Source organism: Pyxidicoccus sp. M6, assembly GCF_055568925.1.
The window spans coordinates 8419302-8534644 of sequence record NZ_CM145714.1; the positions used below are offsets into that span (position 1 = coordinate 8419302).

Genomic DNA, 115343 nt, shown 5'->3' on the forward strand with positions numbered 1-115343 from the left:
TGGCGCTGGAGGTGCTGACGCGGGTGAACACCACCGTGTCGCCGCTCACGTCCGACACGAAGTCGAACGCGCCGTTGTTGGGGATGGCCGCGTCCTCGTCCGTGACCAGGTCGTGGTAGCGAATCTCGCTCGTGCCGCGGACCTCGCTCGTGTACGCGACGAGCGCGCCGCTGACATGTGGGTCCGTCTGGTCTCCGGGCCCGCTGTTGACGACCTTCGAGGTGCCGGAGACGGGGCGCGCCTCCATCTGCGCCAGGGCGAGACAGGGTGCGAGCGCGGCGGGGAGCAGCGAGGAAACCAGGGCCAGTGTCCGCAGCATCGGAAACGACCTCCCGGAGAGACCGAGACAACGACCCACGCCTGCACAAGGCACAGTGGACCCGGCATATCCGGTACTGGCTTCCCACGGCGGTCACGGCCGGCCGGACTTCAGGCCCCGCGGCTTTGCGCACCAGGACTTTCGCCCTGGATTGCCCTTGAACAGGAACGACTGCCGGTGAGTCTAGAGAGCGCTCTTGCCGAGGGTCAAGGCGCCCGCCCGCCTGCCCGCACGGCCCTCTACCGGGAATCGTTGTTTGCTTGATTCCAGATGTCCTGGGTGTCCGTTTTCAGGGGTGGCGGCGTCGTGTCGACAACAACGTCCTGCTTGTCCCTCTGTTCAATACGCCCCACTCCAACGGCGCGGACATCCACCGTGTTGCGGCCCTCGCGCAGGGCCACCTTGCGCTCGAAGTGACCCTGGGCGTCGGGCGTCACGGTGACGCCGTCCACCTCCACGCGGCTGCCGGGGTCCGTCTGGCCGCGCACGACGAGCTCGCGCTCGCGCCGGGTGCGGTCCACCGGCCAGTCCACCTTGAGCAGGAGGCTGCTGGGCACCTGCGCGGGCTCGGAAGGCGCCTGGCCGGGGCGGATGACGGACTGCTGGCCGGCGCGGACGATGACGACCTTGCCCTGGCCGAGCAGCGTCACCTCGCCCTCGCGCGTGCCCACCGCCACGGTGCCCTTGCCGTTGTTGCTCATGGTGAAGGCACCCGCCTGCTCCAGCTTCGCCACCGCGTCCGCGTTGGCCGCCTTCACCTCGAAGGTGTGGCGCTGGCCGCGGCGCACGACGGCCGTCGCCATACCGTTGCCGAGGAGGATGCGGGACACCGACTCCGTGAGCTGCTCGGCGGAGATTTCGGTGCCCGGGTCCATGCGCACTTCGATGGCCTCGCCGCCGACGAGCATCGCGTACGAGCCGTCCTGGGTGCGCACCTTCTCGTTCTGCCGCAGCGCCGTGCCCACCGTCGCCGGGTGCCACGTGCCGTCCGCGCCCAGCACCTCCACGGTGCCCGTCACCTCGGTAATCTCCAGCTTCAGCGGCTTCTTCTCGGCTGGCGCCGTCACGACGACGGGCGGCGGCGGAGGCGCGGGCGGCGGTGGCGGCTCACGCAGGAAGATGAACCACCCCACCGGCAGCGCCGCGAGGATCAGCACGAGGCCGACGAAGAAGGACGTCTGGCGTCGGGGTGGGTGGGGCTGGGTCATGGGCCGCCTCCCTTGCTATCACAGCCCGCGCGGGGCCCTCACGCCTTCGGCAGCGTCACGGTGAAACAGGCACCCTGCCCGGCTTCCGAGCGCACGTCGATGGTGCCATGTGCCTCCGTCACCACCCGCCACGCGACACTGAGGCCCAGCCCCACGTTGGACCACACGTCCTTGGTGGTGAAGAAGGGCTCGAAGATGCGAGGGCGGATGTGGGCGGCGATGCCCTTGCCCGTGTCCTCCACCTCCAGGAAGGGCCGGCCGTCGCGCTCGCCGGTGCGCAGGGTGAGGCGCCTGATGGGCGTCTTCAGCATCGCCGTGCGCGCGTTGGACAGGAGCGCCAGCACCACCTGGGACAGGTGTCCGGGGTCCGCGCGCACGCGGCTCAGTCCCTGTTTCAATTCCGTGACGAGGGTGATGCCCTCGCTGCGCGTCTGGTGCTCCGTGAGGCTGAGCGCGTCGCGCACCACCGCGTTCAGGTCCACGGGCCGCAGCTCCGCGCGCTCGCGCTGCTGGGAGAAGCGCAGCAGGTTCTGGGTGATTTCCTTGCAGCGCTTGGCGCTCTGCTCGATTTTCTGCAGCGTGCCCAGGTCCGGGTCACCCGCGTTGCGGTCCAGCATGAGCAACTGCACGTTGCCGAGGATGCCAGCCAGCGGGTTGTTGATTTCGTGCGCCACGCCCGCGCCGAGCTGCCCCACCGCGGCCAGCTTCTGCGCCTCCAGCAACTGGGCCTGCGCGGCCTTCAGGTCCGCCGTGGCCTCGTCCACGCGGGCGCGCAGGTCATCGTTCCACCGCAGCAGCTTCGCGCGGGCCGACTCCAGCTCCTCGCCCATGCGGTTGAAGGTGGTGGCCAGCTCGCTCAGCTCGTCCTGGCCGCGCACCGGCACGCGCTTGTCCAGCTCGCCGCGCCCGTAGGCCTCGGCGCCTTCCACCACCTCCGACAGCCGGCGGTTGAGGCGGCGGGTGAAGAGGGCGCCCAGCCCGAGCAGCACCAGGAAGGTCCCGCCGATGGAGAGCAGCACCGTGCGCCGCATGGCGCGCACCGGCGCCAGCGCGGTGGCCTCGTCCACCTCCACCACCACGTCGAAGCGCAGGCCCTGTGGCACGCGCGCCACGCTCACCCGCCGGGCCGGAGCCTCCATGCGGAAGCTGCGCACGGCGTCCGGCAGCGGCGCGGCGGGCGTGACGAGGTGCGCGACGAGCTCCGGCGCCAGCACCTTCATCCGCTTCTCCGGGTCCGAGCTGGCCAGCACGCGCCGGTCCTCGTCCACGAGGTGGATGTGGCCCAGGCCTCCGGCCGCGCGGCGCCGCAGCACCGTCTCCAGCGGGGTGAAGACCACCTCCGCCAGCGCGTAGGGCGAGCCCTCGCCTTCCGCCAGCTTCACCGCCACGGCCACCGCCGACTGTCCCTCGTCACCGTGCGCGTACGCGATGCCCAGCGCCGCCTGCCCCTTGCCACCGCCGCGCAGCGGCTGCACCGGCACCGACTTCACCAGCCGCTCCAGCCCCTCGGTGTGGAAGGCCGGGTGTCCGTCCATCGCCTGCGTCCGGAAGACGGGCGTGCCCACCGGATGGCCGTCCGCGTCCAGCTTCAGCACCGCGCTCACCGCCGGGGACTGGCCGTACAAGAGGCGCAGCCCGCCCGCCGTCTCCGCGTCGGTGGCGGACTGCCAGTCGAACAGCTCCGCGGAGCGGGCCAGCGCGTCCACCACCTCCATCAGCGAGGAGCCCACCGCCTCCGCGGTGGCACTGGCCTGGGCGCGCTGCGCGGCGTCGATACTGGCCGCGAGCTCGGCCTCGGCGCGCGAAAGCAACAGGAAGCCCACCGCGGCGAGGGGAAGCACCGTCGCGGCGAGCATGAAGAGGACGAGTTGCTGGTAGAGCCTCATCCGGCCACGGAGCGTACCACCCGCTCCCGGTCACTGCGGAGGAAGACGGAGCCGGCAATCGCCTTGGCCCGCTTCTTCATGTCCGCCGCGCGCCGTGCCAGCTCGGCGTGGTCCTGCGTGCCGTCCGTCATCACCGCCACCACGGACACGCTCATGATGGGGAAGCGCCGCTTCTCGCCGAAGCGGTCCTCCGCCTCGATGTGCCCGCGCTCCCTGTCCTGCCGGTCGTAGTAGAGCGGGATGATGCGGTCGAAGGTCTCAATCGCCTTCTGGCAGATGCGGTCCACCGACTCCGTCGAGGTGATGAACACGAAGTCGTCCCCCGCCACGTGGCCGAGGAAGTCTCCGGGCGCGCCCTCCTGCGCGAAGATTTCGCGCATCAAGTCACCCGTCTGCCGCACCACGCCGTCCGCCTTCGCGAAGCCGTAGTAGTCGTTGTAGGCCTTGAGGTTGTCCAGGTCGAGGTAGCAGAAGGCGAAGGGCCTCCGCGCCACCAGCCGGCGCTGCACCTCGCGCTCAATCGCCGTGGAGCCCGGGAGCTGCGTGGTGGGCGACGCGGACAGCTCCTGCTCCTTGCGCCGCATCACGCTCTCCACGCGCGCGCCCAGCTCCAGCGCGTCGAAGGGCTTGGTGAGGTAGTCGTCGCCGCCCAGCTTGAGGGCGCGGACCTTCGAAGACGTCTCCGCGCGGGCGGAGATGAAGATGACGGAGATGTGGCCGCTGGCGCGCTCGGCCTTGATTTCCTCCAGGAAGACGAAGCCGTCGCCGTCCGGCAGCGTCACGTCCAGCAGGACGACGTCCGGCCGGCGCTCGCGCAGGGAGCGGCGCCCCTCTTCGATGGAGCCCGCCGTCGCCACGTCGAAGCCGATGTTCTCCAGCACCTCGCGGCAGATGGCGGCAATCTTCACGTCGTCGTCCACCACCAGCACGCGCCCGTGGGCCGGGCCCGCGCGGCCGCGCACCAGCGAGTCCACCGTGGCCAGCAGCTTGTCCGGCGCCAGCGGGCGCACGAGGAAGGCGTCCGCCCCGGCGCGGAAGGCGCGCTGGCGCTCGTCGAAGGCGGAGGTGACGAGCAGCGGCGCGCGGCGCGTCTCCGGGTCATGCCGGAGGATTTCCGCCAGCCGCAGGCCGTCCACGTCCGGCAGCCGCACGGAGACGAGCAGCATGTCCGGGTGGTAGCTGCGCGCGGAAGCGATGCCCTCCTCGGCGTTGAAGGCCAGCCGCACGTCGTAGCCGCGCCCCATCATCAGGGCCTTGGCGATGTAGCCCACCTCGGGCTCGCCCTCGATGACCAGCACCCGGCCCCGGCTCTCCTTGCGGCGCGGCTGCGACACCACGCTCTCCTCGGAGTCTTCCGCCTGGCGCAGCTCGGGCGGCGGCTCGGTGGGCAGCACCGCCATGAAGCGCACGCCGTCCGAGCAGGGCTCGCACCAGATGCGGCCGCCGTGGGCCTCCACGATGTTGCGGCAGATGGCGAGGCCCAGGCCCGTGCCGCGTACGGTGCGGTTGGCCTTGGTGCGCGCCTGCTCGAAGCGGTCGAAGATGCGCTCCAGGCTCTCCTCGGCGATGGGGTCGCCGCTGTTCCAGCAGGAAATCACCATGTAGCCCGGCAGGCTGGAGGTGGCGTGGAGCTCCACACGCACTTCGCCGCCCTCGGGGGTGAACTTCACCGCGTTGTTGAGCAGGTTGTTGAGGACCTGGTTGAGCCGGTTGGGGTCCGCGATGGCCCGCAGCGGGTGCCGCGGGAGGACCGACCTCACCAGGATGCGCTTCTCGCCGAAGGCCGGCTGGTACTTCTCCACCACGCGCTGGATGAGCTCGTCGAGGTACGCCACCTCGAAGTTCATCCGCAGCCGGCCCTTGGCGAACTTCGACAGGTCCAGCAGGTCGTCGACGATGGAGTTGAGCTTCTCGGTGGAGTCCTTCGCCAGCGACAGGTAGCGGCGCTGCCGCTCGTTGATGTCGCCGGCCATGAAGTTGAGCACGAGGTCCAGCGCGCCGGAGATGGACGTGAGCGGCGTGCGCAGCTCGTGGCTCACCATGGAGACGAACTCGTCCTTGCGCTCCTCCAGGCGCTTCTGCTCGGTGATGTCGCGCAGCACCACGCAGACGCCGCGCAGCGTGCCGCGCGCGTCGCTCACCGGCGTCACCGTCACCTGCACGTGCCGGTCGAAGAGCTTCACCTCCTCGCGCAGCACCTGGTTGCCGCTGTACTCCCAGCCGCGCACCAGGTGGAAGGGCTGGAAGCCCAGCCGCTCCTCCATCATCCGCGTGGTGTGCGACTCCGGGTCGTCCTCCGCCTGGAGCAGCCGGCGCGCGGCGGGGTTCATCACCACGATGTCGTTCTTCTCGTCGGTGAGGACCACGCCGTCGGCCATGGACTCCACCATCCGCTCCATGCGGTGGCGGGCCTCTTCCTCCGCCGAGCGCAGGGACTGGATGGCGTCCGCCGTCTGGTTGGCCAGGACGTCCAGCAGCACGCCGTCGTCCTCGGTGAAGGCGTCCGGCCGCTGGCTGAAGAGGGACAGCATGCCCACCGGCCGCCCGCCGGCCACGAGATTCACCGTGAGCTGGCTGGGGTAGACGGTGGTGGCGCCCGCGTCCGGCGTCGTCGTGCCGGCCACGCGGGTGATGACGCGGTCCTCGGGGAGCGGCAGCCCGCTGCTCTTGCGGTACGCGCCGAGCATGGACTCCTTCACGCCCAAGAGCGCCTTCTCCCCCACCGTGCCATGGCAGCGCAGCCGCAGCGTGACGTTGCGCGACGAGTCCGGGGCGATGAGCGCCGCGCCGCAGTCGTACGGCAGCACGCGCGCGACGGCGATGAGCACCCGGTCGATGATGTTGTCGTAGCTGGCCGGGTCGTTGGCGGACGCGCGGCTCACCTCGTAGAGGACGAAGAGGGCCTCCACGCGCTGGTGGAGCTGGCGGATGAGCCGCTCCTTGTCGCGCCGCAGCTGCGTGAACTCGACCGCGTTCTTCACGGTGATGACGAGGTCGTTCACGTCCCAGGGCTTGGTGATGTACCGGTACACCTGGCCCTTGTTGATGGCCGCGATGATGTCCTCCGGGTCCGTGTACCCGGTGAGCAGCAGCGTGGTGACGTCAATGCCCTCCGCACGCGCGGTGGCGACCAGCTCGATGCCCGACATCTCCGGCATACGCTGGTCCGTGACGAGCACGTCCACCGTTTCCTTCCGAAGGATGTCGAGGGCCGCCGCGCCGTTCGACGCGGTCAGGACGCGGTACCGGCGCTGGAACATCCGCGTGAGGATGTCCAGGACGTCGGCCTCGTCATCGACGAACAACAGCGTGTGGCGGGGCTCGGACACGGCGGGCGGAATTGTACGCAAAGATCGTCAACCTGCCTCAAGTTGTGAGAAAGGCGACTGTTCAGCACGCACGCTGGGTGCGCGGGGGGACACCGAACGCATTGACTCTACACGTATGTTCAGGGAGAGTGGATACTGAAAGCCTGTTGCCTGGACGTCCGTGCCCCTGGCAGGACGACAGCCGAGGGAGGGTGCGCATGGAAGAGCTCACGGAACGCCAGCGCGAGATTCTCGCCTTCATCGTCAAGGAGACGGAGACGCGGGGCTTCCCGCCGACCATCCGCGAAATCGGCGAGCAGATGGACATCCGCTCGACCAACGGCGTGAACGACCACCTGAAGGCCCTGGAGCGCAAGGGCTACCTCAACCGCGGCGAGCAGCAGAGCCGCTCGCTGGTGCCCACCAAGCGGGCGCGGCTGGCGCTGGGCCTGGGGGCCAAGAAGGAAGCGGGCATGGTGGAGGTGCCCCTCCTGGGCAAGGTGGCCGCCGGCGCTCCCCTGCTCGCGCAGGAGAACATGGAGGACTCGGTCAAGATCGACAGCTTCCTGCTGGGCGGGGTGAATGGCCGCGAGGTCTTCGCCCTGCGCGTGAAGGGGCAGTCGATGATTGACGACGGCATCCACGACGGGGACTACCTCTTCGTGAAGAAGACGCCGGCGGCGCAGCCCGGGGACATCGTGGTGGCCCTCATCGAGGACGAGGCCACGGTGAAGCGCTACTACCCGGAGGGAGAGCGCATCCGGTTCCAGCCGGCGAACGCCACCATGCAGCCCATCTACGTGAGCCGCGCGGAGTTCCGCTCCACGATGATTCTGGGCCAGGTGGTGGGCGTGTACCGCAAGCTGCAGGGCGGGCGCGCTTAAGTCGGCCCGTCCAGCTTCGTGGAGACGATGGGGTCCTGCTCCGCGGTATGCCACGGGAGCTGGGGCCACCAGGGTGAGAGGGCCGGGGGCGACTCCGGCTCGACGCTCTGCCCGGGCCGGGGCATGAGCACGCGCTGATGGGACTTCGAGGCGGCCGCGAGCACGCGCTCCATGGGCTCCGTCCAGCCGTGGGGCGCGAGGCTGAAGAGGCCCCAGTGCACGGGCAGGAGCACACGCCCCCGGAGCTGCTGGTGGGCGAGCACCGCCTGCTCGGGGCCGATGTGCCAGTCCGGCCAGGCGCTGTGGTACTGGCCGACTTCAATCAGCGTGACGTCGAAGGGCCCGAGCCTGGCGCCGATGTCCTTCATGGCGGGGAAGAGGCCCGTGTCCCCGGAGTAGTACGCGCGGTGCTTGGGGCCGAGCAGCGCGAAGCCGGCCCACAGCGTGGCGTCCTTGTCGATGCCGGTGCGGCCCGAGGCGTGACGCGACGGCGTGCAGACGATGTCGAGGCCGGCGACCTGCGTGCGCTCCCACCAGTCGAGCTCGACGATGCGCGCGAGGGGCACACCCCAGGCTTCCAGGTGCGCGCCGACGCCGAGCGGGACGATGAAGGTGGTGTCCCAGTCCTTCATGGCCACGAGGGTGCGGTGGTCCAGGTGGTCGTAGTGGTCATGGGAGATGACCACGGCGTCGACCTTGGGCAGCTCCGTCAGCGCGACGGGCGGCGCGTACCACCGCTTCGGGCCGGCCCAGGTCAGCGGCGAGGCCCTGTCGCTCCAGATGGGGTCCGTGAGCACGCGGGCGCCGTCAATCTCGATGAGGGTGGACGAGTGCCCGAACCACGTGACGCGCAGGCCGGTGGCCGGGGGCGTCTCCCACCGGTGGCGGTCGCCGGTGACGGTGGGGAGTGGAAGCTCGGTGGGGCTCGAGACGGGGCTCGCGTTGAACATCGACGTGAGCGAGCGGGACCAGTCGTTGAAGAGCGGCTGCGGGTTCTCGAAGTGGCCGTCCTGCCACTGCGGTGAGCGCTGCATCCGCGTGAGGCGCGCGCCTTCCGCACGGCCACCGAAGGCGGGCCAGGCGCTGACGAGCGTGCCGGCCAGCGAGAGGGCCACGAGCGCTCCCGTCCACTTCGCCGCGCGAGCGAGGCCGCGTCTCGGATTCGAGGACTTCACAGGTGTTCTCCAGAGGGCGTGGTCATTCGGGCCGACACCCGTCCCTCGTCGGGGAGCGCGGGCACTGTGTTGTAAGAGGCCGCGCGCCGGATTGCTTCATCAAGCGCCCGGAGGTCCGGCTCACGGGCACTTCTTCACTCCGGCATCGGCCGCGGTGACGCGGGCACACGCGGCCTGCTGCACGGCGGCGTCCTTCAACTCCTTCGCCAGCCGGGCCGTGGTGAGCTGCAGCCCGGTGTCCTTCACGTTCTCCTGCTCCCCGCTGAGGCTGGCGAGAATCTTCAGCGCGTCCGGCTTGCGGTCCAGCTGCGCGAGCAGGTCGGCCAGCTCGCGCATTTCACGCAGGTCCTTGCCGGACACGGACTCCAGCGCCGCGTTCAGCTCATCCATCGCGCCCGCGCGGTCCTGCATGGCGAGGTGGATGCGCGCGAGCGCCACGTGCACCACGGCGCGGTCCTTGATTTTGAGCGACTCCTTGTACGCGGAGATGGCGTCCCCGGGCTTGTCCATGCGCAGGTGGATTTCCCCCACCAGCTCCCAGAGCGTGGGGTCCGTGCGCGAGCGGCTCGCGGCGTCCTTGTAGGCCGCCAGCGCCTCCGTGAGCCGGCCCGCGCGCACGAGCGCGTCGCCCAGCGCGGACAGCACCTCGGTCGTGCGCACGCCCTGCCCCACCGCGCCGTCCGCGAGCGTAATCACCTCGTCGTTCTTCCCCTGCTGGTTCAGCACGTCCACCGCGCGCATCACGAGCATGGACTTCGACTCCCCCGAAGCGGCACCGGCGGCGAGCGTGAAGTGGCGCACGGCCTCGTCCTTCTCGCCCTTCTTGAGGTGCAGCTCCCCGAGCGATTCGAGCGCGTTGAAGTCGTTCGGATACAGCGCGATGGCCTTGCGCAGCGAGCTCTGGGCCTCGGGCACCTTGCCGAGCTGCGCCTGGATGAAGCCCAGGCGGCTCCAGTTGGTGGAGCGCTTCGGGTCGAGCTTGATGGCCGCCTCGAACTCGGTGAGCGCTTCGTTGATGCGGCCCATCGACAGGTAGACCTCGCCGCGCGCGGCGGGCAGGCGCGGGTCGTTGGGAGCAAGCTGCTTCATCGCCTCGAACGAGGCGAGCGACGACTCGAATTGTCCCTGGAGGTACTCGGCGGTGCCCTTGAGGTAGAGCCCTTCCGCATGGTCCTTGGGGCTGATGCTCGGAGGGCCGTCGTCACACGCGACGGCGGCGAGCAGGACGAGCAGGGGCAGGACGCGCAGGCGCGGCGACATGGAGGCTCCGACTCTCAGAAGTGGTAGGCAATGCCCGCGTTGAGGTCCAGGTTGAGGCCATCGCCGAGCTTCGAATCCGCGAGCCCCATCACAGCCTGCGCGACGTTGGTGCCGGCTTCAATCTGGAAGCCCACGTGGCCGGCGACGAGGTACTCGAGGCCGGCGAAGCCGACGACGGTGGGCAGCGGGCCGGTGGACTGGAAGATGCCGAAGTCGCCGAAGGACAGCTGGATGCCGAGGCCGAAGCCCCAGTAGGGCCGCAGTGGCTTCTCGACGTTGTGGTAGTGGCGGAGGCCCACGACGCTGGGGAGGACGTTGAGCCCGCCCTTGGCGCCCTCGGTGTTGGAGTGCACGTAGGTGAAGCCCACCTGCACGAAGCCCACCCACTCGGGATGGAACCAGTAGCCGACCTCCAGGTCGGCGCCCGGGTTGAGGGTGGAGAGCTTGTCGATGAAGTTGTTGTTGATGCGCAGGCCGAGCAGGAGACCGCCGCCGCCCGTCAGGGGCCCTCCGAGCAGCGGACGGCCCGTGCCGGGCTCCTCCGGATTGACGAGCGCGGCGCGGAGCTCGTCGGCGACGACCTCGGCGGTGCGCAGGAGGACGTCGGCCTCGGGAGCCTCGGCGCGAGGCCTGGCCAGGCTGCGGCCGCCGAGGGTGTCCACGAGGCTGGCGGTGAGGAGGTACTGGTCGCCGAAGCGGTCCAGGCGGCCGGTGATGATGTAGCGGGCGCCGGTGATGGAGGACAGTTCCTGGAGGCACGCGCCGCGGTCACACGACTTGATGCCGAGGAGCTGCTGCTGGTGCTCGGCGTCGAGCACGAGCTCGATGTCGCGCTGCGAGAGGACGCGCAGGCGGGGAGACTCGGCGAGGCGCGAGGCGATGAGGGACGTGATGCCGGGCGCGGAGTCACGGGCGGACTCGTTGGACTCGAGCATCAGCACCGCGACGACGAGGGACTCCTTCTCGGGCTGCGCGGGCGTCTGCACCGCGGCCGTGGGCGTCTCCGCCGCGGAAGGAGCCACGGGGGCCGACGCGGGAGCAGACGTTACGGACGCAGCGGGCGGAGCACTGCCCTCGGCGGGCGGAGTCTGCGCGCGGGCAGCCGAAGTCACGAGGACGCACAGGGAAACAAGCAGTGGGAGGGAGCGCGGCACGGCGCGGGACTCTACCCCTACCCGGGCCCCGCACGGAGCAACCGGACACGTGTCGTCAGACGAGCAGCCCAGCAGGCGACCGCCCCGCCTCAGGACGACGGCATCGGCCCGAGGTAGTCGAGCGGGTCCACCGGCTTGCCGTCCAGGCGCACCTCGAAGTGCAGGTGCGGCCCGGACGTCTTGCCCGACTCGCCCACCGTGGCAATCACCTGCCCCGGCAGCACCCGCTGCCCCGTGCGCACGCGCAAATCCCGGTTGTGCGCGTAGAGGGTAATCAGCTGGTTCGAGTGCTCCACGATGACGATGTTGCCGTACCCGCGCTGCTCGCCCGCGTAGAGCACCGTGCCCTGCTGCGCCGTCTTCACCGGGCTGCCCGCGGGCGCCGCGAGGTCGATGCCGTCGTGCGGCTCCTTCCCCTTCTTCCCGAACCGCCCGTACAGCACGCCCTTCAACGGCCAGTCCAACATCCCCTGCGTCGCCAACCGGGGACGCGAGCCCGTCCCCGGACGCGGCGCCGGCCTGGAGCGCGAAGGCGGCTCCTCACGCCGCGCCACCACTGGCACGCCGCGCCTCGGTGTCCCCTCGGTGGACGTCCGCACCGGCTCCGGGTCCGCCTCGGCCAGCACCTCGTGCTCTTCCGCGGGGGCGTTCCGCTCGATGCCCGGAATCGTGAGCTCCTGCCCCACCGCGAGCGTCCACGGCGCCTTGATGCCGTTGGCCGCCCCCAGCTCCTCCACCGTGAGGCCGTACGTCTTCGCGATGCGGTACATCGTCTCGCCCGGCGCCACGCGGTGGCGCACGGACACCAGCTCCGGCTCCGGGTGCGCGGACCTCAGCGCGAATGGCAGCCCGCTCTTCCCCGAGGACGAGGACACCGGCGCCGCGGAAGACGCGCCGGCGGGCTCCGCCTCCTTCGCGTCGCCCACCGGCATCCACTCCGTGTCCGGCGGAGGTGCGGCCGCCCGGGGCCCCGCGCAGCCGGCGAACAGCACGGCCACGAGCAGCACCCGGAGCGCCCCACCCGCTCGGCTGGACACGGACCCACGCAACGCTAGGCACCGTCCGGTTCGTGCCGCGCGTAGCCGTCGAGCTTCCACCCCGCGAGCTCGTCCTTCCGCCCGTGGTCCGTCAGCTCGAAGTGCAGCGGCGTCACCGAGATGCGCTTGTCCAGGTGCACCGCGTTGCAGTCGCTGCCCGGGATGTCCTCGTGCTGGTACTCGCTGCCGCCAATCCAGTAGTACTTCCGGCCCCGCGGGTCGACCTTCTCCACCACCTCGTAGCCGTAGGTGTGCCGGCCCTGGCGCGTGACGACGTAGCCGTCCGGCTCCACCCCACCGGGGATGTTCACGTTGAGGAGCATCCTCGGAGGCAGCGGACGCGCCAGCGCGCTCGCCACCAATGAGCGCGCGAAGCGGGCCGCCGGGCCGAAGTCGAACTGCCCCCGGGCCACGAGGCTGAAGGCGATGGCCGGCACCCCGAGGAGCGCCCCTTCCATCGCCGCCGCCACCGTCCCGGAGTACATGACGTCCTCGGCCAGGTTGGCCCCGTGGTTGATGCCGGAGACCATGATTGCCGGGCGAGCATCCTTCAGGAGGTGGTTGATCGCCAGATAAGCGCTGTCCGCGGGCGTCCCGTCCACGGCGAACCACCGCTCGCGCACCTCCTTGATGCGCAGCGGCCGGTGCAGGGAGATGGCGTGAGAGGCCGCGCTCTGCTCGCGGTCCGGCGCCACCACCCACACCTCTCCCAGCGGCGTCACGGCGTCCACGAGGGCCTTGAGGCCCTCGGAGAAGTAGCCGTCGTCGTTGGAGACCAGGATGCGCGGTTTCTTGTCGCTCACAGGCTTACTTCTTCTGCGCCAGGGCGCGGAAGACGGACTTGCCAGCGTAGCGGGCCGCCGCGCCCAGCTCCTGCTCGATGCGCAGGAGCTGGTTGTACTTGGCGATGCGGTCCGAGCGCGAAGCCGAGCCCGTCTTGATCTGCCCGCAGTCCAGCGCCACGGCGAGGTCCGCGATGGTGGTGTCCTCCGTCTCGCCGGAGCGGTGGCTCATCACGGACGTGTAGCCCGCCTTGTGCGCCATGCGCACCGCGTCGAACGTCTCCGTCAGCGAGCCAATCTGGTTCACCTTCACCAGGATGGAGTTGGCCGTGCCGCCCTCGATGCCGCGCGCCAGCCGCTCCACGTTGGTGACGAAGAGGTCGTCGCCCACCAACTGCATCTTGTTGCCCAGCGCGTCGGTGAGCTTCTTCCAGCCATCCCAGTCATCCTCCGCCATGCCGTCTTCGATGGAGATGATGGGGTAGCGCTCGGACAGGCCACGGTAGTAGTCGAGCAGCCCGGACGAGTCGAACTCCTTGCCCTCGCCCTTGAGCTTGTACTTCTTCGAGCCCTTGTCGAAGAACTCGCTGGCCGCCACGTCCAGCGCGAGGAACAGCTGCTCGCCGGCCTTGAAGCCCGCCGAGTCGATGGCCTCCATGATGAGCTTCAGGGCCTCCTCGTTGGCCGGCAGGTCCGGGGCATAGCCGCCCTCGTCACCCACGCCGGTGGCCAGCTTGCGGCCCTTGAGAATCTTCTTCAGCGCGTGGAACACCTCCGCGCCCCAGCGCAGGCCCTCGGAGAAGGACGGGGCGCCCGCGGGCACCACCATGAACTCCTGCACGTCCACGCGGGTGTCCGCGTGCGCGCCGCCGTTGAGGATGTTCATCAGCGGCACCGGCAGGGTGCGCGCCTGCGCGCCGCCCACGTACCGGTACAGGGGCAGGCCGTGCGCGTCCGCCGCGGCGCGGGCGCAGGCCATGGACACCGCGAGGATGGCGTTGGCGCCCAGCTTGCCCTTGGTGGGCGAGCCGTCCAGCTCCAACATCTTCTGGTCCACGGCGAACTGGTCCGCCGCGTCCATGCCCACCAGGGCCGGGGCCAGCACGTCGATGACATTCCTGACGGCCTTGCGCACGCCCTTGCCCAGGTAACGGCCCTTCTCGCCGTCACGCAGTTCAATGGCCTCGTGCTCGCCAGTGGATGCGCCGGAGGGCACCGCCGCGCGGCCCCGCGAGCCGCCCGTCAGGAGGACCTCGGCCTCCACGGTGGGGTTGCCACGGGAGTCGAGCACTTCACGCGCAAGAATCTGAGCAATCTCGGTCATAGGCGGCCGTTTCTAGAGGAGGGCCCCGGAGCGGGCAAGCATGCTCGCGGCTGTCACTGCTACAGTGTCCACCCGTCGAATGCCGCCCAACCGCCGCAATGCCCCCAAGGGGCCCGACCCCCTCCTCGCCCAGCGACGCCGGGGGGCGCTGCTCGGCCTGGCCGTCGGCAACGCCCTGTCCGTGCCCACCGCGCACCGTCCCCTCATGGCCGTGCCCTTCCCCACGCGCGCGGAGGGCCCCTACCTCAAGCTGATGGGCGGGGGGCCGCACGAGCTGCGCAAGGGCCAGGTGACGGAGGAGGTCCAACTGGCGTGTTGCCTCGGCCACAGCCTCAGGGACTTGAGGCGCTATGACGCCGCGGACGCGCTCCGCCGCTACCGCGCCTGGCAGCCGCACGCCTTCGACGTCGGCGAGCCGATGAAGGAGGTGCTGGAGGAATGCCAGAATGGCGTGCCGCTGGGCGCCGGCCGCCGCGTGTGGCTGAAGGCCTTCCGCCGTTCCGCGGACCCCGGGAGCCTGGCGCGCACCGCGCCCCTGGGCGTGTACCTGGCGGGCGACACCGCCGCGCGCACCCAGGCCTCGCTGGAGGACTCCGCCCTCACCCACTTCGACCCGCGCTGTCAGCTCGCCTGCGCGGCCTTCAACGCCGCCATTGCGCGCGCCGTCACCAGCGGCGCGGAATTGAAGGCGGAGGACCTCCTCGTCGCCGCCGAGTCCGGGCTGCTCGTGGCGGGCGCGGCGCTCGGGCGCTCCGCTCCCGACTACGTCCAGGAGGTGGCCCAGGCCTCGGCCTTCCTCCGCGAGGACCTGACGCTGGCCCGGCAGGAGGACCCGTGGCTCTACGGCCCGGAGCTGCACCTGCACCGCCCGACGCACGCCGTGCGCGTCGCCTTCAGGCTGGCATTCTGGGAACTACTGCACGCCCCGAGCGCGGAGGCCGCGCTGCTCGACGTCGTCCACCGGGGCGGTGACACGGAGGCGCACGCGACGATTACCGGCGCGCTGGTGGGCGCCTTCCACGGCGAGGAGGCCCTGCCCGCCGAGTGGCGCAAGGGCGTGCTGGAGGCGCTCGCCACGGTGAAGGGGCCCCTCTGGGACGTGTACCACCCGAGGCACCTGCTGGCGCTCGTCGCGGCGTGAGAGGCCGGGCCCCAGAATGCGCGAAGCCCGCGGGGGCTGTCCTCTGGAGAGGACTCCCACCGCGGGCCCGGTGACACGTCGCGGCCGGAGGGCCGCGCGTTGGATTCAGGACAGCAGGTCGATGACCACCACGCCCCGCTGCGGCTTCTCTTCCTCGGTCTCCGTGCGGCGCCGGGGACGGTCGTCAGGAGCGGGCAGCGGCAGCTCTACCACCGGCCTCTCATGGTCCTCCCGGCGGCGCTCACGTCGCTTGATTTCTTCGATGATGAAGGCGTCGAGCATGGGTCTTCCGTCTCCCTCAGCCTACGTACCCCGATGTACGCCCGCCGTCCCGCCCCAATACCACTTCCACCACTCTCAGATGCAAATTAAGAACCCCGGTTCCTCAACGGGTACGTTTGCAGCCATCTCGCACGGTTGCTCGTCCGCCACCCGACATCCAGGCCAGGGCAACCCTGGCGCGAATGTCATGGAAGTCGAAAATCCGTCCAGGACGATGTTCATTCTAATGCCCTCGAAATAGCCCGCAAGCAGCACAACCCGTGCGCATACGAGGGCCATTCGGGGTGCCAACGCACCCGCCCGGAGGGGCCGCCTGCCCGGCTGCTCTGGGTGGGCATGGCGGCCTGCGTCAGGACGTCCTTCGCGACCTGGGTGGGGTCTTCAGGCCCCTTCAGCCCGACGCTTGAAGGCGTCCAGCATCTTGGGGAGCGAGGTATCCACCAGGGCATTGACGATGGCCTTGGGTACCAGCAGGCCCAGGGCCATCTCCACGTTGTAGGTGGCGCGCGTCTTGCCCTCGCCCTCGGGCTCCAGCGTCCAGCTGCCCTTGTTGTCCTTCATCATCTCGCCCTCGATGAAGGACCAGGCCATGCGGCGGGGGCGCTCCTCCGTGACGCGGATGGAGTAGCGGATGGTCTTCATGACGTCGACCTTGTAGTGGACGTCCACCGTGTTGCCCTGCCGGTTGGCGGTGCGGATCTCCTTCACCTCGGGCAGGAACTCCGGGTAGCGCTCGTACTGGGTGATGACGTCGAAGACCTTCTCGACGGGAGCATTGATGACGATGGTCCGCGTGGCGCCAGGCATGGGTGACTCCGTCTCCGGATGGCGTGCGCGTTGCGCACGACGGGTGAGAAGCGTGGGGGCCTCGAAGCCTAGAAAGCGTACCCCGGCTTCTTGTCGAACTTGTGCAGGGACTGGATGAACCGCACCGTGCCCGTCTTGCTGCGCATGACGACGGAGTGCGTCTCGCAGCCGCCGCCGAAGAAGCGCACGCCCTTGAGGAAGTCGCCGGACGTGACGCCGGAGGCGGCGAACATCACCTCGCCCTTCGCCAGCTCCTCGGCCGTGTAGATCTTGGACATGTCGGTGATGCCCATCTTCTTGGCGCGGTCGATTTCGCCCTGGTTGCGGGGGACGAGCCGGCCCTGCATGTCACCGCCGGTGGCGCGCATGGCGGCCGCGGCGATGACGCCCTCGGGGGCGCCGCCGATGCCCATCAGCACGTCCACGCCGGTGCCCTCGAAACAGGTGGCGATGGCGCCGGCCACGTCACCGTCCTCGATGAGGCGGATGCGGGCGCCCGCGGCGCGGACCTCCTTGATGAGGTCGGCGTGGCGCTCACGGTCCAGCACCATGACGGTGAGGTCCTCCACGTAGACCTTCATCTTCTCCGCGATGGCGCGGAGGTTCTCCGTGGGGGACTTGCGCAGGTCGATGGCGCCGCGGGCGCGGGGGCCCACCGCCAGCTTCTCCATGTACGTGTCCGGCGCGTTGAGCAGCCCGCCCTTGCTGGACATGGCGACGACGGAGATGGAGCCCGGGCGGCCGTAGGCGCACAGGTTGGTGCCCTCGAGCGGGTCCAGGGCGATGTCCACCTCGGGGGCGCCCTCGCCGCGCTTGCCCACCTTCTCGCCGATGTAGAGCATGGGCGCCTCGTCGCGCTCGCCCTCACCGATGACGACGGTGCCGTCAATCTGGAGCGCGTCGAAGGCGCGGCGCATGGCGTCCACCGCGGCCTGGTCCGACTCGTTCTTGTTGCCGCGGCCCATCAGTCGCGCGGAGGCGATGGCCGCCATCTCGGTGACGCGCACGACCTCCATTGCCAGGTTGCGATCCATGTCTGTGCTCCTTGGGTATTCCTGAAGGTTCAGGTGGAAGTGGAGGAGCCCTGGGGAGGCTCCAAGGTTGTGAGCAGCCGGCGCATGACGTCCGGCATGCGGGTGGGCTTGCCGTCGCGCCCCACGCAGGCGTGCAGGGTACGGCCGGTGCACAGCAGCGTGCGCGGCTCACCCTCGCGGAAAAGCTCGTAGGTGAACACGATGGACGCGCGGCGCAACTCGCTCACCGTGGGGCGGATGACAATCAGGTCGTCGTAGCGGGCGGGGGCGCGGTACTGGCAGCTCGCCTCCACGACGGGGAGCTGCGTACCGGAGCGCTCCAGCTCGGCATAGCTGCCGCCCATCGCGCGGAAGTACTCGCTGCGGGCGAACTCGAAGTAGCGGAAATAGTTCGCGTAGTAGACGACACCCATCTGATCGGTGTCGCCGTAGATGACGCGAAGCCGGGCCTCGACCATGAGGTGTTCGACCGTAACAGGGCGGTGTTCGGCGTCCAAGCAGTCGCGCGGAATGTTGGTTGCCTCCCACCGTGCCGACAGGGCAGCTTCTAATACGAATGATTCGCACGCTCGCGTTGGTGATGCTCCTGGCCGCCCTGCCCGCCTCGGCGAAGCCGCCGCGGCTCACGCTGTTCATCACCGTGGATGCGCTCGGTAGCGACGTGCTGCTGCGCAACAGGCCCCGGCTCCAGGGCGGCCTGGGGCAGTTGCTGAACGCGGGCGCCTTCTACCCGTACGCGCGCTATGGCTACGCCAAGTGCCGCACCGCGCCGGGCCATACCACCCTCTCCACCGGGGCCAATCCGTGGCGGCATGGAATCACGGACAACCGGTGGGTCGACCGCGCCACCGCGAAGCCGGTGAATTCCTTCATGGACCCGGCACACCCGGTGCTGGAGGTGCCGCTGGCGCCGGGGCAGGACGCGAGCCCGGCCAATCTCCTGGTGGAGACGCTGGCGGACCGGCTCCGGGTGGCCACGCAGGAGCGCGGCAAGGCGGTGGCGGTGTCGCTCAAGTCCCGCGCGGCCATCGCCCTGGCGGGGCGGCTGGGGCAGGCGTGGTGGTTCGACGACAACGTGGGGAAGTTCGTCTCGGGCACCTGGTACACGAAGGAGTTCCCCGCGTGGGTGAAGGACTTGAACGCGCGGAAGCTGCCGGAGTCCTACTTCGGGAAGAAGTGGGAGCTGTCGCGCCCGCGAGCGGAGTACGTGGGCGAGGATGACCGGCCCTACGAGGCGGAGGCCTACGGCCTGGGCCGCACCTTCCCGCACCCGCTGGACGGAGGGCTGCCGTCGCCGGGGCTGACGTTCTACCGGGCCTTCGGCGTGTCGCCGTACTCGCACGAGCTGTTGGTGGAGGCGGCGAAGGCGGCGCTCGTGGGCGAGGGGCTGGGGCAGGACGACGTGCCTGACTTGCTCGCGGTGAACATCAGCGGGACGGACCTGACGTTCCACGAGTTCGGTCCGTACTCGTGGGAGATGCAGGACACGCTGGTGCGGCTGGACAAGGCGCTGGGAGACCTCATCGCGGCGGCCGAGCGCGCGGCGGGAGGCCGGGCCAACCTGGTCATCGCGCTGGCGGCGGACCACGGCGGCGCGGCGGCCCCCGAGCAGTGGGCGGCGGAGGGCCTGCCGGCGCAGCGGGTGAACCCGACGGCGCTGTCGCAGGCGCTGACGCAGGAGCTGCGCAAGCAGTTCGGCGGCGACGTGACGGCGACGCTGGAGGAGCTGGACGTGTACCTCTCCGGCAAGACGCTGGAGGGAGGCAAGGTGGACGGCGCGGCGGTGCGGCGCGCGGCGGCGGCGTGGCTGGCGAAGCAGCCGTCGGTGGTGACGGCGGTGGCGAGGGATGACCTCTTCACCGCGCCGGATATCGCGGGGCAGCTCGGGCCGCTGCGCAAGGGCTACTACCCGGAGCGCGGCGGGGACGTGCTGTTCCTGCTCAAGCCCTTCCACCTGCTCTACGCGGACGAGGCAGGCACGAGCCACGGCACGCCGTACGCGTATGACTCGCAGGTGCCGGTGGTGTTCGCGGGCAAGGGCATCAAGCCCGGTACGTACCTGACGGAGATGGACCCCGTGGACGTCGCGCCCACGCTGGCCGCGCTGATGGAGATGGGCGCGCCCGCTTCCGCGGAGGGCAAGCCGCGCGCGGAGGTGCTGACGGGCAAGTGAGCTTCAGGGGCCCCGGAGTCGGGGCCCGTGCGGCACTTCCCTGCCGCGGCCGTCCATTGCAATCGAGATTCAATTGACATTCGATTGCGGACGAGCATCCAGAGGCCTCATCCATCCGGCGGTGGGCCGTGCTTCGTCCCGCCTGATGCGGGCGGTGTCGTGGGCTCCTCGTGCCAGGCGAGGAACCGGCGCGCGGCGAGCAGGAGGACGAAGCCCACCGTGCACAGGAGGATGTCGAGCGCCTGCAGGTCGGGCTTGAGCATCTTGCGCGCAATCACGAACGCGAGGAGCTCGAGAATCGCAATCAGGTCGTGCGTCACCAGGGTGCGCGCCAGCTCGACGCCGATAACCAGCAGCAGCACCCGGTAGATGGCCTCGTAGAGCGTGTCCGAGTTCCCCCAATCCATGGCCCGCATCGCGCCCACGCTCTGCCATGCGAACACGATGACCGCGGCGAGGATGGCCAACGCGAGCGCGCGCTCCATCACCGCGGCGATGTTCCGGGACCACCGGATGGCCGGCCTGTCCATGCGGGCAAAATAGCCACTCACTCCCGTGACGATGCGTGCGCGCCAGCCCTGCTGGACGGCGCTCCGTAATCACGCCTGCTCGCGCTCCTCGCGAGCCGTCGAACGCCTCTCCGCCTCGCCGGTCCCTACATGGAATTTCCGGATGGGTCGGTGACACCCTGGCCGCGCTTCATCCTCCAGTTAACAAAAACAACGGGAGTTCCGAATGCGTGGGAATGTGGCGCGGAGTTTCGCGCTCGCGGTGCTGTCGCTTGCCTCCCAGGCCCCCGCGGCCATCAGCAAGGACATCGTGGCCGGAGACCGCCGCAGCGCGGCCACCGTGCAGTCACAAAATGCCTATGCCAGCTACGTGTCACCGGCGGACAAGGTGGTGCACGTCAGCACGGCTGGCAATGACTCCACCGGTGACGGCAGTGCGGCCCGCCCCTGGCGCTCGGTGGTGCGAGCGGTGCGCGGCCTGCCTGCCGGTTCCACCGTCTACGTCCACGCGGGCACCTACGAGGCCGTGCAGGTGGACCTCGCCTCCGTGTCCGCGCTCGACGGCACGGCCACCGCGCCACTCACGATTCGCGGTGCTCCGGGAGAAGCGAAGCCCGTGCTCAAGGGCACCGGCACCGCGCCCATCTTCCGCCTCAACCGGCGCTACTGGATTCTCGACGGCCTGGAGCTGGACGGCCGCTATGGGCGGTCGCACACCGTGCTCTTCCGCTCGGACCACCTGACGCTGCGCAACAGCCTGGTGCGCGACTCCTCGCTGGACGCGCTCAACGTGCAGGCCCAGTACGTCCTCATCCAGGGCAACGAGATTCGCAACACCTTCGAGCACACCGCCGGAAGCGCCCGCGGCGTGGCCTGCACCACGCACGCGGACTGCTCCACGGGCAGCTTCTGCAAGCCCGAGTACGACGCGTCCAACGTCCTGCGCCGCTACTGCCGCGAGCGCGATGACGGCCACGCCATCGTCGTGCTGTCGGACTCGCAGGGCGTGCTGGTGAAGGGCAACACCATCCATGACAACACCGGCGACGGCCTCCAGTGCGCGGGGCCCGTCTACGGCTACACGCCCGGCGCGCGGCCCGCGGACATCACGCTGGAGGACAACGACATGTTCACCAGCCCGGCCAACTACGGCGTCGTGGAGGAGGCCGCGGACATCAAGGACTGCGACTTCATCACCCTGCGCCGCGAGCGCTACCACAGCTTCCGCGCCTCCAAGGACAGCAGCGGCACGCTCCGCAGCGGCGGCACCGCCATCTTCCACTTCAGCGCCCAGGGCATCCGCGTGGAGGACTCCGAAATCTCCGACGCCTGCATGGGCCTGGGCATCGGCAACAGCGCCACCGACACGGTGGGCAACATCGTCGTCGCCCGCACCCGCTTCCACCACCTCTACTGGGGTGAGAAGGGCTGCGGCAGCACCGGCACCTCCGGCACAGCCATGTACGTCGAGCGCCTGGAGGGCGGCGACTTCTTCCACAACACCATCTCCAACGCGGGCCGCATGGGCGTCGTCGTCTCCAGCGCGGGGTGGACGGTGCGCAACATGGACTTCTGGAACAACGTCGTCTCGCTGTCCGCGCCCGGCTCGCGGTGGCTCGTGGTGGACGGGCACTACCTCGTTGACTTCGAGTCCGACGGCAACCTGTTCTCCCATACCGACGGCTCCGGCGCGCACCTCACCTGCGACTTCTCCCAGGGGACGAAGGACCTCACTGGCTGGCGCAGCAGCACGTGCGCCATCGGCGGCCTGGCGCTGAGAGACCCGGCGAGCTCCATCGCGTCTGCGGCCTTCACCTCGGAGTCGGCCGGTGACTTGACGCTCCAGTCCACGTCTCCCGCGGTGGACAGCGCGCTGAACAACACGGGCGCCACCTTCTGCGGCAACGGGCCGGATAAGGGCGCGCTGGAGCGCTGCTCGACGACGACTCCGCCCCCTTCCGGTGGCAACGTGCTGTGGCAGCAGCAGACCGGCACGTCCTCGGACGAGTACGGCTACGGCGTGACGGCGGACCCGAATGGCGGCACGTATGTGGTGGGCTACTCGCTGGGCGCGTTCGACTACGACAACCAGGGCGGCCGCGACGCGGTGATTCGGCACTACAGCGCGTCGGGCACCCGGGACTGGGGCCGGCAGTTGGGCGGCACGGGTGACGACCACGCCTACGGCGTGGCGGCCACCACGACGGGCGTCGTCATGGGCGGCAACGCGACGAGTGGCGTCGCGGGCGAGGCGTATGTCGGCGGGACTAGCGACGGCTTCGTCGCGAAGTACAACACGCTCGGGACGCGCGAGTGGGTGCGCATGCTGGGCACGGCCGCCGAGGACTCGGTGCGCGCGGTGGCCACGGACGGCACGGACTTCGTCGTCGCGGGCTACACCTCGGGTGCGCTGCAGAACACCAACGCCGGACTGAAGGATGCCTTCGTCGCGAAGTACAGCGCGGCCGGCGCGCTGCTGTGGGTGCGCATGCTGGGCACGTCCGCGGATGACGTGGCGTACGGCGTGGCGGCGGACTCCAGCGGCAACGTCTACGTGACGGGCGTCACCGGCGGCGCGCTGCAGGGCGCGTCCAGCAGCGGCGGGCAGGACGTGTTCCTCGCGAAGTACAGCGCCTCGGGCACGCTGGCGTGGGTGCGCCAGTGGGGCAGCGCGGGCAACGACGTCGCTCAGGACGTGGAGGTGGACGGCACGGGCGCCCTCGTCGTCGGTGGCTCCACCACGGGCGCGCTGGCGTCCGGCAACCTGGGCGGCTCGGATGCCTTCGTGTCGCGCTGGACGAGCGCGGGAGACCGCCTCTGGGCGCGGCAGCTCGGCACCGCCGCGGATGAGTTCGGCTACGGCGTGGCCACCGACTCCACCGGCACCGTGTACCTCGCGGGCTCGAGCACCGGCGCGCTGGGCACCGGCTACGCGGGCGGCTTCGACGCGTACCTCGCCCAGTACACGAGCGACGGCACACGCGGGTGGACGCAGCACCTGGGCTCCTCGGCGGACGAGGTGGCGCTGGGCGCGGCGTCGCGTACGGGGAACGGCGTGTACCTCGTGGGCGGGACGATGGGCACCCTGCCCGGCCAGACGAGCGCGGGCGGCAAGGACGTCCTCCTGGGCCGCGTCTCGCCGTGAGGCGCTTCAGGCCGTGAGACCTCGCGGGGCCGTGCCTGTCCTGACACGGCCCCGCCGCGATGTCATTCGTTCGGCCACGTGGCGTAGGCATCGCTGCCGGACTGCCAGGCCACCACGGGCCGGCCGCGTACATTCGATACCAGCGACAGCCGGCCGGTGCTGTGGTTGCCCACGGTGTCCACGGCCGCTGAAGTTCCGGACCGGTACCAGGACACGTAGATGTCTGAGCTCTGGCCCCCGCCCGACCATGCGAACAGCGGGTCGCCCTCGGGCGTGAGCGCGGCGACCGTCCCTCGCTTCTCCACATCGCCGGAGTTCGATGGATTCAGCGGAGCCGTGCTCCAGCTCGTGTCCGACCACGTGGCGATGTAGGCCCGCGCCTCCGTCTGGACGGAGGAGTCGGGCTGTACGCTCCAGACGAGCTGGGGCCGGCTGTCCTTGGGAACGATGAGCGACGGGGACCGCACGCTCATCCCCGACGTCGTGGGGCCCTCGAGCTTCTTTCCCAGCGCCTCCCAACTGCGGCCGTTCCACCGGCGCACGTACAGGTCGGCTGCGGCCGACGGCTCCGACTCGGCCCAGGCGAGGATGGGGCGGTTGTCCGCATCGACCGCCAGCACGGGCGACTGCTCGGAGATGCTTCCGTACCCCCGGGGGGTCTCACGCTGCATCTGCCCCCCCAACAAATCCCAACCGTACACTTCCCTGCGCGAGACCTGGACGCCATCGGCGTGGGTCCACGCCACCACGAGCCGCCCCTCGCGGTCCACGACCATGGCCGCGCCGTAAATCTTCGGCATCTCGGGAGGTGGGTAGGAGCCGAACACCACCCACCACTGAGCGCCATCCCAGCGGGCGACCGCGAACGAGTCATGGGTCGCTCCTTGGTACCCCAGGATGAACCCCACCACCGGGTTTCCGTCCGCGCCCACCACGATGAGCGGGTTGCGCACCGTCAATTTCGCCGACGGAGGAACGCCAGTCGGAACCGGTGCGCCGACCATCTCCCAGCCCGAACCGGTCCAGCGCCGCACGATGAGGGTCTCGCCCACCGATGAGCCGTCGTCGGCGCTGTAGGCGGCCAGCAGGGCCCCGTCCGCACCGACCGCGAGCGCGACACCCTCCTTCACCGTCCTGAAATCATCCAGGGCTGCATCGACCTGGTACGAAAGGAAGGGCGGCAGCGTCCAGGTCCAGTCCAGCGTCGGCTTTCCTCCAGGTCGGTCCACCGGGTTGCCCGCGAGGTCGGTGAGCCCTTCGAGGTTCAGGGACATCTTCCGCGTGCTGGGGGCGTGGGCAGACTGGCTCGCCGTCAGCACCTGTCCGTCCTCCGAGAGGGCTCCCCTGAAGGAGACGTCCTCGCCGATGAACGTATCGTCCGGCACGCTCGACGCCAGCATCGGCTCGGAGAAGCGGACCTTCAGTTCACTGCCCTCCTTGATGGAGACGTTGGTGCCGGACGGCGACGTCTGCACGACCTTCGGCGCGGTGCGGTCCACCACGACGGTGTGGACGGGGCTCTCGAAGGTGCGGCCCTTCCACTCGGCGCGCGCGGTGATGCGGTAGGTGACCTCCTCCAGGTCGACGGTGTCCCATGTGTATTGGAATGGAGGGACGAGCGTGGCGAAGGCCGTGCCGTTGCGAAGCAACTCCACCTTGTCGGGAGTGGCCCCGGTGGCCTGCACGTCGACGAGCAACGTGCCGCGGACGTAGTCCGTGTCCCGCGCACCGTTGATGTCGAGGATGAGCGCGTCGGCCGGCGGCAGGTCTTCATGCGGCGGGCCTCCAGGCGGCAGGTCTCCATCGGAGAGGTCTCCGCAACCGAGGAGCGTCAGGAAGCTCCAGGAGATGAGGTGGCGTGCGGAACGCGAACGAAGGGGGAACGAGGGTGCCATCGAAGCTCCGGGCAAGGACGAAACGTCTACGCGTTGGACACGCGATGCGTTTCCCTTGGGAACCCGGGGCGCTCAAAAACTCCAGCCCAGGCCCGCGCCGCCGTTGAGGCGCAGGGCGAGCCGCGTGCCCGCCTCCTCGGGAATGCCCGCGGCCCCCACCGTGCCGCTGAGCACCAGCGACACGCGGCCCAGTGCGAGCCACACCGAGCCGCCCACGCCACCGTAGGGCGTGAAGCCCGAGCCTGAGACACCACCCCCCTGCTGGTCGAAAAGGAGCGCGCCCACCTCCGGTCCGAAGACGATGGCGGCCTCCTGCCCCTGCAGGCGATGCCCCAATCCGAGGCGAAGCTCGTACTCGCGCTGCCGGAGGGCCTCGAAGTTCCGGGCGTTGCTGCTCCGCCACGCGGCCGTCGCGGAGAAGGCATTGAAGAAGCCCTGCTCGGAAGGACCGCGCAGCACGGCCTGCGCCTGCATGCCGAGGGCCGTGGAGAAGTGGCTGCTCGTCCCGTTCGCGAGCGTGGCCCCCAGATGCAGGCTGCCTCGCCACGGCCGTGGGCCCTTCTCCCGCATGGCGATGAGCGTTCCCTGACGGAGCAGCGGCGCATCCACCGTCATCGCGCCGTGAACCGGCACGGTGACTCGCGTCTCCTGCGACGCGCCGTCGCGACGCACGCGCAGGCGGTAGCCACCCGGTGGCACCGCGAGCATCACCGGCCCGTTGCCCTTGGAGAAGACGCCCAGCACCACGCCGCCCTCCTCCGAGGCCACCACCCACTCGCCGGGCTCGGGCACGGTGATGATGAGCCGGCTGGAGGCGGAGACGGGCGCGGTGAGGACCAGTTCCCCCTGCCCCTTCAAATCGAAGAGGAAGGCCGGGTGCTGGCTACCGAAGCGCGAGAGGAGCGTGGACTCCACCGTGCGCCCATACGCATACGCATAAGCCTCCTGCAGCGTGACGCGTCCATCGCGCGAGATATCTCCCGCGCCGCGCAGGCCCGCCAGCAGGTGGTGCGTGAAGAACGAGCCCTGGATGTCATCGGACTCCTGGGACAGCTCATCCGCGCTCGACGAGGTGACGATGACGCGACCCCGGATGGCGGGCGCGGACCAGTGCACGAGCCGCTCCTCCACGGGCTGCAGGCCCTTCACGCGCGTGGCCTTTCCGGAGCGGCACGAGTCGATGAACATCACCGCCACGCCCACGGGAGACTGCTCCATGAACTGGACCAGTTCCTTCACGGGGAGCTGGGTGCCGGACAGGTGCAGGGAGTCTCCATCCGCGTGGCTCGACACGTAGACGAGGAGCTGGTCCGCCGGGCCGGCCTCGCGGGCCATGCGCGCGCGCAGCACACCCAGCGCGGCCCTCACCCGCTCCGCGCTCGCGCCCAAGACGAGCTGTGCGTCCTCCGCGACGAGGCCGCCCGCTTCGCGGAACACCGTCAACACGCGGCGCGCATCGGAGTCGGCGAAGCGCAACGGTTCATCCGCGCCGAGCCCCTCGTTGGCGCCCACCAGCAGGGCATAGCGCCGGGGGAGCGGCTCCGCCTGCTCGGGAGCCTGGGACAGCAGTGCGGCGGTCAACAGCGTGACAAGCATCATGGAGGGATCACGGAGACGGAGAGTCGCTGGTGGCGCGCCGCGCCTTCTACCTGAGAGGGAGGCTCGCAGTCCGGAGGCTGATGCCGGGCCACGCACGTGGCGGCCGCGCTCGCGACGCCTTCACGAACCTGCGCGAGCGCAAGGGGCGCGTCGGAGAAAAAGGCGTCGAGGGTGAAGTTGCCCGGCGTGACGACGAAGGTGGGCGTCGCGGGGAGCGCGGACGGGTCTCCGCTCCTGTCACCGCGCGCGGGCCAGAGCGCGGACACCGCCCCCGTCGCATCGGTGACGAGCACGAGCGCGTACCGGTGCGGCGCCGCGTGCACGGAGAGCGTCACCACGTCCCCGGGCGCAAGTGGCGCGTCCACTGCGCCGTCGCGCTGCCGCACGAGCGAGACGAAGGGACCGCCCTTCACACGCACGCCGTCGTCCGGCGTACGGTGCAGCACCACTGTGGCGAGGCCCGCGGCCACGGCGACAGGGGCGAGGTAGCGCAGCCAGTGGAACCAGGAGCGCTGGGGGGAGGGAGGCTTCGCACCGCCTCGCACGCGCGCGGGCGTGGCAGGCGTCGTGCCCTCGACGACGCGCTTCCGCGTGGCGGTTGAATCACCCTTCAGCACCTGCACCAACGTGCTCGGGAATTCTTCCGAGGCACGGAGGGCCGCTCCCCGTTCGCGAAACCGGTCGAGCCGCGCGCGGCACCGTGCGCAGGCATCCACGTGCGCCGGGAAGGGCCTGCCTCCCAGGGCCAGTTCATCCAGCACGAGGTCGGACAGGTGCTCGCTCATGGCACTGCTCCGTGTTGGGGTTCGAGGGCGAGCTCGCGGGCCCGCGTCCGCACCTGCTCCAGCACCTTGCCCACTGTCTTTCGCGACAGCCCCACCACCTCCACGATTTCCTCCTGGGTGAGCGAGTCCATGAAGTGGAGCGTGGCAATCTGCAGAGCGCGCTCATCCAACTCCCGCGACAGCGCCCGCAGGAGGTTGCGGGCCTCCACCTCGCCGGGCTCCTCGCCCGCTTCGTCCGGAGGGAGCGACTCACTCGCGGCCACGTCCCTCAGCCCGCGGGACCTGAGCAGGTTGAGGCTGACATTCGTGGCGACGCGGTAGATGTAGGTCATGGGGCGCGCCTCCGAGCGGAACGCGGCCCCGGACTCCAGCAGGCGGCAGAAGACCTCCTGCACGGCATCCCACGCATCCGAGTCACGGCCGAGCAGGGCCCTGGCCCGACGGTGGACCGTGGGCGCGTAGGTTTCATAGATGGCTTTGAGCTCCGAGGCGCTCAGTCCCCGTGCCATTTCGGCTCCACGCGACTTGGACACGCGAGCGAGCTGGCGTGGGAACCTGCCCGGAGAAAAAAAGGAGGAGGCGCGCAAAAGCACACCTCCTCCCGCACTCACGCCTCCGAGGCGCGCACCGAGCGTCCCCCGAATGGCGGGTCGGCCATGATGGCTTTCGCCATCCGGTCGACGAAGGCCGTGCCCTCCCGGGAGTAGGACTGCGCCTCATCGGACGTGAGGCGCACGCGGACCTCGTACATGGCGATGCCGCCCACGACGACTTCCAGCGTCAGTCCTCCATCCGGCGTGCGCAACAGCCTGTAGAGGAGTGGGCTCTGGTAGAGCACCTCCTCGTCGCTCACGGCACTTCCGCGATGGTGGCCTGGTCGACGGGCGCGTTGACGACCATGATTTCGGGGATGCCGCCGGAGGTGTAGCCGCCGAACTTGAAGCAGTCCTTGTCCTCGGGCGTCTGGCACTTCCACACGCCCGGGTCCTCATCCACCGGCAGGCGCGCGCAGGACTTCGAAGCCGCCAAATCCAACGTCATCATCCGCAGCGGCCCCTCGAAGTTCTTCGCGGGCAGCCCGAGCGCTTGACCGATGACCGCCGGGTCATGCTTCCCATCCACCATCGACTTCGCGACGGCCTCCTGGATGGTGGCCGAGGGGGCCGCGAACAGGAAGCAGCCGCTGTCGTTGCACCGGCCGAAGTTCTTCGCGCCCGTCTGCACGACGAACTTCTGGTAGGCGCTGTCCGTCATCAGCCACGACACCTTGCGGTCCTTGAAGTTCTTGTCGATGTGCTGGTCGATGCCGTACGGGCTCGCGCGCGTGTCCGCGTCCTTGGAGATGGCCTTCTGCGTCTCGTCGCAGTTCTCGACGACGGACGGCAGCGCCTCCGGCGGAGGCGTGGGCCGGGTGCCTCCCGTCGTCTTGCAGCCGACCACGACGAACAGCGAACACAGCAGAGCGCTTCGAAGCATTGCTTGCATGAAAGAACCTCGATTCCAGAAGAAGCTGGAATCGAGGAACTATCACAGCTCAAGTGCGGCGGAGTACCGCACTTGGGTGCGCATCACGGCTTCGGCTTGCGAGGCTTCTTCGCGCCGCCGGTGATTTCCAGCGACAGGTCCATGGCCCGCGCGGAGTGCGTGAGCGCGCCCATGGACACGAAGTCCACGCCGAGCTTCGCCAGGCGGGGCAGCCGGTCCAGCGTGACGCCGCCGGAGACTTCGAGCGGAACGCGACCGGCGGTGAGCTTCACCGCCTCGCGAATCTGCGCGTCGTCCATGTTGTCGAGCATCACCACGTCGGCGCCGTGCTCAATCGCCTCGGCGAGCTGCTTGAGGTTGGTGACCTCGATTTCAATCTTGGTCAGCCGGGGCCCGTGCAGCTTCGCGAGGCGCAGGGCCTCGGAGATGGAGCCGCCCACCGCCGCGATGTGGTTGTCCTTGATGAGGACGCCGTCGAAGAGGCCGAAGCGGTGGTTGGTGGCGCCGCCCATGCGCACGGCGTCCTTGGCCAGCGTGCGCATGCCCGGAGGCGTCTTGCGCGTGTCCAGCACCTTCAGCTTGGACCCGCGCACGGACGTCATCGCCTGCTGCGCCAGGGTGGCGATGCCCGCGGCGCGCTGGACGAGGTTGAGCGCGGTGCGCTCCGCGGCCAGCAGCGAGCGCAGCCGCCCGTAACAACGCGCGGCGACCACCTTGGGCTTGATCTCCTCGCCGTCGCGGCGGACCAGCTCCACCTCGACGTCGGGGTCCACCTTGTGGAACACGCGGATGAAGGCGTCCATCCCCGCGAGCACCAACTGCTCCTTGGCGACCAGCTCCCCGCTCCCCTCCGCGTCAGGAGGAATGAGGGCCTGCGAGGTGACGTCACCCGCCGCCCCCAGGTCCTCATCGAGGGCGAGCGAGATGAGCCGGTCGAGGTAATCCTGCTGCACGTCGCCTCCAGTTACCGCCGGGCCTTCGCCCGCGCCGTGGGCTTCGCCCGGGTGGCCTTCTTCGCCGCCGCCTTCTTCGCGGAGGCCTTCTTCGCGGGAGCCTTCCGGCCCGCCGCCTTCTTCGCCGCCGCCTTCTTCGCGGGAGCCTTCTTCGCCACGGCCTTCTTCGCCGTCGCCTTGCTCGCGGCCTTCTTCGCCGGGGCCTTCTTCGCCGCCGCCTTCTTCGCGGGCGCCGCCTTCTTCGCGGGCGCCGCCGCCTTCTTCGCGGGGGCTGCCTTCTTCGCCGGAGCCGCGGCCTTCTTCGTGGGCGCTGCGGCCTTCTTCGCCGGAGCCGCGGCCTTCTTCGCGGGCGCCGCGGCCTTCTTCGCCGGAGCTGCCTTCTTCGCGGGCGCCGTCTCCAGGGCCGCGGCGGTCTTCACCGGCGTCTCGGTTTCGGCTGCTTCCGCCGCGACCTGCTTCGCCAGCTTGTCACCCTGCACCTTCGCCGGGGCCGGAGCGGACGCCTTCTTCTGCTTCGGCTTCGCGGGGCGCTTGGGCTCGCCCGACTCAATCACCTGCCCCAGCTTGTCACCCTGCGCCTTGGCCGGAGCGGAGTCTTCGTCCGAGCCCCCGGCACCCGTGGCGGTGGCGCCAGCGGCCTCGCCGCTCTCCTTGGCCCGGTTGAACTCGCGCATCGCATCGTCCACGAGCCCCATGCTCATGTACGCGACGCCGAGGTCCTGGTGGTCGGCCGCGGACAGGCCCTCCTTCGTGCGCTCACGCAGCTTCGCGAGCGCGTCCTGGACCTGAGGGTCCGCCGCCTCGGGCGCGCCGCCCGCATCGCCCATCTCACCCTTCAGTTCCTGGCCCAGGTCCACGCCGCCCTTTTCCTCCTGCTTCGGGGCGGCCGTCACCTGGGCCGGGGCGGAGGGGGAGACGGTCTCCTTGGAAGACGGCGTGCTGCTCTCGGACGGCGTGTTCTCGGGCATGGTGGGCTCCGGGGCAATCCGCTGCAGGTGGTCCTGAAGCTTGGCCTTGCGCTCCTTCAACTCCTCGACGCGGGCGCGGTCCTTCTCCACCACGTCCGGCGGCGCTTTGGCCACGAAGTTGGGGTTGTCCAGCTTGCGCAGCACGCCGGCAATCTCCTGCTCGGCGCGGGCAATCTCCTTCTTCAACCGCTCGCGCTCCGCGTCCAGGTCGACGAGGCCCGCCAGCGGGACGTAGATCTCCAGGTTGGAGCCGACGAAGGCGGCGGCCTGCGGCGGCTTCGCGCCCGGCGCCCCCACCTGCACCTCGGAGAGACCGGCCAGCGGCATGAGGTAGCCGCGCCAGCGCTCCAGCAGCTCGCGCGTGCGCGCGTCGGCGCTCTGGATGACGGCCTTCACCTTCGTCGCGGGCGGCAGGTTGCTCTCGCCGCGAATCGTGCGCAGGCCCTCGATGGCGGCGATGACGGGCGCCATCTCCGCTTCGGCCGCCTCGTCCACCAGCGCCGCGTCCGTCTCCGGGTACGGGGCAATCATGATGCTGTCCGTCGGCCGGGACATCGGCAGCTTCTGCCAGATCTCCTCGGTGATGAACGGCATGAACGGGTGCATCAGGCGCAGGATGCGGTCCAGGCTGTACACCAGCACCGCGCGCGTGGAGTCCTTCGCGGCCGCGTCCTCGCCGTACAGCGAGCCCTTGGCCAGCTCGATGTACCAGTCGCAGAACTCGGCCCAGAGGAACTGGTACAGCGTGGAGGCGGCCTCGGCGAAGCCGTACGCCTCCAGCGCGTTGCGCGTCTCGGTGGTGGCGCGCTGCAGGCGGGAGAGAATCCACCGGTCCGCCAGCGTCAGCGTGCGCTCGCTCAGCGGCCGCGAGTCCAGCTTGAAGTCGCCCATGTTCATCAGGGCGAAGCGGCTGGCGTTCCACAGCTTGTTGCCGAAGGCCTTGTAGCCGGCGAGCCGGTCGAGCGAGAGCTTGATGTCGCGGCCCTGCTGCGTGAGGGACGCGAGCGTGAAGCGCAGCGCGTCCGCGCCGAACGCCGGCATGCCCTGCGGGAACTTGTTCTTCAGCGCGGGCGCGAGCTTGTCCGCCGGAGCGCCGAGGACGATGTCCAGGGGGTCGATGACGTTCCCCTTCGTCTTGGACATCTTCTCGCCCTTCTCGTCGCGCACCATCGCGTGCAGGTACACGGTGCGGAAGGGCACGTCCCCCATGAAGTGCAGGCCCATCATCATCATCCGGGCGACCCAGAAGAAGATGATGTCGTGGCCCGTCTCCATGACGGACGTCGGGTAGAACGTCTTGAGCTCCGCCGTCTCACGCGGCCAGCCCAGCGTGGAGAACGGCCACAGTCCGGACGAGAACCACGTGTCCAGCACGTCCGGGTCCTGGATGAAGGACACGCCGCCGCACTTGGGGCAGGACGTGGGCTGCTCGCGCGAGACGATGGGCTCCGCGCGCGTGAAGTCCACGCCGCCCACCTTCACCGTGGGCGCGTCCAGCGGCAGGTCCGTGTCGTCGCCCTGACGCGGGCTGCACGAGGTGCAGTAGTACGCGGGAATCTGGTGGCCCCACCAGAGCTGGCGGCTGACGCACCAGTCGTGGATGTTGCGCATCCAGTGGAAGAACGTGTTCGTCCAGGACTCGGGGACGAACTTCGTGCGCCCCTGCTCCACTGCTTCAATCGCCGGCTTCGCGAGCGGTTCAATCTTGATGAACCACTGCGGCGACAGGCGCGGCTCCACCACGGTGGCGCAGCGCTGGCACGTGCCGACGGAGAGCTTGTGCGGCTCCTCCTTCTCCAGCAGGCCCTGCTCCGTGAGGTCCGCGAGCACCTGCTTGCGCGCCTCGAAGCGCTCCGTGCCGGCGTACTTGCCGGTCTCCTTCGTCATCCGGGCCGCGTCGTCCAGGATGGTGAGCATGGGCAGCTTGTGCCGCAGGCCCGTCTGGTAGTCGTTGAAGTCGTGCGCGGGCGTCACCTTCACCACGCCGGTGCCGAACTTCGGGTCCACCAACTCCGCGTCCGCGATGATGGGAATCTCGCGGTCCGTCAGCGGCAGCACCACGTGCTTGCCGATGAGGTCCTTGTAGCGCTCGTCGTCCGGGTGGACGGCCACCGCGGTGTCGCCCAGCATCGTCTCCGGGCGCGTGGTGGCCACGGTGAGCGTGCGGTCGCTGTCCTTCACGGGGTAGCGGATGTGCCAGATGGAGCCGTTCTTCTCCTCGTGCTCCACCTCGAGGTCGCTGAGCGCCGTGCGGCACGAGGGGCACCAGTTGATGAGCTTCTGGGCCCGGTACATCAGGCCCTCTTCGTACAGGCGGACGAAGACCTCGCGCACCGCCGCGGACGACTGCTCGTCCATGGTGAAGCGCTCGCGGCTCCAGTCCAGCGAGGCGCCGAGGAAGCGGTGCTGCTCGCCGATGCGGGCGCCGTACTTGCCCTTCCACTCCCAGACGCGCTCGAGGAACTTCGCGCGGCCCAGGTCGTGCCGGCTCTTGCCCTCGGTCTTCTTGAGCTCCTTCTCCACCACCATCTGCGTGGCGATGCCGGCGTGGTCCGTGCCGGGGAGCCAGAGGGCGTTGAAGCCGCTCATCCGCTTCCAGCGGGTGAGGATGTCCTGGATGGTCGCGGTGAGCGCGTGGCCGATGTGCAGGCTGCCCGTCACGTTGGGCGGCGGCAGGACAATCGAGAAGGCCGGCTTGTCGGAGGTCGCCTCGGCGCGGAAGTAGTTCTTCTCCAGCCAGAAGGCGTAGTTGCGGGCCTCGACCTCGGTCGGCTCGTAGGCCTTGGACAATTCAGTGGTGTCGGTCATTGCAGACGGCCAGCCCCGGGGAACGGGGCCGGCGGGAAGGTCAGGAGGTTACGGCGAAGAACGCCTCAGTGCTGCGTCTCTCGGTCCTTGATGAGCCGCTCGAGCTCCTCGCGGATGATGGTCTCCGCGAGCTGCGGTACGACCTCCCAGGCAATCTTCTCGATGACCTCGCGGGAGGCCTTCGAGAGCGCCTCGCGGAGCTGCGCCTCGCCTCCGTCGGCCGCGGCCGGACGGGCGGCCGGAGCCGCGGCGGGACGGGCCTGCGCGGCCGGAGCGGGGGCCGCCGGGGTGCCGATGTCGAGGGAGATCTCCTCGGCGCCCTGGGTGTCCGGCAGCGAGTCCTCGATGCTGATGGACGGCTGCGCGGCCGCCGGCGCCGCGGGCGCGCCGAGGCCGAACGGATCCCTGGCGCGAGCGGCCGGCTGCGGCGCGGCGCCCGGAGCGGGAGGCAGCGGCGCGCCCCCCGGAGGAGGACGCGGGAAGCCGGACTGCGTGCCCTGCGGAATCCCAGGACGGGCGCCCGGAGCGGGAGCCCCCGGCGCGGGCGGCATGCCCGGACGCGGCGGCATGCCCGGAGCCGGAGCGCCCGGCGGAGGCGGCACGCCCGGACGCGCGGCGGCGCCCGGAGGCGGCATGCCTGGCCCCGGAGGCCGCGGCGCACCCGGAGGCGGCACGCCCGGCCCCGGAGGACGCGCACCCGGCGGCATGCCGGGGCCCGGAGGACGCGGCGCACCTGGAGGCGGAGCGCCAGGGCCCGGGGGCCGGGCCATGGGGCCAGGAGGCACGCCCGGGCCGGGAGGACGCGCGCCCGGAGGCGGCGCACCCGGAGCGCCCGGAGGACGCGGGAAGCCGCTCTGGGTGCCCTGCGGAATCCCCGCCGGAGGACGGGCGCCCGCGGGAGCCCCGGGCTGGGGGGCCGGAACGGCGACTGGAGGCTGGGCCGAGGGCGGCATCACGCGCGTGGCCGCGGAGGCCGGCATCGTGTTGGACTTCTGCCCCACCAGCGCCTTCACCTTGTCGAGCAGCACCTGGCTCTCGAAGGGCTTGGCGATGTGGTCATCCGCCCGGGCGGCCTTGGCGCGGTTCTCGTCGAAGGCCTCGAAGGTGCCGGCGAGCAGCAGCACCGGGATGCCCTGGGTGGCCGGGTCGCTCTTCAGCGCCTCGCAGACCTCGTAGCCGCTCTTGCCCGGCATCATCACGTCCGCCAGGACCACGTCCGGGCGCAGCTCGCGCGTGCGGGAGATGGCGTCGAGCCCGTTGTCCACCGCGGTCACCTGAAAGTCCTCGGTCGCGAAGATCATCCCGATCACCTTGCGGATGGTGAGCGAGTCATCGGCGACCAGCAGATTCTTGGGCATCGGTTCGGGCCTCGGGGGGCGTCCACCCCCCTGAATTCGTTGGGGATTCCTGCCGCTCAAAAGCTGGGTCGCGGCACTCTGTCAAGCGGGGCAGCTTACGGTTCGCGCTCCGGGACGATCAAGAAAACATGCGCTGCAGGTCCAGGAACAATACGGGCCCGGGCAACCCGGGCGCGCGGAAGGTGCCGGCGGTCTCGTCCGGCTCGAAGCGCTGCAGCACGCCAAGCACCCGGGTGGCTGTCAGCCCCACGTTCCGGCCGGCCAGCTCGGTGAGGATGAAGAAGGCTTCCGGAACCGGGGCCGTGCCCAGCAGCGCGGGGACGGAGCAGATGGGCCAGAGCACCTGGGCATGCGGAAAGATACCGGCCACCGGTCCACTCTGCACGGGCAGGACGCTGAAGGCCTCGCCCCGCTCCACCACCTGCGACACGAAGCCCAGCGGGACGCCGAACAGGCGCCCCTGCGACTCGAAGACGAGCGCCCTCTCGGGCGCGGCCTCGGCCCAGTGCACGGGGCGCAGGGGCGCGGGCGACAGGCGCGGGCCCACGCGGTGGGGCAGCGCCTCGGCGATGAGCTCCAGGTAGAGCCGCTCCTTGTGCAGCACCGCGCCGCGGCTCAAGGGCGCCAGCGAGTCCGCCAATCCGGGCGGCAGCAGGAAGAACGGTGCGCGGGCCACGTCGGCCACCTCCACGACGGAACGGACGCGCACGGCCAGTGTGGGACTGACGTCGAGCACCACCACCATGCCCGGCCCCTCCTCCGGAGGGCCGCCGAGCAGGGCGGACAAGTCTTTGACTTCCAGGACTCCGCGGAGGCTGCCGCCGTTGGCGCCGGGCATGGCCACTTCCATGACGGAGGTGGCCTCCACCGCGTAGCGCGTCTCCCCTGCCTCGACGAGAAGGCAGAGGCGGCGTCCGCTTTCGAAGGGTGACACATGGCCACCCTAGCAGCCTTCCTCACCTTGGTGCTAAGCCGAACGTGAGATGGCGCGCATCCTCCTCGTCGACGACGAAAAGATCGCCCGCACCCTCTACGGCGACTACCTCACGGCCGTGGGCCACGCCGTTTCGGCCGTGGGCACGCTGCAGGACGCCCGCGAGGCCCTCGCGGCGGACCGCTTCGACGCGGTGGTGACGGACCTCATCCTCCCCGGCGGGGACGGCATGGAGGTGCTGCGCTACGTGCGCGAGCGCCACCCCGGCGTCGAGGTGGTGGTCATCACCGGCCTGGAGAAGGTGGACCCCGCCGTGCGCGCAATCAAAAGCGGCGCGGCCGAGTACCTCGTCAAGCCGGTGGCCCCGGAGGCCCTCCAACACGCCGTGCGCCGCGCGCTCACCACGCGGGACTTGATGCAGGAGAACGCGTCCCTGCGCCGGCACGTCGCCATGCTGGAGGCCGGGCAGCGCATCGCCACCACGATGGACCGCGAGAAACTGGCCACCGCCACGGCCAGCGCGCTGCAGAGCATGGCCGCCGCCAGCGCGGTGGTGCTGTTGGAGCGTGACGGCTCGGGCCTGCGGCTCCAGGGCTCGCTCGGACTGCCCTCCGCCGTGGAGGCGCCGCTGGTGGCCACGCTCATCTCCCACCTCGGGGAGGCGCGGGCGCCCCGTGAGTTGGAGGGGCTGGCGGTGTCCTTCCCGCGCGCCCTCTCCATCCCCGCGGTGGAGGGGGACACGGTGCTGGGGCACGCGGTGCTCTTCTTCAGCGGCGCGGGCGCGGAGTGGACGGGGGAGACGGCCAGCTACCTCGTGCGCAACTGGGCGCTGGCGCTGCGCAACCTCGGGCGCTTCGCGGCGGTGGAGGACCTGGCGTACGTCGACGACCTCACCCGCCTCTTCAACACGCGCTACCTGCACATGGTGCTGGACCGCGAAGTTCAAGAGTCCCTCCAGACGCAGCGCCCCTTCAGCCTGCTCTTCATGGACCTGGACCACTTCAAGTCCATCAACGACACGCACGGCCACCTCGTCGGCTCCAAGCTGCTGGTGGAGACGGCCCGCGTGGTGAAGGGCTGTGTGAGAGACCCGGACGTGGTGGCCCGCTACGGCGGCGACGAGTACGTCGTCCTGCTGCGCGGCACCGACTCGGGGGGCGCACTGAAGGTCGCGGAGCGCATCCGCCGCACCATGGAGACGCACCGCTTCCTCGCGCGCGAGGGGTTGTCGCTGGGCGTCACCACCTGCATCGGTGTGGCCAGCTTCCCCGAGCACGCCCTGGACAAGCGCACGCTGTTGGATTTGTCCGACCGGGCCATGTACCGGGGCAAGCGCGGCACCCGGAATGTCGTCTACATGGCGGCCATGGACCTGGAAGCCCCACCGGCGGAGCGCCGGCAGGGCAGCACCGGCACGTAGCTAGCGGCGCAGATTGCCGACGGTGAGGTGCTTCACGGGGCTGGCCTCGGCGGCGCGCGCCTCCCCACCCTCCTTGCCCACCGCCTCTACCGCCTCGTGCGACGCGCCCGAGGTGATGAGCCGGTACTTTTCCGACGCCTCGCGGTCATGCGCGGCCTGCTCGGGGTCCAGCCGGGCGATGAGCTGCCAGAAGAGAGCGGCGTGCTCGCGCTCCTCGTCCATGACGTGACGCAGGATGGCCTTGGCCTCCTCGTTGTCGGTGGCGTCGATGTGCGCGGCGTAGAGGTTGATGGCGTCCAGTTCCGCCTCGATGTTCAGCCGGATGGAGCGAGCCAGCTCGGTGTCCGTCATCTTCCGGGGCACGAGCGAGTGGAACGGATTGGTCTGCGGCATGAAGGCCCTCCCGAGGCCGGGGGCGAGAAACGCCTGGCGAGCATCCGCGCCCCCGGGGCCCCGGTCAACGGATTCCCTCCGGCCGCGTTGCGTAGATGCCGCTGCCTCCGCCATGCTCGGGCCATGGAAATACCCGCGCCGCTCTCCCAACTGCTCCAGGCCCTGGAGGCGGGGGACCTGCCAGCCGCGCGCGCGGCGGCGGCGGCCATGCAACGTGCGGGCGCCCAGTCGACGCAGCTCGCCGCGGAGGTGTTGCACGAGCTGCGGCAACCCCTGCTGGGCGTGAAGGCCTACGCGCAGCTTCTCGCGGAGGACGGCGGCCCCACCGGCCCGCTGCGGCTGCTCCTGGCCCAGGTGGAGCGGATGGAGCAGATCGTCTCCGACTTCATCCGCCTGGCCAGCGAGCGTCACGCGCCGCAGCAGAGCCTGTCGCTGGCGGCGCCCATCTGGGCGGCGGCGAAGCTCTTCAGCGTCAACCCGGACTCGGCGCGAATCTCCCTGGAGGTGGAGGCGCCCGAGGACATCACCATCCAGGGCAACGCGCGGCTCATCGAGCAGCTCACGCTCAACCTGCTCAACAACGCGCGCGACGCCATGGCGGGCCGCGGGCGCGTGAAGGTGGTGCTCGCGCGCGAGGGCTCGTCGCCGGTGCTGTACGTGGCGGACTGGGGCCCGGGCATTCCCGAGGAGCTGCGCGAGCGCATCTTCGAGCCCTACGTCACCGCCAACAAGCGAGGCACCGGGCTGGGGCTCGCGGTGTGTCGGCGCATCGCCCAGGAGCACCACGCGCAGATTGGCCTCGCGTCCCCGGGCGTCCTGCGCGACGTGCCGCCGCCGGCCACCGTGTTCCGCGTGACATTCCCCGCGTCGGACGCGCCGTCCGTGCGCCGGCCGCGGCTGCTGGTGGTGGACGACGAGACCATCATCCGCATGGTCTTCCGCGACTTGATGGGCAAGGAGTGCGAGGTCATCGAGGCGGCCAGCGGCGAGGAAGCGTTGGAGTTGCTCCGCCAGGCGCCGGTGGACCTCATCGTCACGGACAAGAACCTGCCGGGCCTGTCCGGGCTGGAGCTGGCGCAGCAGGCGAGGCGGCTCTACTCCAACTCGCGCGTCATCCTGATGACGGGCTACCCGTCGCTGGTGACGACCCAGCAGGCGTTGGAGCTGGGCGTGGTGGACTACCTGCTCAAGCCCTTCGACGACATCCGCGAGGTCCGCGCGCTGCTGCGCACGTCGCTGTCGCAGCCGCCGGCGCCCCTGGTGCTGGGGACGAGCTCGGCGGTGCGGCGGGTGGACGTGCTGGAGGACAACGCGACGACGGCGCGGCTCATCTCCGAGGCGCTGGCGCTGGTGGGACTGGAGGCGCGCATCCTCCCCTCCTCCGAGCTGATGGCGCTGGAGAAGCCGGTGGGCGTGGTGGTGAGCTGGGACTTCGCGCCGGCCTACGGGCGCAAGGCGCTGGAGCTGGGCAAGGCGCTGGCGCAGGGCGCGCCCTTCGTCGTGCTGGCCGAGCACCTCACGATGGAGACGGCGCTGGAGTCCCTGCGCGCCGGTGCCTCCGCGTGCCTGCCGAAGCTGTTGTCCGACATCACGGCCCTCAGTCGTGAGCTGAGCCGTGCTTTCAAGAGAGACGTCCCATGAAACGCACGCTCCTGTCCGTCCTGCTGCTCGCGGTGGCTTGCTCCTCGGGGTCGTCACCGCAGCCGGGACCGCAGGACGGGGGCGGGACGGAGGATTCCGGGACGGACGGCGGCGGCGATGCGGGCGGCACGGAGGACTCCGGGACGGACGGCGGGAGCGACGACGCGGGCAGCACGGAGGACGGAGGCACGGCGGACGCGGGCGGAGATGCGGGCACGGCCGACGACGCGGGGACCGACGCGGGCACCGGGGACGATGCGGGCACGGACGCCGGCACGGCTGACGCAGGCACCTGCGAGGCTCCCGCCGAGCAGGCCGGCACGGTGCTGGCCATCCGGCTCAACACGCCGCGCCGGGTCGCGGTGTACGCGACGGACCCCAACCTCTACATCTCCGAGTCGCACTCGCTGAATCCGCAGCAACCATCGCCGGGCGAGGGCCAGGTGCTGAAGCTGCCGCGCGCGGGAGGCATGGCCACGACCTTCGCCTCGGGCTTCCGAGCGCCGGACGCCATCGCGGTGGACGCGACGAGCGTCTACGTGCTCGACCTGGACGGGCTCTGGCGCGTGGACAAGGCGACGGGCAAGCGGGGCGATGCGGCCCTCGACACGACGCTCAACAACGTCACCGTCGGAGGCACCGAGGTGCTGAGGGCCACCCTCTCCGGGCGCGACGTGCTGGTGGTGGCCCCGGGCACGCGGTGGCTCATCCGCGTGGACACCGACGGCACCAACCGCCAGGTGCTGTACACCGGTCCGAGCGCGGCCCAGGTGCGGAGCGCCCGCGTCGTGGGCGCGGACGTCTGGTTCCTCGTCAGCGGAGGCACGGCCCCGGGCCTCTACCGCATCCCGCTCGACGGCAGCGTGGCCGCGGAGCGCCGGGACGACACGGTGACGCAGGGCACGTCGCTCGAAGTCACGCCCACGCACTTCCTCATCACGGAGGGCAGCGGAGGCACGGGCCGCGTGCTCAGGCTGCCGCGCGCGGGAGGCACCGCCGAGGTGCTGGCCACCGGCCTCCAGGGACCGCTGTTCCCGGTGGAATGGAACGGCGCGGTCTACTTCAAGGAAGCGCGAGCCGGCAGCACGGACTTCCTGCGCCGCGTGCGCCCATGCGCGCCCGGCACGTCGGACCCGGTGGGCCCCTCGGGCACGGGCCCGGGCGGCCTCCTCGTGGACGGCGACACGCTCCTCTACACCTCGCAGGAGAGCGGCAGCGGCGGCGGCGTGGGCCGCGTGCCCTGAGCGCCCTCCCCTGCCCCGGATAAGCCACGGCCCCGGCGCCTCGCGAGGAGGCATCCGGGGCCGCGTCTTCCCATCAAGAATCACTCACCGGCCCCCGCGGGCCCGAGGCGCTTCGAGTGCCCCGGCCCGCGAGAAGCGGCTCAGTACTCCATGTCGTCGCCGCCGTAGTCCGGCATGCCGCCACCGCCGCCGCCGTTCTTCTTCTTCTTGGCGGGGCGGTCGGCGATCATCGCCTCGGTCGTCAGCAGCAGCGAGGCCACGGACGCGGCGTTCTGCAGCGCGGTGCGCTCGACCTTCGTCGGGTCGATGACGCCGGCCTTCTCCAGGTCCTCGTACACCTCGGTGCGGGCGTTGTAGCCGAACGCGCCCTTGCCCTCACGGACCTTGTTGATGACCACCGCGCCCTCGACACCGGCGTTGGAGGCAATCTTGCGCAACGGCTCCTGGAGCGCGCGGCGGATGATGTCCACGCCGAAGTCCTGCTCACCGCCCAGCTTCAGCTTCTCCAGCGCCGTCAGGGTGCGCAGGTAGGCCACGCCGCCGCCAGGGACGATGCCCTCCTCGACGGCCGCGCGAGTCGCGTGCAGCGCGTCCTCCACGCGGGCCTTCTTCTCCTTCATCTCCGTCTCGGTGGCCGCGCCGACGTTGATGACGGCCACGCCGCCCGCCAGCTTCGCCAGACGCTCCTGGAGCTTCTCGCGGTCGTAGTCGCTGGTGACGGTGTCAATCTGCGTGCGGATCAGCTTGATGCGACCCTCGATTTCGCCCTTCGCACCGGCGCCGTCGACGACGGTGGTGTTGTCCTTGTCCACCGTGATGCGCTTGGCGCGGCCCAGGTCGTTGAGCGAGAGGTTCTCGTACTTGTGGCCGAGCTCCTCGCTCACCACCATGCCGCCCGTCAGCGTGGCGAGGTCCTTCAGCATCTCCTTGCGGCGGTCACCGAAGCCCGGCGCCTTCACCGCGGCCACGTTCAGCACGCCGCGGATCTTGTTCACCACGAGGGTGGCCAGCGCCTCGCCCTCGATGTCGTCGGCGATGATGAGCAGCGGCTTGCCGGAGCGGGCCACCTGCTCGAGGATGGGAATCATGTCCTGCATCGACGAGACCTTCTTCTCGCTGATGAGGATGTAGGGGTCGTCGAGGACGACCTCCATGCGCTCGCGGTTCGTCACGAAGTACGGAGAGACGTAGCCGCGGTCGAACTGCATGCCCTCCACCACGTCGAGGGTCGTCTCGAGGCCCTTGGCCTCCTCGACGGTGATGACGCCCTCCTTGCCCACCTTCTCCATCGCGTCCGCGATGATGGAGCCGATGGTCTCATCGCCGTTGGCGGAGATGGTGCCCACCTGGGTGATGGCCTTCTTGTCGGCGGTGGGCTTGGACAGCTTCTTCAGCTCCTCCACGACGACTTCGACGGCCTTGTCGATGCCGCGCTTGAGGTCCATGGGGCTGTGGCCGGCGGCCACCAGCTTGAGGCCCTCCTCGTAGATGGCGCGCGCCAGCACCGTCGCGGTGGTGGTGCCGTCACCGGCCTTGTCGGAGGTCTTGGAGGCAACCTCCTTCACCATCTGTGCGCCCATGTTCTCGAACTTGTTGTCGAGGTCGATCTCCTTGGCGACGGTGACGCCGTCCTTGGTGATGGTGGGCGAGCCAAAGCTCTTCTCGATGACGACGTTGCGGCCCTTGGGACCCAGCGTCACCGCGACGGCGTCCGACAGAATCCGGACACCGCGCAGGATGGCCTCACGAGCGGACTGGTGGAAGAAAATCTCCTTCGCTGCCATCGCAACCTCCTGAAATGATTGGGGGATTTTAACTGTACGACACGGGCCGTTAGCACTCGGCCATGGCGAGCGCCAACATAAGGGCCGGCCCAACGATGTCAACCAGGAAGGGCGGGCATGTGGGCGAGCGGACGCGGCCAGAGGCCCTGGGGGCAGGCCCACGTGGCGCTGCCCGGCGGGCTACTCGGCGAAGCGCACGAGGGTGAGCAACTGCCCCATGTCCAGCGGCTTGCGCAACGTCAGCGCCACGCCCTTGCGCAGGCCCTTGTCGGTGATGCCCTCGTCCGTGGCGCCCGTCATGAGGAGGACGGGAATGGCCTGGAAGCGCGGGTCCGCCTTCAGCATCTCCGTGAAGTGGATGCCGTCCAGGTGGGGCATGAGGTAGTCGGTGATGACCATGCCCACCTGGTTGCGCTCCAGGATGTCGAGCGCCTGCAAGGCATCCGCCGCCGAGTACACGGTGTACCCATGCATCTCCAGGAAGCGAGAGAGCATGGTGCACAGCTCGAGATCGTCGTCGACGACAAGGATGTTCACGGGGCGTTCCGTCGCACGCGGACGGGGGCCGGAACCTAACAGCCGCACCCGTCGTTGACAACGCACAGTGCGCCTTCATATGTGCCGGGCCCATGGGGAAGCGGACCGCGAAACGAGAGGGGGTGGCGGGGATGGAGGCTCGACTGGACGCGGTGGCGGACGCTTTCGAGGCAGGCGACTTCGAGGCGGCCCTGGCCGGAGCGGACGCCCTGCTGCGCGACGCGCCCGAGCTCCCCGAGGCCCTCCACTTCCGGGCGGCCGCCCTGGTGGAGCTGGGCCGGATTGAAGAAGCGGCTCGCGCCTACGGCCAGGCCATGAAGGAGGCGCCGGAGGACGTGGAGATTCTCCTGGGTGCGGCGGACTGCCTGGTGTGCCGCGCCGGGGAGGACCGTGAGGCGGTGGCGGAGGGACTCGCCCTATGTGCGCGAGGCCGGCGCCTGGCCCAGAAGGCCGACGATGTGGAGATGCTCTACGAATTCCTCCTCCTGGAGGGCATGGGGCTGAACCAGATGGGCGAGTGCGCCACCGCGCTCGCCAGCCTGGAGGAGGCCCTGCGGCACATGCCGCGCTCGGTGGACGCGCAGCTCGAGCGGGGAATCGCCCTCTTCGAGCTGTGCCGCTTCGAGGAGGCGAAGGCCGCCTTCGAGAAGGTGCTGAAGGACACGCCGGACGAGGCGTGGGCACACCACTACCTGGGGCTGATGGCGGAGCGGCGCGGGGACGAGAAGGAGGCGAAGAAGCGCTTCGGCAAGGCACAGTCACTGGTGCCCGAGGAGTTCCCCCCGCCCGTACAGCTCGCGGAGGAGGCGTTCGACCGCGCGGTGGAGGACGCGGTGAAGTCCCTGCCCCGCCACGCGAAGCAGTACCTGGACAACGTGACGATTGCGGTGGAGGACCTGCCCTCGGACGACGATTTGCTGGGGCAGGACCCGCCGCTGTCCCCGAGCATCCTCGGGGTGTTCCGGGGCACGCCGGTGGGCGAGCGCAGCGTCACGAATGCGTACGACCACTTCCCCGCGTCCATCGTGCTGTACCAGAAGAACCTGGAGCGCTTCGCGAGGACGCGCGAGGAGCTCATCGAGCAGATTGGAATCACCGTGATGCACGAGGTCGGTCACCTCATGGGACTGGACGAGGACGAGCTGTGGCAACGGGGGCTGGACTGACGGCCGCCGCGCGCGTGGCCGCGAGCGTCTGGCGGATGCCCTCGCTGTAGGGCGTCTTGCGCACGGCGCCGAGCAGCCCTCGCAGCGCCGAGTCGTCCATGAGGACGGGCTCGGTGAGCAGGTAGTGCATCTCCACCAGCTCCTTCATGAACGGGTCGAAGAGGCCCATGAGCCGCACCATCCCCTTCCCCGACGTCATGAGCTTCGGCGGGCGGCCGGCCTGCGCGAAGATTTCCTTCACGAGCTCGCGCTGTGAGGTGACACCCGCGCCGGCGAGGTTCCACCAGCGGCCGTAGGCGCGGGGCTCGTCCATGAGCGCGGTGACGACGGGGCCGACGTCGGGGACGTAGATGAACTCGTGCGGAGTGTCGATGGGGCCGATGAGCTGGGCGCGCTTGCCCTGCACGGCGGCGAGGAAGGCGCGGTGGAGGAAGCTCTTGTCCACGCCGGGGCCGTAGAAGTCGGGGAGGCGGAGGATGGTGCCGCGGATGCGTCCGGCGGCGTGCTCGGCCAGGAGGAGGTCCTCCTGCTCCTTGCGCATGCGGCCCTTGAAGGTGTGCGGCTCGCGCGGGTGGTCCTCGGTGACGGGCGTGGTGCGCGGGCGGCCGTACGGGTACACGGTGCCGATGAGCAGCACCTGCTGCACGCCCTCGGCGATGGCGGCGTCGAGCGTGCGGCGCATGAGCTGCGGGTGGAGGTGGAACTGCCAGTAGTTCACCCCCACCATGTAGATGAGCGTGTGGATGCCCCGGGCCGCGGCGCGGATGGAGTCCGCGTCATCCGGATTCCAGGTGGCGACTTCCGCCAGCGGGTCCGCGCCGAACTCGCGCTGCAGCCCGGCCTTCGAGCGCCCCACCACACGGTAGGCCCACCCCTGCGCCTGGAGGGACTGCGCCACACTCTGACCAACGACGCCCGAGGCTCCGAACAACGCCACCTTGTCCATGTCGTGCTCCCCTGCTCTGAACGACCGTGTGATTTGTGAACACCGTTCTTTGAACGGTGTTCATTTAATGGTGGCCGTTCGGGACGTCAAGGCCTACGCTTGAGGACATGGGGATTTCGGAGCGGAAGGAGCGACAGAAGGCGGAGCTGCGGGAGCAGATTCTCCGGGTGGCGAAGGACATGGTGATGCGGGAGGGCTTCGCGGCCCTGTCGATGCGCAAGCTGGCGGACGCGGTGGAGTACGCGCCGGCGACGCTGTACCTGCACTTCGAGAACCGGGACGCGATTGCGCGCGAGCTGTGCATCCGCGGGTTCAATGACCTGCTCGCCGTGCTGGAGCCGGCGGCGAAGGTGGAGGAGCCACTGGAGCGGCTTCAGAAGCAGGCCGAGGCATACGTGAAGTTCGGCCTGGAGCAGCCGGAGACCTACCGGCTCATCTTCATGGAGGACCCGAAGCTGTCCACGGCGCTGTTCTCGGACGAGAGCGGCGCGGGGCCGAGGTCATTCGCGGTGCTGGTCCGCGTGTTCGAGGACCTGAAGAAGGCGGGACGGCTCGCGGAGGACGCGGAGCCGTTCAAGCTGGCCGAGGTGCTGTGGGCCGGGCTGCACGGGATTGTGAGCCTGCGGCTGACGTGCACGGGGTTCCAGGGTTCGCCCGTGGACGAGCTGGTGCGGATGCTCGTCTCGACGCTGGTACACGGGCTGCCGGGATTGAAGGCCGCAAAGAAGACGCGGTGAGGGCGGGTTGACGGAGGCGGAGGGGTGCGGCAGTAATCGACGGCGGTAGGGCCTCCGGACCTGGTGGCCGGCCCGGTCTTCAAAACCGGTGAGGGGCGCCGAGAGGCGTCCCTGGCGAGTTCGATTCCCGTGCCCTACCGCCATCCTTCACTGTTGGATGTGGAGATGGGGACCGCCCCAGACCGCCTGTCCCCTTGGGCGTGTCCGCTCGTCGAGCACGGTGTAGCCGCGCGCCCGGGCATCAGCCATGAAGGCGTCGAGGCGCTCCTGCGACACGCCGCGGGTGCGCACGTCGATGGCCCGCCCCAGGTAGTGCTTCGAGCCGACGTTGTGCTTTCCCTTGTTGGTCGAGGTGACGGTGAGGCCGTGCTGTTCCGCGAGCCGAGCCATCGCCTCGAACGGCATGCCAGTCGTCGTCGACGGGGTATTCACAGCGCGGGCCTTCGTGAAGCTCGAGGACTTGTTGAGCGCCTCGAAGGTCCGCTTCCCCACCACGCCATCCGCCTTGAGCCCCATCGAGCGCTGGAAGTCGCGAACGGCCTTCTCCGTGGCGGGGCCGAACTTCCCGTCCGTCTTCCCAGGATTGAATCCCGCCGAGCGCAGACGGTCCTGCAACGAGCGAACGGTGTCGTTCGTCGTTCCCTTGCGGAGCGAGCCGCTCGTGTAGCCGAGCACGCTCGCGCGATCCGCGGCCCGGGCCGCGGCCATCGAGTTCTTCGAGGAGAAGCTGCTCTCGGCGGAGTACCCCTTCACGCTGGCCCGGTCCGCCGCGCGCGCGGCGGCCATCGAACCGGAAGTCTTCGTCGAGGACTTGGTCTCGGCGGAGTAGCCCTTCACGCTGGCCCGGTCTGCCGCCCGTGCGGCGGCCATCGAGCCAGAAGTCTTCGAGGCCTTGCTGTCGGCGGAGTACCCGCTCACGCTCGCACGGTCCGCCGCCCTCGCGGCGGCCATCGAACCCGTAGACTTCGAGGCGCTGCTCGCGCTCTTACCCGCGCTCGAGCTCTTGCCCGTGCTCGAACTTCCGGCCGACCGGCCGGCGCCCGTGCTTCCGCTTCTGCTACCGCTGCTCGATGAGCCTGCGCCACCGACGGCCATGATGTGCTCCTGGAGGGGGTAGGGAGGCATCCCGGGGGGGCACCATCCCAGTCGTCATCGAATTGTCGGATGAGGCGGCAAAGAGTTGCCGCCGGAACCGTTTTCCGCCCTACGCGGAGGGGCGGAACGAAGCGTGATGTGGAGCTCGGGCAGCAGTTGGCCCGAGTGGAGACGAGAACCGCACGTGCCGCCCTCCCCACCTGTTGACCTCTTGAACGCACGCGGCCTGGAGGGGACTTCCGCGCGCGGTGTCATGCTACGTAGCGCGCATGAGCACCTACACCCCTCCCCTGCACGTCCACGTCGTCCACCATCCCCGGCACGAGGATGCGAAGCGCTGGGCCGAGGCCCTCTTCCGGTGGCTCAATGGCAACCCGGAGGACTTCGCCGCCCCGCAGGCGGACATCCCGGTGTTCATCTGGACCTCGGTGGAGGGCGAGAAACCACCCCAGATTCAGTGGGGGCGAGCGAAGCAGGAGGTGCTCGTCCTCCTCGTTGGAACGGCGATGGTCGCCAGCACCGAGTGGCGCAAGTGGGCGAAGCAGCAGGCGCAGGCTGGAGGCCCGAAGATCATCACCTGCACGGACGATCCCAACAGCGGGAACCTGGGACCGACGTACCAGGCGGAGCAGGCGGTGCGCCTCGACTTTCACGCCTCCGAGGACCGGGAGGGCGAGCTCATCCTTCGCGTGACGCACGAGCTGGCGCGCAAGATGCTCGCCCCCGGAGAGAAGACGTCCATCTTCATCAGCCATACGAAGAAGTACGCCGACGTGAACTCGAAGGAGGACGACGGCCGCGCCTTCGCGCAATCGCTCAAGGCATTCCTCGACAGCCGTCCCACGAGCGAGGCGTTCTTCGACGAGGTGAAGATCAGCGCCACCGACGATTTCAAAGACACACTTCAGGGTGGCATCGCGTCCTCGGTCATGGTCGTGCTGCACACGGACCGCTTCTCCAGCCGCTACTGGTGCGGTTGGGAGACGCTCCAGGCCAAGCTCCAGCGGCGCCCCATCCTCGTCGTGGACTCACTCTTCGACGGTGAGCCGCAGAGCCTCAGCTACCTCGGTAATGCCCATACACTCCGGTGGGACCCGAAGGACCGGGACAGCGTGCCGCGCCGCAGGCGGATTGTCTCCGCTGCCCTGCTCGAGCTGCTGCGCCTGCGGCACGACGAGAGCCGGCTCGTCGAGGCCCAGACCGCCTTCGGCCTGCCAGCAGCGCATGTCCATCCCTTCCGGCCCGAGCTCGCGACACTGCCCAATACCGGCGGCAAGCTGATTCATCCCGATCCACCCCTTCCGGTGAATGAGCGCAAGCTCATGTGCGAGAAGCGCCCTGACATCGAATTCCTGAGCCTCACCCAGGCGCTCGCGCACCATGCGCAGAAGCTCAAGGGGCGGAGAATCGCCGTCTCCATCTCCGACGCCCCGAACCTCAGTGCCTTCGGTCTGACGAAGCTCCATCTGGAGCGAATCTGGACGCGTGTCGCGACGCACCTCCTGCAGACGCAGGCGCAGCTCGCCTACGGCGGCGACCTCCGGCAGGGCGGCTACACCGAGCAGTTGTTCGAGCTGATTCGCGGTGCCATCGACGCGGGAGCACAGCTTCCAGACGGGCTCGTCCACCTGTACCTGGGCTGGCCCGTCCATCTGACGTTCACCGACGCGGTCAAGGCCCGGCTGCCGGATGTCTTCGAACCACATACCTTCGACATCCCAGACGTAGACGGTGTGAACAAGTCTGCCTTCATCCCACCGAAGACAACCGAGCCTCGGGAACGGCTGGCATGGACGCTGGGAATGACTGAGATGCGCCGGAACATGGCGAATGATTGCCATGCGCGCGTCATGGTTGGCGGTCAGTCCCGCGCCGTCAGCCCGATTCCCGGCCTCGTCGAGGAGTTCCTCACCTTCGTCGACCTCGGCAAGCCGGTCTACCTCATCGGCGGCTTCGGAGGCATGACGCGCGTCATCGCGCGAGCCCTCCTGGGCGAGCGGCCCGAGGAGCTGACCACCGCATTCCAGGACGACCAGGGGACGCGAACGAGCATCCGCGAGCACATCGACGCGGCGGCCCAGACGGGGACGTATGGCAAGGTGAAGAGTGGCGGGAAGGAATGGCCCGCCCTCGAACCGGTCGACTTCGACGCCATCGTGGAGCGGCTCGGAAAGCTGGGGCTCGGCGGCCTCAACAATGGCCTCGATGACCAGGAGAACCGGCGGCTCATCGACACACCGGACCCCGTGGAGCAGGTCGGACTGGTGCTACTCGGGTTGGGACGGAAGTGGGGGAACACCGCGGGGTAACGTAACCGGCGCGCACATCCCGGGAGGATGTCATGGCAAGCGGAATGAAGCGGTTGCGGTTCCGAAGTGGCGACGTCAAGGGATTGAGCAGCGGCCTGGCGGAGAGCATTGCCCCCGACCCGAACGAATCCCCCGAGGCCACCGCGAAGCGCTACCTGGACTCGCTCTTCGGCGCCCCCGAAGTCCCTACGATGTCCCTCAGCGCGACGGAACCCTCGGCCGCGCCGGACCTCGTGCACGAGGACACGCAGAAGCAGGCGCTGACCGACACGACCCAGGTCAGCTACGTGCAGCGCTACCAGAGCGTTCCCGTGCACGGCACCCGGGTAGGCGTGGAGATGACCCAGGACCGCCACCTGGTGGGAGTCGACGGGCACGTCGCGGACATCCAGGACCTGGACCCGATTCCTTCACTCTCCCCCGACGAAGCCCGCGAGCGGCTCGAAAAGGCCATTCCGGCCACGCGCGGCCAACTCCAACCGCCGGCGCTGGTGGTGCGCTGGGACGAGACCGGCTCCCGCTGGGCCCTGACGTATGTGTTCGAGGATGTGCTCATCCCGAACAGCGCCAAGGTTGCCTCGGGAGAGACCACGGAGCGAGATCTCCTCCGGGAACGCCGCTACCGCGTCTTCATCGACGCGCACTCGGGCCTCGAAGTGGTCCGCGTCCCTCTCTTCAGGCACGCGCAGGCACTTGGCAGTGGGCGGGACCTCTCTGGCCGGACGCACCAGCTCCATGTCTCGAAGGACCCGAGCAATGACATGTTCATTCTCGAGGACCCCGAGCGAAAGATCCGGACCTGCTCGATGGGGTACCAGAGCTTCCAGGTGCTCCCATCCTCGCTCCCCGGCAAGACAGTCACGAGCACCACACCCGAGTTCAACCACCCTGGCGCGGTGACCGCGCACGCTCACGCGACGGTTGTCTACGACTACTTCAAGACGGTGCTGAAGCGTGAGGGCATCGGGGGGCCCGAGAAGTGGATTCACTCGGCCGTCGAGTGCGTGGAGGTGCCAGGCATGGGCCTCACCTGGCGCAATGCCGTCTGGCTTCGCCACCAGCATCCCCAGCTCCCCCAGGCGGTCCATGACGGGATGATGATCTACGGCCAGATTCCCTTGGCCGGGGGGAAGCACCTGTCCCTGTCCGAGGGCCTCGACGTCGTCGCGCATGAGCTCACGCACGGCATCACCAACTACACCGCCGACCTGGAGTATGTGACCCAGTCCGGAGCGCTGAACGAGTCCTACTCCGACATCTTCGGCACCATCATCGCGAACTCGATCGATGACAAGCCCATCGAGAAGTGGGACTGGACCTTCGGCAAGGTCCTCACCGGCGGCTCGAGCGGCAGCGGCATCCGTGACCTGGAGAAGCCAGGTGAACACAAGCAGCCCGACCATATGAATGGGTTCAAGAAGCTCGGGCCCGGCCAGAAGCCGGACGACACCAACGACTTCGGTCATGTTCATTGCAACAGCGGCATCCACAACAAGGCCGCGTACAACCTGCTGACCTCGGGCAGGTTCACCGCGAAGGAAGCCGCGCAGCTCTTCTATCTCACGCTGGCGACCCCCGGCCGCCTCAGCCCGACCGCCACGTTCACCGACTCACGGGACGGGCTCGTCGCGAGCTGCGAGACGTTGTTCCACGCGCTCCCCGAGGACGCGCTCCAGCAGCGCATCGACACCATCCTCGATGCCTTCAAGAAGGTGGGGCTGTGACATGGGCGAAGCCACCACCTTCGAGGTGGACCTGCTCCTCCGAGCACTGCGCACGCGAGAGGGATTGACGCGCTGGTTGGACGACGAGCGCTTCGTGGAGCGCTCGTGTCTGTCTCCCCTTCAGGCCGAATCGCTGCGAGGTGCCTTCCGGGGATTGATAAAGACCCTGGAGGAGCAGGAGACGCGGCTGCGGAGTGCCGCCACCGCGGACAGCGCCGTTGCGTACAAGGACGTGGAGAAGATGCTCGCCAGGTTGGAGCGGGCCCGGCATGTCCTGCGAGAGATTCCCAACCAGAGGAACGACAGGGAGCTCCTCCCCCTGCTGCAGTCCGCCGACCGGCTGACGCTGGATGGCTACTTCGCGGGACTCGGCGGCAGCGTGCCCGCCAATGCCTCTCCCGCGCCCCCCATCGTCGTGCTGGAGCCCGGCGAGGGCCCCGCGATGACGCCTCCCGTTTCCGATGTCTTCGCGACGGGCTTCACTGGGGCCGGGCAGACGCTCCAGGTCACCATCCCCTTCGTCTACCTTCCCATCAGCTACCTGAGCGGCTTCTGGACCTTCTCGACGCTCCAGCACGAGGTCGGCCACCACCTCGACGCCGCACTGGGCTTGCGTGGCGTGGCCGAGGCCAGGCTCTCCGAGGCGCTCCCCGGCGAGGATTGGGGCACCCGGAAGCGGCGTGAGCACTGGAAGCGATGGCTCCCGGAGTGCATCGCCGATGCATGGGGCGTCGTGCTCGCGGGCGAGGCCTTCCCGCTGATGCTCGCCCAGATACTCCAGGGACGCGGACGGCAACGCTGGTCGATTGCCAGCCCGACGTACCCGCCCGCCGCCCTGAGAATCGCGCTGCTCGCCGCCATGTTGAAGCGGCTCGGTGGTGAGGAGGCGCTCTTCTCCAGCTCGATTGCCCGGCTCGGGGCCATGGACATCTCGGCTCCATTCGAGGCTCCTCCCGAGGATTGGGCGGCGTTCCAGAAGGATGCGGAGAGCGTCGCGGCCATCCTGCTGGAGCTGCCTGCCGGTGGAGATTCGCGGCGCCCATTGGGCCAGCAGGTCGAGGTCCGCCAGGAAGCCAGGGTGACGCGCGCCGTCTGCGAGAAGCTGCTGGCTCCGTCCTGGGATGCGGGCTCCGCGGTCCTCGAGGCAGGCGCGGCGCTGCGCAACATCCCGAGCGCCGCGCAACTGGCCATGCTGGCGAAGCCTGGGCTCGCCACCGAAATACACACGCGCGCCGTGGAATGGATGTCGAAGCTGCCCGCTCCGGCGTGGGTCCTGCCGCCCGGACGGCTGCGCTTCTTCAACGAGGTCGAGTACTTCCGCCCGACCACTGTCGAGACGGAACAGACGCAGTGGAAGTCTCCTCCGGTCCAGTTGCTCATCGCCCACGACACCATTGCGTTCGTCGGTGCGACGCACCACCAACTGCTCGACAGGCTGAAGGAGGCCGCGGCTGCGCGCGAGGGTCGGGCCTGGAAGCAGCTCGACATCCTCTTCCTCGCGGAGGAGCGCCTGCCCTGGTTCGCCCGCGACGAGGAAGAACATCAGCGGCTGAAGAAGCTGCGCCGTGACTCCCTCGCGCACCTCCGTGCGTATCTGGAACAGGAGCGCACGCCCGGTGTCACCCAATGGGCCATCTACGAATACGACCGGCCCCACTACTTCGCGTCGTACTGGGATTGGGACGAGCCCCACGGCCGCGTCCACGTCAGCCCGTACGTCTGGGGCCAGGACATCGGCACCTGCCCTGGCATCGACTTCATCCGCAGCACGACGCCGCCCTACCGGTATCTCGTCTACGTCGAGGGCCTGAAGAAGCTGATGGAGCCCTCTTCCGGGACGAGGCTCCTCCACCAGGGAGGAACCGGCGGGACTTCCACGAGGCGGTAGCTCCGGGCGCTCAGCCCCAGGGCCGCAGCCAGAGCAGATACCCGGCGAGCCCCAACTGGACGAACAGGTTCAGCAGCGAGCCCGCCACCTGCACCTTGCTGCCCTTGAGCAGTCCGAAGGCATGCGCCAGCCGCGCCACGAGCAACCCGCCACCGAAGACGTGGAGCGCCACCGAGTTTCCGCCGCACAGCTCGGCCACCAGCAGCAGGATGAGCGCCAGGGGAACGTTCTCCACGTTGTTCCCATGCGCGCGGATGGCGGCAATCAGGTCGGCATTTCCGCCGTCGCCGCGCCACACGTTGTGCTTGCCGCGCACCCGGCTCACGTTGATGGAGAGCCCCAGCGTGAGGAACGTATTGAGCGCTCCGTAGAGGGCAGTCACGGGGACCGCGAGCAACGTCGTCCCGAGCAAGGTGTTGGTCAAGGGTGTGGGCCTCCAACTGCAAGAGGCCCGGGACCGTAGCCGTCAAAGCGGTGGGACGCCCACGGATTTCTGGGCGAAGCGCCAGCCCACCCGAGCGGCCACGAGCGGGCCTGGCCCCTTCGTCGTTCCAGGCCCGCTCGCGGCGCTCAGCAGTCGCACCCCTCTTCTGTGCCCGCGGCCCCCCCCAGGTGCTCGGGCCCGTGCCGGCACCCTCCCTCGAGCTGAACCTGGGGGATGGACCGCACGGCGCGTCCTCCACGGCTGGCGCAACTGTTGGAACGGAGAATGGACGGCTGCCCAGACGCCGTCTGTACCTCCCGGGAGGTATTCAGGCCGCGCGAGAGATGTGCGAGTCCAGCGCCTCGAACCGCGCCAGCGTGCTGGCCGGAATCTCATCCAGTGCCGCGATGAGCGGCAGGGTGAAGCGGCGGAAGCCCGCCTCGTAGATGGGCTCGGAGATGAACCGCGCCCCCATCTTCCGCGCGAAGAGTGACGGCGCACGGGGCATCCGCAGCCCGTCCAGCCGTCCCAGCCTCGCGCGCGCCCGCTCCGCGTGCGTGTACAGCGGGTCGTTTGGAATCGCGGGGGGCTCTCCGGGCGTGGACACCTTCACCCTCCATCGTGGGCTCAGCCAACCCCGGCTCTCCGCCACCTGGTACACCAGCCACGCGTCCTCCACCGAGTCCGTGTCCAGGTTCGCCGCGGCAATCCAGTGCGTCACCCCGCGCCGCCGGCTCTCCTCGTAGATGCCCGCGTGCAGCCGCGCCACCGCCTCCGAGTTCCGCCACTTCTCGAGCACACAGAAACGCGCCGTCTCCGCGAACGACCGCGTCGGGGACTCGATGCCCCTCAGGTCCAGCTTCTGCTCCAGCTCGATTCCCAACCGTCCTCCCGTGTGGCGCGCCACCTCCGCGTTGGGCAGCAGCAGCCGCACCGTCGCCACCGGCTCGCGGTTCGCGTAGACGATGAGGTGCACCGTCGTGTCCAGCGTGTCGAAGCAGCTCACCTCGCGCCGAGAAGGCACCCTACCCATCATCAATCGCAGCTCTCCGCCAAAGACGGCCCAGCGGACGCGCAGCGCGTCATCGAGCTCTCGCTGGGTGGTGGCAACACGGCAGTGCATGGACGTCATGGGGGTCCCCTCTCGGAAGCGGTCCGGCGTTGCGCCGTCCTCATCCCTCTCTTCGTCGCGGAAACCCGAAGTGCGAGCCGTGGGCTTTCCATCACACACCCATCAGGACGAACCGGCGTCTGTCGAAGTCCCCCCGGCGTCTCCGAATAAAGGGCATGGGTCAATCCGTGGAAAAGCGCATAAAGGAGGATTCCGATGTCGACTCCCGCCTGGCTCGGAATGGCAGTGCGACGCAGCCATGGAGAGGCCTGGATGCTGGGGTACGCCTTCGCGCGGTACCGCGAGCTCGAAGGGCGCTCCGAAGCGGCCCTTGCGGCGGAGCTCGGCTGCACCCAGGAAACGCTCCAATGGCTGTCACTGTGCCGCCGTCCTCGGGGTGAGGCCTTCTCCGAGCAGGTCCAGGCCATCGCCGAGCGCTTCTCGGTGGAGCTGCTGCCCCTCGTCCAGGTGCTCCGGCGCGTGGAGGTCCTGGACGCCCTTTCAGCGCGGCATGGCTTCGACGGGAGCAACACCCTGAAGATGGCCGCCAGGGATGACGAGCTTCACTGACACAACCCGGCGGATTGTGCCCTGCCAGACAATGCCTTGCGTCTCCCGGGAGGTGGACCGGCCTCTCTTCCCAGACATGGTGGATCAATCCCAACCCGGAGTGAGGCGGAATTGACATACCCCTTGCGAGGTAGGGACAAGCTGGACGTCAGAGATCAACCTCTTGCATGATTTTGCGCGGTTCCCTGCGTCGCACTCCGTGGGTTGGTACCGAAGGAGCAGGCGAGATGACACGAACCCGATGCGGGCTGGAGCTTCCTGGCGAGGTGTGGGGATGAGCTTTCCATCACAGTCGGAGGAGGAGGCCTGGCACGAGCGCCTCTTGAACGATGACGTGGTGGCTTCCAGCGAGGTCTTCGCGGCCTTCGTGGACCCCATTCTCGAGACGCTCGGCGGCAGCAGGATGACGAGCCTCCAGCGCGACGAGGCCTATGACTCCATCGTCGACGCCATCCTCACGTATGTGAACGACCCGCAGCGGTTCATTCCTGGCAAGGGGCGCCTGCGCGACTACCTCATCGGCGCGGCGAAGAACAAGCTGGCGGACCGGCACCGCTCCCGAGAGGCCCGCCTGCGCAGGGAAGATAAGTACATGAAGCTCGTCGAAGTCAGGGCGCCGTCTCCGAACGATGTCATGGAGAGGGCCGTGCTGGCTCACGAGGTCATGGAAATTCTCAGGAAGGACAAGCTCACGCCGAAGGACTTCACCCTGCTCGAGCTCTACCTCGAGAGCGAGGGGTCCACCCGTGTGGTGGGCGAGGCCCTGGGATTGCCCCCGATGCCGGAGGCAGAGCTCCGGCTGGCGGTGAAGCGGCACTGGGACCGCTGGAAGAAGAAGCTGGTGCGAACCGGGGAGGAGTTGGCCGATGTCGACGCCTGAATGGCTGACGATGGCGGCCCGGAAGAGTCAGGCCGCGCCCGGAATGATGGGACATGTCTTCGAGCAGTACCGGCAGCTCGAAGGTCGCTCCGAGGAGGAGCTCGCGCAGGAGCTGGGCTGCTCACAGGACGTGCTGCACTGGATGGCCCTGTGCCGCCGTCCCGCGGAGCCGCGCTTCGAGGAACAGGTCACCGCCATCGCCACGCGCTTCGACGTGGAATTGCTGCCGCTCGTCCAGGTGCTCCGGCGGGTCGAGGTCATGGCCGCCGCCGTCGCAGCCGCGCCCTCGAAGACACCCCAGGATGGCGACGCGGAACAGCGTGCCTCGATGCGGGTGGCGGCAAGAGACCGCACCAAGGACGACGGAACGGCCTCATGACCGCATCCTGGCTGGAGGAGGCTGTCGCGGTGTTCGGCTCGGGGACTCCTCCGCGGTTCCCCAGGAACATCGCCGTGGACATCCTGCTGCGGCTGAGCATCACCGTGGCGCCCCTGCCGCACCCCACCCCCGAGAGCATGAGCCAGTGGCTCATGCGCCGGGGACTCCCATGCCAGGCCAGTGCGTTCCCCGAGACCGTGCACGGCTGCATGGTGTGGATTGGAGACGTGGGCATCCTCTTTCACGACAGCGAAGAGGACCCCGCGGAGCAGCGCTTCACGCTGGCCCATGAAGCCTCGCACTTCGTGCTCGACCACCTGCTCCCGCGCCGCCGCGCCGTGGAGGTCCTCGGGCCCCCCATTCTCGAGGTGCTCGACGGCAAGCGTGCGCCGACTCCCGAGGAGTCGCTGACGGCCTTGTTCGAGCGTGTGCCCCTGACGCCGCGCGCGGACCTCATCCGCCGCAGCGAGTCCGGCCACTACACCCACGGTGCCGTGGTCGAGTCGGAGCGACGCGCGGACCAGCTCGCGCTGGAGTTGCTGGCGCCCGAGGCGCTCGTGCGTCCCCTGCTCGAAGGCGCGTCCGAGACGGACGCCGCCGAGCGCGTGCGGTTCCGCTTTGGCCTGCCCGGGCCGGTGGCCAGGGCCTACGTCACCTCGCTGCGCCGCCACCTGCGCAAGCCGCGGTTCTCCAGCCAGAGCTTCCTTGGATTGGACGGAGGGTAATCATGTCGGGAGGGGTTCCGCCGGAAGAAGTCGAAGCGGAGTTGTTCGGAGATGACGAGTACGAGGTGGCCTTCGGCGAGAAGCTGACCGAGACGCTCGACCTCAACCGGTGGTCCACGGGGCTCGACCTGGAGAGCGTGATGAAGCGCTTCCGCCAGGAGATTGCCGCCGCGGTGACGAAGGAGGACCGGCTGCGGGGGCTCGTCCGCAGCGAGGTGTTTCCACGGCTCCCCGGGCGCAGCCGCACCTTCCCCGAGGCCGGCGTCTACCGCGTCACTCCCGAGGAGCTGAGCCTCATCCACGAGCGGCTGCTCTTCCAGGGCCGCGTCGACGCCGTGGCCAGCTCGTCCGTGTCGCACGACAGCATCCCCATCGGCATCTCCCAGATTGGGGTGGCCATCGTCGGCTACGGCGGCACTTCTGGCGCCTTCTCGCAGCGCCTCTACCGCAAGGAGGTCGCCCAGCGCAGCGGGGATGGTCTGCGCGAGGCGATGGACTACATCGACATGCGGCAGAACCGCTTCAAGGACCGGCATGACGCGCAGTCCCGGCTGGCCCGCCGCGGCATCCGCGCCTACGCGGAGCGGGCCGCGCTGCTGGACAAGTCCTCGGCGGAATGGCGCATCGGCCTGAACAACCCCTGCTCGCATGACCTGCTCACCGGCTCCGGCTACATGAGCCTCCTGCAGAAGTCGCTCGACGTGCTCGACCGGCTCATCCACACGCAGAAGAAGTTCGTCTTCGTCTCCAACACGCTGCAGGACCGGGGCTTCCTCACCATGGGCTTCGCGCTCGACGCGGGTGAGTTCGTCCTGCTGGAGACGCTGGAGAACGACGGGAAGCACCTCGTCGACGGCTGGCAGTACGGGGACCGGAGCAAGAGCCTGGCGCGGGAGTTCGTGAAGAGGTCCTGCCCCCAGGTCGTGAAGGGGCTGTTCCGCGTGTCGGACCACTCCCCTCCCCGCATGTTCTACGCGCACCGCGAGCTCGTCCACGAGGCGGTCCGCATCGCCATGGCCGACAGCGTGCTGCGGCAGGAGCAGGGCTTCCCCATGCTCCTCGACGTCGCGGAGATGTCCTGCCGCGCCGCCTTCGGTGATGACGGCTTCCAGGGGCTCGTCCAGGACGCCTACGCCCACGCGGGCGCGAACTTCCAGTACTTCAGCGGTCGCGCGCTGCGCCGCTAGCCGGGAGGGTGAACGATGGCCGATGAAGGCAAGGGACCGGGGCCTCATGGGATGGACGGGCTGAACGGCAGCAGGACGCCTCCGCTCCACGTGGTGAATGGCTCACGCGGGGACGCGCAGCGCCCCATCAACGGCGCGGCCAGGCCTCAAGGGCCGCAGGGCCCCACGCAGCAGCGCCCGGCTCCCGTGGCCGAAGGCGGCAGGCCCCCGCAGGGCCCCGCGCAGCGCCCGGCTCCCATGGCCGGCAGCAGGCCCGCGCAGCCTCCGGCCGGGAATGACGTGCGCCCCGCTGGCCCACCCCAGTCCAATGGCGCGAAGACGACGCCGCCCGTGATGGCGCCCAGCGGCCATGAAGACGTCGTCCGCCCCAACCCTCCCGAGGCGCAGGCCGCGATGGACGCGCTGCGGAACGAGGTGAAGGCGGCGAGGCAGCTCGGCCCCGACCTGGAGAATGCCGTGGGCTTCACGCACTTCGACACCGCGTCCAGCCAGGACAACCTCATCACCGTCCTGATGACGCGAGATGATTTGCACCTGCTCGCGTCGCAGACGCTGGTGCGCGTGAAGTCTCGTGCCGACGGGCGCACGTATCTCGGCGTCGTCGTGCGCGGTCCGTTCGCGGAGCCCAACGCCGTCCCGGCCAACTCCACGATGGCCATCGGCGTGGTGACGCAGGGCAAGAAGCTCTCGTACACGTTCGACTACCACGGCCGCGCGGAGGTGGAGCTCCTGGGAGAGGAAGTCGAGGGGACGCTGAAGCCTCCCCGCTTCCGGCCGCAGCCGCAGAGCCCCGTCTTCGTACTGGATGAAGAGGAGAGCAAGCACGTGCTTGGCGTGGGCGGAGACCTCAGCCTCGGTGTCGTCGTGGGCTACGAGCACATGGAGGCCCGCATCAACGCCCGGGACAAGGCCATCCTCCCCCGCCACACCGGCATCATCGGCACCACGGGCGGCGGCAAGTCCACGTCCGTCGCCACCCTCATCCACCGTGCCCAGGCGGCGGGCATCGCCACCATCGTCTTCGACGTGGAGGGCGAATACACCCACGTGGACCAGCCCACGGACCAAGCGGCCATGCTCGAAGCGCTCAAGCGCCGTGGACAGAAGCCGCAGGGCGTGAGGGATTTGCACATCCACCACCTCACCGGCCGCGCCAGCCGCAACCCGCGTCACCGCAACCTGCACCCCTTCGCGCTGAGCTTCTCCAGCCTCTCGCCCTATGCGCTGGCGGAAATCCTGGAGATGTCGGACGCGCAGCAGGAGCGGTTCCTCAAGGCGTACGACGTCACCAAGCTGCTCCTGGAAGACTTCGGAATCTTCCCGAAGACACCCGAGGAGGCGCAGCAGGCGCTCGACGTGGACGAGCTCACCACCGGCTATCCCAGGATGACCATCCAGCACCTGCTGGACGTGGTGAACGCCTACATCTACAGCCTCAGCGACGAGGGCCGCGCGGAGAACAAGAGAACCGCGCGCCCGAGCCGCAAGCAGGGCTCCATCCTCGAAGGGCTCGACCCCGACGAGCCGCAAGCGCCCGAGCTGCCTCCGACTGGCCCCGCGCTCTACAGCGAGTTCCGGAGCAAACCCGGCATGGTGATGGCGAGGGTGATGCAGCAGAGCAGCCGGCTCGAGGTGAGCTGGAAGGCCCTGGCGAGCAAGCTCCACCGGCTCAACCGCCTCAAGATCTTCGACGTGGGCACGGCGCACAGCGTGGCCTACGGCTCGATGCTCGTGCCCGGCCGCGTCTCCGTCATCGACCTTTCGGACACGGACTCACCGCAGCTCAACAACATGGTCATCGCGGACATCCTCCGCGGGCTCCAGGAGACGCAGGAGGCGCGCTACCAGAAGGCGAATGACAACGAGCAGGCCGTCACCCCCGTGCTCATCATCATCGAGGAGGCGCACGAGTTCCTCTCCGCCAACCGCATCTCCCAGATGCCAGTGCTCTTCGAGCAGGTGGCTCGCATCGCCAAGCGCGGCCGCAAGCGGTGGCTCGGGCTCGTCTTCGTGACGCAGCTCCCGCAGCACCTCCCCAATGAGGTGCTCGGCCTGCTCAACAACTTCATCATCCACAAAATCACCGACAGCGCCGTCATCTCCCGCATGCAGCGCACCGTGGGCAGCATCGACGAGGGACTCTGGAACCGCGTCTCACGGCTCGCGCCGGGGCAGGCCCTGGTCTCCTTCAGCAACTTCACCCGCCCGCTGATGGTGGCGGTGGACCCCGCACCCGTGAAGCGCCTCCTCGTGGAGTAGCGCCGTCCCGCGCATGTGAAACCATCGGGTTGACCACAAGGAATACGAGAAGCTCAGTCAGCGCGGCGTCGTGTTCCGCGGCAAGCCCACGCAGCAGGGCCCCGTCACCCTCGTGGTGTTCGAGGACACCTGCGGCAACCTCATCCAGTTGTTCCAGACTTGAGGAGCGCGGGGCTGGTGGCCTCCACCACGAGGCCGGACTCCAGGCGCACCACGCGGTCCGCCAGCGTGAAGTACCGGTCGTCGTGGGAGATGACCACCAGCGCCTTGCCCGCCGCCTTCAGCTCGGGGAGCAGCTCCTTGTAGAAGACGTCCTTGAAGGTCGGGTCCTGGTCGGCCGCCCACTCGTCGAAGACGTAGATGGGGCGGTCCTCCAGGTACGCCGTCAGCAGCGCCAGGCGCTTGCGCTGTCCCAACGACAGCTCCGTGGTGGAGAGCCTGCCGTTCTCGATTCGCACCTTGCGGTCCAGGTGCAGGCGGCGCAGCAGCTCCCCGGTCCTCGCGAGCTGCGCCGGCGAGGCGACCCCGAGCAGCTTCTCGAAGAGGTGGAAGTCCGAGAACACCGTCGTGAAGTGCTGCCGGTACCGGTTGCGCTCCGCGTCGGTGATGACCTGCCCGTCCAGGCGAATCTCGCCCGACTCCGGGCGGTAGAGGCCGGTGAGCAGCTTCGCCAGCGTCGTCTTGCCGCTTCCGTTGCCGCCCACCAGGAAGACGCACTCGCCGGGGACCAGCGACAGGGAGATGGGGCCCAGCGTGAAGCGGCTGTCCTCGTTCTCCCGGTGGTAGGCGTGCGTGATGCCCACCAGTTCCAGGCGCTGGAAGGAGCGCGGCTCCTCGACCTCGGCGGTGGACTCCTCCGCGCCCTGCTGCGTAATCGACAGCCCCAGGTCCTCCATGTTCTGCGCCGCCACGCCCACGCGCAGCAGCGTGTGGAAGAGGTTCATCACGCTGTCCAGCGGCTGCTGGAGGTACAGCACCACCAGCGTGTAGCCGACGAGCGTGCGCCTATCCACATCGCCAAAGGCGGGGAAGGCGAACAGCAGCAGACCGATGAGCGTGAAGTGCAGCAGGAAGCCCCAGGCCTGGCTGAGCGCGCCAATGTCGGCGCTGCGGGTGAAGTACGTGCGGATGCTGGCCGCGGTGGGCTCCAGCGACTCGTCCAGGAAGGCCATGCGCCGGTGGCGGTGGAGCTTGAGCTCCTTGATGCCGCCCGTGAGCGACCCGAAGTGCGCGAAGAGCGCATTCACCTGCTGACGCGCGCGGTACAGCAGCGCGCGGGCGCGGCGCTGGAGCAGCATGTAGAAGGTGAGCCCCAGCACCAGCACGCCCACCATGCCCAGGAAGACGAACCCGGACAGGTAGGCGAGGTAGAGCAGGCAGCCGAGAATCGTCGCCGCGTCGATGACCAGGTTGGGAAGCTGCACCAGGCCCTGGCTCACGACGACGGCGTCCTCCTGCAGCGAGGACAGCAGCCGGGGGTTGCCCACCTGTTCCAGGGTCCGCAGCGGGGCGGAGAGGATGCGCCGGCTGAGCCGCATGCGCAGGTCGTAGAGCGTCCCGCTGTTCAGCCGGACCAGCAGCATCTGCGTGAGGGTGCGCGCGATCATCGCCACGAGCCCGAAGCCCACGAAGCTGAGCACCGTGGTCCGCTGCAGCGGGCCCTCGTCGGTGAGCGCCTTGTTGATGAGCGAGATGAGGCGCGCGCTGCTGGCCCCAGAGGTAACTCCGAGCACCACCGCGAGCACGAAGTGCCCACGCGACGCCCGCATCAGCAGGGAGATGACCTTCATTCCAGAGGCACCGCGGGGGCCCGGAGCCGAGTCCGGGCGAACAGCGAGGGGGCGCCACCATAACGAGCGCCCACACCACGCCTCAAGCCCCGAGGGCTCTCGGCTCCGTCACTTCTTGCCCGCGTCGTCGGACGAAGGAGGCGGCGGTTGCTGCTGACCCTCGCGCTTCTTGAAGCCCCACGACGAGCTCCACATGCCCGGCCCGGTGAAGAGCACCGTGACCAGGGTCATCACCGCGGCACCGATGAGAATCTCCCACACCATGTCCACGTTCTCCCTGGTCGCGTCGTTTCGCGTCATTCCTCGACGCCCGAAGGCCCACCGTGCAGGCAGGCAACGGCTGCCTCCCCCTCATGCCGCAAGGGCCTCCCGGACGCAACGCGCCCGCGGGCCGGGGCCCTCCATGGAACCTAACGTCTCCTCGCCGCGCCCGGTATGGGCCAGTCCAGGCACCGCGGCGCGGCGGTGTTAGTCTCGCCGCCCCCATGTCCCTCTCCCTTGCTGGCAGGCCCCGTGCGCTCCGCTCCACCCTCCTCGGCGCGGCCACGTGGATGGGGCTCGCCCTCGCCCTGCCCGCCTGTCAGGGCCGTGAGTCCCCCGGCACGGAGCAGGCATGTACCACCGGGGACTGCGGAGCGCCCTCGGCGGACGAGGAGTCCCTGCGCATCGCCGCCTTCAACGTACACCGCCTCTTCGACACGGTGTGTGACTCCGGCGCATGCAACGCCGGCGACTACGAGGCCCTGCCCACGCCCGACGCCTTCGCGACCCAGGCGGACCGGCTCGCCCAGGGCATCTCCCGGCTCGGCGCGGACGTGGTGCTGCTCGGCGAAATCGAGACGCAGACCTCGCTCGATGCGCTCCAGCTGCGGCTCCCCGTGTACCGCCATGCGGTGCTGGGAGAGATCGGGACTCCCGCCTCCGTGGACGTGGCCGTGCTCTCCAAGTGGCCCGTCCTCATGACGCGCGGGCATCGCGAGCAGGTGCTCCTCCTCCCCGACGGCTCGACGACGCGCTTCGCTCGCGAATTGCTGGAGGTGCACCTCGACACGCCGGGCGCGCGGACCATCGTCTTCGCCGCGCACTTCCGCTCGAAGGTGAGCGACGACCCCGCCCACCGACTCGCGGAGGCGGAGGCCGCTCACGACATCATCGCCAGCACCGCGCGTGAATATCCCGATGCGCTGGTGGTGCTCGGCGGGGACCTCAATGACGTGCCCGGCTCACCGCCGCTGAACGCGCTGGAGGCGGACGGAGAGTTGCTCCGCGTCTCCAACGACCGCCCGGACAGCGAGACGTGGACGTACTCGTACTCCGGCCAGCAGCAGGCCATCGACCACCTCTACCTCGCCCGGGGCGTGGAAGGACGCGGTGGAGCGTACGTGCCCGGCTCGTTCAAGGCCGCGCGCGAGGGCCGGAGCGGCTATGGCGGTTCGGACCATGCCGCGGTGTACGCGGACTTCGTGACGGCCCCCTGAAGCGGCGGGGCTGTGCGGGCTCAGGCCATGGCGGGGATGGCCTGGATGTCGAGCTCGATGTCCACCTTCTCGCCCACGAGCCAGCCGCCGTTGTCGAGCGTCTTGTTCCAGCGGATGCCGTAGTCCGAGCGGTTGATGGTGGCGCGCGCGGTGTAGATGAGCCGCGTGTTGCCCCACGGGTCCTTCGAGGTGGCGGTGTGGCGCGCTTCGAACACCACGGGCTGGCTCACGTTGCGGATGGTCAAGTCCCCCAACAGCCGGAAGGAGGAGCCACCGGTGGGCTCCACCCTCGTGCTGCGGAAGGTGAGCTTCGGCGCGTTGTCCGCGTCCAGGAAGTCCGCCGAGCGCAGGTGCGCGTCCCGGTCCGGAGATCCGGTGTAGATGCTGGCCGTGTCAGCGCTCACCTCCACCTCGCCCTGCACGGGCTGCTCGGGGCTCACCTTCAGCGTGCCGGAGATGCGCTCGAAGCGGCCGTGGACGCGGGCCACCACCATGTGGCGAGCGACGAAGAGGAGGGAGGAGTGCGCGGGGTCGATGTTCCAGGTGGTCACAGCGGACATAAGGAGGGGGCTCAGAGGAGAAGGCACGGGGCCGTATGTAGCTGGTAGAGGAACTCTAGAAAGAATCCGGAACCACGCCACTGAATGGAGCGACAACGAATGACAACCCGGCAACGCTTCACACCGGGTCGCTCCGGGCTTCACGGACATCGGTGGCTCACGAGGCGCCGCGCTCCTCCTCCGCGACGCGTGCCTTCCGGCTCGCGAGCAGCGGCAACTCCACGGTGAAGGCGGCGCCCCGGCCCGGCTCGCTCTTCACGGAGACGGTGCCGCCATGGGCCATCACCACCTGCCGGGCAATCCACAGGCCCAGGCCGAGGCCGCCGTACTTGCGCGCGGACACGGCCCGCTCGAAGCGGCCGAAGATGCGCTCCGAGTCCTCCGCGGCGATGCCGATTCCGCCGTCCTTCACGGTGATGCGCGCCGCCGCGCCTTCGCGCTCCACGCGCACCTCGATGGGCGTGCCCGCGCCGTACTTGATGGCGTTCTGCATGAGGTTGGTCACCACCTGGTCCATGCGCAGGCGGTCGAAGCGGCCCGGCAGCGGCGACTCCAGGTGCAGCGAGAGCGACGAGCCGGCGGCGTCCATCTCGTCGCGCAGCCGCGCCACCGCGTCCGCCACCAGCGCGCCCAGGTCGCCATCATCCAGCGCGAGTGCGAGCCGCCCCGAGGTGATTTGCGACACGTCCAGCAGGTTCTCCACCAACGCGGAGAGCCGGCTCACCTGCCGCCCCGCGGCGAGGATGCGGTTCCCCACGTGCGTGCGCGCCTCGGGGCTCAGGTTGCGCTCGATGAGCTCCAGTTGGAGCCGGAAGGCCGTGAGCGGTGTCTTCAGCTCGTGGCTCGCCACCGAGAGGAAGTCGTCGCGCGCCCGCACGGCCTCGCGCAGGTTCGACTCCGTCACCTCGCGCCGGGTGACCTCCCCGCGCATCCGTGACAGTTCCAGCGCGGAGCGCGTGCGTGCCACCAGCTCGCGCGCGGAGAAGGGCTTGACGAGGTAGTCATCCGCGCCCGCCTCCAGCCCCTCCACGCTCGCCTCCTCACCGGCGCGCGCGGACAGCATGATGACCGGCAGCGAGCGCGTGCGCGGCTCGTCACGCAGGGCCTTCAGCAATCCGAAGCCGCCCAGCCTCGGCATCATCACGTCCGTCAGCACGAGGTCGAAGGGGCCCTGTTGGGCAATCGCATCCAGCGCCGCCTCGCCGTCCCGCGCGGTGACGACGTCGAACACCGCGCCGAGCACGCGCGCGAGGTACTCGCGCATGTCCGCGTTGTCGTCCACCGCCAGCACGCGGCCGCGCCGTGCGTCACCAGGCGTGCCCTGGGCTCGCGGCGAAGGAGTTGCGGTCTCCGCCCCCGTGCCCCGGTCCGGAAGCCAGCGCAGCGCCTCCTCCACGAAGGCGCCGACGCCGGTGGCCGTCGACTCCTGGGGGCGCGAGGCGCGGACGCGCTCGGCGGGCAGGTGCGCGCTTCCCAGGGGCAGCATCACGGTGAACGTGGTGCCGTGTCCCTCGCGGCTGTCCACGCGCACGTCGCCTCCGTGCAGCCGCGCCAGCTCGCGCACCAGTGACAGGCCGATGCCGCTGCCCTCGTGCGTGCGACTGCGAGCGCCCTTCACGCGGAAGAAGCGGTCGAACAGGCGCGGCTGGTCCGCGGCGGCGATGCCCGTGCCCGTGTCCTCCACCGTCAGGACGGCCTGTCCGGCTTCCTCGCGCAGGCGCACGCGGATGGCCCCCTCGAAGGTGAACTTCAGCGCGTTGGACAGGAGGTTGAGGACCAGCTTCTCCCACAGCTCCCGGTCCACGAAGACGGGCTCGGCCAGGGGCGGGCAGTCCACCGTCAGCACCAGCCCCGCGCGCTCGATGGCGGAGCGGAAGCCGCTGGCCAGGTCCGCGGTGAGCGCGGCGAGGTCCACGGGCTCGAAGCTCGCCACCAGGCGGCCCGCCTCCAGGCGCGAGAAGTCCAGCAGCGTGTTGACCAGCCGGAGCAGCCGCAGTGCGTTGCGGTGGACCAACTCCAGCTCGTGGCGCTCCGTCTCTCCGAGGCGTCGCGACGCGAGCAGCTCCTCCACCGGGCCGAGCATCAGCGTGAGCGGCGTGCGGAACTCGTGCGAGACGTTGCTGAAGAATGCCGTCTTCACCCGGTCGAGCTCCGCCAGGGCCTCGGCGCGGCGGCGCTCCTCCTCGTAGGCCCGCGCGTTGCGCAGCGCCGCCGAAATCTGTCCCGCCACCAGCCCGAAGAAGGCCTGGTGGTCCTCGTCGAGCGCGCGGTTGGGGCTCACGCCCGCGACGAGAACGCCCATCGGTGTCCCCTGCCCTTCCGAGGCCAGCGGCAATACCAGCGCAGTGCCCACCGCGTCTCCGAAGGGGCCGCCCGTGAGCGCGACGCGGCGCTCGACGTCCTCCACGCGCACCGTCTCGCCGGCGGCGGCCCTCGCGAAAGGCCACGGGGCGCTGCCATTCTCCACGAGGCTCACGGTGGCGGGACTGGCCTCGCCGCCCTCCGGAAGTCCGAAGGCGCCGTGCAGGCGCAGCCGCGCACCGTCCGCCGAGCGCAGGTAGAGCAGCGCGAAGGGCACATCCAGCGGATGGCTCGCGAGGGCCCGGGCCACGTCGCGGCACGTTTGCTCGACACTTCGCAGCTCACCGGCCTGGGCGGAGAGATCTCTCAAGAGCCGCAGGCGTCGCTCCGCGAGCACCTGCTGCGTGACCTCCGTGCACACCGCGAGCATGCCCACCACCGCGCCCGAGTCGTCCTCGGCAGGGGCGTGCGACACGTCGAAGTACGCCTCCTCGCGGTAGCCCGAGCGCTCCAGCAGGAGCAGCAGCGCGGGCAGCCAGCTCGCGACGCCCGTCTCCATGGCCTGCCGGATGACGGGCTCGAGCGTGTCCCACGCCTCCGCGAGCGTCACGCGGATGTCGATGCCGAGCGCCGCGGGATGTTTGTCTCCGATGAGCTTGGAGTAGCCGTCGTTGTAGAACTGGGTGAGCTGCGGTCCCCACGTGAGAATCATGGGGAAGCGCGAGGCCAGCATCGTCTTGATGAGGACCTTGAGGCTGTGCGGCCACGTCTCCGGCGGCCCCACCGGCGTCGACGCCCAGTCCCTTGCGCGGATGAGCTCGCGCAGCTCGCTGGTGCTACCCAGGGCATTCAGCCACGCCTCGCGAGCGGGAACCGCCGCCGCGTCGTGGGGTCGTGGAATGTCGCGCCTGGGTTGCTCGGCCATCGTCCTCGGGCTCCTCCGCTGCCTGCGTTGACACCGATGCCGGGGCCAGGAGAGGACCGGGCCCACACACGCTCACCCACTCGCGGGCATATCGGTAACCATTCCGGAACAGGGCCGCCCCCCAGATGGGCATCTGACCGGGTCCTCCGTCGAACGGAATGGAGGTTCTGTCATGTGCCGGACGCACGGTGCTGTCCACTGCAATGAAGTCGCCGAGATGACGGGAGGACGAGCGGATGGCAGAGCGGGCGCACCCTCCGTGGAATGAGAGCGTCCTTCCGTGAGTGCGGGCGTTGTCATGTGCCTGGGCAGGCAGGCATGACAGGGCTCACGCCCGCTCGCTCAGGAAACACTCGCCGCGTCCGTCCCTGGCGCGCGGCACCCGGCGCCATCGTGGCACCGGGCCTTCTCCTCCTTCAACATTCACTCCCATGCGCCCCACCATCGCGGTCATCAACGGCGAGCAGTATTGGCCCAGCTACTTCCCGGACTGTGAGGTCGTCACGCGACGGCTGCAGGACGCGGCGTGGGTGTTGCGTGACGGCGAGCTGTGGTGCATCAACCGCGAGGCGGCCACGCGCATCGACGGCGTCTTCTGGCGCGTGGGTGCGATTCGCCCGGACCCGCGCCACCGGACGGTGCTGGACGTGCTGCGCCTCAGCGGCGTGCCCTGCGTCAACCCGGCGTCCACGCTGGCCCGGTGCCAGGACCGCCTGTCCATGCTCGCCGAATTGCGCGCCGCGGGGCTGCCCGTCATCCCCTTCGACGTCGCGCTCGGCGATGACATGGTCCGCCGCATCGCCCGGCCCGCGCCCTTCGTCGTCAAGGTGGGCAACCACCACGGCGGCTACGGCAAGGCCTTGATTCGCAGCGAGGCCGAGTGGTTCGAGGTGGCCGACCTGCTCTTCGCCGCCAATGACTACGCCGTCGTCGAGCCGTACATCGACTACCGGCGCGACGTGCGCTGCCTGGCCATTGGGGACCGGTACTGGGCCATGTCCCGCGCGGGCGCGGGGTGGAAGGCCAACGTGCAGACGCGCAAGCACCAGGTCATCGACCCGCCAGAGGCGCTGGTGGCGTACACGCGGCGCGCCCGGGAGCACCTGGGCGCGGACATCGTGGCGCTCGACTTCCTGGAGACGCAGGACGGCGAGTTCATCCTGCTCGAGTGCAACGACACGCCCGGACTGTCCGGCTTCCCGGAGGCGCTGAGGGAAGAGCTGGCGGAGTGTCTGCGCGAGAAGATGCGGCGCGCCAGTCGCTAGGCGGCGAGGAAGCCGCCATCGACGGGCAGCGGCACGCCGGTGACGAAGCCAGCGCCGTCGGAGCAGAGCCACACGGCGGCGCTGGCCACCTCCTCTTCCGTGGCCATCCGTCCCATCGGGTGCTCGTCGACGAGCGCCTTGACGAGGTCGGGCACGTACGCCTCAGCCTGGCGCATGCTGGGCGTCCGCGTGACTCCGGCGCACAGCGCATTCACGCGGATGCCGCGCGTCGCGTACTCGAGCGCCACCGACTTCGTCATGCCCACCACCGCGTGCTTCGACGCGACGTATGCGTGGTGCGCGGCGCGCCCGGCGAGCCCGTAGATGGAGGCGATGTTGACGATGGCGCCTCCGCCGGTGGCGAGCATCGCCGGAATCTCGTGGCGCATGGCCAGCCAGACACCGCGCGCATTGCAGGCCATGACGTCGTCCCAGACGTCCTGGTTCGTCTTCTCCAGCGTGGACATGTCACCGCCCTGGCCCGCGCTGTTGACGGCGAAGTCGAGCCGGCCGAAGTGCTGCACGGTGCCCTCCACGGCCTTCGCGATGGAGACGCCGTCACGCACATCGACGGGGATGAAGAGGACGCTGGCTCCCTCGGCTTCGAGGGATGCGCACGCCTCGCGCCCCTTCTCCTCGCCGCGCGCGGCAATCACTACGCGGGCGCCCGCGCGGGCGAAGGCCCGGGCCGAGGCGAGGCCGATTCCGGAGGTGCCTCCGATGAAGAGTGCGACGCGTCCGGTGAAGTCCTGGCGAATCATCGTGCTTTCCTTTCGGGCCCCAGCCCGTTGCGGATGAAGAGGACGGCCTGGTGGGCCAGCGCCCGCCGTCGTTTGAGGTTGAGCTTCTTGCGCAGCGAGTCCGAGGCGAGGACCTCGTGGAGCTCGGCGCCGAGCTCCTGGAGGATGACGTCCGTGAGCCCCGGACCGATGACGGTGGAGACGAAGCGCGTGGCGATGTCCAGGTCCGGCGCGTGGAGGACACCTTCGCGAGTGCCCTCCTCCAGGACGCCGCGCAGCGCCACGATGCCGGCCTCGCAGATGGCCTTGTAGAGACCGCGGACGTCCGCGTCGGCCGTGGGCGTCGCGGCGGCCGCGGAGAGGCGGGCGAGGCGCGGGTGCTCGACGAGGAACGCCATGCCTCGCTCGATGAAGGTCTCGAGGCGGGCCCAGAAGTCAGGCTCGGGCGGCGTGGCGCCGATGAACTCGCGCTTGCGGCGCGGGGCCTCCTCGGTGAGGAGCCACCGGTACAGGTCGAGCTTGTCCTCGAAGTACTGGTAGACGCTGCCCTTGGGGATGTTCGCCCGGCGCGCAATCTGCGAGAGCGAGGCCTCGGCGTAGCTCCGGTCGGAGAACTCGACGATGGCCTCGTTCACGAAGCGGTCGCGCCGCTCGTCGGGGAGATTGAAGAAGGTGCTCGTTGGCATGCGACCGGTCGGTCATATGACTGACCGGTCGCATTGGCAAGAGGAGTTTGTGCCGGCGCCGGGGAGCTCACCGGCTCCCGGCATCCGCCGAGTCCGCCGAGCCCTGTGCTGACAGCGCCATGTGGATGGCAAGCGAGTGTGGGTCTCGCAACCCACCGTCCCGGAAGGAGTCACGAAGCTCCGTGAGCGTCGGAAGCTCGGGGCGGTGTGGCGCAATCCCTCCATCCCTGGCTCTGGCTGTCCGCGTAGAGACTCCCTCCTTGTTCTCCGCCATGAGGCCCGCTCCTCCAGGCTCGACCGGCACGGGGTGTGAGGGGTTGATGCCTCCATCCGGGAGGAGGGAGTAATTCGTCAGGTAGCCGAGTGGGGGTACCCGAACGAAGTATTCACTGACGGGAAGGGCGTCGACGGTCATGTCGAACTTGTTCACGATGTTGGTCGTCGCCCCGTAGAACTTCCCGCCAATCTGCATCACCGCGAGCGCCGCCTGGCCCTCTGCCTTCACCTCCTTGAGCTCCCGAGAGGTGATTTGCGTGAGCACCACTCCGGTGATGTAGCGGACCTCGCACGTTCCCCGAGGCAGGCGTTGGCGCATGATTTCCACCGTGTCCGCGCACTTCGTGGGGTTCTTCTCCGCCGCGATGACAGGTTCCGAGATGCTGAACTCATACGCATAATCAGCGGAGCCATTGATGCCGCCGACCACGTGCTGGAAGGACAGCGCCGCCTGGCCGGTGACCTTCTTGAGCGTCAGCTCATTGGCCCCCGGGCGCGAGTCCACCTCGCACCCGTCGAGTTGGTGCTTGAAGAGGCGCTCGAACTCGAAATCGCCCGCGTCTGGTGCGTCGCACGGGGTTCCATCTCGCTTCGCCTTGCGCACGTAGAGCGTGGAGAGCGCATACGCGGGATTGTTTCGCAGCGAGGAGATGGCCGGAGCCGGGAAGCGGTTACCGATCAGCTGTTCGTACGTATAGTCCTCCAGCATCTGTTCCTGGAGGCGAGGCACCACGCCACCGTCGCTCGGTCCCGGGGCCGAGGACCTGTCACAGCCGGTAGTGGCCGCGCCGGTTGCCAGAGTCAGCGCCAGCGCAAGTCTGCGAAGGGTGTGCATGGAATACCCCACCGAGAGGTCCGGCCCTCTCGGTGGAGGGCTCTGGGCGGACGGAGCGTCTCAAGCCTTCGCGGCAATTGCCTCGTCCCCCAGAACGAGCGGTGTGCTCACATTCGCGCAGTCGTAGCGGGGCTTCGAGGGGCCCTACTACGCCGTCTCGTCGAGGAAGCGTCGCATCGCGTCCGGCATCCAGCGGAACACGGTCTTCTCGCGGGAGGTGGCTCCGATGCGCGCGTAGAAGGCGCGCGCGGAGGCATTGTCCGGCCGCATCTCCCAGCGCACCGGCATCCCCTCCGCGGTGCCTACTTCCGCGAGATGCCGCATCAGCGCGCGTCCCAGCCCGGCTCCGCGCACGCTCTCGCGCACGTACAAGTCGTCCAGCCGGATGACCCGCGAGTCCGCCCACGGCATGAAGTCCACCGTGTACGTCGCGAAGCCCACCGCGCCCTCCGGCCCCTCCGCCAGCGCCGCCCGGAGCAGCGGTGGCTGCGCGCCCAGCGCCTCGCGCAGGCGGGGTTCCGTCGCGAGCAGCGTCGCGGTGGCGTCCTCGAGCGCCGCGAGCTCGCGAATCAGTGTCAGGAGCGTGGAGGCGTCCGCCTCGGTCGCGGCCCGCACGTGGTACCTGGAGGATGGGGTCGTCTTTTCGGAAGGCATGCGCCTCCCATTCCACGCCCCCGCGCCCTTGCCAAGCCGCCTCACGCCCCAGCCGGGCCTCACCTGTCAGCGGTATGGTTGGCAGTCGGGGGAATCACATGAGCGATACCGGCACGTCCAAGCTGAGGAGCTTCTTCGAGTCGATGAACGAGCTCCACTACGACGTGTTCCTCAGCTACTCGTGGGCGGACGACGCCGATGCGCGTCGCGTGTATGCGCAGCTCGCGCGCACGGCGAAGGTGTTCTTCGCGCCGAGCGAGATTCCACCGGAGCGTCAGGCCGACGCTCGCTTCCAGTTCGCTGAAATCTTGATGGATGGACTCCAGCGCTCGGCGCACTTCGTCGCGCTGCTCACTCCGCAGTACCTCCAGAGCGCGTGGTGTCAGCTCGAGCTGCACGGCTTCGCCAACATCCTTCGGAGCGATCGTGCCCGCAAGGCATGGCTGTTCGAGCTTGCACCGACGGGAGGGGCACTCGACGCCCGGCTGCGCGGCCTGCGCTTCGGCGGCGACGAGGCCACGTTGATCGAGTGCGTCCAGCGAGAGCTGGCCACCGGGGCTCGGGGCAGAGGCTTCGACATCGGCAGAATCCCCAAGCGGTGCCTTCGAGAGCTGCCGCTCCGCGCGATGTACCGCCCGCCGACGCGAGCGCCGTGGCGCTACGACTCGCAATCGCGCGGGCTTCCGGGCGCACCGCCCTACGCGGTCTACGAGGCGCTGGTCCGCGAGTACATGGTCCAGCTCCAGCGGCGAGGGAGCGATATCGGGCTCGATATCGCGATGGACAACCTCGACAAGCGGCATCGGAGCCTGACGATCGATGCGCGCCGGGACGCGCAAGACCTCATCGCACGAGGCATCGACCCATTCGCCGATCGGCCGACGTACAGCGAGAGGTGCGCATCGCTCATGTGGGAAATCGGAAGGAACGGCGAGAACGAGCACGATCTGCGAGGGCTCGCGGAGTGTCGCTCGTTCATGGGCCGTGACTCCTTCGAGGAAGCTCTGTCCATCGCCGACCGCGCAATCAAGGCCGGAGTCGACGCATCGACGTATCGCCGCATTCGAGCGCGCGCGACATATGGCTTGCGGCGATACGAAGACACGATCGCGGTCATCACCCGTGACACCGGGGAGCTCTTCGCGGAGGACCATCTCCTGCTGGCGGCCGCGCACGCGCAGCTCGGACACGCCGAAGAGGCGCGCAGGGCTGCCGCGGCGGCGCTCGCGCTCGAACCGGGCTTCAACCGCTTCGACGAGCGCCTCGAAACGCGTCGCGAAGAGGATGAAGACATCGAACACTGGCTCGTGGGGCTCGAGCGCGCGGGACTTCCCTGACGGGTCAGCCGCGCCCTGGGACAGTCGACGCAGGAGGGGCCCGAGGCTTCCGCGCGCGTCAAAGAGGGGTCACGAGTCCCGGACCGGCGCATTCCACGCGGCTGTCATTTTGCCAAGTCGCGCCATGCGGGTGATTCTGTGCGTCACGGTCAGGCCGGAGGGGGAACGGTGCTGTCGTCGTGTGCCCTCGTCCGCGCCGTCACCGCGCCGCCCCAGTCTGGAGCCACGACCCGCATGCGGATCGCCGTCATCGCCACGTACACCCACCCCACCCGGCTGCGCATCAAGGAACCCTCCATCATGCAGTCCTCGGTGCCGGAGCTCATCGCCGGCCTGTGTCCCCCCCACGCGGAGGTGGAGATCTTCAACGAGAAGGAGATGGACATCCCCCTGGACCGCCACTGGGACCTCGTCTTCTTCTCGTACCTGCACTCGTATTACGAGCACACCAAGGTGCTCTCCACCCTCTTCCGCAAGCGCGGGATGACCACCGTCGCGGGCGGCCGGCACGCCAGCTACTTCCCCGACGACGCGAAGGCGTACTTCGACGCCGTCATCACCGGCGAGCCCGAGGCCAACGTCCCCGCCCTCATCGAGGACTTCGAGAAGGGCCAGCTCCAGCCGCTCTACAACCGCCCATCGCTGGGGCCCACGGCGATTCGCCCGTACCGCTACGAGCTCATCGACTTCACCCACAACAAACTGCGCCTGCCCGGCATCGAGGCCTCGCGCGGCTGCCCCTTCACCTGCAACTTCTGCGTCCTCACCGGCAACGAGCGCTACCGCTACCGCCCCGTCGCGCAGGTGGTGGACGAAATCCGGACGCGCATGCAGTGGAACCCCAACTACCTGGGGCTCATGGAGGATGCGTTCATCTTCCTCGACAACAACCTGGGCGGCTCGCCCAAGTACCTGCGCGAATTGTGCGAGGCGTTGATTCCGCTGAAGAAGACCTGGGGCTGCGCCCTCACCTTCAACGTCCTCAAGGATGACGCGCTGGTGAAGCTGATGGCGAAGGCCGGGTGCCGCTACGTGTACACGGGCCTGGAGTCGCTCAACCCGGACTCCATCAAGGCGATGAACAAGGGGCAGAACAAGCTGAGCGAGGTGGATGCCGTCATCCGCCGCGTGTTCTCCGCCGGAATCCTCCTGTCCTTCGGGCTCATCGTCGGCTCGGACGGCGACACCAACGAGTACCTGGAGAAGCTGCCCACGTACCTCGCGGACCTGAAGTACTTCTCGGTGACGTTCCTCGGCATCGTCTGCCCGTACCCGGAGACGCCGTTCTTCCGCGAGCTCCAGGCGGAAGGCAGGCTCCTGCCCGGCACCGTGAGCCGCGACTACGACGGCTACACGCTGTGCCACCAGCCGAAGAGCCTCCACCCGACCGAGGTGGTGGAGCACTTCAACCGGCTGTGTATGGAATTGGGGAGCCTGCCCAACATCGCGAAGCACTACTGGTCCAAGCTCACGATGAGCGAGATGCCCCGCTACAAGCAGACGATTCTCTTCTCCGGGCCGGAAATCCTCAGCATCCGCAACCCGGTGAAGAACAAGGCGCGCAAGTACATCGCCGGGCAGGACTCGCTGGAGGCGTGGGATGAGGAGTGGATGCGGACGCTGGGCCTGCAGCCGCAGCAGCTGACCTGAGGCCTACGACGCCGCCGCCACCTGCACGTGGGTGGCGGCCTCGATCTCCAGCCGGTCCACGCGCCGCAACTCCGCCCTGGCGTCGATGGAGAGGAACACCTCGCGCGCGCGGGCGAGCAGCTCCGCGCGCCGGTGCGGCAGCGCCACCGCCGCGTCGTAGTACGCCACGCCCGTCTCCCAGCGGTTGGGCGAGGCCTCCAGCACCTTCAGCGCGCGGTCGAACAGCGGCTCCGCCGCCTTCGCGCCCCGCTTCAGCGCCTTCGCCCGCGCCGTCACCCGCATCGCCGGGCCGCGCAGATACGGATACAGCTTCCCCAGCGCCCGCGCCTTGAAGGCGCAGCGGCGGACAATCGCCCAGAGCTGCTCCTTCGGCACCGCCGTGGCTCCCTGCTCCAGCGCGAAGAGCGCCCCCTCCGCCGCGTCCACGAGGCCAATCTGGAGGAACGGCACCAGCACGTGGTAGCGCCACAGCGCCTCGTCCGCGCGCACCGCCATCAGCGCCGCCTCCTCCACCTGGTGCTCGCGCACCGCCACATTCACCAGGTGGTTCAGGCTCGCGCACTGGTTGGCCAGGTCCTGCACCTCGATGCTGATGCGCAGGCCCTCCTCCAACTCGGCGCACAGCTCCGCCACGTCGCCGTCGCCTCGCAGGTAGCGGCACATGGGCACCCATGCGTGCGCCCAGCCCTGGTGCATCAGCGCGTTCAGCTGCACGCCCACCCGTCCCATCTCCCGGTAGGCCTGCTCCGCGCTCTCGAAGCGCGAGGCGAGGAACTGGCTTGTCGCCAGCATCATCAGCCCCGTCTGTACCTCCCACATGTCACCCACGTGCCGCAGCAGCGCCACCGCCTCCTCGCCGTACTGCGTGGCCCGCGCCTGCTCGTTGGTGAAGATGTTCAGCGTCGCCAGGCGGCTCAGCGCAATCCCCTCCGCCGCCGAGTCGCGCGAGCGCCGCGCGTGCTCCAGCGCCAGGTTGCACCACTTCCCCGAGCGCCCAAGGAGGCCCGAGCCGAACAGCAGCGAGCCATAGTAGCTGCTCGCCAGGCTCATCCCGTACTCGCTGCGCGAGCGCTCGGCCATCGTCGCCGCCACCATGGTGGCCCAGGTCAGCTTTGCGATGTCCGCGAAGTAATAGATTTTGATGAGCGAGATGAGCGTCGAGAGCTGCTTCAGGTACAGCGGCAGCCGCGAGCCCAGCGGGCGCACCAACCAGGGGAAGAGCCCGTAGAGCAGGTGCAGCCCCAGCGCGAGCACCGTGCGCACGCCGAGCGCCACGAGGTTGCGCGGCATGGTGCGGCCCATCAGCACCAGCGCCGTCTCCAGCTCCTGGATGGCCCGCTTCGACTCGCCCTTCTCCTGGTGCGCGCGGCCCAGGCCCAGGTGGATTTCCGCCTTGCGCGCCTCGATGTCCTCGTCCGCCAGGCACTGCTCGAACATGTGGATGGCGCCGGCGTAGTTGCCCGCCTGCAGGAGCGTCTCCGCCAGCTCCTGCATCACCCTGCGCGTCTTCAGGAGGACTTCGTCCGGCTCCAGCGCCGTCGTTCCGCCGAGCACCTCCAGCGCGCGGTTGTAGTGGTGGATGGCGTCGTCGTTGGCGTACTGCTCGCGCGCGCTGCGCGCCGCCATCAGCGTGTACTCCAGCCCCTTCACCTCGTCGTTACCGGCGAGCGAGTGGTACGCGAGGATACCCGCCGACTTCACGGGGTTGTCCCCCGCCCGCGCCTCGATGAAGCGCGCCATGCGCCGGTGCAAATCTTCCCGCGCCGACACCAGCAGCGTGTTGTACGCCACGTCGCGGATGACGATGTGCTTGAAGATGCAGGTGAAGGGCTCCTCCACCTCCAGCAGGATGAGCCCCAGCTTCGTCAGCGTGTCGATGGCCTCGCGGATGTTCCGCCGCGGAATCGAGCCCGGCGCCAGCTCCGCCACCGCCTCCAGCGTGAAGATGCGGCCAATCACCGAGGCCACCTTCACCACCAGCTTCTCCGTCTCGCTCAGCAGGTCGATGCGCGCCAGCACCACGTCCTGGATGCTGTCCGGCAGCTCCAGCGCCTGGAGGCTGCGCTTGCGCTCCATCCGCTCCGCGCCCGGCGACACCGGCCCCAGGTAGCCGCCTTCCACGAGCCCCTGGACGAGGGACTCGGTGAAGAACGGGTTGCCCTGCACCTTCGCCAGCAGCAGGTCCTCCAGCGCCGTGTCCGGCGGCTCCATGCGCAGGTGCAGCCGCAGGAGCGCCCGCGTGTCCTCGTCGTCCAGGTTGGACAGGTCGAGCCGGTACAGCCCGGGCAGCCCCTTGAGGTTCTTGAGCTGCTCCCCCGGCCGCATCGTCACCAGCAGCGTCACGCGCAGCGAGGCCAGCCGCGCGGCGACGTACTCGATGAGGTCGACGGAGATGTTGTCCGCCCAGTGCAGGTCCTCGAAGAACAGCAGCACCGGCTGCTGCCGCGCCTGCTTCTCCAGGAGCTGGAGGATGATCTGGAAGACCTTCTGGTTCTTCCGCCGCGCGTCCAGCTCGCGCGTGACGGGCTCCTCCTCCAACGGCACGCCGAGGATGCCCCCGAGCACCGGTATCCACTCCGGCCCCGTGTCCTCCAGTCCCTCGAAGCCCTCGCGCAGCTGGTTGAGCTGCGTCTCCAAATCGTCGCCGTCGTGCAGACCGAAGATCTGGATGAGCACCTCCTTCCACGGGAAGAAGGGGGTGAACATCTCGTACGAGTAGCAGATGCCGTAGAGGCTGCGCGCGCCGCGCTCCTCGGCCTCCTCCACCACCTTGGCGCCCAGGCGCGACTTGCCGATGCCCGCCTCGCCGGACACCACGCAGACGCGGCCACTGCCGGAGATGGACTCCTCCACCGCCTCGCGCAGCGCCTTCAACTCGGTGTGCCGGCCGACGATGTCGCCCTTGCCCTTGATGAACAGGCTGCGACGCACCTCGGCCTGGAGGCGGTACACCGGCACCTGGCGCGACACGCCCTTGAGCTTCGCGTTCTCCACGAACTCGGTGGCGAAGCCGTTCTGCTGCAGCTTGCGCTCCGTGTTCGCGTCGATGTGGATGCCCGTGCCCCGCCCGTGCGTCATCAGCCGGGCGGCCATGTTCACGACCTCGCCCAGCGCCGAGTAACCCTTGCGCCACGGCGAGCCCATGTCGCCGAAGTACGCGTGGCCCGTGGCGATGCCGATCTGCAGCTCCTGCACGAAGGGGAAGTTGTCGCGCTCGCGGATGATCTTGCAGGCCAGCCGGCTGGCCAGCACTTCCTTGCTCTGCAGCGCGGTGGGCGCGCCGAAGATGACGTAGAGGACGTTGCCCTTGTCCGTGAAGTCCGTCATCAGGAGCACGCCGCCGTGGTGCGCGCTCTCGCGCTGGACGTACTCGTAGAAGGCGTTCAGCTCGCGGGTGAAGTCCTCCGCCTGCTCCGGCGTGCTGGTGTTGGTGAAGCGCAGGAAGAAGCAGGTGACGTCGCGGAAGTCCCCGCGGAACTCCTGGTGCGAGGTGGTGATTTTGGTGAAGAGCACCGGGTGCAGCAGCAGCGCGCAGCGGCCCACCAGGTCATCGCTGCCCGCGAGCGTGAAGGACGGCGGCGGCTGGGACTGGAGCGGCGCGGAGGGCTCCAGGCGGAAGGCCCCGTCGCGCGCATCGCCCTTGCGCGAGGACTCCGGCAGCAGCGCCCAGGCCTCGGCGCTGAGCAGCACCTCGCCCACGGTGGCGCGCTTCTCCGCCTTCACCGCCTGCTCCAGCGGCTGGCCCACGAGCGCCGGGTGCATCCACATGCCCGTGGCGCCGAGGACGATGCGGTGCGACTCACCGAAGCCGATGCCGATGCGCGAGGACACGCTGAAGCGCTGGCCCAGCAACTCGAGCTGCGAGAAGCGCATCAGCCGCCGCTGCACGCCCAGCGCGCACCGGGCCGCGCGCTGCACCACGCCCGCGTCGCCCTCGCCCGGCGCGGGCTCGAAGCAGGCGAGGATGGAGTCTCCGGCGAACTGGTAGATGTCGCCGCCGTGGTCCTTCACGACGTCGATCATCTCCGTGTAGTAGCTCGTGAGGAGCCGCTGGAGCGCGTCGATTCCGCGCGGCCCCGCCCCGCTCAGGCTGACGACGATGGGCGTGAAGCCGGCGATGTCCAGCAGCAGGATGGCGCCGCGCACCGGCTCCGCCGAAGGCAGCGCGTGCGCATCCGTGTGCTCCAGCTTGCGGAGCACGGCGCCGGGGATGTACGGCGCCAGCGACGCGAGGATGGGGTCGGTGTCCGCCGGCAGCATGGGCGTTCCCTCAGGCCAGCATCCCGAAGCGGATCCACACCGCCACCACGCCCACCGCGGCGTAGAAGAAGATCTCCACCGTCTCGGACAGGGGCTGGGCCTTCCTCAGGAAGCCCCAGACGTGCACCACCACCATGCCCACGCACACCAGGCCGATGAGCTCGAACAGCGCGGGCTGGCTCCCCGGGTCCGGGATGTAGCGCACCACCGTGCCGATGATGGCCAGCGCCACCGCGCCCAGGCAGCGCCCGAAGTACACGGTGAGGTCCGTGTTCCCCTCCTGCGCCTTCCACCCGAACCAGCGCGCCCACCGCAGCGGCATCAGCAGCAGCGGCAGCGCGTAGACGAGCAGGAAGAACGTCACCGAGACGACGAGGAACCAGCTCGCGAGTGGATGTTGGGCACTGATCATGTGGGCGCACGAGAAACGTCCCGGCCGCCCATTTCTTGAGCGGTCTCCGTTCTCCCCGTGCGTCCCATTCTAGACGGTTTGGAAACTTCTAGTGAGCGGACAGGCGGCCCGGCTCCCGGACGGCGTCCCGGATGAACTCAGCCACGCGTTCCAGGGAATCCGTGCGTTCCAGGTCCGAGTGGAAGCGGCGGAAGGCCTCGGAGGGGCCGTAGAGGATGACGGGCTTGCCGTAGCGCAGGGCGAGGCCGGCCTCGGCGGCGGTGCCCGCGCCGCCCGGCAGCGCGACGAGGGCGTGAGGGGTGAGGACGTTGATGTGGTTGCGGGACAGCAAATCGGTCCCCTGCTCGCCGCTGAGCGGCAGGTGGGTGTAGATGGCCAGCTCCACGCCGGGGTTGGGGTAGCCGGAGCGGGGGCGGTACTCGCCGCCGTCCACGGTGCCCGGGACGATGCCGATGGAGATGCCGCGCCGGCCCTCCACCTGGACGAAGGCATCCGCCGCCACGCGCATGACGCCGCTGCCTGCTCCGGTGAGCAGGTCGAACCCCGCCTCGGCGATCCACCGGACCAGCGGGACGACGAGCTCCGCGTGGTCCTCCTTGCCTGATCCGAAGACGCCGATGATCCGCCGTTCCCTGCGCATGGCCTCCGCTCCTCCGCCGCTTTGACCGGCCTGGCCCCCAGCATCTTCAATTCGGGCCCCGCGCACCCGTCGCAACCGGTTCACTTCCCCACAGATGGCCCGTCGGGCGTTCACCGATGGAAGGATCTCCCCTCGGACAGAGGCCACTTTGACGCTTGCATGACGGCTGGCCGGACGGGCCCGTTCGGGGCGTCCTCGACGCCTGCCTGTCAGACCCCCTCTCTACCTTGACGCTCATGAGCCTGGAGGTCGGCCATGTTCGACAGTTGTGGGGGATGTGAGCGCATCGGCGTCGAGGGAGAAATCTTCGACTGGTGTGCCCATTGCGAGCTGTCCCTGTGCCCGCGATGCATGCAGCGGGGCTGCTGTGACAACGAGCCCGCGCGGTCGGGCCGCGCATCGCCGCGGATGCTGCCGGACGCGCCGGAGGACGAGTCCGCTCCGCTGCCCGAGCACTTCGGCGGCCGCTGCTGCACGCGTGCTCGCGCCGTGGCGTGCTCGTGCGCCTTCCACTGGGTCTGCGACGCGCACGGCGACCAGCACATCGGCACGCACGACTGAGCAACGGCCAGGCGCGTTTGCGCACCGGTGTCGCGGGTGGTAGGCCGGGACCGCCGTCAGGCGTGAGCCACCGGCTCCGTGGCGTCTGAGACTCCTCGCGCGTCCGGCGGCCCCGACCTCGGCAGCTCCACCGTGAAGCGCGAGCCCTGGCCCTGCGTGCTCCGCACCGCCACCTGGCCTCCCAGCGCGGAGACAATCTCCCTCACGATGAAGAGGCCCAGCCCCAGGCCTCCGTACTCGCGCGATGACACGGCCCGCTCGAAGCGCCCGAAGATGAAGGGCAGCCGCGCCGGAGGAATGCCGATGCCCTCGTCCACCACCTCCAGCCGAGCGCGGCCGTCCTCCTCCTCCAGCCGCACCTCGATGGGCCGGCCCGCTCCGAACTTGAGCGCGTTGGACAACAGGTTCGTCACCACCTGCTCCAGCCTCACGCGGTCCCACCTCCCGACGCAGGAAGCATCCACGTGCAGGCGCAGCGTGCTCCCAGCCCGTGCGAAGGCGTCCTTCAATCCCTCCGCCACGTCGCGCACGACGGCCGCGAGGTCCACCGGCTCCAGGTGCAGGTGCAGCCGGCCCGTCTGGATGCGCGACACGTCCAGCAGCTCGTCCACGAGCTGGGCCAGCCTTCGCGTCTGGGCCTGCGTCATCCTCGCGGTGCGCAGCACGCCCTCCGGCGACGCCGGCTTCCCGCCTCGCGCCAATCCCTGCACCGAGAGCTGGAGCGCGGTGATGGGCGTGTAGAGCTCATGCGCGGCGATGGAGAGGAACTCGTCGCGCAGGTGGATGGCCTGCTGGGACTCGCGGTACAGCCGCGCGTTGTCCAACGAAATCGCGGCCCGGCGCGCCAGGTCCTGCGCCAGCGCCAGGTCCGCGGGGCCGTAGGGCCGCCCTGACGCCGAGCGGATGAAGGTGATGGCCCCCAGCGTCCGTCCCCGCGCGATGAGTGGCACCGCCATCAACGTCCGGGCCCGAAGCTCGCGGATGAGCTGCGCATGCCTCGCGTCCCGGGTCAGCGGCACCAGGATGCTGTCCGTCAGCTCCGGCACCAGCAGCGGCTGCTTCGTCTTCATCACCGTCGTGGCCGGCTGGGGCGAGTCCCAATCGGGCGGATAGTCCCGCCGAATCTCCTGGGCAATCGACTCCACCGCCGGGTCGGCATGCACGGAGACCACGCGGCGCAGGTGGCCGTCCTCGTCCACCACGTCGATGGAGCAGCCGTCCCCGAGGACGGGCGCCGCCAGGCGGGCCAGACGCATCAGCGTCGCCTCGTAGTCCAGCGATTCGGCGAGCACCATGCTGCACTCCGCCAGGAAGCGGACCGAGGCCTCCGCCCGCTTCCGCTCCTCGAAGAGGAAGCTGTTCTCCAGGGAGATGGCCATCTGCGAGGACAGGAGCTGGAGCACCTGCACGCGGTCCGGAAGGAAGGCATGCGTGGCCAGGTTGTTCTCCAGGTACAGCACCCCCACCGTCCGCGCGTGCCGGCGGATGGGCACCACCAGCGCCGACTTCACGCGCTCGCGCGCGACGTAGGCGTCCGACGCGAAGCGCCCCTGGTGGGCGGCATCGCCGAGGACGACGGTGTCCCCCGCGCGGTACGCGTGGCTGATGAGCGAGCCCGGCACCCGCCGCGACTGTCCGAGCGGCTCGTGGACCAGCTCCACCGCCTCCGCCACCATCCCCACCGCGTGCAGCACGAGCGAGCCCTCATGCTCCAGCACCAGCGCGCCCCGCTGCGCGCTGCCCGCCTCCAGGCACACCGCCATCAGCTTCTCCAGGAGCCGGTCCAGCGCCACCTCTCCCGACAGCGTCTGCGCCGCCTTCAGGATGCTCAGCAGGTCCAACGCCGCACCGCGAGGCTCGTCGCTCGGCGGCGTCACCGGCCGCTCCCACGTTCCCGGCTCCGGAGCCTGGACGTCCGGGAACTCCTCCTGGAGCATGGTCACCACGGCCTTCGCGCCCCAGCGGGCGAAGCCCTCTCGCGCGGCCCGCAGGTAGAGCGAGGCCACCCTCCGGCGGCCCAGCGCGTGGTAGAGCCGGCCGGCCAGCGCGTTGGCCAGCGCCTCGTCCTGGGGAAAGCCCTCCTCTCGCGCCAGGTCGACGGCCTCGTCGTAGAGCGTCATCGCCTCGTTGTGGTGAAGCTTCACCCGCGCGAGCTCCGCGGACACCAGCAGGTAGCGGTGATGGAAGTTGCGCGGGTTCGACTGCGCCCACGTACCGAGCCGCGCATGCTGCTGCTCCAACCGTGACACGAGCGAGGCGCGCTCCTCCCCGGCGGAGACTTCCTCCTCGCTCGCCGCCAGCGTCAGCGCCGCGTAGAAGGCATGCTCGGTGGCGCTGAAGAGCCAGCGCGCGAAGGGCAGGTGCGCCTCCGCCGCACGTGCCCACTCCCGCGCTCCCGCCACGTCCCCCAGCAGGTACGACGTCTGGAGCCGGAGGACCTCGTACTGAAAGAGGATGGTGGGGTCCTCGCGCACGGAATCCTCGAAGGCCCTTGCGTCGAAGCCATCATCGTCGAAGCTCGCGCGCTCACGAGTCCTCCCCTGGAGGCACTTCACCGCCTGGCGCGCCGCGAGGTGCACATCGGCCATGGCGTGCTGCCCGCTCTTCCGGTCGAAGGCGAGGCCGGACTCCACCTCCACCAGCACGCGGCCGAGCTCCGAGCCCATCCGCAGCCGCGTGAAGGCCTTGGTCGCGAGGAGATACGCGACGAACTGCGGCTCACCGCTCTCGAGCCCGGCGGCGATGCCCCGCTGCAGGAGCGGCAGGGCGGAACGGAACGGCTCGCGCCAGTGATGCATGAAGAAGAGGAACGCGGAGAGGACGCGACACTCCTCGCGAGGATTCGCCTGGCGCCGGCTCAGCTCCACCCCCAGCCGGCTGAACGCGTGGCCTGAAGCGAAGTCCCCCTTCACCTCGCCGAGGATGATGCCGAAGCACACGCAGGCATAGGCCGAATACACCGAGATGCCGTGCTCCAGCGTGAGGTTGAGCATGCGCGTGTAGGCAAAGGAGAACAGCGCCGGGTCGGAGAACCACGCCGCCACGCCCGCGTTCATCAGCAACCGCATGCACGCCAGCAACTCCGGGTCCGTCATGGGCGGCGCCGCGAGCAGCTCTCCCTCCGAGCGGCCCCGCCGGTACTCCTCCACCTTCGCGAACTCGGCGCGGAAGGCCTCCGTGGCATCGCCCTCCGGCAGGGCCATGCCGAACAGCTTCAAGCCCTCGCGGCACCAGTGCAGGGCCTCCGCGTGCGCACGCCGCCGGATGTCCTCACTCGTCCGCAGACAGAAGAGGTCCGCCCTCTCCAGGAGCGTCGCCGCGTGCGCCATGGCGGTTTCGAGCAGGGACTCGGCCAGCGCGCTGTCCCCGGTGAGGTGCGCGCACTCCGCCGCGTCCCGGTGCAGGCGGAACATCCGCTCCCGCTGGGCGTGCCAGGCGTCCGGAGTCAGCAGCTCCAACGCGCGCAGGAAGTACGCGAGCGCGGCGTCGAAGGCAGACGCGTCCCGGGACTTGCGACCCGCGCGGAGGTTGAGGTCGGCCAGCCAGTGCCGCTCCGCCTCGCCGTCCTCGCGCTCCAGCCCCTGGTTGAGGTGGTCCACCACCTCGCCCAACCGCTCCTCCACCTCGGGCTCGGAGGCGCTCGCCCAGAGCTGCCGCCCGATGTCGCGGTGCAGCCGCCGGCACTCGCCGGCCGTCAGCAGCGAGTACGCGGCCTGCTGCACGCGGCCGTGCACGAAACGATAGGCGGCGTGCCGGGTCTCCTCCGGCTCCGTGGTGTCCTCGAGCATGGAGTGGAAGCGGGGGCCCTCCCCTACCGGGACCAGGAGCCCCTCGCGGATGGCGCCCCAGAGGTCCGACGCCGTGTCCTCGACGGACGCGCCCACCACCGCGGCGAGCAGCCACAGGTCCACCGGGCCACGCAGGCAGGCCGCCGCCTTCAGGACGCGCTGGGTGCGCTCCGGGAGCCGGCGGATGGCGGCCAGCATCAGCTCGACCACGTTCTCCGTGACTTCGACCTGTCCGATGCGGCCCAGGTCCCAATCCCAGCTGCCCTGCTCCACGTCGAAGGTCAGCAGCCCCGTGCGGTGCAGGTGCCGCAGGAAGGAGTGGACGAAGAAGGGGTTGCCCGCGGTCTTCTCCAGCACGCACCGCGCCAGGGGGCTCGCGCGCTCGGGTCCGCAGCGGAGCGTGTCGCCGCAGAGCGACTCCAGCGCGGACAGCTCCAGGGGCCGCAGCTCCACGGACTGGAAGTCCATGCCCGCGTTCCGGAGGGACTCCAGCGTGCGCGCGAGCGGATGGGTGGGCCCCACCTCCTCGGGACGGAACGCGCCGACGAGCAGCAGGTGGCGCAGCTCGGGGTCCAGCACCACGCGCTCGAACAACGCGAGCGAGGCCGCGTCCGCCCATTGCAGGTCATCCAGCCACAGCACCAGCGGGCGTTCCGGCGTGGCCAGGGCGCGGAGGAAGGACTGGAACGCCAGATGGAAGCGGCTCTCCGTCTCCTTCGGCCCGAGCGCGACGAGTGGAGGCTGCTCGCCGATGAGTGTCTCCAGCCCGGGGAGCAGCGCGCCGAGGACGCGCCCTCGCGTGCCCAGGGCTTCCTGGATGCGGCCGCGCCACAGGGCCACTTCCTCTGGAGCTTCCTCCAACAGACTGGCGACGAGGCCCCGGAAGGCCTCCGCCCAGGGGGCATGCGGCACATGGCCCCGGAGCGGAGCACAGCCTCCGGAGAGGAACCGCCACCGCCCCGCCCCCCGTCCACGCAGCGCCCGCGCGAGCGAGGACTTGCCGCTTCCCGCGGCGCCCTTCACCAGCACCCGCGCGAAAGCTCCCACGCGGGTGCGCTCCATCGCGGCTTCGAGCACAGCCAGCTCGCGCTCCCGGCCATGGAGCGTGTCTGGAATCATCAGCTCCCGCGCCACGTCGTGACGTCCGAGCTCGAATGAAGCAATGGCTTCCGATGTATGCCATTGCCGCGCGCACTCCCGGAGGTCCTCGGCCAACGACCTGGCGCTCTGGTAGCGCTCCTCCGGTACCTTCGCGAGCAGCTTCATCACCAGCTCCGAGAGGACCGCCGGAACCCGGGGAGCTCTTTCGGCCGGAGGCACGGGCGGCTTCGCGAGGAGCGCGTGGACGAGCTCCACGGGGTCCGCCGAGAGGAAGGGGGCCTCGCCCGTCAGCATCTCGTAGAACGTCGCGCCCAGCGCATACAGGTCCGCGCGGTGGTCCACCAGGCGGTTCATCCGCCCCGTCTGCTCGGGGGCGATGTACTGGAGCGTCCCTTCGAGACCGCCGGGGATGCCCATGGCCTGGACGAGGCCGGGCACGCGCGTGGACAAGTCGAAGTCGATGAGGACCAGGCGCCGCGCGTCCGAGGACAGGACGAGGTTGGCGGGGTTGAGGTCTCGGTGGATGACGTGCTTGCGGTGCAGCGCGCTCAGCGCATCCGCGAGCGGGATGGCCAGCGCCAGGAAGGTCTCCACGTCCAGCGGGCCTCGCCGCAGCCATTCCCGGAGGGAAGATGGCCCCGCGTCTTCGAGGACGAGCGCCGGGAGCTCCGCCAGGTTCATGAAGCCCAGGGGGCGCGAGATGCCCGGAACGTCTCGCAGCTCCTGGAGCATCGCGTGCTCATGGCGGAGCATGCTGGTGCTGCCTTCCGAGAGGGGGCCGGGCCGGACGGTCTTCACGATGCGGGACGCGCCGCCGTCCGCGCGGACGCGGAGCACCTCGTAGCGCGGCCCGCTGTAGATTCTTTGGACCTCCTGGTAGCCCGGAAGCTCCAGCATCTCCTCCCCCGAGAGCGGACCCTCCCTGGGAATCTGGGCACAGGAGACAGCCTCGGGGACCCGAGGAGGCGAGGCGGGCGCACGGTGGGTGGCCTGGGCACGACGAGCGTGCGCTCGCCTGTGTTCGCGGGCCGGACGGCCTTCCGCTGTGTCACGAAAGCGCGGACGGCCTCGTTGTCGCTCTTCAGCAGCGGAAGGAGGAGCGGAATGGCCGCCGCGCGGTGGCCCTGGACGAAGCCGCCGGGGACGTCGCGCCGACGCATCCACACATCATGGTTTCCACACGGGGCCTGGGTCATCCGCTACTTCGGCGGCGCTGCATCGCGTCGAGCCATCAATCCCGGACGCTTCGTTCAAGAGGGTGAAACTCCTGTCTCATGGTGCATTGCTTGAATTCTCGGAGGATGTGAGGATGACACTCCCCTCCGAGGAGCTGACCTTGCGCCGTCCCCTCGTCGTGTCCGCGCCGTGTGCTCTCTCCGTCCGCTCCCTCGCTGGAGGGGGACGTCATCCATGAGGACACACGCGCTGGCCGTGTCGGTGGCGGAAGGGGTTCCCTCCGTTCTCCCCTCGCGGGCGCTGGAGGTGGACGTGGGCGTGGCGCTGCCCGTGGCCTTCGGTGGCCTGCGGAAGGTGCTGCGCGCATGTGAGAACGCCGCGCCGGACGTGGTGGGCGCACTCGCCCGGGCCCATCCGTCGGAGTGGAATCGCCTCTTCCCCGGCTCCATCCACGGCGTGCCGGACCTGAGTGATCTGGCGCTGACGCCCTCCGAGCGCCGGCTCCACCGCGAGTCCGAGCAGATGTTCTGGGTGCTCAACGTCGCGGCGAAGGCCATCGTCGAGACGCTGCGCACCAGCGGCCGCCCCCTGGTGCTGCACGGCGCGGGTGAGTGCGACCTCGTCAGCCTGCGCGCGGTCATGCGCGCCGCCGAGTGGAGCCGGCTGGAGGGGCTGGACGGGACGTTGCTGCTCACCGGGTGGAGCGTGCGCAGGCCCCACGGCGCCGTCGTCTTCGAGGCCCGCCGTCAGGCGTACCTGGATGCGCTGTGCGACCGCATGCGGGCACCGCGCGCCTCCGGTCCTGGGCTGGTGTCCACGCGCGCGCCGGAGCCGGCGGTCGACCTGGAGGGGCGCTATCTCCAGCTCGTGGTGGACGGCTCGCAGGCGCGCGAGGTGCGCGTGGCCGCGGCCATCCTCGCCATCCGGAGCTGCTTCTTCACCACCAACTACGAGGGCGCGCTGCTGGCCGCGGAGCAGGGGCTGTCGCTGCTGGACGACGGCCCGGACGCGGCGCTGCCCGCGCGCGTCGCCGACGCGTGGGACTCGCTGGACACGGGCTTCACGACACCGGCCATCGAAATCGACCGGAGCAGCCTGGGCGACGTGGAGGAGCTGCGCGCGCTCTTCTCGCGCTGCATGGGCGTGGTGCACGTCTTCACCGGCTCGCATGACGCGGCGATGGACGCCTTCGGCCGTGGGCTGGCGTGCCGGATTCCGCCGGAGCTGACGGCGCGGCTGCACATGTTCCGCGCGCTCACCCTCACCAAGCGCTTCGGGCAGCTTCCAAACGCGCGCGCCGAGGTGGACGCAGGCCTGGCCGCGCTGGAGCGGAGCACCGCGCCGGACCGCGCGCTACAGGAGGGCTGGCTGCGCAACGTATGCGCGCTCACGTGGTTCATGGAGCGCAAGCTGGACAAGGCGGTGGTGGAGGAGAAGCTCGCCATGCGCTGCGTGGGCGACTTGCACGACGCCAGCGCCACGCACCTGAAAATCAACCTCATCTCCAACGCCAGCTACCTGCAGGAGACGGCGCGGCAGTTCGGGGATGCCATCGCCACGTGGCGGCGCTTCGAGAAGATCAGCGAGCGCTGGGGCGCCAACTTCGCCAAGCACCACCGCTACCGGCTGGCCGGACTGGAGCTGGCCGCGGGTGAGCGCGATGCCGCCGTCACCCACTTCACCGAGGCCTACGCCAACGCGGACGCGCTGGGGGACTCCTTCCACCGGCAGGTCATCGCCGCGGAGCTGGGACGCCTGTTCCTCGACGAGCAGCAGTCCGCCACCGCCGTGGAGTGGTTCTCCCGCGCGGAGGAGCATGCCCGCGCCGTGGGAGATCCGCTGAAGGCGGCGGAGAGCCTCGCGGGGCTCGCGCTCGCGGCCGGACGCACCGACTGGACGGAGGCCCTGCGCTGCGCCGAGGCCAGCACCACGTGGCCGAAGGAGACGGCCGTCCTCGTGGACGCACTCACGCGCGGGGATGCGAAGGCGGTGCACGCCGCCCTGCCCCGCGCGCGGACGAAGCTCAACCGGCCGTTTGACTCGGTGAACCTGTACTGAGAGGGACGGCTCAGCGCGTCGCGGCGGTGACACGCGCGGGGTCGAACGCGGCCACCGCGTCACTGTGGCCGTGCTCCATCAACTCCGCGATGGAAGCCCCGGTGAAGGCGCCGGTGAGGATGCCCTGCCCTCCCAGGCCCGTGGCGACGTACGTGTGGCGCGTGCCCGGATAGCGGCCGATGTACGGGCGGCCATCCGGCGTCACCGCGCGCAGCCCCGCCCAGGCGCGGACGAAGCGCGCATCCCGGAGGCGCGGCGCCAGCTTCGCCACCGTGGCGCTCAGGTGCAGCAGGCCCGCGGGCGTCACCTGCTCCACGAAGCCCGCGTCCTCCTCGGTGGCGCCGACGACGATTTCTCCCTCGCGCCACGGCGCGAGGTACGAGGGGCCGGAGACCACGCGCGTGAGCCGAAGCCCGGGCTGGTGCACGACCAGCATCTGCCCGCGCACCGGCTTCAATGGCAGGGCGGGCAGGCCCTCCACCGCCGTGGACCACGGCCCCGCGCTGACGAGCAGGTGGTCCGCGCGCAGCGTCTCGCTTTCGAGGTGGACCTCGACGCCGCTGGCCGTCTCGGAGATGGCGCGCGCGGCGGTGCCCGTCCTCACGCGCACGCCCTCGCGGAGCGCGGCGTCACGGAGCGCGTTGACGTAGCCGTCCGTGTCCACCATGTGGCCGTGCGTGCTCTCGAAGGCGCCGAAGAGGGGCGTTCCCTCCAGCGCGGGCTCCAATTCCACGAGCCGCGCGGCGTCCACCCAGATGCCCGGCCCCTCCGCGTCCTTCGCGGTCTTCTCCACGAGCGAGTCCCGCGCCTTCGCATCCGGCATGACGCGCAGGATGCCCTGCCCTCTCCGGAGTGAGTCGCCGCCCGGAAGTGACGCGAGGTCCGCCTGCAGCGTGTCCCGGCCCGCGCGCGCGAAGGCGAGCATCTCCAGGTCGTCGAACAGCCGCACCGAGGGAATGGCGACACCGGCGGCGGCACGCGAGCCCCGGCCTCCCGGGTCCATGGCGTCCAGCACGGTGACGGAGGCTCCACGCGCGACGAGCCGGCGCGCGGCCGAGAGGCCCACCACGCCGGCTCCGAGAATCACCAGGTCCGCGCGAGACGGCGAAGCGCTCTTCAAGTCCCGGTTCCCTCGGCCGCGTTGAGCGGCAGGGCCACCAGGTGGAAGTTGCTGCCGATGTACGCGAAGCCGAAGCGCTCCGCGCGCTTCACCACCGCGTCGAGCTGCGTGTAGCCGAGGAGGATCTTGAAGCCGCGCCTCGCCGCTTCGGCACAGATGGCGGCGACGATGGCGTCGACGTAGGTGGAGCGCTCCTCGCGCGTCATTCCCGGCGCCGCGACGAGGTTCTCGATGAGCGCTACCGAGCTGTCCGTTTGATACAGAAACCCCGCCGCACGACCGGGAATGATGAACCCGATCCGCGGCAGGGCGTCCTGTGTCATCGACTCGTTCCAGAGCTGCAGCCAGCCCTTGATCTGCTCGAAGTGCAGCTCCGGAACGTAGGGGATGGGAGTCATCGACTCACATCAAATCACTGGAACAGGAACTGCGCCATGCGGTTGGCGGTGAGCTCGCGCGTGTTGTGCATGCCCTGGTCCGTGAACGCCTTGGTGGCGCTGCTCTTGAGGAAGTCGCCGACGATGTCGGTGACCTTGCCCTTGCCCGTGGCCAGGTTCAGCGCGCCGCTCAGCAGGCTGTTGCCGCCGAAGCCGTCCATGAGGCCCGAGCCGCCAAACTTGCCGAGGACGTTGCCCAAGATGCCCTTCATCCCGCCGCCGCCGGGGATGAGGTCGGTGGCCGCGCCGATGAGCGCCTGGACAGGGTTCTTGCCCTGCATCAGGCCGCTGGCGAAGCCCATGGCCGCGCCCAGCAGCGGGTTGACCATCGACACGAACGGCTTGACGACGTCCATCACCTTGCCGAGAGCCTTGCCAATTCCACCCATGGTCGAATCCTTTTCGAAGTGGCCGCGGTGCGGCCATCAAGTGTTCCTGTTGAAAGGATTGTCGAGGGCTCGGCTCGATTGTTTCCGTGTTACCCGAAATAACTGTTTGCCAGGTGGAATCCCCTGTAAATCCATGGAGTTGGCGGGGCGGGAGCGAAAAACTCCGAAATAAACCCCCGCCCCTGATGGAGGGCTCAGCTCTTGGGGGTCGACGACTTCTTCGGATCAGCCTGGAGGGCCGTGGGCGACGCGCCCTTGCGAGCCTCGGGGGCACCCGTCTGCGCCGCGTCGGAGGCGAGCGCCGACTTGTAGCGCGCGTCGGCGTCGTTGGCGTTGAAGCCGTCACGCTGCTGCGCGCGGTTGATCACGATCTCCCCGTCGATGATCTTCTGCAGGTGCGTCTCCAGCTCCGCGACGGTGGGGATGTTGGGATCCCGAGCCTTCAGCTCCTCGTCCGGGGTGATGATGAGCTGGGGCGGCTTCTCGGGGTTCTGGGCGTAGTCGAGGATCTTCTCCACGTACTCCGCCACGTCGATCTGCATCAGGCGGGCCTGCTCCTTGACGTCGTTGTCAGCGAGCAGCTCCGCGCGCAGCTCCGCCACCGGCTTCCTGAGCTTCTTGGGAGGGGGGACGACCTGGTTCTCTCCGGCCATGGGCTTTCTCTCCAGAAAAGGGCCCGTCATCCCAGCAGGGGCGGAAAGCCCCGCCAGGCCCGGGCATGGGGGCATTCTGGCCGCTGATACACCCCGGATGTCAAAGGGCCGGAGGGAGGGTTCGCCGCTTCGTCACGCCGGGCGGCCGGTCCACCGGGTGAACTGCATGCGCAGCTCGCAGGTGTAGCGGCCGCGCGCGTCCTTCAGCCAGAGCTGCTCGGGCGCGGGATACATCTCCTCCACGGAGAGGCGCTCCGCCTCGCGGGCGAGGTGCGAGAGCAAATCCAGAGCGAAGGGGCTCGCGGTGTCGATGAGGTACGGCTTGCGCTCCTTCGAGCTGCGCATGAAGACGAAGCGGGGCCAGCCGCCCGCGCGACGCTCGCGCTGCACAGCGAGGAAGAGGTCGAAACCGGTGGGCTTCGACAGGCGCTCCGCGGCCAGCTCCCAGCGCTCGCGCTGATACACCGCGCCGCCAATGGTGAGCCTGGGCAGGTGGCTGCCCTTGGTGCGCAGTGGCGCGTGCAGCACCTGGGGATGCGCCAGCGCGGCGAAGGGCGGGTACGAGGAGAAGTCGTCGAGCGGGAGGTACAGGTTCAGCGGCTCGCCCTTCCCGTCCACCAGCACCGGGCCCTGGGGCGTGGGCCGCACCTTCACGTCGGCCGGAGTGAGCGTGCCGTCCTCGACGTCCAGCACGTCGGAGACCGAGTACACGAGCCGCCGCCCCGGGAAGACGTAGAAGCCCTTGTTGCGGCGGCGGATGGAGAGGCCCACGAGCCCGCGAGCGGACGGGTCCGCGTCCAGCCAGCGCGAGGCCACCGCGGCGTACCGCTCACGCTCGGGTTGGAAGGCGCTCAGCCAGCTCCACAGCAGGAGGTGGTGGTGGACGCGCGCGAGCATGATTTCGAAACCGCCGCCGTCCGGCTTCGCCGCGAGGCACACGTCCGGCAGGGCGTAGCGGCCTCCCGGCGTGGACGTGCCGAGGAAGTCCACCGGCAGCGCGCGTGTGTGTGCACCGTCCTCGTCGAGGAGCACCGGCGGCACGGGGGAGAAGCGGCTTCCCGACACGGTGTCCGGGCGCAGGCGCACCGCGTACTCGAGGAGGTCCAGCGGTGTCTCGTCCGGGCCGAGCGCGTCGCGCACCTGCTCCTTGAAGCCTCGCTGCACCTTCTCGCCGTACGCGGCGGAGAGCTCCAGCGCGCCCGTGAGCGCGGCCTCGAGCTCTTCCGTGAAGCGTGCTCCGAAGCGGAGGCGGAACGGGGAGCTCGCTTCTTCGTAGAGGATGAGCCGGTCCGCGTACACCTGGCCCTCGCCTCTCCTCGCAGGCTTGCCGGTGGCCTCGGTGAAGGCGGCCTCGAGGCGCGGGAGCAACTCGCGTCGGCGGGTGAGGTCCGCGGTCTCGAAGTCGGCCCGCATGCGCGCGAGCCCGTCCAGGCGCTCCAGCCAGCGGGTCCGCGCTTCGGACTCGGGCAGCGCGGCCACGGCTTCGCGCACGCTCTCGAAGGTGCCGAAGTCGTTCGGACGGAATGGGAGACCCCACAGAAGCAGCGCGGACTTCACCAGCGGCAGGGCCTGGCGCTCCACGTCCTCCGTCGCGAGGTTGAGTGCGCGGGCGGCGGCCGCTGGCGTGGGGTGTTCTCGCAGCACGGCGAGGAGATGCTCCGCCTGCGCGGACAGGGGCACGTCCAGCTTCAGCGGCGCGCACGTGGCGCGGCCGGGTGTCACGGTGAAGAGCGGGTTGAGGCGCAGCGGCAGATGCGGGCGCAGCGTGCGCTCGCGTCCCACGGCTCGCGCCAGCTCCGTCGCCGCCCAGAAGGAGAAGAAGGTGCGGCGGCGCGTGTTGCCGCCAGGCACGGTGCGCACGTCGTAGCCGTCGTCCGACGTGCGCTCGCCGTAGGAGATGGGGCCGAAGAAGCTCGTCGTCTCGTTCTTCGCGCAGAAGCGCTGGAGGTACGTGTAGACCTGCCGCTCCACCCGGCGCGCGTCGGAGGTGTCCGGCCGCTCGCCGCCATTCAGGTAGCGCGACCAGACGTTGTCGAACATGGCCGGGCTGGAGAGGAACACCGCCTCCTGGATGGACGGGTCCGCGGCGCGCGCTCGCAGTTGGCGGCGCAGGGCCGCGCGCTCTTCGGAGTAACGGGCCTGGAGGGACTGGCGACTCGCGAGGTAGCGGGCCCGTGCATCTCGGAACGTTGAGCCGTGACGGGGTTTGAGCGCGGGCTCGCGACCGTGAGCGAGGGAGTCCTGCACGGCTCGCGCTTCGGCGTCACCGCCGTCGGCCCGTGCCGCCGCGAGCAGTGCGTCCTCGTCCGCGAGAAGCTGGGCGGTTTGTGCCAGCAGTTGCTCGGACAGTCCGAGTGATTCCAGCCAGTCGAACGGGAAGCCCGCGTGCCGGAGCACGAACAGCTCGCCCAGCGTCCAGGTCTCGCTCATTCGTGCACCCTCGTGAGGACGGTCTTGGCCACCAGTGTGTCCACCAGCTTTCGCCGCTGCGCTTCGGGGACGGCGCCCAGCACGTCTGCCACCGGCATGGGAGTGTTCACGTTGGCCAGCTTCAGCGCGAGGCGCGCGTCCATCGCGAGCACCGTGCCCGTGCGCAGGTTCGCCGCGTACCACGTGGGCTTCGGTGCGCCATCGAGGGACGCGGGCAGTTGGACCAGCGCGCAGTCGTCATCGAGGAGGATGGGCGCATTCTCGGAGGAGTCCGGGGGAGCGCCCATCATGAGCGGAAAGGCCATGGGCCCCTGGAGACAGGCGCCCGCGACGCGGCCGGGATTCAGAGGAGCCCGCTGCATCAGCCGGGTGCTGAGGCTCACGAGCACCTCTGGCAGCCGCGAAGTCGGAATCGTGTTCGGAGCCTCGAACGGCTGGCTTCGTGCGAGGTCACGGTCAGGCGGAGGGAGTCGCGGTTCCATGAAGGCACTCCGGAACGGACGGTCGATGTCCCTGTGTTCCAGCGGCCAATGGAACGGACGCGCTCCGGCCACGTGGTCGAACAGCGGCTCCGAAGCGAGCGCGGTCAGCGTCTGCTCCAGCACGGCTTCGTCCAGTCCGGGCGCGCCCACCCACCACTCCGCGACGAGACGCACGCCCGCCTCTCTCAGACGCCAGGCGCCGCGCACCGCGTTCCGGACGCTCAGCTTGAAGCCGTTCGGGTCCACCACGAAGCCGCCGCTCACGGCGCAGAAGCCCACCACCGCCACGCGACAACCACTCGCGATGAGCGCGTCCGCGTGACTGAGCGAGCCCGTCATCACGTGGCCACCCCAGGGAGCGCCTCCGGTGAAGACCTTCAGTTCGTCCGGCGTGCAGGGCCCGAGCACGTGCCGCGTCGTCAGTGCGCCCAGGTCTCTCGGCTCGGGTTCGTCGTCGAGCAGCAGGTCGAGCGACTCGGGAATCCAGAGGAGAGAGTCCGTGCGCGGTTCGCCGGACAGCGGAGCCACGCGCCAGCGCAGGGGCGCGGCGTCGTCGATGAACTCCGCGCGCTGGAACATGGGCATCCGTGCCAGCACCTTGCGGTGTGCCACCGCGAAGGGGCCCGCGACTTCGAGCGGTACCTCCGGTGGACACGCCCGGGCGAGCCAGGCCGCCGCGGGAAGCTGCTGGTCCCGCTCCAACCAGAGGCGCACGCGCTCGGCCTGGGGGAAGCGCTCGGCGGCCCGAGCCAGGTCCCCGGCGTAGGGCGCGGGCTGTCCCACGGTGCGCAAGATGTCGGCACTTCGCTCGGTGGTGCCCTCCTCCAGCTCCAGGTCATCGAGCCGCAGACGCACGCCACTCGGCGGTCCGGAGATGGCCGTGAGCACCGCGCCGAGTGCGCGGAGTCGCGTGTGGTCATCAACGCCTTCGCGGTACGAAGGTGGCCGGGATGGGGCGGTGTTGTCCTGGCGCGCTTCTCGCCCCAACAGAACCTGCGCCGCGCGCAGCAGGAGCAGCTCGCGCATGGATTGCGGCGTCGCGGGCGCTGTCGTGCGGTCGTTGATGGCTCCCGTCAGCGCGGCATCGGAGACGATGCGCCGGCAAAAATCCCGGGCCACGTCCACGACGTGCCACCCCTCGGGTGCATCCGGGACGAGCGTCACGTCGCGATGTGGAGGCAGGACCAACAGCTTCATGCCCTGCCCTCCTCGTCCGGCGGAGGCGGCGCGCCCCACAGCAGCGTGCAGCGCAGCTCCACGGTGTGTCGCCCTCCCGAGCCCTTCAGCCAGAGCTGGTCCGGCGCGGGCCGCATCTCCGAGAGGACGACCTCCTCCTTCTGCTCCAGCAGGTTCAGGAACACGCGCAGCAGCGGTGGGCTGCGAACGTCCACCAGCACGGGCTTCCGCTCGTCCTTGAACTTCGCGAAGACGCAGTCGGGCAGCCCTCGCGCGTCCCAGATGCCCACCGCCGCCCGCAGCCGCGCGCGGTCGTCCCGGCACGCGAGCAGCGCCTCGCGCTCCTCCGCACCCAGCCGCCACTGCTCGCGCTGCACCACCACTCCGCCGAGCGTCAGGCGAGGGGTATGGGCCCCCGTCGACACTCGCAGCGGACGGATGCGTGGCAGTGCGAATGCCGTGTGCACCAGGCTCTCCAGCTCGCCGTTGTAGAGGCACACCTCGGAGCCCAGCCGCTTCGACACCAGCCGCGCGCTCTTCCCGTCGCTCTCCACGAACAGGTCATCCAGTGGCAATCGCCACGCGGATGCACGAGCGCTCACGCCGCCCAGCTCCACCACCGGGCCCGGGAGCTCCGACGGCAGCAACCCCGTGCGCCGCGAGGCCAACACCGTCAGCAGCGGCACCGGACGACGGAGGGCGCCAAGCGCGCGCACCATGCCGCTCTCCACCCGGCCCCGAGCCTCGTGGAACTGGAGCGCCCAGCCCCACACCAGCGCGGTGTCGTGGACGTCGCCCATCACCAGCTCGTACTCCCCTCGCCCCCACGCCTCCACGTCTCGCGCCCCCACCAGCAGGTCCACCGAGGTGACGAGTGGCAGCGCTCTCGCGTCATCGGGCGCCGACGGCGGCGTCACGCCTCCCAGCTCCACGTGGCGCGCGGATGCATCGGAGATGGCTCCCGCGAGCACTTCCGCCACCGACGTGTCCGCCGGCACCGGCCGGTCCGCGTACGCGGCCGCGACCTTCCAGAAGGGCACCGTGCGCGCACCTATCAACTCCGCCACCGTGCGGCGGGCCGCCTCGCGCGTGCGGCGGGCCGCCTCGCCCATCCATGCCAGCGCCGGCTCCAGCTTCGTCACCAACTCACGGGCGCGCTCGCCGCCGACGTTCACGCGCAGGTCGCCGCCGCACTCCTCCCGGAGCGGAAGCCGGTCCTGGTAGAAGTTGTGCGACTCGGACGCCGGGCCTCGCTCCGACGGTGGCACCACGCCCCAGCGCGTCCGGGCCTGCTCCGCGAAGGATTGCTGCAGGGCCATCTTCCCCGCCGCATCCGCCGCGCCGTATCGGCCCATCAACTCCACCAGCGCGCTCAGCCCCTCCACGTGGCGACGGGCCGCGGGGCACGGCAGGCCCGCCACACGCTCGGCCAGGTCATCCACCGGGTGGTGCACGGCGGCCGGTACTTCGAGCTGGTGCGTGAGCAGTCCCTTGTCACAGGCGAGCCGCGCCGCCTCGCGCGCCAACCCCGGCGCCACGCCCAGCGACGAGGCCAGCCCCGCCAACGTCCGAGTCCCGTCCGCCACCTCCACCAGCCGGGGCAGCAACTCCTCCGCGCTCTCCGGCGTGGGCGCCGACTTGCGCGCGGGCACCTCCGCGAAGGCCTTGCGGCGCAGCACCAGCCACGCGGCCACCTCCGGGTCGAAAGCAATCGCGCGCACCAGCCCCTGCACCAGCCACGAGGCCGCGAAGGTGTTGCGCCCCACCAGCACCTCCGGCCCGGACCAGCGCAGCGCCACGCCCGTGGGGGCGTCCGCGTCCGCCCGGCCGTAGTTGATGGGGCCGAAGAAGCCCATCGTCTCGTTCTTCGCGCACAGCCGCTGCAGGTAGCTGGCCACCTGACGCCGCAGCCGGGCGCCGTCGCGGCCTTCGAGCAAATCCCTCGCGACGGGCGGACTGGAGCTGGCCACCGCCTCCAGGAAGCGCGGCTCGCGGCGCAGCGCCGCCATCGCCATCTCCACCTTCGCGCTCTCGCGCTCCATCGCCTCCGCGAAGGCGGTCTCCGCCTCCTGCGCCGCGCGGGCGCGCACGTTCCACGCGGTGAAGACCTCCGGCGACTCCAGCCCTTCCGTGTCCACGGGCCGCCCGGCCTTCAGCGCGGCAATCACCGCGCGCGGGACACGCTTCACCCGAGGGCCCTCGGCGCGCAGGACCTCCAGCGCGCGCCGCTCCGCCGCGAGACGGCGGGCCCCCTCGACGGCCTCCGGACACCCCAGTCGCTCCAGCCAATCGAAGGGGAAGCCCGTGGCGCGCACCACGAGGTGGGGGAAGAGGCTCCAACCCTTCATGCGTTACGCACCCTTCGTCGTGCAGCTTGGGGCGCGTGCGGCGCCCTGGAGGTGTGACGCGCCGCTGCGTGGTGCCGCTACCGCGCCTTCAGCTCGATTTCCTGTCCCGGCACCGCCATCACCCACTGCTTGCTCACGCCGCCCGGGCAGCTCACCAGCACCTCCAGCTCGCGGCCGGCTTCGACGGGCGCCTTCACCACCGGAGTCACACCCGGCAGCATGGTGCCTCCCACCTGCACCTGGCAGCCCGGGGCCGTCCCCGTCACGCTCAGCAGGCCCTGGGTGCCGGGCTGCTGCGCGGCGTCCGCCAGCGTGCGCACGTCGATGCCCTCGCGCTGCTGCGTCGTCCCGAAGCGGTGCAGCTTCCCGCCCACCGCCGTGGACACGAGCAGCGGCCCCGGCGTCTCCGGCGGCGCCTCGCCCTGCTCGACGCGCAGGCCGCCCACGTAGACGTGCTCACCCTCCTCCACGTTGATGAAGCTGGAGCCCGAGCCCCGCATCATCACCACCGCCACCGCGGCCACCACCAGCAGCCCGCCCACGCCCAGTGCCGCCCACTTCCACGACCCGCTCTTCGCGGGTTCGGACACTTCGGGCTCGGGAGCACGAGGAGCGGCGGCAGGCGCCGGACGGGCCGGAGCCGCGGGTGCACCGGCCGGAGGCTTCGCGAGCGCGGCCGTCTGCGTGGACGGGCGGGCCGGCGTCGCGCCATTCGCGTGCGCCCCATAGGCCATGGTCTGCCCCGCCGAGGAGGGGCGCTGCGGCTGCGGCATGGCCGGATGCGGCTGCGACGGCCGCACCTGCGACGCGGGGCGCGACGCCACGGTCTCCATGGACGGCGGCGGCTGGCCCTTCGCCAGCGGGAGGACCTCGGTGCGCTCTTCCACCTCCAGCTCGGGCAGCTCGGGCAACGGCGGCTGCGGGGGCGTCACGGGCGACGGGGCCGGCGCGGGCGGGGCGGCCACGCGCGGGGCGCTCCCCGTGGGACGCACGGGCGCGGGCGCGGCGACCGGAGGCGGTGTCATGGGCCTCGGGGTGATGCCCGAGGGCCTCGGCGGACTGCCGCTGCCGGTGCCCGCCGGGTGCGAGCCGCTGCCACGGCTCGGCGTGCGCCCATCCGCCGGAGCGCCCATCTCGCCGGTGTTGACGTTGCCGCTGCCCGTGCCGGAGGGCATGGGCCTCGGGTGGCTGCCCGTGCCGCTGGTCGAGGACGGCGCGAACTCCGTCAGCCGGTCTCCCAGCGTGTCCTTGAAGAACTGCGCCACCGCCGCCGGCGACGAGTTGAGCCGGTGGTGCGCCATCACCGCCTCGATCTCCTCGCGCATCGCCGAGGCCGACGGCGTGCGCCGCGCCGGGTCCTTCACCAGCGCGCGGAGGATGAGGTCGGAGACGTCCTGCGGAATGTTCGGCCGGAGCTGCGACGGCACCGGCGCCGGGTCGCGGACGATGGCGTTGAGCGTGGCCGCGTCGTGGTCTCTCTTGAACGGGAGCTGCGCCGTGAGCAGCTCGAAGAGCACCACGCCCAGCGCGAACACGTCGTTGCGCGCGTCCAGCGTGCGCCCGGACGCGGCCTCGGGAGAGATGTACGAAATCTTCCCCTTCAGCACGCCCGCCTGGGTGTGCTCCTCGCCCGCCACCTTGGCGATGCCGAAGTCGCTCAGCTTGATGGCGCCGTCCAGCGAGATGAGGACGTTGTGCGGGCTGACGTCGCGGTGCACCACCGGGTGGGGCGTACCCGCCGGGTCCACGTAGCTGTGCGCGTAGTGCAGGCCCGCGGACACCTCCGCGACGATGCGCAGCGCGTGCTCCAGCGGCAGCGCCAGCCCCTTGCGGCGCAGCTCGTTGACCAGCTTCTTGAGGTCCGGCCCGCGCACGTACTCCATGAGGATGTACGCGACGCCGTCGGACACGCCCACGTCGAACGTCTGCACGACGTTGGGGTGCGTGAGGCGCGCGTTGGCGCGGGCCTCCGCGAAGAGCATGTCGACGAACTCGGGGTTCTCCGCGAACTGCGGGAGAATCTTCTTCATCACCACGAACTTCTCGAAGCCCTTCACGCCGACCTGCTTGGCGAGGAAGACCTCCGCCATGCCGCCCTGCCCCAGCCGCCGGATGATGTTCAGCTTGGTGCTGCCCAGCGAGTTGGAGATGTCGGTGGAGGCGCCCTGCTTGGCGTTGGGGTCGATGTTCGTGGAGCCGAAGAGGTACTGACTGAGGGCGCGCGGCTCCAGCGCCTCCATGTCCTCCAGCGGCCGGTCCGTGAGCTGCACGCGCGCCAGCAGCCCCTGGAGCTGCGGCATGTGCGGCACCTTGGCGTTGCCGCCGCAGATGGGGCACACGCGCTCCACGTGGGCCTGCTGCGCGCGGAGCTGCGCCAGGTAGTCGGTGGCCTGGATGCGTTGGTGGCTCACCTTCCCGCAGTGGCGGCACTCGCAGGGCAGCCAGAGCGTGGCGATGCGCGCGGGCGGCTGCCGCGACGAGCGGGCCAGGGCCGCCAGCGCCGGCGGAGGCAGGCGGGTGAGCACCACCTGCGCGCCCTGCGCCGCCGTGTCCAGCACCTGCTCCAGCTTGGGCAGCGCCTCCGGCTCCACCTTGCTGACGTGGCTGAAGTCGAAGCCGACGCGCCCCTCCAGCCCGGAGGCCAGCTTGCGCACGTTGAGGTCGCCCTTCAGCACGCTCGCCAGGGTGATGTACGTGATGTCGTCCTGGACGATTTTGAGGTGCTGCGCCAGCTCGGGCTGCTCCGCGGGCATGCTGGCCCGCAGGTAGCGCATCACCACCGGGTCCACCGTGCCGAACTGCTGGCGGCGCGCGTAGTCGAAGAACTCGCCGGGCTGGTCCGCGAACTCCAGCGGGTTGGCGCACACCGGGCAGGCGTGCTCGGGCGCGCGCTCCTCGGCGAGCGTCTTCGCCTCGTCCTGCAGGTTGACGACCCGCAGCCGGTCCTCGTTGCAGGTGCGGCAGGTGTAGGGCGCCAGCACGGAGAGGACCCGCGCCACGCCCGCGAAGCCCTCCACCATGTTGAGCTGGTCCACCATGACGGGCGGCGCGTGGACGACGTACAGCCCCAGCGCGCCCTGCGGCAGCTTGCCGGCGAACTCAATCCACCGGCGCACGCCGAAGGAGCTGATGCGCTCCACGCGTCCCAGGTCGACCACCAGCAGCCCGTTGAGCTCGGGGCTGTTGGCCGTCAGCGGGAAGGTTTCGTCGATGACGCCGGAGACTCGTACGTGGGTAATCGTCCCCACGCGGAGCCGGCTGATGATGGCGTTGGAACCCTGGCTATCCACCGGCCCTGACCTCATTGCAGACAGAACAACACTGACTTCGGCTGAGCGGCGCGGCGGCGCGCGTCGCCCAGGTCCACCACGCACAGCACTCGCGACTCATGTCCGACGGACACGCGCACGGCCACCGTGGCGCAGTGCTCCAGGATGCGTCGCAGCCCCAGGCCCGCCCCCCCACCCGAGGCGTCGACCCGGACCCGTCCCCCCCACCCGTCCAGCGCCCGGGCGAACGGCCCCGGACGCAGCCCGCCGAAGCGGTCCACCACCTCCAGCCACATGCGGCCGTCCTCCACCGCGTGTGACAACTCGCAGGCGTCCTCCTCCGCGACCTCCATCACCTCCGTGCGCCGATGCGCGTAGCGCTGCTGGCCCTTCGCATCCACCGGTGCGTCCAGCAGCGCGTTGACGGCCAACTCGTGCACCACGTCCGCCACCAGCCCCGCCGCCACGCGAGAGCCCCGCGCCTGTCCCACCGCCGCGGACGCCGCGTCCGCCACGGTGTTGATGTCTGAAACACGCTGGAGCCGGTGCCGCGTCACCGCGACGCCTTCCGGGAAGAGCGGCCCGCCGCGCAGCAGCGCGCCCAACAGGCGCACCTCCCACGCGGCGGGGCGGCCGTCCGGGCCGCGCGTGGCCAGAAGCAGCGCGGGCGGCTCGCGGCGCAGCAGGTCGGCGTGCGCCGGCGCGAGCTTCCCGTCGAAGAGCACCAGCCGGCGAGGGCCGGCGGCCTGCACCGGCCCCTGGTGGAAGGCCACGCCTCCCTGTACGAGGACGGGAGCCGCCTGCTCCAACTGCGCGGGAGACAGCGACTCGTCTGCAATCAGCAGGAGGCCGTTGGCCTCCAGGTGGGGCGCGGTACTCAAGGCCTAGTAGCGAACCTTGACTTCGCTGAAGAAGGACTGGGGAGGCGCCGGGAAGCCGTGCGACTCCTCGTACTTCCCGTTGAAGAGGTTGGAGCCGAGGAAGGACACGGAGATGCCCTCGTAGACGTTGAAGCCCACGCGCGCCCCGGCGGTGATGTAGCTGGGGAGCCGCACGCGCGTGGTGGGCTGGCCCGTCGTCTCGTCCACGAGGAAGCCCGGGTCGAAGCGCTGCCCCACGTAGAGGGCGTACAGCTCCGCGAAGGCCACCTTGCCGATGTTGGTGCGGCCGCGCGCGTAGATGCGGTGGCTGGGCGCGTAGTCCAGCGGGGACTCGGGCCCGTCGCCGTACGGCACCGACTTCGCGTCCAGGAACTGGTAGGCCACGTCGAAGGACGAGTTGATGGACGGAATCTGCGCCGCCGCCTCCAGCTCGAAGCCCGCCACGCGCGCGTCGCCCAGGTTCTTGAACTGGGACACCGAGCCGAACACCAGCTCCTGATTGATGAAGTTCTTGGCCAGGTTGTAGAAGCCCGTGCCCGTCAGGCGCACGCGCCGGTCGAACGGCCAGAAGTCCACCGAGGCCTCGAAGGTGTCCAGCGTCTCGGCGGCGAGGTTCGCGTTGCCGATGAGGGTGGACGCGTACATCTGCTGGTTGATGGCGAGCTCCGCCAGCGTGGGCGCGCGGAAGGCGCGGCCGTAGTTGGTGCGCAGCGTGAGCAGCTCCGGCACGGCGTGGAACACCACGCTGGCGCGCGGCGAGAGCTGGCCCGTGCGCTGCGTCCAGACCTTCTCGGGAATCTGGTAGGCGTCGTACCGGGCGCCCGCGCCGAAGACGAGCCGGTTGAAGAGGCGGTACTCCGCGTCCACGAAGGCGCCGAAGATGGTCTGCTGCGTGTCGTCCAGCGTCAGCTCCGGCAGCACGTTGGGCACGTTGACATTGTCGTGCTTCACGTCGCCGCCAAAGGTGACGTTGAGGTCACCGAGCGACAGCAGCGCGCGAGCCTCGCCGCCCAGCCGCCGGCGCTTGCCGAGCGCGCGCTGCGGGTCGCCGCCGAAGGCGTTCTCCATCAACACGTCGCGGCGCTTGAAGAGGGCGTACGCCTGGCCGAAGACGCGCAGGTTCTCCGTCACCTGCTGGTCCACCTGCGCGGCGGCGTTGAGGTTCTGCACCTTCTCCGTGTCGTCGGGCGTGTAGTGGCAGCGGCCGCAGTTGCCCACGGTGGAGATGTGCGTGCCGCCCGGGCGGCCAATCTCCGCGTCGGTGTAGTCCGCGTCCAGCGCCAGCGGGCCCACGCGCACCTTGCCGCTCACCTGGTGCACCAGCGAGTCCTCGTTGGTGTCGACGCGACCCACGCTGGGGTCGTTGAAGAGCTGCGGCCCGTCCGAGCCGTAGCCGTAGTAGCCGAGCAGCGCCTCCACCGGACCACCGCGCCCGGCCACCGTGCCGTGCAGGCGCCACGTCTGGTCCTGGCCCGCCAGCACGCGCGCCTCGGCGCCGACGTTCTTGCCCTTCTCGATGAGGTCTCCGGGCTGGCGCTCGATGATGTTGATGACGCCGCTGAAGGCGTTGGAGCCGTACAGCGACGAGCCCGGGCCCCGGATGACCTCCACCTGCTTGAGGTTGGTCAGCGGCGTCGTCTCGTCCGCGTAGAACTGGCCCGTCCACGGGTCCGTCAGCGGGCGGCCGTCCTTCAGCAGCAGCAGGCGGTTGGACAGGTAGTTGGAGCCCAGTCCGCGCGCGCTCACCGCCGCCTTGCGCATGGAGCCGCGCCGGCACTCCATGCCGGGGAAGTATTGAATCGCCTCGCACAGCGAGAACTGGCCGGTGCCCTCCAGCTCCTCGGCCGGAATCCAGGACACCGTGAGGGGCACGTCCGCGATGCGCTGGTTGCGCTTGGACGCCGTGGTGACGACGGCCTCGCTCAGCACGCGGTTGACGGACTCCTCGAGCGCGTCACCGCCCGCGAGCGGGTCCCCACCGGGCAGCCCGGCCAGGCCGGACGGAGGCGGCAGGGGCCGGTCCATGGTGGGCTCGGCGAACGGCGCGCTGATGGGCACGTTGGAGGACGGCGCGGGCGCCGCCACCGGGGACGACGCCGCGGGCAGCTTGCCGCTGGCGGGCACCGTGGTGGCGCTCGCCGGGGAGTCCGCGTGTCCCACGGCCGGTGTGGCCATGGAGGCGCCCGGAGAAGTCATGGGCGAGCCCGGCGAGGCCACCGGCAGCGGCTCGCTGGAGTGCGGGTTCGGGCTCAGGGGCGTGGGCGGCTCGGCGGCGACGGGCGCGGCGGTCAGCGGATCATCCGTGGACGGGCCGTTGCCGCCCAGCACCGGAATCTCCTCGTCGGCGGGAGACGTGGCGGCGGGCGTGGCGGCCTTCGTGGCCTTGCGGGACTTCGTCTTCGTCCGCGTGGCGCGAGGCGTGGTGGGGCTCTTCGGCGTCGTGCGCTTCTTGCGCTTCACCTTGGGCGCCGACTCCGCCGCGGCGTCCTGGGCGCGGGCCTCGGTGCTCCCGAGGCCGGTGACGGCCAGCGCGCACACCATCACGGACAGCCAGAGCGCCCGGAACTGGCGGCGCCCTGAAAGAGTCTTCACCGCGCCTTGCCGCGGCTCACCGTACACAGTTGTGTGCATCGTTCTCACATCCGCGAGTGCGGGGGAAACACCCACGGTCCTGTACGTACGCCCCGGTTGGCGGACACCAGCGGCAGGATTGCGCTGTCCTCGCGGACCTCGAATTCCCTGCTCACCCGTACCGTCGGGCGGGAAGCTATCCCAGAGACAACGCCGGGCCAAGTCAGTGGCTCTCATTCCCTGAAACTCAAGAAGTTATCGAGGACCCAGGTGTTCCGGGCCCGGACCCACTCAGTCATCAGGCTGTTCGGCGGAGACGGCGAGGTCCCCGGCGAAGGGCGGCAACGCGGGGCCCAGCTCGTCGGAACGGACCAGGGCGCCGACGTCCACGTGCTGCTCGGGCGGCTCGGCGAGGACGGGCTGCCGGCGCGGCGGCCCCTGGGTGACGAGCTTGCGGAAGTCCTCGAAGTCACGGCCCTGGACGCGGGTGAAGGTGTCGAAGGGGGCCACGGCGCCCACGGTGCCGAGCACTCCGGCGAGGGCCTCCGCGTTGCCGCGCAGGTCCACCAGCACCGCGCCCGGCACCCGGCCGCTGCGGAAGAGGACGCGCACGTCCTTGTCCTTGGGCACGTGCGCCAGCGGCACGAGCGCGGCCTCCGCGCCCTTCGCCTCCAGCATCTTCAGGGCGGACTCCACGTTGGGCACCGGCGTCACCTTGAAGTGACGCTGGGCGTCCAGGTCTCCTCCGAGGACCACGTGGGTCACGAACTTGGGGTCCGCGGGGCCCGCGCCCTTCACCAGCGCCAGGCGCTTGCCGGCGAGGTCCTTCACGGTGCCCTTCTGCGTGGAAACAATCGCCCAGCGCTGCTGCGTCTCACCGGAGCGCGAGGCCCAGGCGACGGGCGTGGCGCGCGAGCCGAGCTGCACGGCGGCCCAGGCGTCCACCACCGCGAAGTCCACCAGCCCACCGGACACGGCGCGCGCGAAGTCCTCGTAGCGGCCGAAGCTCTTGGCGGCCACGGGGCGCTCCAGCGACTCGCCCAGCTTCGCGGCCAGGGCCTCCGCGTACTGGAAGCGCTCCTGGCCGTCCGTGAGGGTGGTGGCGAGGAAGACGCCCACGGTGGCCTTCTTCTCGGCCGCGCCCGCGGGGACGGCGGCCAGGGTGCAGGCCAGCGCGAGGCCGGCCACGAGGATGCGAGGTGCCTTCGTCTTCATCATGGCGTCTCCTCCGCGGTGGCGGCCGGCGTGGCGCTGCCCGCGGGCTCGGCAATGCCGTAGATGCCCTGCAGGCGCTCCTTCCACTCACGCACCTGGGCCACGCGCGGGCCCGAGCCGGCGGCGAGGTAGCGGCGCCAGGCGTCCACGGCCTCGGCCGGGTCATGCCGGCGCTCCTGCGCGTCGATGCCGAGGTTGAGCGCGGCCACCGGCACGGAAGTCTCCAGCCGCTTCCACGTGGCCAGCGCGTCCGAAGTCTTCCCCTTGCGCCAGTCCACGCAGGCCAGGTTGTGCTGCACCAGCGCGTCGTCCGCGTCCAGCGCGAGCGCGGCCTTGAGGGCCTTCTCCGCCAGCTTCATGTTGCCGGAGCCGTACGCCAGCGAGGCCTCGCGGCGGTGCAGCGCGCCCGTCATCGCCGCCAGCCACTTGGGCTGTCCGGGCATGGGCTTCTTCGAGGCGGCGGTGAGCTGCTTGCGCGCCGCGGCCACCTGCCCCTTCTTGTAGAGGACGAAGGCGTCCGCCAGCGCGCGCGTGTTGGGCCAGGCCCACTTCTGCGCGGGCGTGAGGGCCTTCTTCAGGGCGGCGCTCGCCTCCGCGTGGCGGCCGGACTCCGCGCGCGCCAGGCCGCGCGTGAAGAGGGCCAGCTTCGCGAGGTCCGGGCGCTTGCCCACGCCCAGCCGGTCCACCGCCTCCAAATCCTTCTCCGCGCCCTCGGCGTCGCCGGACTCCAGCCGGGCCAGCGCGCGGCGCACCAGCACGCGCGGCAGGTTGGCCTCGGCCACGCTCTCGGCGGCCTTGGAGGGCCCCACCTCGGTGAGCCGCTGCACGGCGGCGTCCACCTGGCCCAATTCGACTTCGGCGAGCGCGGCGCCCACGGAGGCCTCGGCCTGCTGGTCCGGCTCCTCCGTCTGCTTGCCCGCGCGGTTGAAGGCCTCCAGCGCCGCCTGCGCGTCACCGGCGCCCAGCCGCGTGTAGCCCAGCAGCAGCGCCTCGCGCCACGTGGCGCCGGGCAGCGTGGCGCCCTGCTCCATCACCTTGCGCGCGTCGGCGAAGGCGCGCGTCTCCAGCAGCGCGGCGCCCAGCCGGCGGGCCATGGGCGCGGTGCGGTCCAAATCGTAGGCGCGGCGCAAATCCCGCACGGCGTCGTCCATGCGTCCGCCACCGGCCCTGTCGCGGGCGCGGTGGGCCAGCGCGCGGGCCAGCCACTGCTTCGCGCCGGCGTGGTCCGGCTCCACCTGGAGCGCGCTGGAGTAGTCCTCGATGGCCTGGTCCCACTGGCCGGTGGCGAAGTGGTCCGCGCCGAGCAGCACCCAGCCCAGTGCCTGCCGGGGCGCCATCTCCTGCACACGCCGGTGCACCTCCACCGCGCGCTGGTAGCGGCCCGCGCGCCGGTTGACGGAGCCGAGGTTGGCCCACAGCTCCAGGCTGTTGCCGCCCGCCTTCACCGCGGCCTCCAGGAACTGGATGGCCTCCTCGTGCCGGCCCTGCGCCTGGAGCGCCTTGCCCACCGCCAGCTGCCCCACCACGAGGCCGGGCTGGAGCTCGAGCACCTTGCGGAACTCCCCTTCCGCGGCGGCCGCGTTCTTCTGCGCCAGCCGCACGTCACCCAGCAGCAGGTGCGCGGCGGGCGTGCTGCCCAGCTTCACCAGCGCCAGCGCCTGCCCTTCCGCGCGCGGCACCTCACCGGCCGCGAGGTACATCCGCGCCAGCTTCTCCTTCGGCTCGGCGGCCTGCGGGAAGCGCGTGGTGACGCCCTCCAGCAGCGTGCGCGCCTCCGGCACCCTGCCTTCCAGTTCGAGCACGCTGGCGAGGCCGAGCTGCACGGAGGGCGACTCCGGCCGCCCCGCCTGCGCCTGCTGGAAGGACGCACGCGCCGACGCCACGTCCCGACGCAGCACGTGCGCGCGGCCCAGCAGCTCGTGAATCTGGAAGTCGTTGGACGCGAGCTTCGAGGGGCGCAGCGCCAGGTAGCGCTGGAGGCTCGTCACCGCCGCGTCGCCCCGCTGCGCGTAGAGGTAGTAGCTGGCGAGGTAGTAGTGGACGATGAGGTAGTCCGCCGAGTCCGACGCGGCCACCTGCTCCATCAGCGGCACCGCCTCCGGGAAGCGGCGCAGCTTGTAGAGGGCCACGCCCAGCGGGTACGCCAGCGACAGCTCGCCGGTGTTGGCCGCCATGACGGGCTTCACCTTGTCCACCGTGCGCTGCCAGTCCTGGAGGCCGTTGGCGGCGGCGCCCACGCCCGCGGCGGCGGCGACGGAGCCCGGCTCCGTGGCCAGCGCCTGCTCGAAGAGGGCCAGGGCCTTGCGGTACTTCTCCTCTGCCTCCTTCTTGTCACCGGAGGCGCTGGCGGCGCTGGCGGCCACCTGGGCCGTCTCGCCCTCCTTCACCAGCCGCTGCGACTCGGACATGGGTGGAGGGCGGTACTGCGCGAGCGCGGAAGGGCCGGCCAGGGAGGCCAGCAGCGCGAGCGCCGGGACGAGCCGGCGCGGCCGTGGGGTGCGGGGTGTGCGGCGCATGAGAGCGGTTTTCCGTAAGGAAGGTCAGGCGGCGGGGCTGAACTCGGCCACGACGACGGTGATGTCGTCGCGCTGCGGCAGGCCGGCGCTGTAGGCGCGAGCGTCGGCGAGAATCATGTCGCGCAGCGCCTCCGCGGACAGGTGGGCGTTGGCCTGCACGGCGGCGGCGAGACGCTGCGTGCCGTAGAGCTTGCCCGAGGCATCGCGCGCCTCGGTGAGGCCGTCCGTGTACCAGACCACGATGTCCCCGGGGCGCAGCTGCGCCTGGCGCGAGGTGAACTGCGACGTCACCGACGCGCCCAGCAGCGGACCGCGCGCCGGCAGCGACGCCACCTGTCCGCTGTGCCGGTTGAATACCAGCGGGCTGGGGTGCGCGCCCGCCGCGTAGTCGATGGCGCCGTTCGTCACGTCGATGACGGCCAGCGCGCTGGACATCTGGTGCTCGCCGCGGCCCACGTTGGCCAGCGTCACGTTGAGGGCGGTAATCAGCATCTGCGCATTGACCTGCGAGGGCTCGCGCAGCGTCATCGCCGAGGCGAAGCCGCTGGTGGCGCTGGTGGCCACCAGGGACGTCGACAGGCCGTGGCCCGTCACGTCGCCGATGCCGATGACGACGCGGTGCTCGTCCAGGCCCGCGCGGAACCACCAGTCGCCGCCGCACGCGTCCGCGGTGACGACGAGGCCGGCGATGCGCACCGCGCCCACCTGCACGGCGTCTCGGCCGGGCAGCAGCGTCTCCTGCACGGTACGCGCGAGCGACACGTCGCGCTCCAGTTGCGCCTTGGCGCGCACGTCGTCGAGGAGCACCTTGATGCGCTCGGCCATGTGGTTGAACACCACGCCCAGCGTCAGCACCTCGCGGCCAGCGCCCCGGGCGGTGCCGGCGCGGGCGCTCAAGTCACCGGCGGCGAGCTGCATCACCTTGCCGGTGAGCATGCCCAGCGGCCGCGTAATCCGCCGGCTCTGGAACGCGACGAGCACGCCCGCCAGCACGACGAAGCCCAGCCCCAGGCCCAGCATGCGCACGGTGTTGGCGCGCACCGTGGCGCGCTTGTCCTGCTCCAGCGTCTCGAGCTGCTTCTGCAGGCCGCCCAGCGAGTAGCTGATGACGACCAGCCCCTTGCCGCTGCTGGAGCCGTAGTCGATGGGCTCCTGGATTTCGGAGATGGGCTGCCCCCGGTAGAAGGCGCTCACCAACCGCCGCTCCGCCGTGCGCCCGCTGTTGCCCGCGGCGCCCTCCTCCTTCGCGGCGTCCTTCTCGCTGTCCGCCATCTTCACGCCGTCCGGGTCGAAAATCTGGACGCGGAGGATGTTGGGGTTCGTCTTGACGATGGAGCCGGCGACTTCCTCGAGGAAGGCGTAGTTGTTGTCGCGCAGGTTGGTGGCCGAGGTGAGGGCAATCGTCTGCCCCACCGTCTGGCCGAGCTCGCGGGCCTGCTCCTGGATGCGCTCCTTGGAGCGGAGCGCCGTCTCCTCGAACTGGGACTGCGTGGAGGCGACGGACAGCGCCGCGAGCAGGCCGACGATGAGCACCACCAGCACGCCGGTGGTGAGGAGCAGAATCTGGTCCAGCCGGGGCCCGCGGATGGCGGCCACGTTGGGGAGCTCACCGGCCTCCAGCGGGGCGATGAGGGTGCTGGTGGCCTCGGCGCCCAGGCCCAGGGGGCCCGTCAGGCGCGTGGCGGTGGACTCGCGGGTACCGGTACCGGTACCGGTGGCGGTGACTTCCCGGGTGCCCGTCCGCTCGGCGGGCGGCGGGGCTGCGTCCGGAGCATCAGCGGACGGGGGCGCGGATTTCAGACGCGTGTTGGTGCTGGACAAGGGCACACCCAGTGGGTCGCGCAGGCGCGCGAGCAGGGAGCGGGGGAGCCGCGACTCTATCTCACTTCTCCTGCTTCGCGAGACCCCGCCCCCCTGGGGACAGGGACGGCTCCACCGCCCTGTGACTCAAGAGGGCGGCCGAAGTGAAGCATCCCAAAGAAATCACTTCACGCACGGTGTCGAGGCCTGCCTCGGGGCTTCACCGGGCGTCGCCGGAGAGCGACGGTTAGCATTGGAGGCGCCATGCGGCCCCACTTCCACGTGGCCGGCTTTCCGGTCCGCGTCCAGCTGCTGTTCTTCGTCATCACGTTCACCTCGGGCTGGGGACTGTTCCAGTCGCCCGGGCGGCTGGCGCTGTGGATGGGCGTGGTCTTCGTCTCCGTGCTGCTCCACGAAATGGGGCACGCACTGGCCTACCGCCGCTACGGCAGCCCGGCGTCGATCGTGCTGCACGGCATGGGCGGCACCACCACGGGGCACGACGCGGAGCGGCTCACGCATGGACAGTCCGCGTGGGTGAGCTTCGCGGGGCCGGGCATGGGCTTCCTGCTGGGCGGGCTCGTGTGGGCGCTCTCGCGGTACACGCCGCTGGGACAGCAGGGCGGCCTGGTGGAAGAGATGGTGCACGACCTCCTCTGGGTCAACGTGGGCTGGGGACTGTTCAACCTGCTGCCGCTCCAGCCGCTGGATGGAGGCCACCTGCTCGCGTCGGCGGTGCGGGCGCGCAGCGGCTACCGCTACGAGAAGGTGCTGCTCGGCATCGGCATCGTCACTGCACTGGGGGTGATTGTCCTCGCCGTCTGGTGGCGCCAGTTGTGGATGGGGCTGCTCGCGCTGACGTTCGGGGTGATGAACGTGGAGCAGTTCCTCCGGACGCCGACGCACTTCCGCTTCGAGCGAAGCGCCGCCCTGCCCTCGCGCCGCGTCCGAGTCACCCCGCGGTACGAGCCGGCGGAGGAGGCCGGCTCCGTCTCCATGGAGCGGCTGATGCGCGAGCTGCGAAGCGAGCCCGAGCCCCGCCGCGCGCCCACGACGCTGCCGGCGCCGGCGCCGGAGCCCGAAGAGCCCGAAGAGCCCGAGGGGCCGCACGACCCGGCGATGGTGGGAGAGATGTTGCTGGCGAGCGGGCTCGCGGCGATGGCGGTGCGTCCGCTCCAGTCCGCCTTCGCGGTGTCACCTGCGCCACGGACGGGACACGCGCTGGCGCAGGCACTGCTGGAGCTGAAGCGCTTCAAGGAGCTGGAGGCGCTGCTGTCCGGCCCTCACGCCTCGCACCTGTCGGATGACACGCTCGTCCTCATCTCCGAGCGCGCCGCGGCCTCGGGCCAGGGCCCGCTCGCGCGCCGGGCGGGCGAGCTGCGTCACGGCCGGGCGCGTTAGTGACCGACACAGTTTCTAAGTGAAATGAGCGGCACTGATTGCCGCGTCGCATCAGAGGGCGTCTTCCGCCTGACGGCTCGCCAGGAGACCCATCTGCGACCTTGAGCGGAGGGGGCGCATCCGGGTTATAGGGGCGTCCCCTCCAGCCAGAGGAAGCTCGCGCGTGTCCCGTCCCCGTCTCATCAAAGAAGCGTCCGCGCCGCTCCAGCTCGAAAAGGAGCTGCTGCTTCGCATCCACGACCTCATGGTCAAAACGCGCGCCCTCGAGGAGCGCCTCATCCAGATGTACAAGCAGGGCCATGGGTACTTCTGGATTGGCGGCCCCGGCGAGGAAGCGTTCAACGTTCCGCTCGGCCTCTTGATGAAGAAGGGCCAGGGCCCCGCGTACGACTACCTGCACGCGCACTACCGCCAGTCCGGCACCATCCTCGCGCTCGGCGAGGAGCCCATCGGCGCGCTGCGGCAGATGAAGAACACGGCCACGGACCCCTACTCCGGCGGCCGCAACTTCGCGGGCCACTTCTCGCTCAAGAAGTACAACGTGGCGCCGGTGTCCTCGCCCATCGAGGTGCAGTACGCCATCGCTCCGGGTACGGCCATGATGCAGAAGCGCCACGGCGGTGACGGCATCACCATCGTCACCGGCGGCGACGCCGGCACGGCCGAGGGCGATTTCGCGTCCTGCCTGGTGTGGAGCACCCGCCCCGCCAACCCGCTGCCCCTCCTCATCATCGTCACCAACAACAAGTGGGGCATCTCCACGGCGGGTGACGACCAGCACGGCGAGAAGCACGTCGCCGACCGGGCCCGGGCCTTCGGCATGCCCGCGAAGACCATCAACGGCAATGACCCCATCGAGGCCTACACCGAGTTGAAGGAGGCCATGGAGTACGTGCGCAAGGAGCGCAAGCCGTACTTCATCGAGGCCATGGTGTCGCGCCTGTACGGGCACTCCTCCGCCTCCGGCGCCAACTTCGTGGGCAACGAGGTGGACTGCCTCAAGCAGTTCGAGGAGCGGTTGGAGCGGGAGGGCATCCTCACCCGCCAGCAGATGGACGACCTGCGCAACCGCTACACCGAGGAACTGGCCGCCGCCGCCCGCCAGGCGCGCGACGAGCCGCAGCCTTCCCCCGATTCCATCTGGAAGCACATCTACGCGGAGGACAAGTAACCCATGGCCAACATGGCACAGGCCATCCGGATGGCCCTCCACTACGCCGAGGAGAACCTTGGCGTCACCGACATCTTCGGCGAGGACGTGGGCATGCCGCTCGGCGGCGTCTTCACGTGCACCCAGGGCCTGAAGACGACGTGGAACTCGCCGCTCGACGAGCGCGGCATCATCGGCGCGGCCATGGGCATCGCCATGGGTGGCGGCCGGCCCGTCGCCGAAATCCAGTTCTGCGACTACGTCTACAACACCATCGACCTGCTCAAGCTGGCGGGCAACACCTGCTGGGCCAGCAACGGCGACTGGAACATGCCCATGGTGGTGCGCACGCCGGTGGGCAGCGGCATCCGCGGGTCCATCTACCACTCGCATTCCTTCGACGCGACGATGACCCACATCCCCGGGTGGAAGGTGGTCATGCCCTCCACGCCGCTGGATGCGTACGGGCTGCTCATCACCGCGTGCAAGGACGCGAACCCCGTCATGTTCCTCGAGCCCAAGGCGCTGCTGCGCGTGAAGGGCGAGGAGCGCATCCCGGGCGAGCCGGACGATGACCGCCAGCTGTCGAAGATGATTGACGCGCCGCTGGGCGACCGCTCGCAGTGGAAGGCGCAGTGGCCGACGCTGCAGGAGTACGCGGTGCCCTTCGGCAAGGGCAAGTTGGTGCGCGAGGGCAACCAGGTGACGGTGGTCAGCTACGGCCGCACCCTGCCCCTGTGCGCGAAGGCGGCCGCGTCCCTGGCCGACGAGGGCATCAGCGCGGAGGTCATCGACCTGCGCTCGCTGTGGCCCTACGACTGGGAGATGATCAAGGAGTCCGTCCAGAAGACGGGCCGCGTGCTCTACGTCAACGAGGACACCGAGGTGACGAACTTCGGGGAGCACCTCGTGCGCCGCACGGTGGAGGAGCTGTTCTACTCGCTGCTCGCGCCGCCGCGGCTGCTGGCCGGCAAGTTCATCCCGGGCATCGGCCTCGCGGACAGCCTGGAGATGGCGTCCGTGCCCCAGCAGAACGACATCACCGACGCCATCCGTAAGCTCGCGGCCGAGCAGCCGTAAGCGCCGCACCCACAATCACCCCGCCCGACGGGGACGAGGGCCGCCGTTCCTCTTTGAAGGTACGGCGGCCCTTTCGTTAGACTCCGAACTGCCTTGTCCCAGCCAATCGTTCGCACCGTCAGCCCCGCAGCTGGCGCCGCCGAGGCGCCCGCCTTCCGAATCCGCCGCGCCCGCAGGGGCGACGCCGAGGCCATGGCGTTGCTTCTCCGTGAGCTGGGGTATCCCCAGGGCACGGACCAACAGACCGTGCACTGGGTGGTGAGCCATCCGGAGATTGAAATCTTCGTCGCCGGGGATCCACAGGACCGCCCCGTGGGGATGATTTCCTTCTCGCACCGGCCGCAGCTCCGCCTGCGCGGCCGCGTGGCCACCATCGATGAGCTGGTGGTGACGGAGACGTGGCGCCGGCGCGGCGTGGGCCGGGCGCTCATCAAGCAGATTCTGGAGCGCTGCAAGGTGCTGAGCGTGCGGCAGCTCCAGCTCGTCTCGCCCATGACGAGTACGCCGGAGACGCGCAGCTTCTACGCCGCCTGTGGCTTCTCCGAAATCGACTCGGGTGTGTTCCGCCACCTGGAGACGGAAGCCGGCGCTGACGGAAGCCGGCGCTGACGGAAGGCCCGCGCCGGTGGAGGGCCCTCGCCCCGGGGGCCCCTGGCTGACGGGCCCCTCTCTGCGTTACCGCTTGAAGCTGTCCACCACGCGCTGGAGGCGGGCGCGGTCGTCGTCGGGCACGTCGGTGAAGCGCACGCCGATGGCCTCGGCCTCGTCTCGCACCCAGGCGATGATGCCGTTGACGTGGAACTCCTCGCCGGCAATCACCATGGACAGGCGCACCTGCGCGCCCACGTCGTAGGCCTTGCGCGTGCGCAGGCACAGGCCGCCCGCGGAGATGTTGAGCGAGTAGGCCCGCAGCGCGCGGGCCGCGTCCTGCACCTCGGCGAAGCGGACCTCGAAGCGAGCTGCGACGCGCTCATCCGTGCGCCGGTTCGCGAATGCGCTCACGTCCCCGCCTGCCATGTCGTCCGCCACCTTGTTGCTTGTCATGCGCACCCGCGACCCCCTGGGTTGCCGAACCTCAAGTGTCCGCTGCTTTCCAGGCGTGATTCAAGGGGGCCCCCACAATCGAATCACGTGGCTATGTCCCCGTGTACTTCATTCGGGAGCTTGGGATGCGTGCGCGCCTCGTGGTGTTGACTGGAACCCTGGCCCTGGCGCTCTGGGCGGCGGGGTGTAGTGACGACAACAAGGGCAATGGGCCCGGTACCGCCGACGACGCCGGGGTACGTCCGGACCCGGACAG

87 protein-coding genes and 1 tRNA gene (2 of these 88 cut by a window edge) are annotated in these 115343 nt (G+C 69.9%); 30 read left to right on the plus strand and 58 right to left on the minus strand.

What is annotated here, in order from left to right; translation table 11 throughout:
* From ACVTJA_RS32980 to ACVTJA_RS32995, 4 genes are all read right to left on the minus strand, one after another.
* Window positions 1–319, minus strand: the beginning of a protein-coding gene (locus ACVTJA_RS32980) for a TolB family protein (RefSeq protein ID WP_465825545.1). The gene continues 1316 nt to the left of window position 1, outside the view; only the first 319 of its 1635 coding nucleotides appear in the window; it begins with the start codon at window positions 317–319; the stop codon falls past the left edge of the window.
* 239 nt (window positions 320–558) lie between these two features.
* A complete protein-coding gene (locus ACVTJA_RS32985) occupies window positions 559–1527 on the minus strand; it encodes a hypothetical protein (protein ID WP_465825546.1) in 969 nt (322 codons plus the stop codon).
* A gap of 38 nt (window positions 1528–1565) precedes the next feature.
* Window positions 1566–3413: a sensor histidine kinase gene (locus ACVTJA_RS32990; RefSeq protein ID WP_465825547.1), complete on the minus strand. Its 1848-nt coding sequence runs from the start codon at window positions 3411–3413 to the stop codon at window positions 1566–1568.
* On the minus strand, window positions 3410–6742 hold the full coding sequence (locus ACVTJA_RS32995) for a response regulator (protein WP_465825548.1): 3333 nt from the start codon (window positions 6740–6742) through the stop codon (window positions 3410–3412). Before ACVTJA_RS32995 ends, ACVTJA_RS32990 begins: the two co-directional genes overlap by 4 nt.
* Window positions 6743–6939: 197 nt before the next feature.
* Here ACVTJA_RS32995 and lexA point away from each other — a divergent pair, with 197 nt between their 5' ends.
* The gene (gene lexA, locus ACVTJA_RS33000; protein ID WP_465825549.1) at window positions 6940–7605 is read left to right on the plus strand and encodes a transcriptional repressor LexA; all 666 of its coding nucleotides are present in this window, start codon (window positions 6940–6942) and stop codon (window positions 7603–7605) included.
* Here lexA and ACVTJA_RS33005 read toward each other — a convergent pair.
* The 6 genes from ACVTJA_RS33005 to eno all read right to left on the minus strand — a co-directional run bounded on the left by ACVTJA_RS33005 (window position 7602) and on the right by eno (window position 14337).
* Window positions 7602–8780, minus strand: a complete 1179-nt coding sequence (locus tag ACVTJA_RS33005; protein ID WP_465825550.1) for an MBL fold metallo-hydrolase — start codon at window positions 8778–8780, stop codon at window positions 7602–7604. The two genes, lexA and ACVTJA_RS33005, sit on opposite strands and share 4 nt — an antisense overlap.
* A 120-nt stretch (window positions 8781–8900) precedes the next feature.
* Window positions 8901–10040 (minus strand): tetratricopeptide repeat protein, encoded by a 1140-nt coding sequence (locus ACVTJA_RS33010; protein ID WP_465825551.1) that lies wholly within the window; start codon window positions 10038–10040, stop codon window positions 8901–8903.
* A gap of 14 nt (window positions 10041–10054) precedes the next feature.
* On the minus strand, window positions 10055–11062 hold the full coding sequence (locus ACVTJA_RS33015; protein WP_465825552.1) for a hypothetical protein: 1008 nt from the start codon (window positions 11060–11062) through the stop codon (window positions 10055–10057).
* 221 nt (window positions 11063–11283) lie between these two features.
* Window positions 11284–12243, minus strand: coding sequence for a LysM peptidoglycan-binding domain-containing M23 family metallopeptidase (locus ACVTJA_RS33020; protein ID WP_465825553.1), 960 nt, complete (start codon window positions 12241–12243; stop codon window positions 11284–11286).
* A 2-nt stretch (window positions 12244–12245) separates the two neighbouring features.
* Entirely contained in the window at window positions 12246–13034 is a 789-nt protein-coding gene (gene surE / locus ACVTJA_RS33025; RefSeq protein WP_465825554.1) for a 5'/3'-nucleotidase SurE, read from the minus strand.
* 4 nt (window positions 13035–13038) lie between these two features.
* Entirely contained in the window at window positions 13039–14337 is a 1299-nt protein-coding gene (gene eno / locus ACVTJA_RS33030) for a phosphopyruvate hydratase (protein ID WP_465825555.1), read from the minus strand.
* A gap of 79 nt (window positions 14338–14416) precedes the next feature.
* Between eno and ACVTJA_RS33035 the strand changes: the two genes are divergently transcribed.
* Window positions 14417–15478 carry an ADP-ribosylglycohydrolase family protein gene (locus tag ACVTJA_RS33035; RefSeq protein ID WP_465825556.1) on the plus strand — a complete coding sequence of 354 codons (1062 nt, stop codon included), beginning with the start codon at window positions 14417–14419 and terminating at the stop codon, window positions 15476–15478.
* 105 nt (window positions 15479–15583) lie between these two features.
* Here ACVTJA_RS33035 and ACVTJA_RS33040 read toward each other — a convergent pair whose 3' ends face one another.
* The 4 genes from ACVTJA_RS33040 to ACVTJA_RS33055 all read right to left on the minus strand — a co-directional run bounded on the left by ACVTJA_RS33040 (window position 15584) and on the right by ACVTJA_RS33055 (window position 18059).
* On the minus strand, window positions 15584–15760 hold the full coding sequence (locus ACVTJA_RS33040; RefSeq protein ID WP_206726777.1) for a hypothetical protein: 177 nt from the start codon (window positions 15758–15760) through the stop codon (window positions 15584–15586).
* A gap of 381 nt (window positions 15761–16141) precedes the next feature.
* Window positions 16142–16567, minus strand: a complete 426-nt coding sequence (locus tag ACVTJA_RS33045) for a type II toxin-antitoxin system RatA family toxin (RefSeq protein ID WP_465825557.1) — start codon at window positions 16565–16567, stop codon at window positions 16142–16144.
* Window positions 16568–16635: 68 nt separating this feature from the next.
* The gene (glpX, locus tag ACVTJA_RS33050; protein WP_465825558.1) at window positions 16636–17601 is read right to left on the minus strand and encodes a class II fructose-bisphosphatase; all 966 of its coding nucleotides are present in this window, start codon (window positions 17599–17601) and stop codon (window positions 16636–16638) included.
* 29 nt (window positions 17602–17630) lie between these two features.
* A complete protein-coding gene (locus ACVTJA_RS33055) occupies window positions 17631–18059 on the minus strand; it encodes an acyl-CoA thioesterase (RefSeq protein WP_465825559.1) in 429 nt (142 codons plus the stop codon).
* A gap of 98 nt (window positions 18060–18157) precedes the next feature.
* On the opposite strand from ACVTJA_RS33055, the gene ACVTJA_RS33060 reads away from it, so the two are divergent.
* Window positions 18158–19774 carry an alkaline phosphatase family protein gene (locus tag ACVTJA_RS33060; protein WP_465825560.1) on the plus strand — a complete coding sequence of 539 codons (1617 nt, stop codon included), beginning with the start codon at window positions 18158–18160 and terminating at the stop codon, window positions 19772–19774.
* A 107-nt stretch (window positions 19775–19881) separates the two neighbouring features.
* On the opposite strand, the gene ACVTJA_RS33065 is transcribed toward ACVTJA_RS33060, so the two are convergent.
* Window positions 19882–20304 (minus strand): hypothetical protein, encoded by a 423-nt coding sequence (locus tag ACVTJA_RS33065; protein WP_465825561.1) that lies wholly within the window; start codon window positions 20302–20304, stop codon window positions 19882–19884.
* Window positions 20305–20509: 205 nt separating this feature from the next.
* On the opposite strand from ACVTJA_RS33065, the gene ACVTJA_RS33070 reads away from it, so the two are divergent.
* Window positions 20510–23428: an SBBP repeat-containing protein gene (locus ACVTJA_RS33070; protein ID WP_465825562.1), complete on the plus strand. Its 2919-nt coding sequence runs from the start codon at window positions 20510–20512 to the stop codon at window positions 23426–23428.
* Between the two features lie 62 nt (window positions 23429–23490).
* Here the strand turns inward: ACVTJA_RS33070 and ACVTJA_RS33075 are convergent, their stop codons facing one another.
* From ACVTJA_RS33075 to ACVTJA_RS33120, 10 genes are all read right to left on the minus strand, one after another.
* Window positions 23491–25323, minus strand: coding sequence for an Ig-like domain-containing protein (locus ACVTJA_RS33075; RefSeq protein ID WP_465825563.1), 1833 nt, complete (start codon window positions 25321–25323; stop codon window positions 23491–23493).
* Between the two features lie 72 nt (window positions 25324–25395).
* Window positions 25396–26922 (minus strand): caspase family protein, encoded by a 1527-nt coding sequence (locus tag ACVTJA_RS33080; protein ID WP_465825564.1) that lies wholly within the window; start codon window positions 26920–26922, stop codon window positions 25396–25398.
* Entirely contained in the window at window positions 26919–27707 is a 789-nt protein-coding gene (locus ACVTJA_RS33085) for a hypothetical protein (protein ID WP_465825565.1), read from the minus strand. Before ACVTJA_RS33085 ends, ACVTJA_RS33080 begins: the two co-directional genes overlap by 4 nt.
* A complete protein-coding gene (locus ACVTJA_RS33090; RefSeq protein WP_465825566.1) occupies window positions 27704–28216 on the minus strand; it encodes an RNA polymerase sigma factor in 513 nt (170 codons plus the stop codon). The genes ACVTJA_RS33085 and ACVTJA_RS33090 overlap by 4 nt, the downstream gene beginning before the upstream one ends.
* Before the next feature lie 98 nt (window positions 28217–28314).
* Entirely contained in the window at window positions 28315–28560 is a 246-nt protein-coding gene (locus tag ACVTJA_RS33095) for a hypothetical protein (protein WP_465825567.1), read from the minus strand.
* Window positions 28557–29192: a hypothetical protein gene (locus ACVTJA_RS33100; protein ID WP_465825568.1), complete on the minus strand. Its 636-nt coding sequence runs from the start codon at window positions 29190–29192 to the stop codon at window positions 28557–28559. Before ACVTJA_RS33100 ends, ACVTJA_RS33095 begins: the two co-directional genes overlap by 4 nt.
* A gap of 83 nt (window positions 29193–29275) precedes the next feature.
* The gene (nadC, locus tag ACVTJA_RS33105) at window positions 29276–30145 is read right to left on the minus strand and encodes a carboxylating nicotinate-nucleotide diphosphorylase (RefSeq protein WP_465825569.1); all 870 of its coding nucleotides are present in this window, start codon (window positions 30143–30145) and stop codon (window positions 29276–29278) included.
* 11 nt (window positions 30146–30156) lie between these two features.
* Window positions 30157–33921, minus strand: coding sequence for a valine--tRNA ligase (locus tag ACVTJA_RS33110; protein WP_465825570.1), 3765 nt, complete (start codon window positions 33919–33921; stop codon window positions 30157–30159).
* Window positions 33922–33986: 65 nt separating this feature from the next.
* A complete protein-coding gene (locus tag ACVTJA_RS33115) occupies window positions 33987–35279 on the minus strand; it encodes a response regulator (RefSeq protein WP_465825571.1) in 1293 nt (430 codons plus the stop codon).
* A gap of 118 nt (window positions 35280–35397) precedes the next feature.
* Window positions 35398–36213 carry a chemotaxis protein CheW gene (locus tag ACVTJA_RS33120; RefSeq protein ID WP_465825572.1) on the minus strand — a complete coding sequence of 272 codons (816 nt, stop codon included), beginning with the start codon at window positions 36211–36213 and terminating at the stop codon, window positions 35398–35400.
* A gap of 49 nt (window positions 36214–36262) precedes the next feature.
* Here ACVTJA_RS33120 and ACVTJA_RS33125 point away from each other — a divergent pair, with 49 nt between their 5' ends.
* A complete protein-coding gene (locus ACVTJA_RS33125) occupies window positions 36263–37633 on the plus strand; it encodes a GGDEF domain-containing protein (protein WP_465825573.1) in 1371 nt (456 codons plus the stop codon).
* On the opposite strand, the gene ACVTJA_RS33130 is transcribed toward ACVTJA_RS33125, so the two are convergent.
* Window positions 37634–38026 (minus strand): demethoxyubiquinone hydroxylase family protein, encoded by a 393-nt coding sequence (locus ACVTJA_RS33130; RefSeq protein ID WP_465825574.1) that lies wholly within the window; start codon window positions 38024–38026, stop codon window positions 37634–37636.
* A gap of 123 nt (window positions 38027–38149) precedes the next feature.
* Here ACVTJA_RS33130 and sinK point away from each other — a divergent pair, with 123 nt between their 5' ends.
* Window positions 38150–39667, plus strand: coding sequence for a hybrid histidine protein kinase/response regulator SinK (gene sinK / locus ACVTJA_RS33135; protein WP_465825575.1), 1518 nt, complete (start codon window positions 38150–38152; stop codon window positions 39665–39667).
* On the plus strand, window positions 39664–40911 hold the full coding sequence (gene sinM, locus ACVTJA_RS33140) for a signal integration modulator SinM (RefSeq protein WP_465825576.1): 1248 nt from the start codon (window positions 39664–39666) through the stop codon (window positions 40909–40911). The genes sinK and sinM overlap by 4 nt, the downstream gene beginning before the upstream one ends.
* Before the next feature lie 140 nt (window positions 40912–41051).
* On the opposite strand, the gene groL is transcribed toward sinM, so the two are convergent.
* Window positions 41052–42695 carry a chaperonin GroEL gene (gene groL, locus ACVTJA_RS33145; protein ID WP_465825577.1) on the minus strand — a complete coding sequence of 548 codons (1644 nt, stop codon included), beginning with the start codon at window positions 42693–42695 and terminating at the stop codon, window positions 41052–41054.
* A gap of 180 nt (window positions 42696–42875) precedes the next feature.
* On the minus strand, window positions 42876–43232 hold the full coding sequence (locus tag ACVTJA_RS33150) for a response regulator (protein WP_465825578.1): 357 nt from the start codon (window positions 43230–43232) through the stop codon (window positions 42876–42878).
* 92 nt (window positions 43233–43324) lie between these two features.
* On the opposite strand from ACVTJA_RS33150, the gene ACVTJA_RS33155 reads away from it, so the two are divergent.
* On the plus strand, window positions 43325–44398 hold the full coding sequence (locus ACVTJA_RS33155; protein ID WP_465825579.1) for a metallopeptidase family protein: 1074 nt from the start codon (window positions 43325–43327) through the stop codon (window positions 44396–44398).
* On the opposite strand, the gene ACVTJA_RS33160 is transcribed toward ACVTJA_RS33155, so the two are convergent.
* Complete coding sequence (locus ACVTJA_RS33160) at window positions 44352–45344, minus strand: NAD-dependent epimerase/dehydratase family protein (protein ID WP_465825580.1); 993 nt, start codon at window positions 45342–45344, stop codon at window positions 44352–44354. The two genes, ACVTJA_RS33155 and ACVTJA_RS33160, sit on opposite strands and share 47 nt — an antisense overlap.
* A gap of 107 nt (window positions 45345–45451) precedes the next feature.
* On the opposite strand from ACVTJA_RS33160, the gene ACVTJA_RS33165 reads away from it, so the two are divergent.
* Entirely contained in the window at window positions 45452–46081 is a 630-nt protein-coding gene (locus ACVTJA_RS33165; protein WP_465825581.1) for a TetR/AcrR family transcriptional regulator, read from the plus strand.
* Window positions 46082–46125: 44 nt separating this feature from the next.
* Window positions 46126–46224 (plus strand) — tRNA-Sec (locus ACVTJA_RS33170).
* Between the two features lie 4 nt (window positions 46225–46228).
* On the opposite strand, the gene ACVTJA_RS33175 is transcribed toward ACVTJA_RS33170, so the two are convergent.
* Window positions 46229–47032: a peptidoglycan-binding domain-containing protein gene (locus ACVTJA_RS33175; protein ID WP_465825582.1), complete on the minus strand. Its 804-nt coding sequence runs from the start codon at window positions 47030–47032 to the stop codon at window positions 46229–46231.
* 413 nt (window positions 47033–47445) lie between these two features.
* On the opposite strand from ACVTJA_RS33175, the gene ACVTJA_RS33180 reads away from it, so the two are divergent.
* Genes ACVTJA_RS33180 through ACVTJA_RS33190 form a run of 3 tightly spaced genes read left to right on the plus strand, consistent with a single transcriptional unit; the run spans window position 47446 to window position 53097 of the window.
* On the plus strand, window positions 47446–49485 hold the full coding sequence (locus tag ACVTJA_RS33180) for a hypothetical protein (protein WP_465825583.1): 2040 nt from the start codon (window positions 47446–47448) through the stop codon (window positions 49483–49485).
* Window positions 49486–49517: 32 nt separating this feature from the next.
* Window positions 49518–51209: a M4 family metallopeptidase gene (locus tag ACVTJA_RS33185; protein WP_465825584.1), complete on the plus strand. Its 1692-nt coding sequence runs from the start codon at window positions 49518–49520 to the stop codon at window positions 51207–51209.
* A 1-nt stretch (window position 51210) separates the two neighbouring features.
* A complete protein-coding gene (locus ACVTJA_RS33190; RefSeq protein ID WP_465825585.1) occupies window positions 51211–53097 on the plus strand; it encodes a hypothetical protein in 1887 nt (628 codons plus the stop codon).
* Window positions 53098–53107: 10 nt separating this feature from the next.
* Here the strand turns inward: ACVTJA_RS33190 and ACVTJA_RS33195 are convergent, their stop codons facing one another.
* On the minus strand, window positions 53108–53521 hold the full coding sequence (locus ACVTJA_RS33195; RefSeq protein WP_465825586.1) for an MAPEG family protein: 414 nt from the start codon (window positions 53519–53521) through the stop codon (window positions 53108–53110).
* Between the two features lie 328 nt (window positions 53522–53849).
* A complete protein-coding gene (locus tag ACVTJA_RS33200) occupies window positions 53850–54653 on the minus strand; it encodes a GNAT family N-acetyltransferase (RefSeq protein ID WP_465825587.1) in 804 nt (267 codons plus the stop codon).
* A gap of 195 nt (window positions 54654–54848) precedes the next feature.
* On the opposite strand from ACVTJA_RS33200, the gene ACVTJA_RS33205 reads away from it, so the two are divergent.
* The 6 genes from ACVTJA_RS33205 (at window position 54849) to ACVTJA_RS33230 (ending at window position 60632) form a co-directional block, all read left to right on the plus strand.
* Window positions 54849–55202, plus strand: a complete 354-nt coding sequence (locus ACVTJA_RS33205) for a hypothetical protein (RefSeq protein ID WP_465825588.1) — start codon at window positions 54849–54851, stop codon at window positions 55200–55202.
* Between the two features lie 274 nt (window positions 55203–55476).
* Window positions 55477–56082, plus strand: coding sequence for an RNA polymerase sigma factor (locus tag ACVTJA_RS33210; RefSeq protein ID WP_465825589.1), 606 nt, complete (start codon window positions 55477–55479; stop codon window positions 56080–56082).
* Complete coding sequence (locus ACVTJA_RS33215) at window positions 56069–56461, plus strand: hypothetical protein (RefSeq protein WP_465825590.1); 393 nt, start codon at window positions 56069–56071, stop codon at window positions 56459–56461. Before ACVTJA_RS33210 ends, ACVTJA_RS33215 begins: the two co-directional genes overlap by 14 nt.
* Window positions 56458–57186 (plus strand): ImmA/IrrE family metallo-endopeptidase, encoded by a 729-nt coding sequence (locus ACVTJA_RS33220; protein ID WP_465825591.1) that lies wholly within the window; start codon window positions 56458–56460, stop codon window positions 57184–57186. The genes ACVTJA_RS33215 and ACVTJA_RS33220 overlap by 4 nt, the downstream gene beginning before the upstream one ends.
* Before the next feature lie 2 nt (window positions 57187–57188).
* A complete protein-coding gene (locus tag ACVTJA_RS33225) occupies window positions 57189–58373 on the plus strand; it encodes a hypothetical protein (RefSeq protein ID WP_465825592.1) in 1185 nt (394 codons plus the stop codon).
* A 15-nt stretch (window positions 58374–58388) separates the two neighbouring features.
* A complete protein-coding gene (locus ACVTJA_RS33230) occupies window positions 58389–60632 on the plus strand; it encodes an ATP-binding protein (protein WP_465825593.1) in 2244 nt (747 codons plus the stop codon).
* Between the two features lie 140 nt (window positions 60633–60772).
* Here the strand turns inward: ACVTJA_RS33230 and ACVTJA_RS33235 are convergent, their stop codons facing one another.
* Together ACVTJA_RS33235 and ACVTJA_RS33240 are read right to left on the minus strand one after the other, a co-directional pair.
* Complete coding sequence (locus ACVTJA_RS33235) at window positions 60773–62422, minus strand: cyclic peptide export ABC transporter (RefSeq protein WP_465825594.1); 1650 nt, start codon at window positions 62420–62422, stop codon at window positions 60773–60775.
* Between the two features lie 108 nt (window positions 62423–62530).
* Complete coding sequence (locus ACVTJA_RS33240) at window positions 62531–62722, minus strand: hypothetical protein (protein ID WP_465825595.1); 192 nt, start codon at window positions 62720–62722, stop codon at window positions 62531–62533.
* Window positions 62723–62907: 185 nt separating this feature from the next.
* Between ACVTJA_RS33240 and ACVTJA_RS33245 the strand changes: the two genes are divergently transcribed.
* Window positions 62908–63900: an endonuclease/exonuclease/phosphatase family protein gene (locus ACVTJA_RS33245; RefSeq protein WP_465825596.1), complete on the plus strand. Its 993-nt coding sequence runs from the start codon at window positions 62908–62910 to the stop codon at window positions 63898–63900.
* Between the two features lie 20 nt (window positions 63901–63920).
* On the opposite strand, the gene ACVTJA_RS33250 is transcribed toward ACVTJA_RS33245, so the two are convergent.
* Complete coding sequence (locus ACVTJA_RS33250) at window positions 63921–64460, minus strand: YceI family protein (RefSeq protein ID WP_465825597.1); 540 nt, start codon at window positions 64458–64460, stop codon at window positions 63921–63923.
* A 157-nt stretch (window positions 64461–64617) separates the two neighbouring features.
* Window positions 64618–67686 (minus strand): hybrid sensor histidine kinase/response regulator, encoded by a 3069-nt coding sequence (locus tag ACVTJA_RS33255; RefSeq protein ID WP_465825598.1) that lies wholly within the window; start codon window positions 67684–67686, stop codon window positions 64618–64620.
* 431 nt (window positions 67687–68117) lie between these two features.
* On the opposite strand from ACVTJA_RS33255, the gene ACVTJA_RS33260 reads away from it, so the two are divergent.
* The gene (locus ACVTJA_RS33260) at window positions 68118–68951 is read left to right on the plus strand and encodes an ATP-grasp domain-containing protein (RefSeq protein WP_465825599.1); all 834 of its coding nucleotides are present in this window, start codon (window positions 68118–68120) and stop codon (window positions 68949–68951) included.
* On the opposite strand, the gene ACVTJA_RS33265 is transcribed toward ACVTJA_RS33260, so the two are convergent.
* The 4 genes from ACVTJA_RS33265 to ACVTJA_RS33280 form a co-directional block, all read right to left on the minus strand.
* Window positions 68948–69712 carry an SDR family oxidoreductase gene (locus ACVTJA_RS33265; RefSeq protein WP_465825600.1) on the minus strand — a complete coding sequence of 255 codons (765 nt, stop codon included), beginning with the start codon at window positions 69710–69712 and terminating at the stop codon, window positions 68948–68950. The two genes, ACVTJA_RS33260 and ACVTJA_RS33265, sit on opposite strands and share 4 nt — an antisense overlap.
* Window positions 69709–70377, minus strand: a complete 669-nt coding sequence (locus ACVTJA_RS33270) for a TetR/AcrR family transcriptional regulator (RefSeq protein WP_465825601.1) — start codon at window positions 70375–70377, stop codon at window positions 69709–69711. The genes ACVTJA_RS33265 and ACVTJA_RS33270 overlap by 4 nt, the downstream gene beginning before the upstream one ends.
* 67 nt (window positions 70378–70444) lie before the next feature.
* Window positions 70445–71488 carry a hypothetical protein gene (locus ACVTJA_RS33275; protein ID WP_465825602.1) on the minus strand — a complete coding sequence of 348 codons (1044 nt, stop codon included), beginning with the start codon at window positions 71486–71488 and terminating at the stop codon, window positions 70445–70447.
* A gap of 147 nt (window positions 71489–71635) precedes the next feature.
* Entirely contained in the window at window positions 71636–72142 is a 507-nt protein-coding gene (locus tag ACVTJA_RS33280; protein ID WP_465825603.1) for a GNAT family N-acetyltransferase, read from the minus strand.
* Window positions 72143–72285: 143 nt separating this feature from the next.
* On the opposite strand from ACVTJA_RS33280, the gene ACVTJA_RS33285 reads away from it, so the two are divergent.
* Window positions 72286–73479 (plus strand): toll/interleukin-1 receptor domain-containing protein, encoded by a 1194-nt coding sequence (locus ACVTJA_RS33285; protein ID WP_465825604.1) that lies wholly within the window; start codon window positions 72286–72288, stop codon window positions 73477–73479.
* Window positions 73480–73713: 234 nt separating this feature from the next.
* Window positions 73714–75129, plus strand: a complete 1416-nt coding sequence (locus ACVTJA_RS33290; RefSeq protein WP_465825605.1) for a B12-binding domain-containing radical SAM protein — start codon at window positions 73714–73716, stop codon at window positions 75127–75129.
* A gap of 3 nt (window positions 75130–75132) precedes the next feature.
* Here ACVTJA_RS33290 and ACVTJA_RS33295 read toward each other — a convergent pair whose 3' ends face one another.
* The 3 genes from ACVTJA_RS33295 to ACVTJA_RS33305 form a co-directional block, all read right to left on the minus strand.
* Window positions 75133–79389 (minus strand): AAA family ATPase, encoded by a 4257-nt coding sequence (locus tag ACVTJA_RS33295; protein WP_465825606.1) that lies wholly within the window; start codon window positions 79387–79389, stop codon window positions 75133–75135.
* A 10-nt stretch (window positions 79390–79399) separates the two neighbouring features.
* Window positions 79400–79801 (minus strand): hypothetical protein, encoded by a 402-nt coding sequence (locus ACVTJA_RS33300; protein WP_465825607.1) that lies wholly within the window; start codon window positions 79799–79801, stop codon window positions 79400–79402.
* Between the two features lie 88 nt (window positions 79802–79889).
* Window positions 79890–80441 (minus strand): SLOG cluster 4 domain-containing protein, encoded by a 552-nt coding sequence (locus ACVTJA_RS33305; protein ID WP_465825608.1) that lies wholly within the window; start codon window positions 80439–80441, stop codon window positions 79890–79892.
* A 255-nt stretch (window positions 80442–80696) separates the two neighbouring features.
* Here ACVTJA_RS33305 and ACVTJA_RS33310 point away from each other — a divergent pair, with 255 nt between their 5' ends.
* Window positions 80697–81002: a hypothetical protein gene (locus ACVTJA_RS33310; protein ID WP_465825609.1), complete on the plus strand. Its 306-nt coding sequence runs from the start codon at window positions 80697–80699 to the stop codon at window positions 81000–81002.
* Window positions 81003–81058: 56 nt separating this feature from the next.
* Here the strand turns inward: ACVTJA_RS33310 and ACVTJA_RS33315 are convergent, their stop codons facing one another.
* The gene (locus ACVTJA_RS33315) at window positions 81059–86788 is read right to left on the minus strand and encodes an AAA family ATPase (RefSeq protein ID WP_465825610.1); all 5730 of its coding nucleotides are present in this window, start codon (window positions 86786–86788) and stop codon (window positions 81059–81061) included.
* 513 nt (window positions 86789–87301) lie between these two features.
* On the opposite strand from ACVTJA_RS33315, the gene ACVTJA_RS33320 reads away from it, so the two are divergent.
* Window positions 87302–89125 (plus strand): tetratricopeptide repeat protein, encoded by a 1824-nt coding sequence (locus ACVTJA_RS33320; protein ID WP_465825611.1) that lies wholly within the window; start codon window positions 87302–87304, stop codon window positions 89123–89125.
* Between the two features lie 10 nt (window positions 89126–89135).
* Here ACVTJA_RS33320 and ACVTJA_RS33325 read toward each other — a convergent pair whose 3' ends face one another.
* The 13 genes from ACVTJA_RS33325 to ACVTJA_RS33385 all read right to left on the minus strand — a co-directional run bounded on the left by ACVTJA_RS33325 (window position 89136) and on the right by ACVTJA_RS33385 (window position 110433).
* Window positions 89136–90245, minus strand: a complete 1110-nt coding sequence (locus ACVTJA_RS33325) for an NAD(P)/FAD-dependent oxidoreductase (protein WP_465825612.1) — start codon at window positions 90243–90245, stop codon at window positions 89136–89138.
* On the minus strand, window positions 90242–90643 hold the full coding sequence (locus tag ACVTJA_RS33330) for a hypothetical protein (RefSeq protein WP_465825613.1): 402 nt from the start codon (window positions 90641–90643) through the stop codon (window positions 90242–90244). The genes ACVTJA_RS33325 and ACVTJA_RS33330 overlap by 4 nt, the downstream gene beginning before the upstream one ends.
* Window positions 90644–90657: 14 nt before the next feature.
* Window positions 90658–91071 (minus strand): hypothetical protein, encoded by a 414-nt coding sequence (locus ACVTJA_RS33335; protein ID WP_465825614.1) that lies wholly within the window; start codon window positions 91069–91071, stop codon window positions 90658–90660.
* A 194-nt stretch (window positions 91072–91265) separates the two neighbouring features.
* Window positions 91266–91724, minus strand: coding sequence for a hypothetical protein (locus ACVTJA_RS33340; protein ID WP_465825615.1), 459 nt, complete (start codon window positions 91722–91724; stop codon window positions 91266–91268).
* A gap of 132 nt (window positions 91725–91856) precedes the next feature.
* The gene (locus ACVTJA_RS33345; RefSeq protein ID WP_465825616.1) at window positions 91857–94154 is read right to left on the minus strand and encodes a lantibiotic dehydratase; all 2298 of its coding nucleotides are present in this window, start codon (window positions 94152–94154) and stop codon (window positions 91857–91859) included.
* Window positions 94151–95833 (minus strand): hypothetical protein, encoded by a 1683-nt coding sequence (locus tag ACVTJA_RS33350; protein ID WP_465825617.1) that lies wholly within the window; start codon window positions 95831–95833, stop codon window positions 94151–94153. The genes ACVTJA_RS33345 and ACVTJA_RS33350 overlap by 4 nt, the downstream gene beginning before the upstream one ends.
* Window positions 95830–98160, minus strand: a complete 2331-nt coding sequence (locus tag ACVTJA_RS33355) for a lantibiotic dehydratase (protein ID WP_465825618.1) — start codon at window positions 98158–98160, stop codon at window positions 95830–95832. Before ACVTJA_RS33355 ends, ACVTJA_RS33350 begins: the two co-directional genes overlap by 4 nt.
* A gap of 77 nt (window positions 98161–98237) precedes the next feature.
* Window positions 98238–101450: a serine/threonine-protein kinase gene (locus tag ACVTJA_RS33360; protein ID WP_465825619.1), complete on the minus strand. Its 3213-nt coding sequence runs from the start codon at window positions 101448–101450 to the stop codon at window positions 98238–98240.
* A gap of 11 nt (window positions 101451–101461) precedes the next feature.
* Window positions 101462–102310, minus strand: coding sequence for a hypothetical protein (locus ACVTJA_RS33365; protein WP_465825620.1), 849 nt, complete (start codon window positions 102308–102310; stop codon window positions 101462–101464).
* 3 nt (window positions 102311–102313) lie between these two features.
* Window positions 102314–105118 (minus strand): TonB-dependent receptor plug domain-containing protein, encoded by a 2805-nt coding sequence (locus ACVTJA_RS33370; protein ID WP_465825621.1) that lies wholly within the window; start codon window positions 105116–105118, stop codon window positions 102314–102316.
* Between the two features lie 54 nt (window positions 105119–105172).
* Window positions 105173–106096, minus strand: coding sequence for a PhnD/SsuA/transferrin family substrate-binding protein (locus ACVTJA_RS33375; RefSeq protein WP_465840568.1), 924 nt, complete (start codon window positions 106094–106096; stop codon window positions 105173–105175).
* Window positions 106096–108612 (minus strand): tetratricopeptide repeat protein, encoded by a 2517-nt coding sequence (locus ACVTJA_RS33380; RefSeq protein ID WP_465825622.1) that lies wholly within the window; start codon window positions 108610–108612, stop codon window positions 106096–106098. The genes ACVTJA_RS33375 and ACVTJA_RS33380 overlap by 1 nt, the downstream gene beginning before the upstream one ends.
* Before the next feature lie 24 nt (window positions 108613–108636).
* On the minus strand, window positions 108637–110433 hold the full coding sequence (locus ACVTJA_RS33385; RefSeq protein WP_465825623.1) for a PP2C family protein-serine/threonine phosphatase: 1797 nt from the start codon (window positions 110431–110433) through the stop codon (window positions 108637–108639).
* A gap of 243 nt (window positions 110434–110676) precedes the next feature.
* Here ACVTJA_RS33385 and ACVTJA_RS33390 point away from each other — a divergent pair, with 243 nt between their 5' ends.
* The 4 genes from ACVTJA_RS33390 (at window position 110677) to ACVTJA_RS33405 (ending at window position 114652) form a co-directional block, all read left to right on the plus strand.
* Entirely contained in the window at window positions 110677–111813 is a 1137-nt protein-coding gene (locus ACVTJA_RS33390) for a M50 family metallopeptidase (RefSeq protein WP_465825624.1), read from the plus strand.
* Between the two features lie 163 nt (window positions 111814–111976).
* Window positions 111977–112984 (plus strand): thiamine pyrophosphate-dependent dehydrogenase E1 component subunit alpha, encoded by a 1008-nt coding sequence (locus ACVTJA_RS33395; protein WP_465825625.1) that lies wholly within the window; start codon window positions 111977–111979, stop codon window positions 112982–112984.
* 3 nt (window positions 112985–112987) lie between these two features.
* On the plus strand, window positions 112988–114043 hold the full coding sequence (locus ACVTJA_RS33400; RefSeq protein WP_465825626.1) for an alpha-ketoacid dehydrogenase subunit beta: 1056 nt from the start codon (window positions 112988–112990) through the stop codon (window positions 114041–114043).
* Window positions 114044–114235: 192 nt separating this feature from the next.
* Window positions 114236–114652, plus strand: coding sequence for a GNAT family N-acetyltransferase (locus tag ACVTJA_RS33405; protein ID WP_465825627.1), 417 nt, complete (start codon window positions 114236–114238; stop codon window positions 114650–114652).
* A gap of 66 nt (window positions 114653–114718) precedes the next feature.
* On the opposite strand, the gene ACVTJA_RS33410 is transcribed toward ACVTJA_RS33405, so the two are convergent.
* Window positions 114719–115087: a TIGR02266 family protein gene (locus tag ACVTJA_RS33410; protein ID WP_465825628.1), complete on the minus strand. Its 369-nt coding sequence runs from the start codon at window positions 115085–115087 to the stop codon at window positions 114719–114721.
* A 125-nt stretch (window positions 115088–115212) separates the two neighbouring features.
* Here ACVTJA_RS33410 and ACVTJA_RS33415 point away from each other — a divergent pair, with 125 nt between their 5' ends.
* Window positions 115213–115343, plus strand: partial view of a hypothetical protein gene (locus tag ACVTJA_RS33415; RefSeq protein ID WP_465825629.1) — the start only. 748 nt of this gene lie beyond the right edge of the window; only the first 131 of its 879 coding nucleotides appear in the window; it begins with the start codon at window positions 115213–115215; its stop codon lies beyond the right edge, outside the window.

Excerpts from the sequence above, each read along its gene's own strand:
- ACVTJA_RS33315 (WP_465825610.1), bottom strand. The coding sequence starts at position 86,788 with ATGCTGGAGCTTCCGGGCTACCAGGAGGTCCAAAGAATCTACAGCGGG.
- ACVTJA_RS33255 (WP_465825598.1), bottom strand. The coding sequence starts at position 67,686 with ATGGCCGAGCAACCCAGGCGCGACATTCCACGACCCCACGACGCGGCG.
- ACVTJA_RS33060 (WP_465825560.1), top strand. The coding sequence starts at position 18,158 with ATGATTCGCACGCTCGCGTTGGTGATGCTCCTGGCCGCCCTGCCCGCC.
- glpX (WP_465825558.1), bottom strand. The coding sequence starts at position 17,601 with ATGGATCGCAACCTGGCAATGGAGGTCGTGCGCGTCACCGAGATGGCG.
- ACVTJA_RS33355 (WP_465825618.1), bottom strand. The coding sequence starts at position 98,160 with ATGAAGGGTTGGAGCCTCTTCCCCCACCTCGTGGTGCGCGCCACGGGC.
- eno (WP_465825555.1), bottom strand. The coding sequence starts at position 14,337 with ATGACCGAGATTGCTCAGATTCTTGCGCGTGAAGTGCTCGACTCCCGT.
- ACVTJA_RS33240 (WP_465825595.1), bottom strand. The coding sequence starts at position 62,722 with ATGACGCGAAACGACGCGACCAGGGAGAACGTGGACATGGTGTGGGAG.
- ACVTJA_RS33380 (WP_465825622.1), bottom strand. The coding sequence starts at position 108,612 with ATGCGCCGCACACCCCGCACCCCACGGCCGCGCCGGCTCGTCCCGGCG.
- ACVTJA_RS32985 (WP_465825546.1), bottom strand. The coding sequence starts at position 1,527 with ATGACCCAGCCCCACCCACCCCGACGCCAGACGTCCTTCTTCGTCGGC.
- ACVTJA_RS33215 (WP_465825590.1), top strand. The coding sequence starts at position 56,069 with ATGTCGACGCCTGAATGGCTGACGATGGCGGCCCGGAAGAGTCAGGCC.
- ACVTJA_RS33220 (WP_465825591.1), top strand. The coding sequence starts at position 56,458 with ATGACCGCATCCTGGCTGGAGGAGGCTGTCGCGGTGTTCGGCTCGGGG.
- ACVTJA_RS33335 (WP_465825614.1), bottom strand. The coding sequence starts at position 91,071 with ATGGGTGGAATTGGCAAGGCTCTCGGCAAGGTGATGGACGTCGTCAAG.
- ACVTJA_RS33040 (WP_206726777.1), bottom strand. The coding sequence starts at position 15,760 with ATGCTCGACGCCTTCATCATCGAAGAAATCAAGCGACGTGAGCGCCGC.
- ACVTJA_RS33305 (WP_465825608.1), bottom strand. The coding sequence starts at position 80,441 with ATGCGCAGGGAACGGCGGATCATCGGCGTCTTCGGATCAGGCAAGGAG.
- ACVTJA_RS33085 (WP_465825565.1), bottom strand. The coding sequence starts at position 27,707 with ATGAGCGAGCACCTGTCCGACCTCGTGCTGGATGAACTGGCCCTGGGA.
- ACVTJA_RS33270 (WP_465825601.1), bottom strand. The coding sequence starts at position 70,377 with ATGCCAACGAGCACCTTCTTCAATCTCCCCGACGAGCGGCGCGACCGC.
- ACVTJA_RS33010 (WP_465825551.1), bottom strand. The coding sequence starts at position 10,040 with ATGTCGCCGCGCCTGCGCGTCCTGCCCCTGCTCGTCCTGCTCGCCGCC.
- sinM (WP_465825576.1), top strand. The coding sequence starts at position 39,664 with ATGAAACGCACGCTCCTGTCCGTCCTGCTGCTCGCGGTGGCTTGCTCC.
- ACVTJA_RS33245 (WP_465825596.1), top strand. The coding sequence starts at position 62,908 with ATGTCCCTCTCCCTTGCTGGCAGGCCCCGTGCGCTCCGCTCCACCCTC.
- ACVTJA_RS33190 (WP_465825585.1), top strand. The coding sequence starts at position 51,211 with ATGGGCGAAGCCACCACCTTCGAGGTGGACCTGCTCCTCCGAGCACTG.
- ACVTJA_RS33075 (WP_465825563.1), bottom strand. The coding sequence starts at position 25,323 with ATGGCACCCTCGTTCCCCCTTCGTTCGCGTTCCGCACGCCACCTCATC.
- ACVTJA_RS33340 (WP_465825615.1), bottom strand. The coding sequence starts at position 91,724 with ATGGCCGGAGAGAACCAGGTCGTCCCCCCTCCCAAGAAGCTCAGGAAG.
- ACVTJA_RS33115 (WP_465825571.1), bottom strand. The coding sequence starts at position 35,279 with ATGCCCAAGAATCTGCTGGTCGCCGATGACTCGCTCACCATCCGCAAG.
- ACVTJA_RS33290 (WP_465825605.1), top strand. The coding sequence starts at position 73,714 with ATGCGGATCGCCGTCATCGCCACGTACACCCACCCCACCCGGCTGCGC.
- ACVTJA_RS33110 (WP_465825570.1), bottom strand. The coding sequence starts at position 33,921 with ATGACCGACACCACTGAATTGTCCAAGGCCTACGAGCCGACCGAGGTC.
- ACVTJA_RS33250 (WP_465825597.1), bottom strand. The coding sequence starts at position 64,460 with ATGTCCGCTGTGACCACCTGGAACATCGACCCCGCGCACTCCTCCCTC.
- ACVTJA_RS33130 (WP_465825574.1), bottom strand. The coding sequence starts at position 38,026 with ATGCCGCAGACCAATCCGTTCCACTCGCTCGTGCCCCGGAAGATGACG.
- ACVTJA_RS33180 (WP_465825583.1), top strand. The coding sequence starts at position 47,446 with ATGAGCACCTACACCCCTCCCCTGCACGTCCACGTCGTCCACCATCCC.
- sinK (WP_465825575.1), top strand. The coding sequence starts at position 38,150 with ATGGAAATACCCGCGCCGCTCTCCCAACTGCTCCAGGCCCTGGAGGCG.
- ACVTJA_RS33160 (WP_465825580.1), bottom strand. The coding sequence starts at position 45,344 with ATGGACAAGGTGGCGTTGTTCGGAGCCTCGGGCGTCGTTGGTCAGAGT.
- ACVTJA_RS33175 (WP_465825582.1), bottom strand. The coding sequence starts at position 47,032 with ATGGCCGCCGCGAGGGCGGCGGACCGTGCGAGCGTGAGCGGGTACTCC.
- ACVTJA_RS33125 (WP_465825573.1), top strand. The coding sequence starts at position 36,263 with ATGGCGCGCATCCTCCTCGTCGACGACGAAAAGATCGCCCGCACCCTC.
- ACVTJA_RS33345 (WP_465825616.1), bottom strand. The coding sequence starts at position 94,154 with ATGAGCGAGACCTGGACGCTGGGCGAGCTGTTCGTGCTCCGGCACGCG.
- ACVTJA_RS33265 (WP_465825600.1), bottom strand. The coding sequence starts at position 69,712 with ATGATTCGCCAGGACTTCACCGGACGCGTCGCACTCTTCATCGGAGGC.
- ACVTJA_RS33235 (WP_465825594.1), bottom strand. The coding sequence starts at position 62,422 with ATGAAGGTCATCTCCCTGCTGATGCGGGCGTCGCGTGGGCACTTCGTG.
- lexA (WP_465825549.1), top strand. The coding sequence starts at position 6,940 with ATGGAAGAGCTCACGGAACGCCAGCGCGAGATTCTCGCCTTCATCGTC.
- ACVTJA_RS33310 (WP_465825609.1), top strand. The coding sequence starts at position 80,697 with ATGTTCGACAGTTGTGGGGGATGTGAGCGCATCGGCGTCGAGGGAGAA.
- ACVTJA_RS33390 (WP_465825624.1), top strand. The coding sequence starts at position 110,677 with ATGCGGCCCCACTTCCACGTGGCCGGCTTTCCGGTCCGCGTCCAGCTG.
- ACVTJA_RS33330 (WP_465825613.1), bottom strand. The coding sequence starts at position 90,643 with ATGACTCCCATCCCCTACGTTCCGGAGCTGCACTTCGAGCAGATCAAG.
- ACVTJA_RS33410 (WP_465825628.1), bottom strand. The coding sequence starts at position 115,087 with ATGACAAGCAACAAGGTGGCGGACGACATGGCAGGCGGGGACGTGAGC.
- ACVTJA_RS33375 (WP_465840568.1), bottom strand. The coding sequence starts at position 106,096 with ATGAAGACGAAGGCACCTCGCATCCTCGTGGCCGGCCTCGCGCTGGCC.
- ACVTJA_RS33070 (WP_465825562.1), top strand. The coding sequence starts at position 20,510 with ATGCGTGGGAATGTGGCGCGGAGTTTCGCGCTCGCGGTGCTGTCGCTT.
- ACVTJA_RS32990 (WP_465825547.1), bottom strand. The coding sequence starts at position 3,413 with ATGAGGCTCTACCAGCAACTCGTCCTCTTCATGCTCGCCGCGACGGTG.
- ACVTJA_RS33200 (WP_465825587.1), bottom strand. The coding sequence starts at position 54,653 with ATGACGTCCATGCACTGCCGTGTTGCCACCACCCAGCGAGAGCTCGAT.
- ACVTJA_RS33185 (WP_465825584.1), top strand. The coding sequence starts at position 49,518 with ATGGCAAGCGGAATGAAGCGGTTGCGGTTCCGAAGTGGCGACGTCAAG.
- ACVTJA_RS33400 (WP_465825626.1), top strand. The coding sequence starts at position 112,988 with ATGGCCAACATGGCACAGGCCATCCGGATGGCCCTCCACTACGCCGAG.
- ACVTJA_RS33225 (WP_465825592.1), top strand. The coding sequence starts at position 57,189 with ATGTCGGGAGGGGTTCCGCCGGAAGAAGTCGAAGCGGAGTTGTTCGGA.
- ACVTJA_RS33210 (WP_465825589.1), top strand. The coding sequence starts at position 55,477 with ATGAGCTTTCCATCACAGTCGGAGGAGGAGGCCTGGCACGAGCGCCTC.
- ACVTJA_RS33295 (WP_465825606.1), bottom strand. The coding sequence starts at position 79,389 with ATGCTGCCGGCGGACACCGACCCCATCCTCGCGTCGCTGGCGCCGTAC.
- ACVTJA_RS33300 (WP_465825607.1), bottom strand. The coding sequence starts at position 79,801 with ATGATCAGTGCCCAACATCCACTCGCGAGCTGGTTCCTCGTCGTCTCG.
- ACVTJA_RS33370 (WP_465825621.1), bottom strand. The coding sequence starts at position 105,118 with ATGAGAGCCACTGACTTGGCCCGGCGTTGTCTCTGGGATAGCTTCCCG.
- ACVTJA_RS33090 (WP_465825566.1), bottom strand. The coding sequence starts at position 28,216 with ATGGCACGGGGACTGAGCGCCTCGGAGCTCAAAGCCATCTATGAAACC.
- ACVTJA_RS33100 (WP_465825568.1), bottom strand. The coding sequence starts at position 29,192 with ATGCAAGCAATGCTTCGAAGCGCTCTGCTGTGTTCGCTGTTCGTCGTG.
- ACVTJA_RS33285 (WP_465825604.1), top strand. The coding sequence starts at position 72,286 with ATGAACGAGCTCCACTACGACGTGTTCCTCAGCTACTCGTGGGCGGAC.
- ACVTJA_RS33045 (WP_465825557.1), bottom strand. The coding sequence starts at position 16,567 with ATGCCTGGCGCCACGCGGACCATCGTCATCAATGCTCCCGTCGAGAAG.
- ACVTJA_RS33080 (WP_465825564.1), bottom strand. The coding sequence starts at position 26,922 with ATGATGCTTGTCACGCTGTTGACCGCCGCACTGCTGTCCCAGGCTCCC.
- ACVTJA_RS33065 (WP_465825561.1), bottom strand. The coding sequence starts at position 20,304 with ATGGACAGGCCGGCCATCCGGTGGTCCCGGAACATCGCCGCGGTGATG.
- groL (WP_465825577.1), bottom strand. The coding sequence starts at position 42,695 with ATGGCAGCGAAGGAGATTTTCTTCCACCAGTCCGCTCGTGAGGCCATC.
- ACVTJA_RS33155 (WP_465825579.1), top strand. The coding sequence starts at position 43,325 with ATGGGGAAGCGGACCGCGAAACGAGAGGGGGTGGCGGGGATGGAGGCT.
- ACVTJA_RS33320 (WP_465825611.1), top strand. The coding sequence starts at position 87,302 with ATGAGGACACACGCGCTGGCCGTGTCGGTGGCGGAAGGGGTTCCCTCC.
- ACVTJA_RS33035 (WP_465825556.1), top strand. The coding sequence starts at position 14,417 with ATGCCGCCCAACCGCCGCAATGCCCCCAAGGGGCCCGACCCCCTCCTC.
- ACVTJA_RS33260 (WP_465825599.1), top strand. The coding sequence starts at position 68,118 with ATGCGCCCCACCATCGCGGTCATCAACGGCGAGCAGTATTGGCCCAGC.
- ACVTJA_RS33230 (WP_465825593.1), top strand. The coding sequence starts at position 58,389 with ATGGCCGATGAAGGCAAGGGACCGGGGCCTCATGGGATGGACGGGCTG.
- ACVTJA_RS33405 (WP_465825627.1), top strand. The coding sequence starts at position 114,236 with ATGGCGTTGCTTCTCCGTGAGCTGGGGTATCCCCAGGGCACGGACCAA.
- ACVTJA_RS33055 (WP_465825559.1), bottom strand. The coding sequence starts at position 18,059 with ATGGTCGAGGCCCGGCTTCGCGTCATCTACGGCGACACCGATCAGATG.
- ACVTJA_RS33205 (WP_465825588.1), top strand. The coding sequence starts at position 54,849 with ATGTCGACTCCCGCCTGGCTCGGAATGGCAGTGCGACGCAGCCATGGA.
- ACVTJA_RS33280 (WP_465825603.1), bottom strand. The coding sequence starts at position 72,142 with ATGCCTTCCGAAAAGACGACCCCATCCTCCAGGTACCACGTGCGGGCC.
- ACVTJA_RS33275 (WP_465825602.1), bottom strand. The coding sequence starts at position 71,488 with ATGCACACCCTTCGCAGACTTGCGCTGGCGCTGACTCTGGCAACCGGC.
- ACVTJA_RS33350 (WP_465825617.1), bottom strand. The coding sequence starts at position 95,833 with ATGAAGCTGTTGGTCCTGCCTCCACATCGCGACGTGACGCTCGTCCCG.
- ACVTJA_RS33165 (WP_465825581.1), top strand. The coding sequence starts at position 45,452 with ATGGGGATTTCGGAGCGGAAGGAGCGACAGAAGGCGGAGCTGCGGGAG.